106 protein-coding genes, 8 tRNA genes and 1 pseudogene (2 of these 115 running past the window's edge) are annotated in these 115,343 nt (G+C 41.2%); 28 read left to right on the top strand and 87 right to left on the bottom strand.

What is annotated here, in order from left to right; all coding sequences use genetic code 11:
* A protein-coding gene (gene lamB / locus HRT96_RS02935; protein ID WP_293151950.1) for a maltoporin LamB crosses the window boundary here: on the bottom strand, window positions 1–219 show its start. 1,059 nt of this gene lie to the left of the window's left edge; the window shows 219 of its 1,278 coding nt (coding positions 1–219); its start codon is at window positions 217–219; its stop codon lies off the left edge, out of view.
* Between the two features lie 664 nt (window positions 220–883).
* On the opposite strand from lamB, the gene HRT96_RS02930 reads away from it, so the two are divergent.
* The 5 genes from HRT96_RS02930 (at window position 884) to HRT96_RS02910 (ending at window position 6,299) form a co-directional block, all read left to right on the top strand.
* Entirely contained in the window at window positions 884–3,010 is a 2,127-nt protein-coding gene (locus tag HRT96_RS02930) for an LruC domain-containing protein (protein ID WP_293151947.1), read from the top strand.
* A gap of 9 nt (window positions 3,011–3,019) precedes the next feature.
* On the top strand, window positions 3,020–3,535 hold the full coding sequence (locus tag HRT96_RS02925; protein ID WP_293151944.1) for a hypothetical protein: 516 nt from the start codon (window positions 3,020–3,022) through the stop codon (window positions 3,533–3,535).
* 119 nt (window positions 3,536–3,654) lie between these two features.
* Entirely contained in the window at window positions 3,655–5,076 is a 1,422-nt protein-coding gene (locus HRT96_RS02920) for an ATP-binding protein (RefSeq protein WP_293151941.1), read from the top strand.
* A 3-nt stretch (window positions 5,077–5,079) separates the two neighbouring features.
* Window positions 5,080–5,760, top strand: a complete 681-nt coding sequence (locus tag HRT96_RS02915) for a response regulator (protein ID WP_293151938.1) — start codon at window positions 5,080–5,082, stop codon at window positions 5,758–5,760.
* A 143-nt stretch (window positions 5,761–5,903) separates the two neighbouring features.
* Window positions 5,904–6,299 carry an EF-hand domain-containing protein gene (locus HRT96_RS02910; RefSeq protein WP_293151935.1) on the top strand — a complete coding sequence of 132 codons (396 nt, stop codon included), beginning with the start codon at window positions 5,904–5,906 and terminating at the stop codon, window positions 6,297–6,299.
* A gap of 111 nt (window positions 6,300–6,410) precedes the next feature.
* On the opposite strand, the gene bluB is transcribed toward HRT96_RS02910, so the two are convergent.
* On the bottom strand, window positions 6,411–7,058 hold the full coding sequence (bluB, locus tag HRT96_RS02905) for a 5,6-dimethylbenzimidazole synthase (RefSeq protein WP_293151932.1): 648 nt from the start codon (window positions 7,056–7,058) through the stop codon (window positions 6,411–6,413).
* Between the two features lie 267 nt (window positions 7,059–7,325).
* On the opposite strand from bluB, the gene glgX reads away from it, so the two are divergent.
* On the top strand, window positions 7,326–9,323 hold the full coding sequence (gene glgX, locus HRT96_RS02900) for a glycogen debranching protein GlgX (RefSeq protein ID WP_293151929.1): 1,998 nt from the start codon (window positions 7,326–7,328) through the stop codon (window positions 9,321–9,323).
* On the opposite strand, the gene HRT96_RS02895 is transcribed toward glgX, so the two are convergent.
* From HRT96_RS02895 to HRT96_RS02870, 6 genes are all read right to left on the bottom strand, one after another.
* Entirely contained in the window at window positions 9,264–10,436 is a 1,173-nt protein-coding gene (locus HRT96_RS02895) for a lipase secretion chaperone (protein WP_293151925.1), read from the bottom strand. The genes glgX and HRT96_RS02895 overlap by 60 nt on opposite strands.
* 69 nt (window positions 10,437–10,505) lie before the next feature.
* Window positions 10,506–11,495 carry a triacylglycerol lipase gene (locus tag HRT96_RS02890; protein WP_293151922.1) on the bottom strand — a complete coding sequence of 330 codons (990 nt, stop codon included), beginning with the start codon at window positions 11,493–11,495 and terminating at the stop codon, window positions 10,506–10,508.
* Window positions 11,496–12,089: 594 nt separating this feature from the next.
* A complete protein-coding gene (locus HRT96_RS02885; protein ID WP_293151919.1) occupies window positions 12,090–12,359 on the bottom strand; it encodes a YfcL family protein in 270 nt (89 codons plus the stop codon).
* Between the two features lie 3 nt (window positions 12,360–12,362).
* Entirely contained in the window at window positions 12,363–13,496 is a 1,134-nt protein-coding gene (locus HRT96_RS02880; RefSeq protein WP_293151916.1) for an ATP-NAD kinase family protein, read from the bottom strand.
* On the bottom strand, window positions 13,477–14,079 hold the full coding sequence (locus HRT96_RS02875) for an elongation factor P hydroxylase (RefSeq protein WP_293151913.1): 603 nt from the start codon (window positions 14,077–14,079) through the stop codon (window positions 13,477–13,479). The genes HRT96_RS02880 and HRT96_RS02875 overlap by 20 nt, the downstream gene beginning before the upstream one ends.
* Window positions 14,080–14,216: 137 nt before the next feature.
* Window positions 14,217–15,176 carry a hypothetical protein gene (locus HRT96_RS02870; RefSeq protein WP_293151911.1) on the bottom strand — a complete coding sequence of 320 codons (960 nt, stop codon included), beginning with the start codon at window positions 15,174–15,176 and terminating at the stop codon, window positions 14,217–14,219.
* Window positions 15,177–15,392: 216 nt separating this feature from the next.
* On the opposite strand from HRT96_RS02870, the gene HRT96_RS02865 reads away from it, so the two are divergent.
* Entirely contained in the window at window positions 15,393–16,079 is a 687-nt protein-coding gene (locus tag HRT96_RS02865; RefSeq protein WP_293151908.1) for a hemolysin III family protein, read from the top strand.
* A gap of 59 nt (window positions 16,080–16,138) precedes the next feature.
* Here the strand turns inward: HRT96_RS02865 and HRT96_RS02860 are convergent, their stop codons facing one another.
* The 9 genes from HRT96_RS02860 to HRT96_RS02820 form a co-directional block, all read right to left on the bottom strand.
* The gene (locus tag HRT96_RS02860) at window positions 16,139–18,823 is read right to left on the bottom strand and encodes a nitrate reductase (protein ID WP_293151905.1); all 2,685 of its coding nucleotides are present in this window, start codon (window positions 18,821–18,823) and stop codon (window positions 16,139–16,141) included.
* 243 nt (window positions 18,824–19,066) lie between these two features.
* On the bottom strand, window positions 19,067–20,788 hold the full coding sequence (locus HRT96_RS02855; protein WP_293151902.1) for a phospho-sugar mutase: 1,722 nt from the start codon (window positions 20,786–20,788) through the stop codon (window positions 19,067–19,069).
* A gap of 259 nt (window positions 20,789–21,047) precedes the next feature.
* The gene (locus HRT96_RS02850; protein WP_293151899.1) at window positions 21,048–21,677 is read right to left on the bottom strand and encodes a LysE family translocator; all 630 of its coding nucleotides are present in this window, start codon (window positions 21,675–21,677) and stop codon (window positions 21,048–21,050) included.
* Between the two features lie 80 nt (window positions 21,678–21,757).
* Window positions 21,758–22,618 (bottom strand): PhzF family phenazine biosynthesis protein, encoded by an 861-nt coding sequence (locus HRT96_RS02845; RefSeq protein WP_293151896.1) that lies wholly within the window; start codon window positions 22,616–22,618, stop codon window positions 21,758–21,760.
* A 50-nt stretch (window positions 22,619–22,668) separates the two neighbouring features.
* Complete coding sequence (locus HRT96_RS02840) at window positions 22,669–22,944, bottom strand: antibiotic biosynthesis monooxygenase (RefSeq protein ID WP_293136817.1); 276 nt, start codon at window positions 22,942–22,944, stop codon at window positions 22,669–22,671.
* A 179-nt stretch (window positions 22,945–23,123) separates the two neighbouring features.
* Window positions 23,124–24,740 (bottom strand): BCCT family transporter, encoded by a 1,617-nt coding sequence (locus HRT96_RS02835; protein WP_293151893.1) that lies wholly within the window; start codon window positions 24,738–24,740, stop codon window positions 23,124–23,126.
* Between the two features lie 140 nt (window positions 24,741–24,880).
* Window positions 24,881–25,060: a nitrilase-related carbon-nitrogen hydrolase gene (locus HRT96_RS02830; protein WP_293152119.1), complete on the bottom strand. Its 180-nt coding sequence runs from the start codon at window positions 25,058–25,060 to the stop codon at window positions 24,881–24,883.
* Window positions 25,061–25,147: 87 nt separating this feature from the next.
* Window positions 25,148–26,590 (bottom strand): DUF1501 domain-containing protein, encoded by a 1,443-nt coding sequence (locus tag HRT96_RS02825; RefSeq protein ID WP_293151890.1) that lies wholly within the window; start codon window positions 26,588–26,590, stop codon window positions 25,148–25,150.
* An 11-nt stretch (window positions 26,591–26,601) separates the two neighbouring features.
* Window positions 26,602–28,338: a DUF1800 domain-containing protein gene (locus tag HRT96_RS02820; protein ID WP_293151887.1), complete on the bottom strand. Its 1,737-nt coding sequence runs from the start codon at window positions 28,336–28,338 to the stop codon at window positions 26,602–26,604.
* A 177-nt stretch (window positions 28,339–28,515) separates the two neighbouring features.
* Between HRT96_RS02820 and HRT96_RS02815 the strand changes: the two genes are divergently transcribed.
* Window positions 28,516–29,367, top strand: a complete 852-nt coding sequence (locus HRT96_RS02815) for a tetratricopeptide repeat protein (RefSeq protein WP_293151884.1) — start codon at window positions 28,516–28,518, stop codon at window positions 29,365–29,367.
* An 85-nt stretch (window positions 29,368–29,452) separates the two neighbouring features.
* On the opposite strand, the gene HRT96_RS02810 is transcribed toward HRT96_RS02815, so the two are convergent.
* Window positions 29,453–29,803: an antibiotic biosynthesis monooxygenase gene (locus HRT96_RS02810; RefSeq protein ID WP_293151880.1), complete on the bottom strand. Its 351-nt coding sequence runs from the start codon at window positions 29,801–29,803 to the stop codon at window positions 29,453–29,455.
* A 546-nt stretch (window positions 29,804–30,349) separates the two neighbouring features.
* Between HRT96_RS02810 and HRT96_RS02805 the strand changes: the two genes are divergently transcribed.
* From HRT96_RS02805 to HRT96_RS02765, 9 genes and pseudogenes are all read left to right on the top strand, one after another.
* Window positions 30,350–32,587, top strand: a complete 2,238-nt coding sequence (locus HRT96_RS02805; protein ID WP_293151877.1) for an NADP-dependent isocitrate dehydrogenase — start codon at window positions 30,350–30,352, stop codon at window positions 32,585–32,587.
* 321 nt (window positions 32,588–32,908) lie between these two features.
* Entirely contained in the window at window positions 32,909–34,804 is a 1,896-nt protein-coding gene (locus tag HRT96_RS02800) for an acyltransferase family protein (protein ID WP_293151874.1), read from the top strand.
* Between the two features lie 106 nt (window positions 34,805–34,910).
* The gene (locus HRT96_RS02795) at window positions 34,911–35,630 is read left to right on the top strand and encodes a pseudouridine synthase (RefSeq protein WP_293151871.1); all 720 of its coding nucleotides are present in this window, start codon (window positions 34,911–34,913) and stop codon (window positions 35,628–35,630) included.
* Window positions 35,631–35,806: 176 nt separating this feature from the next.
* On the top strand, window positions 35,807–36,946 hold the full coding sequence (gene mnmA, locus HRT96_RS02790; RefSeq protein WP_293151868.1) for a tRNA 2-thiouridine(34) synthase MnmA: 1,140 nt from the start codon (window positions 35,807–35,809) through the stop codon (window positions 36,944–36,946).
* Window positions 36,947–36,948: 2 nt separating this feature from the next.
* Entirely contained in the window at window positions 36,949–37,572 is a 624-nt protein-coding gene (gene hflD, locus HRT96_RS02785; protein ID WP_293151865.1) for a high frequency lysogenization protein HflD, read from the top strand.
* Window positions 37,573–37,596: 24 nt separating this feature from the next.
* Window positions 37,597–38,964 carry an adenylosuccinate lyase gene (gene purB, locus HRT96_RS02780; RefSeq protein ID WP_006030751.1) on the top strand — a complete coding sequence of 456 codons (1,368 nt, stop codon included), beginning with the start codon at window positions 37,597–37,599 and terminating at the stop codon, window positions 38,962–38,964.
* Window positions 38,965–39,386: 422 nt separating this feature from the next.
* Complete coding sequence (locus HRT96_RS02775) at window positions 39,387–40,019, top strand: 2OG-Fe dioxygenase family protein (protein WP_293151862.1); 633 nt, start codon at window positions 39,387–39,389, stop codon at window positions 40,017–40,019.
* 55 nt (window positions 40,020–40,074) lie between these two features.
* Window positions 40,075–41,313, top strand: coding sequence for a cysteine desulfurase-like protein (locus tag HRT96_RS02770; RefSeq protein WP_293151859.1), 1,239 nt, complete (start codon window positions 40,075–40,077; stop codon window positions 41,311–41,313).
* A 98-nt stretch (window positions 41,314–41,411) separates the two neighbouring features.
* Window positions 41,412–41,621 (top strand): annotated as a pseudogene (locus HRT96_RS02765) (Mpo1-like protein); the annotation flags it as partial.
* On the opposite strand, the gene HRT96_RS02760 reads toward HRT96_RS02765, so the two are convergent.
* Window positions 41,618–42,067, bottom strand: coding sequence for a GNAT family N-acetyltransferase (locus HRT96_RS02760; RefSeq protein ID WP_293151856.1), 450 nt, complete (start codon window positions 42,065–42,067; stop codon window positions 41,618–41,620). The pseudogene HRT96_RS02765 and the gene HRT96_RS02760 overlap by 4 nt on opposite strands.
* A gap of 240 nt (window positions 42,068–42,307) precedes the next feature.
* On the opposite strand from HRT96_RS02760, the gene HRT96_RS02755 reads away from it, so the two are divergent.
* Window positions 42,308–42,937, top strand: coding sequence for a hypothetical protein (locus HRT96_RS02755; RefSeq protein WP_293151853.1), 630 nt, complete (start codon window positions 42,308–42,310; stop codon window positions 42,935–42,937).
* Between the two features lie 26 nt (window positions 42,938–42,963).
* Here the strand turns inward: HRT96_RS02755 and HRT96_RS02750 are convergent, their stop codons facing one another.
* Window positions 42,964–43,473, bottom strand: coding sequence for a GNAT family N-acetyltransferase (locus tag HRT96_RS02750; protein ID WP_293151850.1), 510 nt, complete (start codon window positions 43,471–43,473; stop codon window positions 42,964–42,966).
* 255 nt (window positions 43,474–43,728) lie between these two features.
* Between HRT96_RS02750 and ahpC the strand changes: the two genes are divergently transcribed.
* Both ahpC and ahpF read left to right on the top strand, forming a co-directional pair.
* Complete coding sequence (gene ahpC, locus HRT96_RS02745) at window positions 43,729–44,286, top strand: alkyl hydroperoxide reductase subunit C (protein ID WP_293151847.1); 558 nt, start codon at window positions 43,729–43,731, stop codon at window positions 44,284–44,286.
* A 211-nt stretch (window positions 44,287–44,497) separates the two neighbouring features.
* Window positions 44,498–46,087 (top strand): alkyl hydroperoxide reductase subunit F, encoded by a 1,590-nt coding sequence (gene ahpF / locus HRT96_RS02740; RefSeq protein WP_293151844.1) that lies wholly within the window; start codon window positions 44,498–44,500, stop codon window positions 46,085–46,087.
* A 235-nt stretch (window positions 46,088–46,322) separates the two neighbouring features.
* On the opposite strand, the gene HRT96_RS02735 is transcribed toward ahpF, so the two are convergent.
* The 9 genes from HRT96_RS02735 to HRT96_RS02695 all read right to left on the bottom strand — a co-directional run bounded on the left by HRT96_RS02735 (window position 46,323) and on the right by HRT96_RS02695 (window position 54,219).
* On the bottom strand, window positions 46,323–46,727 hold the full coding sequence (locus HRT96_RS02735; RefSeq protein WP_293151841.1) for a GFA family protein: 405 nt from the start codon (window positions 46,725–46,727) through the stop codon (window positions 46,323–46,325).
* Between the two features lie 22 nt (window positions 46,728–46,749).
* On the bottom strand, window positions 46,750–47,232 hold the full coding sequence (locus HRT96_RS02730) for a GNAT family N-acetyltransferase (protein ID WP_293151838.1): 483 nt from the start codon (window positions 47,230–47,232) through the stop codon (window positions 46,750–46,752).
* Window positions 47,233–47,305: 73 nt separating this feature from the next.
* Window positions 47,306–47,686 carry an STAS/SEC14 domain-containing protein gene (locus tag HRT96_RS02725; RefSeq protein ID WP_293151835.1) on the bottom strand — a complete coding sequence of 127 codons (381 nt, stop codon included), beginning with the start codon at window positions 47,684–47,686 and terminating at the stop codon, window positions 47,306–47,308.
* 119 nt (window positions 47,687–47,805) lie between these two features.
* Complete coding sequence (locus tag HRT96_RS02720; RefSeq protein ID WP_366050981.1) at window positions 47,806–48,552, bottom strand: amino acid ABC transporter ATP-binding protein; 747 nt, start codon at window positions 48,550–48,552, stop codon at window positions 47,806–47,808.
* Window positions 48,553–48,619: 67 nt separating this feature from the next.
* The gene (locus HRT96_RS02715; protein ID WP_293151832.1) at window positions 48,620–49,702 is read right to left on the bottom strand and encodes an amino acid ABC transporter permease; all 1,083 of its coding nucleotides are present in this window, start codon (window positions 49,700–49,702) and stop codon (window positions 48,620–48,622) included.
* A 1-nt stretch (window position 49,703) separates the two neighbouring features.
* Window positions 49,704–50,888: an amino acid ABC transporter permease gene (locus HRT96_RS02710; protein WP_293151829.1), complete on the bottom strand. Its 1,185-nt coding sequence runs from the start codon at window positions 50,886–50,888 to the stop codon at window positions 49,704–49,706.
* 100 nt (window positions 50,889–50,988) lie between these two features.
* The gene (locus HRT96_RS02705) at window positions 50,989–52,002 is read right to left on the bottom strand and encodes an amino acid ABC transporter substrate-binding protein (protein WP_293134962.1); all 1,014 of its coding nucleotides are present in this window, start codon (window positions 52,000–52,002) and stop codon (window positions 50,989–50,991) included.
* 405 nt (window positions 52,003–52,407) lie between these two features.
* Complete coding sequence (locus tag HRT96_RS02700) at window positions 52,408–52,716, bottom strand: hypothetical protein (RefSeq protein WP_293151826.1); 309 nt, start codon at window positions 52,714–52,716, stop codon at window positions 52,408–52,410.
* Window positions 52,717–53,499: 783 nt separating this feature from the next.
* Entirely contained in the window at window positions 53,500–54,219 is a 720-nt protein-coding gene (locus tag HRT96_RS02695; RefSeq protein WP_293152113.1) for an SDR family oxidoreductase, read from the bottom strand.
* 198 nt (window positions 54,220–54,417) lie between these two features.
* On the opposite strand from HRT96_RS02695, the gene HRT96_RS02690 reads away from it, so the two are divergent.
* From HRT96_RS02690 to glpC, 4 genes are all read left to right on the top strand, one after another.
* A complete protein-coding gene (locus HRT96_RS02690; RefSeq protein ID WP_293151823.1) occupies window positions 54,418–55,347 on the top strand; it encodes a LysR family transcriptional regulator in 930 nt (309 codons plus the stop codon).
* 169 nt (window positions 55,348–55,516) lie between these two features.
* Window positions 55,517–57,160, top strand: coding sequence for an anaerobic glycerol-3-phosphate dehydrogenase subunit A (gene glpA / locus HRT96_RS02685; protein WP_293151820.1), 1,644 nt, complete (start codon window positions 55,517–55,519; stop codon window positions 57,158–57,160).
* Window positions 57,150–58,493 carry a glycerol-3-phosphate dehydrogenase subunit GlpB gene (glpB, locus tag HRT96_RS02680; RefSeq protein WP_293151818.1) on the top strand — a complete coding sequence of 448 codons (1,344 nt, stop codon included), beginning with the start codon at window positions 57,150–57,152 and terminating at the stop codon, window positions 58,491–58,493. The genes glpA and glpB overlap by 11 nt, the downstream gene beginning before the upstream one ends.
* Window positions 58,494–58,506: 13 nt before the next feature.
* On the top strand, window positions 58,507–59,715 hold the full coding sequence (gene glpC / locus HRT96_RS02675; protein WP_293151815.1) for an anaerobic glycerol-3-phosphate dehydrogenase subunit GlpC: 1,209 nt from the start codon (window positions 58,507–58,509) through the stop codon (window positions 59,713–59,715).
* A 93-nt stretch (window positions 59,716–59,808) separates the two neighbouring features.
* Here the strand turns inward: glpC and dbpA are convergent, their stop codons facing one another.
* Both dbpA and HRT96_RS02665 read right to left on the bottom strand, forming a co-directional pair.
* A complete protein-coding gene (gene dbpA, locus HRT96_RS02670) occupies window positions 59,809–61,203 on the bottom strand; it encodes an ATP-dependent RNA helicase DbpA (protein WP_293151812.1) in 1,395 nt (464 codons plus the stop codon).
* Window positions 61,204–61,338: 135 nt separating this feature from the next.
* Entirely contained in the window at window positions 61,339–61,545 is a 207-nt protein-coding gene (locus HRT96_RS02665; RefSeq protein ID WP_366050976.1) for a cold-shock protein, read from the bottom strand.
* Between the two features lie 318 nt (window positions 61,546–61,863).
* On the opposite strand from HRT96_RS02665, the gene HRT96_RS02660 reads away from it, so the two are divergent.
* The 3 genes from HRT96_RS02660 (at window position 61,864) to fusA (ending at window position 66,329) form a co-directional block, all read left to right on the top strand.
* The gene (locus tag HRT96_RS02660; RefSeq protein ID WP_293151809.1) at window positions 61,864–63,210 is read left to right on the top strand and encodes a DEAD/DEAH box helicase; all 1,347 of its coding nucleotides are present in this window, start codon (window positions 61,864–61,866) and stop codon (window positions 63,208–63,210) included.
* A gap of 275 nt (window positions 63,211–63,485) precedes the next feature.
* Complete coding sequence (locus HRT96_RS02655; RefSeq protein ID WP_293151806.1) at window positions 63,486–64,001, top strand: DUF3087 family protein; 516 nt, start codon at window positions 63,486–63,488, stop codon at window positions 63,999–64,001.
* Window positions 64,002–64,241: 240 nt separating this feature from the next.
* Window positions 64,242–66,329 (top strand): elongation factor G, encoded by a 2,088-nt coding sequence (fusA, locus tag HRT96_RS02650; RefSeq protein WP_293151803.1) that lies wholly within the window; start codon window positions 64,242–64,244, stop codon window positions 66,327–66,329.
* A 271-nt stretch (window positions 66,330–66,600) separates the two neighbouring features.
* On the opposite strand, the gene HRT96_RS02645 is transcribed toward fusA, so the two are convergent.
* From HRT96_RS02645 to uvrY, 54 genes are all read right to left on the bottom strand, one after another.
* Window positions 66,601–67,740 (bottom strand): cupin domain-containing protein, encoded by a 1,140-nt coding sequence (locus tag HRT96_RS02645; protein ID WP_293151800.1) that lies wholly within the window; start codon window positions 67,738–67,740, stop codon window positions 66,601–66,603.
* Window positions 67,741–67,873: 133 nt separating this feature from the next.
* On the bottom strand, window positions 67,874–68,635 hold the full coding sequence (locus tag HRT96_RS02640; protein WP_293151797.1) for a hypothetical protein: 762 nt from the start codon (window positions 68,633–68,635) through the stop codon (window positions 67,874–67,876).
* Between the two features lie 212 nt (window positions 68,636–68,847).
* On the bottom strand, window positions 68,848–70,125 hold the full coding sequence (ccmI, locus tag HRT96_RS02635) for a c-type cytochrome biogenesis protein CcmI (protein ID WP_293151794.1): 1,278 nt from the start codon (window positions 70,123–70,125) through the stop codon (window positions 68,848–68,850).
* 1 nt (window position 70,126) lies between these two features.
* Complete coding sequence (locus tag HRT96_RS02630; protein ID WP_293151790.1) at window positions 70,127–70,594, bottom strand: cytochrome c-type biogenesis protein; 468 nt, start codon at window positions 70,592–70,594, stop codon at window positions 70,127–70,129.
* A 9-nt stretch (window positions 70,595–70,603) separates the two neighbouring features.
* Window positions 70,604–71,152 (bottom strand): DsbE family thiol:disulfide interchange protein, encoded by a 549-nt coding sequence (locus HRT96_RS02625; protein WP_293151788.1) that lies wholly within the window; start codon window positions 71,150–71,152, stop codon window positions 70,604–70,606.
* Window positions 71,153–71,166: 14 nt separating this feature from the next.
* The gene (locus HRT96_RS02620) at window positions 71,167–73,131 is read right to left on the bottom strand and encodes a heme lyase CcmF/NrfE family subunit (RefSeq protein WP_293151785.1); all 1,965 of its coding nucleotides are present in this window, start codon (window positions 73,129–73,131) and stop codon (window positions 71,167–71,169) included.
* 11 nt (window positions 73,132–73,142) lie between these two features.
* The gene (gene ccmE, locus HRT96_RS02615) at window positions 73,143–73,622 is read right to left on the bottom strand and encodes a cytochrome c maturation protein CcmE (protein WP_293151782.1); all 480 of its coding nucleotides are present in this window, start codon (window positions 73,620–73,622) and stop codon (window positions 73,143–73,145) included.
* Window positions 73,619–73,825: a heme exporter protein CcmD gene (ccmD, locus tag HRT96_RS02610; protein ID WP_293151779.1), complete on the bottom strand. Its 207-nt coding sequence runs from the start codon at window positions 73,823–73,825 to the stop codon at window positions 73,619–73,621. The genes ccmE and ccmD overlap by 4 nt, the downstream gene beginning before the upstream one ends.
* A 1-nt stretch (window position 73,826) precedes the next feature.
* The gene (locus HRT96_RS02605) at window positions 73,827–74,567 is read right to left on the bottom strand and encodes a heme ABC transporter permease (protein WP_293151776.1); all 741 of its coding nucleotides are present in this window, start codon (window positions 74,565–74,567) and stop codon (window positions 73,827–73,829) included.
* 98 nt (window positions 74,568–74,665) lie between these two features.
* Window positions 74,666–75,334 (bottom strand): heme exporter protein CcmB, encoded by a 669-nt coding sequence (gene ccmB, locus HRT96_RS02600; protein WP_293132297.1) that lies wholly within the window; start codon window positions 75,332–75,334, stop codon window positions 74,666–74,668.
* A 1-nt stretch (window position 75,335) separates the two neighbouring features.
* On the bottom strand, window positions 75,336–76,010 hold the full coding sequence (ccmA, locus tag HRT96_RS02595) for a cytochrome c biogenesis heme-transporting ATPase CcmA (RefSeq protein WP_293151772.1): 675 nt from the start codon (window positions 76,008–76,010) through the stop codon (window positions 75,336–75,338).
* A gap of 61 nt (window positions 76,011–76,071) precedes the next feature.
* Window positions 76,072–76,485 carry a DUF2802 domain-containing protein gene (locus HRT96_RS02590; RefSeq protein WP_043993954.1) on the bottom strand — a complete coding sequence of 138 codons (414 nt, stop codon included), beginning with the start codon at window positions 76,483–76,485 and terminating at the stop codon, window positions 76,072–76,074.
* Between the two features lie 83 nt (window positions 76,486–76,568).
* Entirely contained in the window at window positions 76,569–77,057 is a 489-nt protein-coding gene (locus tag HRT96_RS02585; RefSeq protein WP_006030788.1) for a chemotaxis protein CheW, read from the bottom strand.
* A 17-nt stretch (window positions 77,058–77,074) separates the two neighbouring features.
* The gene (locus HRT96_RS02580; protein WP_293151765.1) at window positions 77,075–78,025 is read right to left on the bottom strand and encodes a chemotaxis protein CheW; all 951 of its coding nucleotides are present in this window, start codon (window positions 78,023–78,025) and stop codon (window positions 77,075–77,077) included.
* Window positions 78,018–78,809: a ParA family protein gene (locus tag HRT96_RS02575; RefSeq protein ID WP_293151762.1), complete on the bottom strand. Its 792-nt coding sequence runs from the start codon at window positions 78,807–78,809 to the stop codon at window positions 78,018–78,020. The genes HRT96_RS02580 and HRT96_RS02575 overlap by 8 nt, the downstream gene beginning before the upstream one ends.
* Before the next feature lie 26 nt (window positions 78,810–78,835).
* On the bottom strand, window positions 78,836–80,038 hold the full coding sequence (locus HRT96_RS02570) for a chemotaxis response regulator protein-glutamate methylesterase (protein WP_293151758.1): 1,203 nt from the start codon (window positions 80,036–80,038) through the stop codon (window positions 78,836–78,838).
* A 71-nt stretch (window positions 80,039–80,109) separates the two neighbouring features.
* Window positions 80,110–82,212, bottom strand: a complete 2,103-nt coding sequence (locus HRT96_RS02565; protein WP_293151755.1) for a chemotaxis protein CheA — start codon at window positions 82,210–82,212, stop codon at window positions 80,110–80,112.
* Window positions 82,213–82,223: 11 nt separating this feature from the next.
* Window positions 82,224–82,973, bottom strand: a complete 750-nt coding sequence (locus HRT96_RS02560; protein ID WP_293151751.1) for a protein phosphatase CheZ — start codon at window positions 82,971–82,973, stop codon at window positions 82,224–82,226.
* Between the two features lie 12 nt (window positions 82,974–82,985).
* Window positions 82,986–83,369 carry a chemotaxis response regulator CheY gene (gene cheY / locus HRT96_RS02555; RefSeq protein ID WP_006030794.1) on the bottom strand — a complete coding sequence of 128 codons (384 nt, stop codon included), beginning with the start codon at window positions 83,367–83,369 and terminating at the stop codon, window positions 82,986–82,988.
* A gap of 101 nt (window positions 83,370–83,470) precedes the next feature.
* Complete coding sequence (locus tag HRT96_RS02550) at window positions 83,471–84,196, bottom strand: RNA polymerase sigma factor FliA (RefSeq protein WP_293151749.1); 726 nt, start codon at window positions 84,194–84,196, stop codon at window positions 83,471–83,473.
* A 1-nt stretch (window position 84,197) separates the two neighbouring features.
* Window positions 84,198–85,073, bottom strand: a complete 876-nt coding sequence (locus HRT96_RS02545; protein WP_293151746.1) for a MinD/ParA family protein — start codon at window positions 85,071–85,073, stop codon at window positions 84,198–84,200.
* Between the two features lie 2 nt (window positions 85,074–85,075).
* Window positions 85,076–86,572, bottom strand: coding sequence for a flagellar biosynthesis protein FlhF (gene flhF, locus HRT96_RS02540; RefSeq protein ID WP_293151743.1), 1,497 nt, complete (start codon window positions 86,570–86,572; stop codon window positions 85,076–85,078).
* Window positions 86,573–86,616: 44 nt separating this feature from the next.
* Window positions 86,617–88,716 carry a flagellar biosynthesis protein FlhA gene (gene flhA / locus HRT96_RS02535; protein ID WP_293151740.1) on the bottom strand — a complete coding sequence of 700 codons (2,100 nt, stop codon included), beginning with the start codon at window positions 88,714–88,716 and terminating at the stop codon, window positions 86,617–86,619.
* An 89-nt stretch (window positions 88,717–88,805) separates the two neighbouring features.
* Window positions 88,806–89,936, bottom strand: coding sequence for a flagellar biosynthesis protein FlhB (gene flhB / locus HRT96_RS02530; RefSeq protein WP_293151737.1), 1,131 nt, complete (start codon window positions 89,934–89,936; stop codon window positions 88,806–88,808).
* Window positions 89,937–89,971: 35 nt separating this feature from the next.
* Window positions 89,972–90,757, bottom strand: coding sequence for a flagellar biosynthetic protein FliR (gene fliR / locus HRT96_RS02525; protein WP_293151734.1), 786 nt, complete (start codon window positions 90,755–90,757; stop codon window positions 89,972–89,974).
* 3 nt (window positions 90,758–90,760) lie between these two features.
* Complete coding sequence (gene fliQ, locus HRT96_RS02520) at window positions 90,761–91,030, bottom strand: flagellar biosynthesis protein FliQ (protein WP_293151731.1); 270 nt, start codon at window positions 91,028–91,030, stop codon at window positions 90,761–90,763.
* Window positions 91,031–91,120: 90 nt separating this feature from the next.
* Complete coding sequence (fliP, locus tag HRT96_RS02515; protein WP_293151728.1) at window positions 91,121–91,867, bottom strand: flagellar type III secretion system pore protein FliP; 747 nt, start codon at window positions 91,865–91,867, stop codon at window positions 91,121–91,123.
* Window positions 91,857–92,180, bottom strand: a complete 324-nt coding sequence (fliO, locus tag HRT96_RS02510; protein WP_293151725.1) for a flagellar biosynthetic protein FliO — start codon at window positions 92,178–92,180, stop codon at window positions 91,857–91,859. Before fliO ends, fliP begins: the two co-directional genes overlap by 11 nt.
* Before the next feature lies 1 nt (window position 92,181).
* A complete protein-coding gene (fliN, locus tag HRT96_RS02505; RefSeq protein WP_293151722.1) occupies window positions 92,182–92,565 on the bottom strand; it encodes a flagellar motor switch protein FliN in 384 nt (127 codons plus the stop codon).
* Window positions 92,566–92,567: 2 nt separating this feature from the next.
* A complete protein-coding gene (gene fliM / locus HRT96_RS02500; RefSeq protein ID WP_293151719.1) occupies window positions 92,568–93,620 on the bottom strand; it encodes a flagellar motor switch protein FliM in 1,053 nt (350 codons plus the stop codon).
* Window positions 93,621–93,627: 7 nt separating this feature from the next.
* Window positions 93,628–94,134, bottom strand: a complete 507-nt coding sequence (gene fliL / locus HRT96_RS02495) for a flagellar basal body-associated protein FliL (protein WP_293151716.1) — start codon at window positions 94,132–94,134, stop codon at window positions 93,628–93,630.
* 56 nt (window positions 94,135–94,190) lie between these two features.
* The gene (locus HRT96_RS02490) at window positions 94,191–95,696 is read right to left on the bottom strand and encodes a flagellar hook-length control protein FliK (RefSeq protein WP_293151713.1); all 1,506 of its coding nucleotides are present in this window, start codon (window positions 95,694–95,696) and stop codon (window positions 94,191–94,193) included.
* 81 nt (window positions 95,697–95,777) lie between these two features.
* Entirely contained in the window at window positions 95,778–96,224 is a 447-nt protein-coding gene (gene fliJ, locus HRT96_RS02485; protein ID WP_293151710.1) for a flagellar export protein FliJ, read from the bottom strand.
* Window positions 96,225–96,242: 18 nt separating this feature from the next.
* Window positions 96,243–97,580, bottom strand: a complete 1,338-nt coding sequence (gene fliI, locus HRT96_RS02480; RefSeq protein WP_293151707.1) for a flagellar protein export ATPase FliI — start codon at window positions 97,578–97,580, stop codon at window positions 96,243–96,245.
* Window positions 97,580–98,380, bottom strand: coding sequence for a flagellar assembly protein FliH (locus HRT96_RS02475; protein WP_293151704.1), 801 nt, complete (start codon window positions 98,378–98,380; stop codon window positions 97,580–97,582). Before HRT96_RS02475 ends, fliI begins: the two co-directional genes overlap by 1 nt.
* Before the next feature lie 27 nt (window positions 98,381–98,407).
* Entirely contained in the window at window positions 98,408–99,451 is a 1,044-nt protein-coding gene (gene fliG, locus HRT96_RS02470; protein WP_293151701.1) for a flagellar motor switch protein FliG, read from the bottom strand.
* Entirely contained in the window at window positions 99,444–101,153 is a 1,710-nt protein-coding gene (gene fliF / locus HRT96_RS02465) for a flagellar basal-body MS-ring/collar protein FliF (protein WP_293151698.1), read from the bottom strand. The genes fliG and fliF overlap by 8 nt, the downstream gene beginning before the upstream one ends.
* 22 nt (window positions 101,154–101,175) lie before the next feature.
* Window positions 101,176–101,505, bottom strand: a complete 330-nt coding sequence (gene fliE, locus HRT96_RS02460; RefSeq protein ID WP_293151695.1) for a flagellar hook-basal body complex protein FliE — start codon at window positions 101,503–101,505, stop codon at window positions 101,176–101,178.
* A gap of 110 nt (window positions 101,506–101,615) precedes the next feature.
* Window positions 101,616–103,007, bottom strand: coding sequence for a sigma-54 dependent transcriptional regulator (locus HRT96_RS02455; RefSeq protein ID WP_293151692.1), 1,392 nt, complete (start codon window positions 103,005–103,007; stop codon window positions 101,616–101,618).
* A gap of 4 nt (window positions 103,008–103,011) precedes the next feature.
* Window positions 103,012–104,067, bottom strand: coding sequence for an ATP-binding protein (locus HRT96_RS02450; RefSeq protein ID WP_293151689.1), 1,056 nt, complete (start codon window positions 104,065–104,067; stop codon window positions 103,012–103,014).
* A 165-nt stretch (window positions 104,068–104,232) separates the two neighbouring features.
* Window positions 104,233–105,702, bottom strand: coding sequence for a sigma-54 dependent transcriptional regulator (locus tag HRT96_RS02445; RefSeq protein ID WP_293151687.1), 1,470 nt, complete (start codon window positions 105,700–105,702; stop codon window positions 104,233–104,235).
* A gap of 250 nt (window positions 105,703–105,952) precedes the next feature.
* Window positions 105,953–106,891 (bottom strand): protein translocase subunit SecF, encoded by a 939-nt coding sequence (gene secF, locus HRT96_RS02440; RefSeq protein ID WP_293151684.1) that lies wholly within the window; start codon window positions 106,889–106,891, stop codon window positions 105,953–105,955.
* A 2-nt stretch (window positions 106,892–106,893) separates the two neighbouring features.
* Window positions 106,894–108,717: a protein translocase subunit SecD gene (gene secD, locus HRT96_RS02435; RefSeq protein WP_293151681.1), complete on the bottom strand. Its 1,824-nt coding sequence runs from the start codon at window positions 108,715–108,717 to the stop codon at window positions 106,894–106,896.
* Between the two features lie 235 nt (window positions 108,718–108,952).
* Entirely contained in the window at window positions 108,953–109,420 is a 468-nt protein-coding gene (locus tag HRT96_RS02430; protein WP_293151678.1) for a hypothetical protein, read from the bottom strand.
* A 123-nt stretch (window positions 109,421–109,543) separates the two neighbouring features.
* Window positions 109,544–109,629 (bottom strand) — tRNA-Leu (locus HRT96_RS02425).
* A gap of 242 nt (window positions 109,630–109,871) precedes the next feature.
* Complete coding sequence (locus tag HRT96_RS02420; protein ID WP_293151676.1) at window positions 109,872–110,114, bottom strand: hypothetical protein; 243 nt, start codon at window positions 110,112–110,114, stop codon at window positions 109,872–109,874.
* A gap of 114 nt (window positions 110,115–110,228) precedes the next feature.
* Window positions 110,229–110,314: transfer RNA gene (locus HRT96_RS02415), tRNA-Leu, on the bottom strand.
* A 67-nt stretch (window positions 110,315–110,381) separates the two neighbouring features.
* Window positions 110,382–110,455 (bottom strand) — tRNA-Cys (locus HRT96_RS02410).
* A 75-nt stretch (window positions 110,456–110,530) separates the two neighbouring features.
* A tRNA-Leu gene (locus tag HRT96_RS02405) sits at window positions 110,531–110,616 on the bottom strand.
* A gap of 67 nt (window positions 110,617–110,683) precedes the next feature.
* Window positions 110,684–110,757: transfer RNA gene (locus HRT96_RS02400), tRNA-Cys, on the bottom strand.
* Window positions 110,758–110,809: 52 nt separating this feature from the next.
* A tRNA-Leu gene (locus HRT96_RS02395) sits at window positions 110,810–110,895 on the bottom strand.
* A gap of 231 nt (window positions 110,896–111,126) precedes the next feature.
* Window positions 111,127–111,705 (bottom strand): CDP-diacylglycerol--glycerol-3-phosphate 3-phosphatidyltransferase, encoded by a 579-nt coding sequence (gene pgsA / locus HRT96_RS02390; protein ID WP_293151673.1) that lies wholly within the window; start codon window positions 111,703–111,705, stop codon window positions 111,127–111,129.
* A gap of 49 nt (window positions 111,706–111,754) precedes the next feature.
* Window positions 111,755–113,632 (bottom strand): excinuclease ABC subunit UvrC, encoded by a 1,878-nt coding sequence (uvrC, locus tag HRT96_RS02385; RefSeq protein WP_293151670.1) that lies wholly within the window; start codon window positions 113,630–113,632, stop codon window positions 111,755–111,757.
* A gap of 35 nt (window positions 113,633–113,667) precedes the next feature.
* A complete protein-coding gene (uvrY, locus tag HRT96_RS02380) occupies window positions 113,668–114,312 on the bottom strand; it encodes a UvrY/SirA/GacA family response regulator transcription factor (protein ID WP_293137898.1) in 645 nt (214 codons plus the stop codon).
* Window positions 114,313–114,684: 372 nt separating this feature from the next.
* Here uvrY and HRT96_RS02375 point away from each other — a divergent pair, with 372 nt between their 5' ends.
* Window positions 114,685–114,846: an oxidoreductase-like domain-containing protein gene (locus HRT96_RS02375; RefSeq protein ID WP_293151667.1), complete on the top strand. Its 162-nt coding sequence runs from the start codon at window positions 114,685–114,687 to the stop codon at window positions 114,844–114,846.
* A gap of 107 nt (window positions 114,847–114,953) precedes the next feature.
* Here the strand turns inward: HRT96_RS02375 and HRT96_RS02370 are convergent.
* Both HRT96_RS02370 and HRT96_RS02365 read right to left on the bottom strand, forming a co-directional pair.
* Window positions 114,954–115,044 (bottom strand) — tRNA-Ser (locus HRT96_RS02370).
* Window positions 115,045–115,337: 293 nt separating this feature from the next.
* Window positions 115,338–115,343, bottom strand: a tRNA-Ser gene (locus HRT96_RS02365); it runs 85 nt beyond the window's last position.

Genomic DNA, 115,343 nt, shown 5'->3' with positions numbered 1-115,343 from the left:
CGCTATTTTTGGTAGTTCTTGGCGGAAACCAAACTCTACGTACAGGTCATTTTCATTACCTAGACGACCAATCTTATTTTTTTCAAACGAGTAATTCTCACCATTATTACCACTAAGACCAGTGCCCGCCCGCATATAGCCATTAAAATCAACAGCGCCAACAGCAGAAGTAAGTAAGGCAGCAGATACAGCAATTGCAACACGATTTAAATTTTTCATATAATCAAATCCTTGAATGAGTTTGGTTTTATTTTTCGAGCCAGTGACCCGATGAGAATTGGCTCAGAAGACAAATTCATACTAAAGAATTTTCAAATAACTGACCTCCTCCACCCCTTGTTAATTTAAGGAGGATGAAAAAGGCTGAGAAAGAAGTGTGAACCTTATTTTTATGAGGGCGATCACCAAAGTAAGGCGTATTTATATGATTTTTAAATCATCACATAAAATGCACTGTTAACTGGATCATGTTTAATCATCTAAATCTCTATATTAGCGGTCTAAATTGTATAAAATGCAGCTCATTTATAAATGTGATCTAGGTTGCAAACCCAATAATTAATGCATTAATACTCAGTTTATAAAGGAACTTTACCCTTCTATTTTTACCACTGCGAAATCCGGTTCCCAACCATATTGAGAGACTGTAACAACCTATTTTTGTCCTGAGTACTCTAATGCTGCTTAATTCGCTGGTTCGCAAAATGAGAATTGATAATTGCATTTTGCAACAAAAAAAAATCAAAATGCTATAAATTTAACAATTAAAAAACAATAAAAAAACAAGTCCCTGTTTTTAAAGTATAAAAATAATGGCACGAGATATGCCATAACTATCGTACAACTGATATTTTTTTGATACTTCGCAACCAAGGGACTGCTTATGAAAACATGCCAGTATAAGACACTACTAGTGATGTCTACCTGCCTTTATAGCTTGGCGGCTGTATCAGCGCCTTTTGACGATTGCCCTACAGAAGCATTTTTATCTCAATATAAAAATGGTAGTACGCACTATAAATCTGTTGACCTGAGTACAGGTTTAGTGACTACGTTACAAACTGATGATGGCCTAGGCGCTGACTCTATTAATGCTATTGCTTTCAATAATACGGATAAGTATATCTATGGCTTTAATCGGAATCAGCTGGCATTAGTCAAACTGGATAGCGATTTTAAAGCCACGGTGTTGAACTTTACTAACCCACCAAATAACAATTTTTATGTGGGCGATATAAAAGATAATAAATTTTATTTTTACCGTCGCTACCTTGGTCTTTATTACACAAACCTAGACAGTAGTGCAACTGACTACCTCACCATTACAAAAATAGTGGGGGCGAATAAAAGCATTAGAATTGCAGACTTTGCATTCCACCCTAGCGACGGAAACATCTATGCTGTAGAAGGTAAAACAGGTGACTTATACCGTATCGACCCTTCCACAGGTGTGGCAACCAATGTCGCCAACACAGGATTTACTTCACCAGGTAGTGCATTTGGTGCTGCTTACTTTGACTCTGCCGGTTATCTTTACTTCCTCCGTAATAATGACGGTAATATTTACCGTACAGACATAACCGACCCAAATAATATCACCGGTGCATCCGTGTACTTTGCCAAAGCCTCAGCAAGTAACAGTAATGACGGTGCTCGTTGTTCAGAGGCCGCTGTCGTATCAACGAATACGGACTATGGTGATGCACCAGACTCGTATGGCACAAGCTTAGCGGCAAATGGTGCCAGACATCTGATTGACTACAGCAATTACATACTGGGTAGTCTTGTTGATGCTGAAGATGATGCCAACCTATCACCCAATACAGATGATGCAGATAACCTTGCAGATGAAGATGGTATTCTATTTCAAACAGCACTCATCACGGGTCTAGATGCCCAAGTCAATGTAACAATCGCAGGCGGTCAAGATAGTGCGTATTTCAATGGCTGGTTTGATTGGAATCAAGATGGCGACTTTGAAGATGCGGGCGAGCATGTATTTAATAATCTGCAGTTAGATTCTAGTTCTCACGACATCGCTTTGACCGTACCAGCTACCGCGAGCATAGGTAATACATGGGCTCGTTTCCGTGTAGGAGACCAAGCTAATATAACGAGTGGCGGTGGTTATACTAATGGGGAAGTCGAAGATTATCCAATTACCGTTGTTGATGGTAATACCACCAGTATTTATTATCCAAGTGAAGATGATTTTGTAACTCTCGCTTACGAAGATCGCTGGCCTGAACAAGGTGACTATGACTTTAACGATGTCGTTATTTATTATCGAGTAGTACAAACGATTAGCAATAGTCAAGTTTCCCGTATCGATATAGAAGGTGAACTCATTAATTATGGTGCCTCATATTTCAACGGTTTTGCTGTCCACTTGCCGGGAATACTACGTAGTAATGTTGATCAAAGCTTATTACAGGTCCGTTATAACGCTATATCTGCGCCCACCAGTGGTGTTTTAGAAGCAGGTCAGACTGATGCTGTTGTTATCGTTTCTGATAACTTAAAAACAGCGTTCACTTCGACTTGTGGAGAATTCTACTTTAATACCGAGCCTGCTTGTATGGGCAACTCGAGTACTTATTCATTCGAAATCAACATTCCAATGATTAATCCAATTGATATTGCTAGCATGCCAGCAATGCCACTGAACCCCTTTATATTTGGTACCGAAAATCATACCAGAAATGATTTCTTTGGTGAGCCAGTTGGACGTGAGTTAGAGATTCATTTACCGGATAAACCTCTCACGGATTTAGGTAGTAGTGATTATTTCGGGCTGCTTGATGATAGTTCAAATCCACCGACTACCACATTCAGAACCTCAACCAATTTACCTTGGGCTGTTGAGATAGGTAATACAGAATGGAAAGCACCACTCGAAGCAACAGATATTTCTTCCGCTTACCCTGAATTCAATCGGTTCATCACCAGTGGTGGTGTCAATAACGAATTTTGGTTTGATAACCCAGTTTTTCATAGAATCGTCGATTAGGAGCAGATCATGAAGTTTATTCAAACACTGATTATTTGTAATATTAGCTTAATTTCGGCTTGTAGTGATGATGGTAACAGCCCAACGGGAAATGTGCAGGTTCCCATAGAGAATGTAGCAAGCTCTGCCATCGATGGGTCAAAACAAGAGTTATTTACTGACGATGATGGATTTATTTCAACAGAGAGTGATGATTTCCGTTTACAAAACATAGAAGCACCTGTAACACAAAGTTTTACTGCGGCTAAACAGCAAACATTAACAATTACATCACAAGAAGGCGAGTCATGCCATATAAACATCTACACCCAATATAATAAAACGTCACGAAATAATTTCACACCATCAGGAGGAAGTCGCGTTGTACAAGCGTATTCAGAAAACTGTGAATACTCGGGTACTGTCTATCTATTAAATCAGCAACGTAAATTATTAATCGAGGTGATCAATTTAAATCGAGATGACACAACAAGCTATTATGAAGCAACGATACAAAACCAACCAATTGAAGTAGCGATAAAATAATATTCCTTTAACCCTAAGCCAGCAACAATGTAAATTATTGCTGGCTCTTATTTAATTTCCCACAACAGCCCACAACCACATATAATGCCTATGATTTATTAAACTCACAGGTAACTTCAATGCGTTTAACCATTTTCCATAAATTATTTATCTCTTTAATGCTGATTAGCTCCATTATGATGCTCGGCATGGCATTGCTGATTAATAATAGTTTTCAAAATGGTTTTCAAAGCTACCTGAATCAAAGTGAAGTCGAAAAAATTGAAACCATGGCTGAAAATATCAGTGACTATTATTCATCAGACCAGGGTTGGCGCCAGCTACAACAGCAACCAGCATTATGGGACCGACTCTTACGAAATATTGGTGAATATCCCAGAAGACCCAAGGATCACTCAGGTCCGAAATCCAGAAAAAACCGACCGGATTACAACCGACTCGAAGCACGGCTTAATTTATTAGATAAAGATGAAAAATCCATTATTGGCAAACGTAGGAATTTACGTCGTTTACATGCCAACATACAAATTACCAAGGTTGCGATCACCCAAAATGAACAAACAATTGGCTGGTTAACTATTATCCAAAGAGAAAACATTAAAGGTCATTTAGCCGAACGCTTCCTGCGCCAACAACTGGACAATTTTTATTGGATTGCCGCTTGGGCCGCTTTATTTTCCTTTATCGTTGCAGGGTTATTAGTTCGTCATTTTTTAAAACCGTTAAAAAATTTACACAACGCAGCCAAGTCATTATCGAGTGGTAATTTTGATTATCAAATTGACGTGCGCGGTAAAGATGAACTCGCCGAACTATCACTCGCATTTAATTTATTAACCACCACCTTAAAAACTCAAAAATTATCACGAGAACAGTGGTTATCGGATATATCACATGAATTGCGTACCCCGATTGCGGTCTTACTCAGTGAAATTGAAGCCATTGAAGACGGTATTCGACAACCGGAGCCCAAATATATTAAGTCATTACATAACCAAGTCATGACCCTAACCCGCTTAGTGGATGATTTATATTCGTTATCGCAATCAGATAGTGGTGTCCTTATCGATACATCACATACTGTCGATATCACCAATATAATTAACAATATCGCCAACCAAAACGAAGTACGTTTGACGGATAAACATATTACCATTCAACGTTTATACGAGCACAGTCAACCGACACTATTAAAAGCAGATGCTAAATCATTAGCCCAGCTTATCGGCAACCTATTCGAAAACAGCTATCGTTACACAGATCAAGATGGACAAATACACATTAACTTACAACAAATCAACGACCATATATTATTAACCATTGAAGATAGTGCGCCCGCGGTGCCTGACGCAGCATTACCAAAGCTGTTTGATCGCTTATACCGCGTAGACAAATCCCGCAGTCGTGCTAATGGTGGTTCCGGTTTGGGTTTATCTATTTGTGAAAACATCGTCAAGATGCATAATGGCAAAATCAGTGCGCAGCATTCCGAACTTGGCGGTTTAAAAATTGCTATATCACTTCCAATTAAGGACGATTAATCCATGACTCAGTCAGCAAGAACAATACTCGTGGTTGAAGATGAGCCGTCACTGGCCATCGTTTTATGTGAATACCTTGCTCAGGCAGGATTCCAAACCCACATCATTGATAATGGCCTTGAGGTAATTGACTGGGTGAAGCAACAACAGCCTGACCTGCTTATTCTCGATTTGATGCTGCCTAATCGTGATGGCCTCGATATCTATCGTGAATTACGTACTTTTAGCCAAGTACCCGTTGTTATGGCTACCGCCCGTGTCGATGAAATTGACCGCTTATTAGGGCTTGAGCTGGGTGCTGATGATTATATCTGCAAGCCATACAGCCCACGAGAAGTCGTCGCTCGTATCAAAAATGTATTACGCCGAACAGTCGAGGTGGCGGCATCATCACCACAACATGGGCTGATGATTAATGATAAACAAATGAAAGCCACATTTGACAGTAACGAACTCACCTTAACACCCGCCGAATTTCGTCTGTTAAGCTTTTTTAATCAACATCCCGGTCAAGTATTTAACCGAGACCAGCTGATGCAAGAGATTTATGCTGATCATCGTTTGGTTACCGACCGCACCATTGATAGTCACATCAAAAACTTACGTAAAAAATTACAGGATGTAGCGCCTGATAATGAATACATAAAATCCATTTACGGGGTTGGTTATAGATTCACCCTATAATTATGTCTCTTTTTTAAATTATGCTTAATCTCCACATTTTCTCCATAATTCCTGCGCATTTGTTGCTTATAGTTACTCCATCAACAGGTTAACTCACGGTGAGTTAATCTTGTTAGGCTAACAACAAGCAACAAAGTGAGATCATGATGAAAAAGACATTCTTTATTACCGCCGCCTTATTTACAGCGATGACAACCACTACATTTGCTTATGCAGATAGTGACCACAAACAACGTAATCATGTGTCTTTTGAACAAATGGACACCAACCAAGATGGCAAAATTGCTAAAGATGAAGCAACCGGTCGTTTAGCTAAACACTTTGATAAATACGATACCGACAACGACGGTTTCATTACCACAGCGGAGTTGCCAAACAAAGGTCGACACCATAAAGGCAAGATTTTTGCAAAGATGGACACTAACAATGATGGTAAAATATCTAAACAAGAAATGAATCAACACTTTGATAAGCTAGATACGAATGGTGATGGTTTCATTTCTAAAAATGAACTAATGAAAAAACATAAACAAGGCTAATACAATATCGACATAGCGCCTTGACCGAGAAAAAGGGTGGACACCGCCACCCTAGTCTTTATCAGATCACGTGATCAATGAACCAAACTATGCGGCTTTATCCTCAGTAATTTATTTTGGTGACCATTTTTCTTCATGAATAGCAGCATCAATATCACGGCGTGGTAACCAACCTAGCTTTTCTAATTCCGGTTTATCATTAAAGTGAGAGACATAACCAACACACAGATAAGCAATAATATTAATGTCGTCAGGAATACCGAGTGCATCTTTCAACACCGAATCATGAATAATACTGACCCAACCAACGCCCAGATTTTCCGCTCGAGCCGCTAACCACAAATTCTGCACAGCACATACCGTACTATACAAATCCATTTCACTATTAATTGTTCGGCCAATAACGGTGGGGCCATTACGGCTACGATCGCAAGTAACACAGATCCCTAATGGCGCGTCTAAAATACCTTCTAACTTCAACTTCCGGTATTGCTCCGCTTTTTCATCAGTAAACATCGCGGCAGATTCAGCATGAGCCGACTCAAAGCCAATTTTTATTTTTTCTTTCGTGGCTTTATTCTTAACCACAATAAAATCCCAGGGTTGCATAAAACCAACACTCGGCGCATGGTGAGCAGCTGTTAATATCCGTTTCAGTACATCATCAGCGATGAGATCAGGTTTAAACTGTCCACGTACATCTCGTCGAGAAAATATGGTTTTATAAACCGCATCTCTTTCATCTTCAGTTATGTTCATTTCGTCTCGATCACGCTAGCAATATAATAATGTATTAATTATCTAATTAAATCACTGAGGAAGTAAAGCCGCAGTTGCCACCGCTTCAGCATGGCTTAGACTGCTCAAACCTGCTAACAAACCATGTTTACATCATTTTTGGACCCTCATATGAAATAAAATGTTAACTAGATCATGTTTATTCGTGTAAAAGCTCCTTTTACCACCTGAATTACATAAGATGAAGCTAACCAATAAATGTGACCTAGCTAACAAACTGAGTGATTTATGTCGAAACCTTATCCCCTTGGTGCCAACTTACAATCTGCCAACAGCTTAAAACCACAAGGCTGTAACTTTGCGATCTACGCACCAGACTGCAGCAGCTTGCAGCTAGTATTGTTTAATGGCAAAAACCAACGCAGCTTCACCATCGAAAACAAATATGCTGGTATTCATCATATTTTTATTAGCGATATTAATGCCGGGCAAGAATATGGCTTCTCAAGCAATATCGATGGTCAAGATTGGTTGTTACTCGACCCGTATGCCAAAGCCGTCAGCAAAGCCCCTTATTATGAACCACCTTACAGTGCCGAAAAAAGCTGGCATCTTACTAAAGCACTGGTCACCGATAATGCATTCGATTGGCAAGGCGTGCCACAACCTGACGTACCACTGGCAGAAACGATCTTATTAGAAACGCATACCAAAGGTTTTAGCCAATTAAATCCCGCAATCACCACTGCTCAGCCGGGTAGCTATCAAGCATTATCAGACCCAGTAAATATTGCCTTATTAAAACAACAAGGTATCACCAGTGTACAACTGCTACCGATTGCTGTGTGTATGCACGAACCGCACTTATTAAATCAGCAAGGGGTAAATTATTGGGGTTATAGTACGCTTGCCTTTATGGCTCCCGATCCACGTTACGCCACCGTAGATGCTGTAACAGAATTAAAAACAGCGATCAGAGAACTACATAGAAATGGCATCGAAGTGATCTTAGATGTGGTATTTAACCATACCGCAGAAGGTGGCCAAGATGGGCCCATATTCAATTTAAAAGCGCTCGACCATCGTTATTACTTGCGTGATGAAAACGGTCTACGTAACTACACAGGTTGCGGCAATAGCCTAGACTTGACCCATCAAGCCAGCCTTAATCTAGTCATGGATAGTCTGCGTTATTGGGTAACAGAATATCATATTGACGGTTTCCGTTTTGATTTGGCCGCAACACTGGGACGTAATGGTGATCGCTTTAACCAACAAGCCCCCTTTTTCCACGCGGTTGCGCAAGATCCTATTTTAAAACCGACCAAACTTATTGCCGAACCTTGGGATATTGGCCCTGATGGTTACCAGTTGGGCTACTTCCCAGATGGCTGGAACGAATGTAATGATAAATTCCGCGATACGGTGCGCAGCTTTTGGCGTGGCGATCACGGTTACTTAAAAGATTTTGCCACCCGAATCATGGGCTCTCGTCACTTCTTTAGTGGCGGACGCTGGCCACACAAACTGCCAGTCAATTATATCGCCTATCATGATGGTTTTACCCTGCAAGATTTAGTGTCTTACAACGATAAACACAACAATGCCAACGGCGAAAATAACCGTGATGGTCATGGTGATAACCGCTCGTACAACTGCGGCGTTGAAGGTGACACTGATGATGTTGCCGTGATTGCCTTTCGTGAAAAACAAAAACGTAATTTGATCACCACATTACTGTTTAGTTTTGGTATTCCCCATATATTGGCTGCAGATACTGTGTCTCATACCCAAGGCGGTAACAACAATGCCTACTGTCAGGATAACGAGATAAGCTGGCTAAATTGGCAAATGGATGACGTAAAACAAGAGTTTAAAGACTGGTTAAGTAAGATGATCGCTGCACGTAAACAATATATGTTGCCATTCATTAATGCCTTTACGGGTGATGGTCGTAATGATCATCGTATTAGTTGGTATTGCAGTAATGGTGAAATGATGCAGCAGCATGACTGGGATCATCAAATTAGTTTAGGCCTGCATCTCGGCCTTGGTACTGATGGCGATGAATTATTGTTGATATTTAACCAAGTCGATACCCCTATTGATTTTAAACTGCCTGATGTACCGCCAACTTGGCATCGTGTTTGTGATACCAGTTCGATGCAGCTTGCACCATTAAATGTAAACGATCACTATCAATTATCTGGCCGTTCTATGGTGATTCTACAACGCAGCGGCCGCACTAGAGCGACTGACACTTGCGGTGCTATTGATACCATCTAATGCACTAACGCGTTTAATTTCCTGAGGGGTAAAGTAAACCTTCCGCAATTGCGTAATTTCCAGCTGTTGCTGCTCACTATCATTGTTGTCAATAGCGCGCGCAGTAATAACAGCAAGTTGCTCTCTGTATTCGCCTAGCTTGACTTGCCACTGCAGACGTTTTTCGTCAAGTATTGCTAACCGGTCAGCTACTTCGGGTGAAAATGATTGCTGAGTGAAGTCTTGTAATTCAGTCTGACTCGCCCCTTGTTCTTGTAGCATCTTATACTGATCTCGGTATTTATTTAACTGATTGGCATTACGCTGTTGCGCCAATAACCACTCTGGTGCCGCAGCATCGAGTTCTGCTTTTACCGATTGCTTTTCGGCAGTATCTAATTCATTATTTTTATTAATCATAGCCAGGCTTAACATGTAATCTTCGTACTCATCAGCTTGACCAAAAAAAGCATCAATCACATCGCCATCAAGATAACTAGCCCTAGCATCAAGTACCATTTCACGGACTTGAATAACGTTCTCTAATGCATACTCACCCGTATTATTTGGATCAATATTCTGTTCAAACTCCTGCTTAATTGCCGAAACTTCATTAAGGTACTGTAAATAACCCGTTAATATCTCCACACCTTGTGTCAGTGCAGGATCAACGAGTTGTGATGTGAGGCTGTGTTTAATGCGTGTAACTATAATGTCTAAACTTTCCTCACCCATAGCAGATAGGTAAAAGTCGAATAAATGCTGAATTTTTTTATTAATGATCAGTTCCCCACTTTCACTAACATCAAGTGTTAATGGTAGCGTTGAACCTAATAATGAGCTTGGTAATAACAAAGGTACTGCTTGAGCCTGCTTTAAATTAGGTATCTGTCCCCGAGTGTTATGTTCGTCAGTTGCATGCACCAATGCATTAATTTGTTCAGGTGCTAATGGATAGATATCCTGATGTGGAACAACGATGTCCTGCTCTGCAATTTGTAATTCTATTGCCGACGTATTTTTTAAAACTATGGATTGAGCATCATCTTGTGATAAATAGAATGCACTACCAGCAATGGCAATACCACACGATAAGATTGTGACCGCAATAAGTGAATTTGGTTTTAGTGACATAACAAAGTCCTACTTGGCTAAACACTGTAATCTATTCACAGTGCTTAACCTCATATTAAAAATAACTAATTACAGTCCAGCGCTGGTTAAACGCTTAGCATGTGCCGCATATAACGGTAATGGACTGGTACTACCTAAGCCACGTAGACCAAACATACCATTGATCTCATCTGCATGGTTCATGGTATAATCATCACGGATTACTTTACCTAAATGTGTCGAACAACGACCCACAACACCATCATTGGCTTCATCAATCGTGAGGTAAGTAACAGCCAGTAGACCATCTGCAAGGTCAAGTATATTTGAATTGAATAACGGGTTGTATGTGCCACCCCATGAATAATACGACACACCATTCACATTATGGTCACCATCATTAACTGAATAGTCATACACCCAATTTGGCCACCACCACGAACCAGCGTTATAACTTGGCGTTGCTTTACACTCACCTTGTCTTAAACCTTCAGGATATTTGGCATTGAAAATAGCCGCATCTTTAGAGTTCAATGCTTCGAGTGATCCCATCGCATTCGCTTGATTTTCATTATTACCAGTGGCAATCGATAACAAACTTGCGACCGCATTACCAATGGCCATCGCAGGGCCTTCTAGTGGTGAATCCTTAATTAAATCGGCAGTGCCAGAGCCTCGATGTGGAGAACCAACAGAGGTTACCGAAGCCACAAGGCCAGGTCGAACAGAGGCAACATAACGTGAATCAATCCCACCTTGAGAATGTCCAATTAAGTTAAATTTGTCCGCACCAGTAATGGCACTGAGTTGTTCTAAATAACTGAGTAACTGTTCGCCACGTACTTCGCTAGTATCATAGCCACTCACTTGCGGTGTATATACTTCAGTTGCGCCAACATCTGCTAACGCCCCCTTCACACCATAGAAATAATCTGCTAACACACTATCAAATCCCGCCAGTCCATGGACTAATACCACTGGATATTTGGTTTTACCCGAGGTGTCAGCTTGAACAGGTGCGACGATGAAACACAAGGCTCCAACTAAGATAGGGAGTAAAGTCCGAGTTTTTTTTAACATATCTAATCCTTTATTTTTGAGTTATCGCAAAATAGCGCACCCGTTAGTGACAACCTGTCTCGATTTGAGTGCAGGAAAGTTATAACGTAAAAAAACAACAGGTACAACCAGATATGATTCAGTAGTGTTATTCATCAAATTAACGGGTATATAAGAATTAAATAGGAAGTTTAAAATAAAAAGTTAGCACCAATAATCACATAATGAAAAAATAACGAAATAAGTAACCAAATGTGAAATATTCTCTGCCATTAATAATTTCGTATCATTAATTTCAGGTTTTACATAAGCATTTGTTAATGTTTAAGATTATAGTTAAATACTAAGATTTAAATTAAGTTTCATTTTTATAAATATCTTTATGTTTATCAGACCTAGATCATACTAAGGTATGACTTCAATGCTAAGCAGAGCAAATAAATTGAATTTATGTGGATATCAAGTTGGCACTTTATTAAAAGTGGGTCATCTTATATCGGCAAATAATAGACGAAAAAAAACCAGCAATATAATCGCTGGTTTTAACTAACAAATAACATTAATTTATAGCAAAAAATTAACGAGCCTGATTATTTATAATCATTTTATCGAATATCAATGTTTATTGATCGCATCCCACATACTAAGTACCAGTTCTTGTTTATAAGGGGTTAACTCATTAGCAACAAGTGCATCTCGCAAACTGTGCACGACCTGAAATTTAATGTCGTGGGGATAGATTTTACCTATATTTTCGCACTTCGCTGTCGCGAAAGTAACATGACTGTGTAAATACTCAGCCGCAAATAATTGATCCGACGTTCCTTGTTCTACAAATCCATCAAGCTTTTCCATTAGCTTGCTTTGATAAGTAGCTTTAGACAATGATTAATCCTCATACTCTGGGTTGGCGACACGATACATGATGTAATCACGATAACCTGTGGTTACACGAATAAAACCTGATAATGCTTGGTCTAATTCAACATCCCCGGTGTCTACGATTAAGGGACGTCCTGCTAATGCCGACAGCTTAGTTTTGGTTGCCAGCACTATAATATTTTCTTTGCCGATTTGTTTAATTAACTGCGGCGACAGTTGTTGATTACCACGACCAAAAATATGACCCTGACCACCAATTAAAGTGATCACTAATTTACAGGGTTTATTTTGCGTTAACGCGATTAACTGCGCTGCTGTTTGGTCCGAAGCAATCAAGGCATGCTGATGCACAACATCAACACCTAATAAGGTATTATCCAGTCCCAGTTCAGCCATGGTGAATGCCACCGTTGACCCAGAACCCATAATGTAATATTCATCTTCCATATCTGCTATCACATCGGCAGCTATGTCTGTTAATACTAATTCGTCTGATTCAATACCGCCCATTTTTACACTTTGTACATAACGTAAATCAGACGGCACCATCATTTCGCCATAGCGTTTAGCTTTTACTCTACCTTGGCGAAATGCAACTTCATCAATATCCATCACATCGGCATCAGCCAAAGTAACCAGTTCGCCTAAAATCAATCGACGAACCACACAGCCGGCGGCTTTTGGTGTCACACCATACACGCCCGAATGGATCTTACAGCCTGCTGGCACACCTAATACCGGTACCGTATCATTAATCGTAGCGCAAATATTACGCGCGGTACCATCCCCACCAGCAAACAATAACAAATCAATATCTTGTGCTAATAATGCAGCAACCGCAGCATACGTATCTTGCTCGGTTGTTATCTCATTGGCAGGTCGATAAGCCACGGCCACATTAAAGCCCAGTTCTAAACTGCAACGTTCTCCCATTTCGCCACCTGCGGTGACCACGGTAAAACGTGAACCCAGATCTGAAAATTGACCCAATGCTTGTAACATCCGATTGTTGGCTTGCGGAATAGCACCTAAACTAAGCGCCTGCTGGGCAACATTATCACTGCCTTTTAATGCCACGGTGCCACCAACACCAGCAACTGGATTAACAATAATACCCAGTTTAAACGGCTTCACATTCATACATACCTCGATAATCAAAATCTGCTAATGTCAGCGGTTTGGTGTTGTAATACGCTTGCAATGCATTGACTAAGGCTTGTGTGCGTATTGATAAGCCATTTTCTAAATAATCTTGTACTTGCTTGTGGATCTTGTGTTGAAAAGCCAATCGGTCAATAACAATATCAGCCAAGTTATCCGCACTGACGCGGAACGAAAATCCAGCAGCAACACAAATAATCCATTCAATCGCTTGCGGTACTATTTCTACTTTTTCAAATTCAGCTTGCTGCTGCGCATTACGGCCATCAGCTATATACCAGTAATCAAAGTCGACCAATTGATGACGGGCTAATCCCGCGACTAACCAATGTGATATCTCATGCATACCACTGGCAAAGAAACCGTGAGCAAAAATAATACGGTGATGAGCACAACTTACATATTGTTCAAAATCAGTATTCGCCGGCATATAAATCGGTTCATCATCGCCTTTAACTAACTGCGTATTAAATTCGCTTGAAAACGTGTGGTTAAAAATAGCAATCAAATCTTGGTATTGATGTGTTTGCTCTGGTGAAAAGTCTTTTAAATCGTCCTGCATAACTGCGCCTAGCTAATCTTTTAATCACTGAGCACTATTTAATGAGCTGGATTATACCCCTACGGTAGTGGTATGTCCGCTAATATATCGTACTCAAATCGGTAATTTTCGCTAGTAGAATACTCCTTTACGCGATATTAATCTAATACTGTTAACGAGCTTAAAGCCACAATACCAACACGCCCAGCACTACCCCAACTAGCTTCTGCGGTGAGGAATAACTGGTTATCACCTTGCCAGAGAATACTTTCCCATTGTCCGTGAGGCGCAAGGTTAAAGCGTGTTGCCACATCCCAATTCAAGTTTTTGTTATTAATAGGAATAATCCAAATAAAAGGATGTTTGTAAACTAAGCTACTATCATAGCCAAGTAAAACCAATTGCTTCGTTTCAGCATTATAATCTGCCGCCGTGATCAAGCCATCCACATTCAATGTTTGCGAGGGAATGACTTGAATGACGCTGTCATTCGCTGTGCTATTACTAATATCGACTAAGTCCATCCGATATAGGCGACTTTGTAAATCAGTCCAGTTTTTACTTAATACCCATAATTGCTGCTCAACCACTGTTGCCGCCTCACAATCATAATCATGCATATAGCGGGTTAATTCTGCTTCAGGCTTATCTGCCATTGCAAAACGCACGGTACTCACTGCTGAAATAGTCTCGCCATCATTAGCTTGCATCAACGTATCAATATCAACATTAATAATAGTGCGGCTATCACGCGTGCCATGATTATTGCCGCAATCCATGATGAAAAGGTTACCTGTAGATTGTGCCAACGATTCCCAATCCTGACTGATGACATCATTAATGTGCACCTGCTTAATAACCTGGCCCGTTTGTTCATTTATTTGATATAAGTTAGCACCGTCGCCGCTATCATTGGTCGTCCACGTTTGACCACTAAACCGCGCCAGCGCAGAACTTTCCTTTACCCTATCTTGCAGTGATGTTTGGATCTGAATATCAAGTACAGGGTAGTTTTGCAGTGGTCTTGACCAATAAAAGTGACTGATAACAGCAACAACGCCTGTCATCAATAATCCCCACATCACTTTTTTAAGTATTCCTTTAAATTTTGTCATCATTCCCTATACACTCTCTGCAACTATCTACAATAGTATCAATAAAAAAACTCAAATATAAAATAACTATATATTATTGATAATAGTACTCAGTTTTATTAAAAAAACCATTTTCTAATACTAAAAAACAATACAATTCATTTATTACCTTTAAATCAAATTATTTTAAGCGTACACTTGTACGCCTAACTGATAGGATAACTTAACAGAGGATCATGTATGCCACACAGTGCGACACCGATAATAGCTGCAACTAACACAATCGCAGCGCCTTACAGTGTAAAAGAGGAAGCCGCGAATACTTGGTCTCATGTCATCGGGGCCTTATTGAGTATTGCTGCACTTATCGCGCTATTAGTGCCGTCGATACAGCAAGCTGACCCTTGGCGTATTACCAGTTTTAGCATTTATGGCATTTCGATGTTTTTATTATTCTTTGCATCAAGTGCTTATCACTATGCATCGAACCCAGCGACTAAAGCGACACTAAAGACTCTCGATCATTGTGCTATTTTTTTATTAATAGCAGGGACTTACACACCATTATTACTCATTGAACTGCGTGGTGTACTCGGCTGGAGTATCTTTGCTGTAGTCTGGTCTATGGCGCTATTTGGTATTATCGCTAAAGTGTATTGGGCTGAACGTTTTAAAAAAGTATCGCTGTTTTTCTACCTTATTATGGGTTGGTTAATTGTCTTTGCTGGCGATGAGTTATTAGGTAAATTGGCCACAGGCGCGCTGTATTGGTTAATTGCTGGCGGACTTGCTTATTCAATTGGCGCGATCTTCTATGCCAACAAACGTATTCCGTATAACCACGCTATTTGGCACATCTTCGTATTACTCGGCAGCGCTTGCCACTTTGTGACAATTTATTTTTATGTACTGCCGGCCAATCATTAAACAATAGTTTGACCATTGTTTAATGATCCTCAATCTAACTGATTAGCAATTAATCAAGATTAACTCACGAGGGTAATAGCAATATCACAACTTGCCATTACCCGTTTAATCTCTGGTATACACGAACCACAGCCCGTCCCCGCTTTACTGCAACCACCAACCGCGGCAACAGTATCGGCGCCCGCTTCGACGGCTTGAATAATGTCGTACTCTGTGACTTGATGACACGCACAGATCATGCGGCTTGGCGGTGTTTCCGCTTCCCCTTTTAGCGTGGCACGTAAACCGACATCCGGCGTTAGCATGGTTAAGCTAGCTAACCAAGAATCATCATCCACATCATTAGCAGGCGTAACCATTAAGCTAATATCCAAACTATCTTTGCTATCACCTTGGAAGCTCATGGCAAAGCGGTACTTCTGCTCCGCCGCATTTTCATAATCAACTTGCTTGGTCATATAACTATTATGCAAGGCTAATTTTAATTGCTGAAAGAACGTCGCGGGCTCAATAACACTAGCAAGGTAATAGAAAAAACCTTGTTCTAAGCGACGCTCAACCCAATAATCCACCATAGGTAATATCTTATCAACTTGCAGTCGACGCTGACTCCATAACGCGGCGCGGGACGAATGAGACCAAACACTGACCTTCACCGGGGTATATTTATTTTCCGGTTGCCCAGATAACGGATCGGTATGCCCTGCCACTAAGCTCGAAATGGCCCCGGCACTGGCATTTTGGCGACTCCAATGAATAGGTAAAAATAATTCACCCGGATTTTGACTCACAGTGGCATGCGCGCGTACCAGTAATTTACCTTGTAAGCTTTCCACCACTACCAAGCCGCCATCAACGATGCCACGTTCACTTAGATCTAATGGGTTAATCGACAGCAAAGGCTCCGGCATATGGCCGTTAAGTTTGGTTGCTAAGCCGGTACGACTCATGCTGTGCCATTGGTCACGGTTACGCCCGGTATTTAAGATCATCGGATAATCTTGGCAGACTTCACTGGCCGCGGATTTGTGGTAAAGCGGAATGAAGTTAGCTTTACCTGACGGTGTTGAAAACTGACCGTCAGTGAATAATCGCGCTTGTGACTTGTCACCGAGTATCGGCCACTGCATCGGTTGATGTTGTTGGTAATCTTGCTCAGCCAATACCGCGATATCGAGACCACGAGGTAAACTATCTTGTTTAAAACCGGTCATCCGCGCATATTCAGCAAATACATCGGCTTCGCTGTCAAAACTAAATGCTTTACCAAAGCCCATGCGTTTTGCCACTTCGGCTAACAACCACCAATCAGCTTTCGCCTCCCCCACACTCGGTAAGAAACCACGTTGACGTGATATGCAGCGCTCAGAGTTAGTCACTGTTCCGGTCTTTTCACCCCAACCTTGTGCGGGTAACAATACATCGGCACAGGCGATAGTATCTGATTTGGCAATACAATCAGAGACAACCACCAGCGGGCAATTTAATAACGCCTGCTGAATTTTGTCCGAATCTGGCAAGCTCACCACAGGGTTAGTGCCCATGATCCAAATGGCTTTGATCTTGCCTTGATGCACTTGATCAAACATATCGATAGCTTTAGCACCGTTATGCGTGGCTAATTTATCGGTCTGCCAAAACTCACTTACCAGCGCATGACTCTCTGGGGTAAAGTCCATGTGCGCGGCGAGCATAGTCGCAAGGCCACCCACTTCACGGCCACCCATGGCATTAGGCTGACCGGTCACAGAAAATGGACTGGCACCAGGCTTACCGACACGGCCTGTTGCTAAGTGGCAGTTAATAATGGCATTTACTTTGTTGGTACCACTAGTTGACTGATTCACACCTTGGCTAAATAGCGTTAAGGTTTTGTCTATATCGGTAAAGCGACGGAAAAAGGCCAGCATGGTATCAAGTTCAAGATTACAAAAATCAGCCAGTTCAACCCAACTTGGCGTCGATTGATAAGCAGATTTTAGTGCGGCTTCAAACCCTTCGGTATGCGCAGCGATATAATCCAGATCACAGGCATTTTCCTGATCAAGAAACTCCAACAAACCATTATACAGCGCCACATCCGTACCTGGTCGAATGGCTAAATGTAAGTCAGTAATATCACAAGTGTCTGTGCGACGGGGATCAATCACGGTTATTTTTAAATTGGGATTAGCCATTTTCGCCTGTTTAATACGGCGGAATAAAATAGGATGACACCAAGCCAAATTCGAACCGACTAAACAAATATGTTCCGCGGCTTCGATATCGGCATAACAAGCAGGGACGGCATCTTCACCAAAGGCTCGTTTATGCGCAACAACAGCAGAAGACATACACAGGCGTGAATTAGAATCGATATTGCTGCTGCCAATAAAGCCTTTCATCAATTTGTTGGCAATATAGTAGTCTTCGGTGAGTAACTGGCCAGATACATAGAATGCCACCGCGTCTGGGCCATGTTCGGCGATCACCTTGTTAAATGAAGAGGCGACATAGCTTAATGTGGTTTCCATGCTCTGCACTTGACCGCGAATATAACATTCGGTAAGACGTCCTTCAGGGACTAGGGTATCGGCTAGCGTTAATCCTTTAGAGCAAAGGTTACCTAGATTGGTTGGGTGTGATTCATCCCCACGAATCGTAACTGAGTTGTCTTGATTTACTTGCGCTTCGACACCACAACCGGTACCGCAATAAGGACATGTCGTTTTAACCCACTTGGGTATTTGTGTTAGCTTGTGCATATGTTCATCCTTGTTTACGCATATTCATATTCATTTATATATAGATAAAGCAAAAACTCAGCCAAGTCTATCGTTTGGGGGGAAGTAGACGTAGATTACGAGGAAAATGTATTGAAAATGCGTGAAAATAAGGGTTACAGTAAATTTTAGTCCTTTTAAATAAGGTTTAAAAGGACGATAGTAGTGCTTGAAAATGTTACGCGCACCAAGTTGGTGCGAAAATGATAACAATAAAAGTCAATGTTACTGAGGCAATGATGCCTGATGGACCAAAATAAAGGCGTCCATCTCTGCCTGAGCTCGAGCCTGAACACTATCTAAACTATCTTCGGCGGTCATAGTTTCGACCACTTCATAATAACATTTAATTTTAGGCTCAGTGCCTGACGGCCTAACAATCACGCGCGAGCCACCTTCTAACTTGAAGATAAGCACATCACTAGCAGGTAAATCAATTGACTCTGTAGACCCATCTTTAAAGATTCGCAGACCACGGCTAATGTCATCTGTACTCAAAACCTGTTTATTAGCAATCTCTGTCGGTAAATCTTTACGCAGACAATCCCCAATGTTCGGAGTCGTAGGCTTAAGGGCGATACTCACCTGAGTGTTTAAGTGAAAACCATGCTCACGATAAATCTCTTCTAACCGATCCCAAATAGTCTGTCCTTGGCTAGCCAATTCAGCCGTTAACTGGACAAATGCCACGAGTGCAGATAAACCATCTTTATCCCACACCATAGAACCGACCATATAGCCTAAAGCTTCTTCATAGGCAAACAGACACTGGTTAGCATCACTTTGCTCAGCCATAGCCACATTCGTTAGCCACTTAAAACCAGTCAAAGTTGTTAAACAAGTCGCACCTAAGCTCGCTGCTACTTTCGATAATAAACTAGAGGAAACAATCGTTGTGCAGGTTAAACGATTATGTTCACTTGCATGATTCATGAGGTAATGACCCAATAATACGCCGACCTGATCGCCAGTGAGCATCTGGTACTTACCTGTCTCGGTACGCACAGCCACAGCAAACCGATCTGCATCAGGATCGTTAGCACAAGCCAGCGTTGCATCATACTTCTGCGCCTCGGCAATAACGAGATCCATCGCCCCTTTCTCTTCAGGATTAGGAAAATTTACTGTCGGAAAATCGCCATCAGGTTCTCGCTGCAACGCCACCGAATAAACCTGAGATACGCCAGCATCACTAAGCACTGTTTCAGCCATTTCGGCGCCAACACCATGCATAGCGGTATAGGATAGGCTCACTAACTCTGGCTGGGTATGGTTCTGCAGCACAGCTGCATCCTTTATCCCTTGGCGGTAGCTTTGATAGTAATCATCTTCCAGCATAATAAGTCGACCTTCGGCAATCGCGGCTTCCAGTGTCAGTACACGAATACTTCCTGTTGCGGCCTTATCGATATATGCTGCGATCCCTGAATCATGAGGCGGGATGATCTGTGCACCGTTCCCCCAATATACCTTATACCCATTATACTGAGGCGGATTATGACTAGCAGTCACCACAATACCCGCAGCGGCATTAAGATGAGTGACCCCAAATGCTACTAACGGTGTCGCCGCAACCTTACTGGTCAGATAGACTTTAATTCCCATTGCAGCGAGTACACCTGCTGCATCGTGGGCAAACTGCTTTGAATCATGGCGGCCATCATATCCAATGACTACACCTCGAGCCTCAATATCTTTTATCTGTTGTTTAAGGTATGCACCTAAGCCCGCAGAGGTTTGCTGCACTACTAAGCGATTCATTCTCATAGGGCCAGCGGCAACAATACCTCGCAGCCCAGCAGTACCAAATGCCAGTCGCCCCGAAAATCGTTGCTGCAACTCAGTTTCATTACTGGCATCCAGAAGCGCCTGCAATTCCTGTCGAGTACGAGGATCGGGGTCATTTTTAATCCAATGATTAACTTTAAACTTTAATTTTGTGTCCATAATTCACTTCACCTGATATCAATTGTACTGCCTAGCCAAAACCGCAACAGCAAATGAAAATGAAAATAATTATCATTACACTAATCCTAGTATCCATAGAGAACAAGAAAATTTTCACTTTAGAAGAAAAGGTAGATAAAAAAATATGATATTAATCATCATAGGTGACTTACTGCCCAAAGAAAATGGGACAAGCGATGCAACTTCGAGTAATAAATCATAATGGTGAAGGTCAAGAACTAGCTATACGGTATCAGTATTACTTACTTATAGCCAAGTACGCACCTGCCGCAATCATAATGCTACCAGCACCTCGGTTTAATCGCTGATGTGCCACTGGTGTCTTTAGCATTCCAGCCATTCGACTCGCACCTAAAGCGATCAACATCAATCCAGACATCAAGGCTATCGATGACAAGACGGATACTAACGCAATATCTTGCGCCGTTAGTACGGTCAGGTCGATAAACGTTGGTAAAAATGAAATATAAAACAAGATCACTTTCGGGTTGGAGGCCGAAATTAAAAAGCCCTGCGTAAAACTCGCTAGCATTGCTTTTTCTTTCTGCGCGGTTGTTTCAGCTTGAATATCACTTTTAATCTGAGGTAAGGCTTTTAGCATTTTATAACCAAGATAAATCAGATAACTGGCACCTAAATAACGAATAGCAGTGAATACTTCAGACCAGTTTTCAGCAATCGTAGCAAGACCCAAACAGGCTAATATCAGGTAAATAACATCACTGCCAATCATCCCCATTGCGAGCATGATACATTTCTTGGGTCCATCAACCATGGCACGCGCCAAGATCGCAAAAACACCCGGTCCAGGGGTGATTCCAAAAATAAATATCGCGATAAAAAATGTAATTGCGGATTCAAGTGACATGTACAACTCCTTATAAATAGGTCTTTTATATAAATAACGCCGTTCAATAAAATTGACTATAACATAGCTATTTTTATTGGTTATACAGCAACGTTCATCGTCCCTATTTTATTCGCTACGCCACCCACTTTAACGCTGGCTATTTTAGCGTCCTGAAAACCAACAGATGCAGTGATCACGGATGCACAGTTCATCGCCCTGCCTTGCTCAAAAATATACTCATTGTCTAAAGGTAAATGTTCAGCCAAATAACAGGCTAGCGCGCCACTTGCACTGCCGGTAGCCGATTCTTCAGGAATCCCGAACAATGGGGCGAAATTACGGCAACTGGCTGTAAATGGGCTTTCTGATGTACACAATTCGAAAACATGAAAACCGACTATATTGTGTTTCTGACAAAAATCAGCAATGGCTAAATCATTGGGTTTGATTAAGTCTAACTGCCCAGCAGGAACGGGAATAATGAGATCGACTAAGCCTGTAGATATCACTTCAATGGGTAAGTTAGTCCTTGCCAAGATCGCGCTATCTACGTCAATGACTGTTGAAATATCTTGATAAGAAAAACCACCTAACTTCTCAGGCAGCTGTAGATCCATGGTTACCTGACCATCACTATCAATGACGACGGGTAAGATCCCAGCTTTGGTGCGTTGTACATAATCACCCGCAGCAAGCAGGTTCATTTGATACATAATAGAAAATGTCGCTAATGTTGCGTGACCACAAAAATCGACTTCATTGGTGGTGGTAAAAAAAGACACTTCAAAATCGACTTCGTCATCATTCGATACAAACGCCGTTTCAGAATAACCAACCGCCTGCGCAATCTTGAGTTTTTGCGTATCTGACAATTTATCGGCATTCAGCACTACACCTGCCGGGTTGCCGCCTTTACCCTTGGCGGTAAAAGCATTAACCAGTAAAACCTCTATATCCATCAGAACTTCCTTTTCCCGTATTAACTCACATTTTTTATTCGGTTATGTACTTAGTCAAATATTTCATAATGCCTCTGCACATTAGCCGAAGCCCTACCCCACGCTGAATTTTCAACTCTAGTTTGGTGCTGTTCAAACGCAGTCCGGTCGATGAACTCTTCATACACATCGAAACGGTTAAGATTGAATTCAGATTGCGTGACGTTAAACATCAAGCATCCAGGTTCATTACGCGTTAGCTCTTTATGACTAATAAGAGCTTTCTTCACCGCAGGTAAATCCGCTGTTGGAACGATGATAAATCCTTTTAGAATGACTTTCTTCATCCATATCTCCATGTGTATTTAAAATAACCCATATCCTAAAATATAACGTAACACACATGGTTTAAATTATAATACCTGAGATTTGCGATCTGACCAGAACAAAAAACGGCCTCAAACATACATTTGAGGCCGTTGGTGTTTATCACTTAAGCTTTAACACTTAATTTTAAACTCAGTTTTTACTTGTATAAATGGCGTTCTGAGTTCAGACCTTTAATTAGGCTGACACACATAATTAGCAATACAAACGTAAAGGGTAGTGCCGTTGTTACAACACCTGCTTGCAGAGCTTGCAGTACTTCCGTACCACCAACCCATAACATCACACCCGCAATCGTACCTTCTACAGTCGCCCAGAAAATACGTTGTGGCACTGGTGCATCAATTTTACCGCCCGATGTAATGCTGTCGATCACAAGTGAGCCAGAGTCAGATGAGGTAATGAAGAAGATTAATACTAAAATAATCGACAATACTGACAGCACTTTCCCATACGGCATTGCATCGTATACATGGAATAAAGACAATGAGATATCAGTTAACCCATTCGCACCGAGTTCACCGACGTTATTAACCACTTGATCGATAGCAATACCACCGAACGTCGCCATCCATACTAGCGTTACTAACGTCGGAATAAAGATCACCGCACACAAGAATTCACGAACTGTACGACCTTTAGAAATACGTGCAATGAACATACCGACGAATGGTGACCATGAGATCCACCAAGCCCAGTAGAACACAGTCCAACCGTGCATCCACGCCGTATCATCACGACCATGTGGGTTACTTAGACCAACAAAGTTTTGTGCATAAGCAATGAAGGTTTCAGGAATTGATACCATCACCACATCAAAACCAAGAATAATAACAATAATCAGTAGCGCGAATGCAAACAGCATATTGATATTACTCAATACTTTAACGCCGCCATCAATACCACGGATAACCGAGAAGATCGCAATTAATGTTACAAAGGCAATTACACTCAATTGCAGGCCAATACCACCGTCATAACCAAACACGTAGTTAATACCACTTGCCGCTTGTTGTGCGCCCAGACCCAAGGATGTCGCTAGACCGAATAACGTCGCAAGTACCGCCAAGATATCAACAATGTGACCAGCCCAGCCCCAAGCTCGATCACCAATGATCGGATAGAAAACCGAACGGATAGATAGCGGAAGGCCTTTGTTATACGCAAAGAAAGCCAGAGAAAGCGCGACGATGCCGTAGATTGCCCAACCGTGAATACCCCAGTTATAAATCGTTGCAGCCAGTGCTAATGATTTTGCTTCTGCTGTTAACGGCTCAACATTAAATGGCGTTCCCCACCAGTTAGTGAAGTAAGCCGTTGGTTCTGCAACACCCCAGAAAAGCAGACCAATCCCCATACCGGCGGCAAATAACATCGCCATCCAAGATATGGTTGAATGCTCAGCTTTTGCTTCGACACCACCAATACGGATCTTACCAAGCGGTGATACGATCAATACCATAGTGAAAAAGACAAAGAAATTAGTAGACCACATGAAGAACACATCAAAGTCAGCCATGATGCTATTTCTAACACTGTTTAATGTTTCTTTTGCGGTAGCTGGGTCAACGAGGAGGAGTGCAGAAAGGAAGAGGATTATAAGACCGGCGCTAATGCCGAATACGGGGTTATGTATATCGAAGCCCCATTTTTGAACGTTGTCCTGACCAACTTGGTAGTCAGTGGTTTCAATACTATATTTATTTAACGACCTATTTTTGTTTAACGAACTATTATTTTTTAACGAGCTATCCATAAATTATGCTTGAGCATATATCCTGCAATACTTTTTAATCGAAAAGTAAAAACGAAAGGTTCACCAGTTACAACCATGGTGATACCAGTAATAAAACGCCTAGCAGGGTAGCAAAAATGCCATTAAAACTCAAATAAGCTCTATTCACTTCCCCCCCAATCACCACCCGGTCTAAGTCGCCATATCCATGCCGGATAACCGGGAGTAAAAGCCTCAGGAAAGACAATAAGTTCAGCGCCTTGTGCAGCAACAGTATTAATAATATTTGCCGTTTGCACTACCGTTCTCGCTTTATCAAGCACATAAGGCGCTTCTTGAATGATTGCATTACGTATTGAGAAATACTAAACAGGGAGTATGTATATTGAAAAATAGAAGCGGAATACTCGTCACATATAAAAAATTAATTAGACTCGTTTAAATAATGGTAATGCCCCAGCAGGGAAATAACTAAGATTCGGAAAAAGTGCATTAACCTCATCATCAGACGCACCAAACCAAGCCGCTAAACTGGCATTTATTTGTGTGAGAGAGGTGGTTGGCAGCAATCGTCCACTACGATAATCATCAACGCCACCACGTAACATATTTGGCCATTGACCGTATAGGCCACCTTGTACGGCACCACCAATCACCAGCTGATGTGAACCCCAGCCATGGTCGGTGCCATTGCCATTGCTGGTTAACGTACGCCCAAAATCAGAGGCGGTAAATGTAGTCACTTGCTTGGTTAAAGACAAAGAGGCTAACGCCTGTTGAAAACTACTTATTGCCTTACTCAACTCAACCAATAATAAAGGCTGCTTATCGATCTGCCCGGCGTGGGTATCAAAGCCCCCTAACTCGACCATGAATACTTGACGGTGCATACCTAAACTTTCACGTAAGAAGATCGTTTGCGCCACGGCGGCTAATTGCCGAGATAGTTTACCGTTATCAAACAAAGCGTCAAGTTTGGCTAACGCTTTACGGTGAGTCGTCCACAATTGCGTTAATACTGCCGATAGATCTTGCGCCGACGCTAATTTACCGCGCATCAAACGCAATAACACATCATCACTGGGCAGCGTTTGTAAGGCTTGCGCCGCTGCAGTTCGCGCTCGTTGTCTTTTGTTACCTTTCTCTCCGAGTCCGACAATTCCCCCCGGTTTTCCGGGTGCCAATACCGCGCCCATCGTTTGTTGGCCACGTAACCATTGATTACTGCCATGGAATGAAATACCCACAGGTAACACAGTACTGGTGTTATGACTCATGATACTGGCGAGTTCATTCATATGCCCCGCCCATCCCGTTGTCTTATTATTATCAGCAATACCAGAATACACCGCCTTGCGTTGCTGATTGTGGGCGAACAAAAAGGCCGGTTTACGTTTTCTATTTTTCTTAAATTCATCCCGGGTACCCGGCTCAATTAATACCCCTGTATTCGCCACAACAGCAAGCTGTCCTTCCTGAGTTAATGTTTGTAGCCCTTGCATACCAGGATGCAAATTAAGCGCATGCTGTTCACCATTAAGGTCACGTAACATGATCGGCAATAATTGTTTGCTATAACGCTCATCACCTTTGTTCGCCAAGTACTGCGGCTGATTAACATAATTAGGCACAGCTAATGCCTGCCGTGTATGCATGTAGTTTTTATATTCACGGTGCGGGCTATCAGGAAACACCATGTTAAAGGCATCATTGCCCCCGTTCAACATGATACAAACCAAGCCTTTATAATCTGCTGCCGACTGTTGTTGATCTGCGACCTGTTGCAACGCATGTAAAGAATGAGATTGCAGTAATGCCGTTGATGCGCCTAATAACCCTAATGCCTTAAGTACTTCTCTGCGTAATATCATTGCCATTATTCCTAAGGCTGCACGGCATAATCAGCAGAGCTGACGATCAAATAAATAGCTTCTTTCAACTGCCTTTTTTGCCCTTTGATCTTGGCTAAGTGTGACTGTAACTGCACTTTAAATGCGGGGCTCATTTTTCCCGCGAGTAACAATTGATCAAGATAGTCGAGCATATCAACACTATTATCCGCGAGTGCTAATGGCGCAGAGAGATCCAAATTGAAGTTAGCCTTATTTGACATGGTTTGCTTAAACATTAAAGACAGCTGTTTGATAATAAGCGGATCAACCATGATCTGTGCTTCCGGAGCGACAGTCGTCAGTTGTTGATTAGCTGATTCATCAACGCCGCTATTCTCTACAAGATAATTAGAGTTATCGTCAGGTGCAAAGTTCGGTTTAAAATCGGGCTGATAAAAATTAAACACCGAGTTAGCACGCATTGGCCCTTGACCGAATGTGCCGTTTAGCTGACGTAAATGATAATGTTCAGTTTTGGGCGTGGCTGAAAAAGCACGTAAAAAGCCTATGTAATTTAACAATGGCTCTTTTAATTTAAATGCCGGCGAAGTCGTCGAGCCTTGTGCATCATCATCGAGTAAAATAGCTTGTACTACCGCCCCTAAATCACCACGATCACCGTCGCCATTATCATTAAATACCGTCGCGACGCGTTTAATGTACTCTGGTGATGGATTCGATGACACCAGACGTTGGATCAACTGACGACTAATAAAAGGTCCGACATTGGGGTGATTAAATAATAAATCTAAACTCAACGACAGTTCTTTATCGGCCTTCATCCCCGCTGCAATTGGCTGTTCAAAGAGGGTTTTGGCTGTATAATCATGTTGCTTTGGTGTCAGCGCCATAAATTTATCATAACGACCACTGCGACTATGCCCATAACGTTTATTCTCAACCAGATCCCAACCGGTAAATACCCTTGCTAAGTTTTCTACATCAGCTTGTTGGTAGCTTGGGATCTTATGTCCTTGCGTATCTAAAATAGCTTGTCCACTCATATCCAGCTGATACAAACCAATGCTAAATAACTGCATGACTTCACGGGCATAGTTTTCATCGGGAAAGGTATTTTTTTTCAGGTTGGTTTTACGGTTACCTTGCATGGAAAGATAAACGCCCATTGCAGGCGACAAGGTGACATCTTGCAACAAATCACGGTAGTTACCAAAACTATGCTTGAGTAAAATATCATAATACCAAGCTAAGCCATCGCCATAACGCGGCAACGGCGGTTCCTCACTCGAGACCACTAATATTTGTGATAATGCAAATGCCATACGCTGACGTAACTGATCTTTGGCTGTCAGCGCATGTTCAAGCCACACCGACTCTTGCGCTTTTAAACACGCTCGCGGATTGTCTTTTTTAGTATTGTCGACTGCCTTGTTTGGCGTATTAACAATATCCGTATTGGAAACACCACAATATTGCGCGGTTAATGGGTAATGCCAACTCGGTGGTAATTTCATTTGTGTATTAACCCACTCCTGTCGTGTCACTTGTTGAGCACTGAATAATGTTTCAGATGTTGGCCCAAAACTACCTTGGTACAATAATTGTGCCGCGGCATTAGTGACTGACGGTAGCACATTCATCGCTAATTGTGCGGTATTACTGTTTGCTTGGGTTAATGCCGTACTGGTACTGGCAAATGCAGGTGTTAAATTTAAGTAAGCCAGCAAAGCACAACTGATACCGTTTACAAATAAAGATTTACTCATCCTAGATCTCATCCTTAAAAACGGTGACTCTTGAATATATGCTGATTTTGTTTTTCCTACAGTGATCTATGTCTCACTGATAAGCAGTACTTGCAGACTTGATTATGCTAACTTTACCCCCCATATGTCTTTCATATACCGAATTTATATCGATACGCAATTTGACGGAGTTAATCAGTGCAGAATTATATCCTTGACCTTACCAGTGAAAACTTTCAAGAGATCTTACTACAAGGTAAATACGAGCAACCAATCGTCATTGATTTCTGGTCTGAACGTGCACCAGAAAACCAAGTAAGTGCCCGCCTATTAAATATCGCCCAAAGCTTAAATGGCCAAATAATTCTCGCTCGATTAAATTGCGACCGTCATCCCGAATTAGTTCAGCAATTTGGCATTAAAAGCCTACCGACCATTGCTATCTTCAAAGACGGTAAGCCTGTTGATAGTTTTGTGGGTGAGCAAGAAGAAGCGGCTATCCGTGAAATCATCAGCCGTCACTTACCAAAACAAGAAGAAGTCTTGTTGCAACAAGCACAAATGCTGTTAATGGACAGTAAATTTACAGAAGCGGTGCCACTAATGGGCCAAGCTTATGAACTGGCACCGGATAATACCGATATCAAAATTGCTTATGCACAAGCACTGCTGGGTTCACACCAAGTTGAAGCCACCGAAGCACTCCTTGATACATTTGCTGAAGATGAGCAACAAAGTAACCAATATCAAACGCTACGTTCACATTTAGAGACAGCTAAAAAATCAGCAGAAACACCGGAGATCATCGCATTAACAGCCGCCCATGATGCAAACCCTGATGATTTACAAGTTGCTTATGATCTGGCACTGCAACTGCAAATTGCCAACAAGCATAACGATGCGATGGTACTGCTATTTAAAATATTAACTGCGGAATATGATTTCTTAGAGGGTGGCGCAAGAAAGGTTTATTTAGAACTATTATCAGTAATGACTGACGCTGCACTTGTAGCTGACTATCGTCGTAAACTGTATAGCTTGATGTATTAATTGTCGATTTAATCATTCAAGCTAATATCAGGCTCATGAACCTGAGTATCATGCTCAGGTTTTTTATCTTAATTGACGACCTTAATCATGCATAAACAGGGGGATCGTAATTATGCCCTTCATCTGTATAAGCCGTTACAACGACATCTGCAACTAAACCCGTTTCTGCTTGCACTTGAGTTTCAAAAAAATGTTGAATTTGCGTTCTACGTCCATGAGCAGACCAAGCCTCGGCATTCTCCCAAATTTCATTAAATACAATCGGATATTCATTGTTTGTGGCACTTGGATGACTAATTTGACGAGTTAGCATATATTGAATACAACCTTCTTCTCGATAAGAATCCGGTTCCAGTGCTTTTAAAATTTCAAATAACTCATCTTCCTTGCCTTCCTTTGGTTTGAATTGCGCTAAAACGTATACTCGACTGGTCATAACAGTTCCCTTTTTATTCCATTAATTAAGTGATATTAGATAAATTTACACATAAAACACACAACGTCAAAGATCTTTTGACACTGTGATTATAGAATCAGTAAGTCTACCTATATTTTAATCATCAGCTCACCTTGAGCAATATATTGACTCAATAAAGCAACAGAACCAGCTAATTGAAAAATCGGTGCAAGCGACTGAAAGTGTAGTTATTAAGTTAATGAATAGTTACTGCGTACCGAGGAAATAGTCGCATCGAGTGCTAATGCATCGACTTTAAAGGATAGCTATGCTCATCACAAATAATGATAAAGTGGTATGATTTCAGCTATTTTGACGTGAAACAAGGTTGTTTATTCGGTTTGTATGGTATTATAAAAAAAGTAGATACGGAACATCTGCTAGGATAACAGCTGTTGCGATTTCTGCAACCTAGCTATAACAATTTTCAATTCCCCCTAGAATCTGCTCTTATTTGCAAGACACTAGATTCAGATGTTCCGAATTATAGCAGGGGGACCATATGCTAGTAATCCAGGGAATAATATGTCTGAAGAAAACTCAAAGATTATTTATACGTTAACCGACGAAGCACCTTTGTTGGCGACTTATTCACTTCTACCAATCGTCGAGACATTCACGTCTGCGGCAGGAATTGACATAGTTAAAAGTGATATATCAGTTGCAGCCAGACTTCTGGCAGAATTTCCAGATTATTTAACCGAAGAACAGCAACTACCTGACAACCTCAGCGAACTTGGTCGTTTAACACAAGATCCAAATACTAATATTATCAAACTGCCTAATATCAGTGCATCTGTACCACAACTACAGGCAGCAATTAGTGAATTGCAATCCCAAGGATTCCCAATTCCAAACCTTCCAGAAAATCCGCAGTCTGATGAAGAAAAATCGATTTTACAACGCTATTCCACAGCACTTGGTAGTGCGGTAAATCCGGTACTACGTGAAGGTAACTCAGATCGTCGAGCGCCTAAAGCCGTAAAAAATTACGCACGTAAACACCCGCATTCAATGGCTAAATGGAGCCAAGCATCGCAAACTCACGTCGCCCATATGCGTGATGGTGATTTCTACCACGGCGAAAAATCAATCACGCTAGATCGCGCACGCAATGTAAGAATGGAACTAGTAACGGAAAGCGGCGAAACAATCGTGCTTAAAGATAACATCGCACTGCTAGATGGCGAAATTATCGACAGCATGTACATGAGTAAAACCGCGCTATGTGATTTTTACGAACAAGAAATGCAAGATGCTTACGAAACGGGCATGATGTTTTCACTACACGTAAAAGCAACCATGATGAAAGTATCTCACCCGATTGTGTTTGGTCACGCGGTAAGAATTTTCTACAAAGACGCGTTTGCAAAACACGATGTACTATTTAAAAAGCTTGGCGTAAATGTAAATAACGGTTTATCTAATCTTTACGATAAAATAGCCGATCTACCAAGTTCACAACGCGAAGAAATTCGTCGTGACTTACACGCTTGTCACGCACATCGTCCAGAATTGGCAATGGTTGATTCTGATAAAGGTATCTCGAATCTACACGCGCCAAACGATGTTATCGTTGATGCGTCTATGCCTGCTATGATCCGTAGTGGTGGTAAAATGTGGGGTGCTGATGGTCGTCCAAAAGACACTAAAGCCGTGATCCCAGAATCAACGTTCGCCCGTATCTACCAAGAAATAATCGCATTCTGTAAAACCAACGGGGCATTTGATCCAGTCACTATGGGCAGCGTACCAAACGTTGGCTTAATGGCACAAAAAGCCGAAGAATACGGTTCACACGACAAAACATTTGAAGCACCAGCAACAGGTGAAGCACGTATTGTTGATATCGACACTGGCGAAGTACTGATGATCCAGAACGTTGAGAAAGACGATATCTGGCGTATGTGCCAAGTGAAAGATGCACCAATCCGCGACTGGGTTAAATTATCGGTAGAGCGCGCAAGAGATTCAGATACACCCGTTGTATTCTGGCTTGATCGTTACCGTCCGCATGAAAATGAACTGATCTTTAAGGTAAATGAATACCTTAAAGATCATAACACTGAAGGTCTAGACATTCAGATCATGTCACAAGTACGTGCGATGCGTTACACACTTGAACGTGTGGTACGCGGCCTAGATACTATTTCAGCAACAGGTAACATTCTACGTGATTACCTGACTGACCTATTCCCAATTATGGAATTAGGCACCAGTGCTAAAATGCTATCTATCGTGCCATTAATGGCTGGCGGTGGTTTGTTTGAAACGGGTGCCGGTGGTTCAGCGCCAAAACACGTACAGCAACTTGTTGAAGAAAACCATTTACGTTGGGATTCGCTGGGTGAATACCTCGCGTTAACGGTTTCGCTAGAAGCTGTTGCGAAGAAAACAGGCAGCGTTAAAGCAAAAGTATTAGCCGCGACACTCGATCAAGCAACTGAAATGCTACTTGATAACGGTAAATCACCATCACGTCGTACTGGTGAACTGGATAACCGTGGCAGCCACTTCTATCTGTCTCTATTCTGGGCTAAGTGCCTATCTGAACAGACTGAAGACACAGAACTCGCTACACAGTTTACGCCGCTGGCTGCAAGTCTCGCTGAAAATGAACAGAAAATTGTCGAAGAGCTAAATTCAGTTCAAGGCAAAGCGGTCGATATTGGTGGTTACTTCAACGCAGATCCAGTTAAATTAGAAGCAATTATGCGCCCAAGTAAAACATTCAATGATTTACTGAGTACTGCGCTTAGCTAAGTAATAACAGCTACTTATATTCAGCCCGCAATAGATTAATCTGTTGCGGGCTTTTTACTTTTTATATTCTAATAACTGTACTTATTTGCTAATGGCTGTCCCTATTTTCTAAAGACACGAGTCACAGTCAATTAATATATCGCGTATCTATTCCTCCTATTCCCCCCTATTCCCCATCATAATTTTGATGTCTCTTGTGGCTAAAGCTTTCTTTTTGGACACCGTGATTTAAAATAGTATATGAAAGGTGACAATGACGTAGAATCGAATGTTGCGATACATTGAAAGCAAAAATCACGACAATTACGTCTGAAGGTATACATGGTAAAATTTAGAAACGATATAAATGGGTTAAGAGCAATTGCACTTATTGCTGTCGTATTGTTCCATTTTAATCCGAGCATCGCGCCCGGAGGTTTCGCTGGTGTCGATATTTTCTTTGTCATTTCTGGTTTTTTAATGACAGGTATTATCTTTAAAGGCTTAAACACTAATTCGTTAAATTTAGTTGATTTTTATTTATGCAGAGCAAATCGAATCATTCCCCCGCTTGCAGCCCTGTGCTGTATATTATTATTCGTTACTTGGTTTATATTGCCGCCATTCGATTATCTAACCTTAGGTAAGCATGTCGCTAGCAGCATCACTTTTCTATCAAACATTACTTATTATTATGAGTCTGGTTACTTTGATGCCAGCGCCTACGAAAAGTGGTTGCTACATACCTGGTCATTATCCGTCGAATGGCAGTTCTATATTATATACCCAGTTATACTGCTGTTTCTAAAACAATTTTTCTCTCTTGAAAATTTAAAACGCCTGTTGATCGTCGCCACTGTCCTCGGGTTTATATTTTGCGTTGTGGCAACAGATAAATGGCCGACCTTCGCTTATTTTTCTCTCTCAACTCGTGCTTGGGAAATGCTGTTAGGCGGCGTCGCTTATTTCTATCCGATAACATTACACAAAAATCAAAAAAGGTTACTCGAGATTATTGGCATTACGTTAATGTTATTATCATTTGCGTTCACGTCTAAAATGACACCTTGGCCGGGTTACGTGGCTTGTGTGCCTGTATTCGGTACCTACCTCATTCTGCTAAGTAACCGAGAAACAAGTATTTTCACCAATAATTTTCTGTTTCAAGCGCTCGGTAAATGGTCATACTCAATCTATCTCTGGCACTGGCCTATTGCGGTCTATGGGGCATATTACCAATTGGATAACTGGGCGCCAATTGGCATATTATTGTCTGTTGTTTTTGGTGCGATTAGTTATTATCTCATTGAACAAAACCAGTTTAAAACCCAAAGAAAAACCATTATTTTCACACTAGTTACGACCTTAATTTTTGTCATATTTTATAAATCGACACCCTTCCTGTTATATCAAATATCCGGTATGCCGAAACACATTATTGCCGCCAATTTAGAACAATCAGATAAAGGTGAGCTTTTTACTTGGCAAATGATAGACAAACTCAAAAGACATAAAATTGATGAGCATAAATTAAATGTGATGTTTATCGGTGATTCACAATCGGCTGACTTTGCTAATGCCATCAATGAGAAAATCAATGTCATGAATAATGACAAAATTAATTTTATGGCGCTAAAAGTATCCGCTAAATGTGGTGTGTTTTACCACCTACCTAAACCATTAAATGCGCTCTACGACAGAGTCAACCTATCTGAACATATCGGCGAAAAAAGATTACTTAAATGCGGTAAAAGGATCAGAAAAATAACCGCTGATACGCGCTTATTAAGTGCTGACTATATTTTCATTGCGATGAATTGGCGTAACTGGTCTCTAGACTATAACCTCAAAGCAATTAAAGCGATAAAACAAAAAAACCCACAAGCAAAAATAGTTATTATCGGTAATAAAGGTATGCATAAACCACTGCCAATTATAATGCTTAATGCTTTTAAAGATGGGACGGAGGTAGGTGAAGTGGTGCTCAAATCACTGCCTTCTACTAATATTAAAAATAATCAATTTTTCCGTGAAAATCAGGATGCAGGTTATCAGTTTATTAATATGACTAACGCATTCTGTCCGGTTAAAAGATGCAATGTCGTCGATAAAAATGGTCTGCCGTTTTTCTATGATGAAGTGCACACGACAAAACAAGGGGCTATGTATCTCTCTGAAAGGCTGAAGCCTGTATTACCAGCTGAGTTTTATAACCCTGAACCTATGCACAAACAATAGCCGTTATCATACTTGGGTATTTTAGCGGCCAATTAAATTAGCCTATAAATAGACCGTGAAAATTTGCTACAATCCTTGTATAAGCACCTTAATTATTAGCGATACCATGTCAAAGCCAGCACCAGTAGCATCACCCGTAAAATCTAAACTAACTTTAGGTAGAAAAAAAGGCTCATCTACACAGGCTAAAAAGAGCCAAATCAGCTACACCAATACGGTCAAACCACGTGGCAAGAGCAATAGCTCACCGCACACTAAGCCCAAAGAAAGCGGCCCAACCCAAGTCTATGTATTCAATAAACCTTACATGGTACTTACCCAGTTTACCGATGCTGATAACCGCGAGACTTTAAAAGACTATATCAAGGTGCCGGATATTTATGCCGCAGGTCGCCTAGATCGTGACAGCGAAGGTCTATTACTGCTAACCAATAACGGCCGTTTGCAGGCAAAGTTGACTCAACCTGGGGAGAAAACAGAAAAAACCTACTGGGTACAAGTTGAAGGTGAACCGAGTCCTGAAAAATTGAATGATTTACGCTACGGCATCGTATTAAAAGACGGTCCAACGCTACCAGCTAAAGTTGAAATAATGACTGAACCGAGCGTATGGCCGCGGGTACCTCCAATCCGAGAGCGCCAAAATATTCCCACGACCTGGTTAGCCATTACCATTATTGAAGGCCGCAACCGTCAAGTACGTCGTATGACAGCACACATTGGGCACCCTACCCTGCGTTTGATCCGCTATAGCATTGGTCCTTGGTCGTTGGATAACATCCAACCAGGTGAACTAGTTGAAAGCAGTATTAACGTGATGAATTAGTACCAAAGTCTGTTTTTGCGCTAGCCTTCATGGTAAAATTCGCGCGATTGGATCTTAGGATCCTAAGAACAGTAACTAACTGTGGCCAGAACACCTATTTCAGTTATATATTTAATACATCAGCAAAAAAGCCTTTAACTTTATTTGCATTACTACAAGAGTAATTAAAAGGTCCTATGACAAATACTACAATCGACGCCAGTACTAAAGCGTTAAACAGCACTAAAAAAGTAATCGTTGGCATGTCCGGCGGTGTTGACTCATCTGTTTCTGCTTACCTACTACAACAGCAAGGTTACCAAGTAGAAGGCCTGTTCATGAAGAACTGGGAAGATGACGATAATGATGAATATTGTGCCGCAGCTGAAGACCTAGCAGACGCACAAGCAGTATGCGATAAATTAGGTATCGAGTTACACGCTATTAATTTCTCTGCTGAATACTGGGATAACGTATTTGAATACTTCTTAGCTGAATACAAAGCAGGTCGTACCCCAAATCCAGATATTCTTTGTAACAAAGAAATCAAATTTAAAGCCTTCCTGCAGTTTGCATCCGAAGTACTTGCTGCTGACTATATTGCTATGGGTCACTACGTTAGCCGTCGTCAAACAGCCAATGGTAAATTTGAAATGTTACGTGGCTTAGACAGCAATAAAGACCAAAGCTATTTCTTATACACGCTGGATCATGTACAGGTTTCACGTTCATTGTTCCCAGTGGGTGAATTAGAAAAGCCAGAAGTACGTCGTATTGCTGAAGAGCAAGGCTTGATCACTGCAAACAAGAAAGACAGTACCGGTATTTGCTTTATCGGTGAGCGTAAATTCACTGAATTTTTAAGCAAATACTTACCAGCACAACCAGGTAAGATAGAAAGTGTTGATGGCGAAGAAATTGGTGAACACCAAGGTCTGATGTACCACACACTGGGTCAACGTAAAGGCCTACATATCGGCGGTATGAAAAACAACAACAACCAAGAACCTTGGTATGTCGTTGATAAAGATATGGAGCGTAACGTATTACTTGTGGCACAAGGTCACAACCACCCGCGTTTATTCTCGACCGGTTTAATGGCCTCGCAACTCCATTGGGTTAGCCGCGAACCATTAACACAGCCATTACGCTGTACGGTCAAAACACGTTACCGTCAGACTGATGTACCTTGTTTAGTGACACCAATCGGCGAAGACCAAATTGAAGTAACGTTTGATAAACCCGAACTTGCCGTTACACCAGGTCAATCAGCGGTATTTTACCTTGATGACGTTTGCCTAGGTGGCGCAATTATTGATGTTCAAATTAGAGGCTAACAGTGTCAACTAACTTCCAAGAATCAAATATCGCCTTTGCCGGCGTTTGTCAGGCTGCTGCACTTGTACACCAACTTGCAACAACAGGCAATTGTGATGAAACACAATTAAGCAATACCTTACGTTGTGTGATCGTAACAGACCCTAGTCAAACGATTGAGGTTTATGGCGAGTACGCAAACCTAGAATTAGGCTATAAAACTCTCGTGGCTCAGTTAAGTAATACCTCTAAAGGTCCTGATAGCGCATTAACACGCTACATGATTGGCTTGGTCGCACTAGAGCGTAAACTGGCTAAACGCAATGATATTCTTGGTATGTTAGGTGAACGCATCTCGCAAGTTAAACGTCAAACTCATCATTATGAGTTAACGGATGCACAAATTTTAAGTAACATGGCGTCAATCTATGTGGACCTAATCAGCCCACTTGGCACCAAGATCCAAATTGCAGGAACAGCAAATTTCCTACAACAGACATTGGTGAGAGATAAGATCCGTGCATTACTATTTGCCGGTATTCGCTCAGCAGTGTTATGGCGACAAACAGGCGGTCAACGTCGCCAAGTAGTTTTCAATCGTAAACACATGGTAGAGCAAGCAAAGCAACAATTAGCTCGAATTTAACCTAAACACACCCAGGAGTATGTAATGGAATTATCAGCGTTAACAGCTGTTTCCCCGGTCGATGGTCGCTACGGTAGTAAAACAGTAGCCCTGCGTTCAATTTTTAGTGAATTTGGTCTAATCAAATACCGTGTACAAGTAGAAGTTCGTTGGTTACAAAAACTAGCTGAATGTGACTTAATTGCAGAAGTACCAGCACTAAGTGCTGATGCTAACGCGGCATTAAACAGCATCACAGATAACTTCTCTGAAGCTGACGCTGCGCGTATTAAAGCAATTGAAAGCACAACAAACCACGATGTAAAAGCAGTTGAATACTTCTTAAAAGAAAAAGTTGCTGATAACGCAGAACTACACGCAGTGTCTGAGTTCATTCACTTCGCTTGTACTTCAGAAGATATCAACAATCTGTCTCACGCGTTAATGTTAACTGAAGCACGTGAAACAATTCTTTTACCTTACTGTGAAAAGCTTATCGACAGCCTAACAGTATTAGCCAAAGAATATGCTGCTGTACCATTATTATCACGTACTCACGGCCAGCCTGCAACGCCAAGTACGATGGGTAAAGAATTTGCTAACGTTGTTGTGCGTTTACGCCGTCAAATGCTACAAATCGCTAACGTTGAAATTTTAGGTAAAATCAACGGTGCTGTAGGTAACTACAACGCACACATCTCAGCTTATCCTGATGTTGATTGGAACGAATTCGCTGAAGAATTCGTCTCTAACCTTGGTGTTGTATGGAACCCGTACACAACCCAGATCGAACCGCATGATTACATTGCTGAACTGTTTGACGCAATTGCACGTTTCAACACCATTATTCTTGATTTTGACCGTGATATTTGGGGTTATATTTGTCTAGGTCACTTTAAGCAAAAAACCATTGCTGGTGAAATTGGCTCTTCAACAATGCCGCACAAAGTGAACCCGATTGATTTTGAAAATTCAGAGGGCAACATTGGTATTGCTAACGCACTATTCAATCACCTTTCTGCGAAACTACCGGTTTCTCGCTGGCAGCGTGACTTAACAGATTCAACGGTATTACGTAACCTTGGTGTTGCTATCGGTTATTCTGTTATTGCCTACGAGTCAACGTTAAAAGGGATCAGTAAATTACAACTTAACGAAGAAGCGCTACTTGCTGATCTTGATCGTAACTGGGAAGTTCTGGCTGAGCCAATCCAAACAGTTATGCGTCGCTACGGCATCGAAAAACCATACGAAAAGCTAAAAGAACTTACTCGTGGTCGTCGTGTTGATGGTCCTGCTATGCAAGAATTCATCGATACTCTCGAACTCACAGATGCAGTTAAAGCGGAATTAAAATTAATGACGCCAGCTAACTACATCGGTCGTGCCGTTGAGTTCGTTAACGAGCTTTAATTGCTCGGTAATAATGACCAAGTAATAATCGCTAAACTATAAATAATTTATCGCACGACTACATTGATAAATTGATTCAATCGTTTTATAAATGCGTGTCATAAATGAGTGAAAGCCCAAGTTTAACTACTTTTAACTACTTTTAATTACTTTTAATTAAATATAGGTAAAGGTTACTTGGGCTTTTTTGTGCGCCAGTTATCATTAACATTTTTCATATCAAAAAATCAGATATCGTAAATATGGATATCTTCGACATATAAATTCAAATCAAAATAAAAAAACCTCACTTTAGTTTCAATACGAAATAGTCAATCAGTCGTTAATAAAACAAACGGTTGAAATTGCCCTACCATCTTGTAACTTATCTCGATACACGGATAATCATCTCATCTACATTTGATTAACCAAGGATTTACATCATGCACGGATCATTTCTTATTGAAGCATTTCAAGCTCCCTCAAGTTACGCTGAAAACTTAGGTAATTTCTTTAATGATTTAGGTGCTGATCCTTACCTTGAAAGCAACTGTCGATTCCGCGCATTTTCGCAGTATCAAAAAACCAATGATAAATTTGAAAAGTTGGGGACAAGTTCCTTCATGCAGTCATCTGATGTAAACCGCCTTATCGGTAATGTTGAGCGTAAATTCGAAGACATCTCACCAGCACTTGACCAGCATCCTGACTTTCAAAATTTATTAAATGCGTTTCTTGAACGTACTAACGTCGATACCACCAAACAGCCGATTGGCGTTCACCAGATCCGAGTGGTGTGTTCACAAGATAAGTCAGGCTCGCCAGCACCCGAAGGCATTCATCAAGACGGTTTTGATTTTGTCGGTATCTTTTGTGTAAAAAGAGACAACATCGCCGGCGCATTTACCCAGATCTTCTCGTCACCGGTTGAGCAACATCCACACATGAGCACCACGTTAGAAGAAAACCAATTTATCATTTTTAACGATCGTCGTTATTTCCACTACGTGACAGAAACACTACCAGCGCTACAAGATAAAAGCGGCCTACGAGACGTATTCGTATTCACTGCGTAACCCACGCAAACGTAAACATTGCACTAGCAAAAAGAATTTATTAAAGGAATAACCTATGAACTTATGTATTGAGTCAATCCGCCAAGCTTTCCCAGCTTTACAACAGCAAGTGAATGGCGAGTCAGTGTATTTTTTTGACGGTCCTGGTGGCTCACAAGTTCCACAGTCTGTGCTTGATGCAATGACAGCTTATTTAGGTAAATATAACTCGAATCTTGGCGGTCGTTTTTTCTCAAGTGAAAAGACCGTTGATGTGATGCGTAATGCACGCCTAAGTGGTCAAGCATTATTGAATACCGAATCACCAGATAATATCGTGTTTGGTGCTAATATGACGTCACTGACGTTCCAATTAAGCCGAGCGATAAGCCGAGATTGGCAAGCGGGTGATGAAGTTATTGTTACTTCGCTTGACCATTATTCAAACGTATCAACGTGGCAACAGGCAGCAGATGATAAAGGCGCGATAGTACATCAAGCCCGCGTTAATGAAGTTGATTGCACATTAGATAGCGACCATTTAATCTCGTTGATTTCCAACAAAACTAAGTTAGTAGCGTTAACGTTTGCATCGAACACCACAGGCTCGTTGGTCGATGTGAAGCCAATCATTGCAGCGGCGCATGCAGTGGGTGCTAAAGTGTATATCGATGCGGTACATTACGCGCCACATAAGCTTGTTGATGTGCAAGCATTGGGTTGTGACTTCTTAGCTTGTTCAGCTTATAAGTTCTTTGGGCCTCACGTAGGTATCGCTTACGTGGCACCACAGTGGTTACATGCCTTATCACCATACAAAGTAGAACCCGCTACAAACCAAGGGCCAGGTCGATTTGAAACTGGTACGCAAAGTTTTGAAGCGCTAGCTGGATTTAGCGCTGCAGTTGAATACCTTGCGCATGCAGGTGATCAAACGCTACCGCTACGTGAAAGACTGGTGCAAAGCTTTGAGCTATACCAAACCCATGAACAACAGCTTAGCCAACACTTCCTTGCTAAGCTAGCGCAATACAGCAACGTAAAACTGTATGGCATTAGTGATATGAACCGATTAGCAGAACGTACCCCGACCTTCTCTATCCGTATTGATCATGCATCACCGGAAGATGTATCAGGCTTGCTTGGCCAGCATAATATGTGTGTATGGAATGGCCATTTCTATGCTATCGGTTTGTGTAAGCAATTAGATATCTTAGATAAAGGCGGCGTTATTCGTATTGGCTTTATGCACTATAATACCACCAGCGAAATAGATGCATTATTTGGCGTGCTATCGGCAGTGCTCGTTAAATAACGCAAGTTCACATCAGTCACTAAAAGCCCAAGTGTATCGTCTGCACTTGGGCAGATTGGATGGGCGCATCCCCCCTTCGTAAACTGGGCCACATTAGCCTAGTTGCGTGCTACATGCTGACTTTATACTTGGCCATACCTCTATGGATTTTTAGTGCGGTACTGTTTTCAATTGCCTGGGTGTTCCAGTTTATTGGCCATAAAATTGAAGGGGAAAAACCCTCGTTCGTCAAGGATCTGCAGTTCTTATTAGTTGGCCCGGCTTGGTTACTTGGGTTTATCTATCAACGTATTGGTATTCGTTATTAAGCACTCACTGCTAAACGATAACTGAAATATTCAGTGTCTTTGACAAACCCGAGTTTTTCATACAATGCTTGCGCGGAAAAATTATCTTGCGCGGTATTCAAATCAACGCGGATAGCACCTGTGTTTTTCGCTTCTCGAACTACACGATGAATTAGCTCATTAGCTAGGCCTTGCCTGCGGTATGCTGGTGCAATAAACAAGTCGTTCAACACCATAATTTTACCCAAGGATACCGATGAAAACGAATGATAGTTCAGCACAAAACCCATCGCCTCACCCCCTTTGTTATAAGCGATAAACACGGTCGCATCGTTATTCATTAAACGCTCACCTAAATACGGACGGTACTTTTGTGGCGCTGATGGTTGCTTATAAAACACCATATATTGATCAAATAAACTAACGAGATCGTTTAATTCTTCCAATGAAGCTTTTTTGATATGCATAAAATCCCTTTTCAATATGAATCTACAGAGTACAACGACTAATATACCCAAGCTACATCATACGTCTTTATTTTAATTAATTATTCATCCAGAGTATCAACATTTAACTAAATTGCAACAATCAAAAACTCCTTATTTATTCATACTTTAACTCGACTAATTATAGCTATACTGCTTATCTGTATCGCCATAAATAAGATGTACTCACCACTATTTAGCTCATTTAACAAGGAACGTAAAATGAAACTAATACCAGCATGTTTAGTGCTAGCCACCCTTTTTACAGGTACTGCGTTTGCGAATAATTTTTATACCCCAGTCAGTTATCGTTATTACCAACTCAATTATACGGAAATAACAACAGAGGAAGTTGATGATCCATTACAAACCTACAACTTCAATATGACTAACTTGCTCAGCCCTTATCTCTTTAGCCGAACAAATATCAGTTATTTAAGCAGAGAAACCATTATTGATAAGCAAAATGTCATCACTACAACCTCGATGCTGGCTATATTAAATATGGGCACACGCTTAGTGCTTCACCCTAAATTGGATCTGACGGTTGAAAGTGGTGCCATCTATGAATTCGGTAAAGAAGTCGAAATTAAATCAGGCTCAACAAGCATTACCAACGATGATTTTGATAACGAAATAGGCTTTAATGCCGCGATTGGACTAGCAATGCATGTTAGCCATCAACTTGAATTTATTATCGATGCGGCTTACATTGATATCGGTGATGAGTCTGAAATCGAATACAGTGCGGAGTTGGTTGCTCATGTTTTACCTAATTTAGCGTTAGTCGCCAATGGGGTAAAATATGACGACAGCATCGGGGTCGGTTTTGGTTTACAGTTTGATTTTTAATAACTCGCGGTGATCTATTGCAGCGATTAAGATGACTTAACCGCTGCAGAATATAATTGATATCGGCGTACTTGTAGATTTTCTGCTTCATAATAGTATTCGTTAAGAAACTCAGCCCCACAACTTTCAATGACTTTGCGCGAAGCAATATTTGCCGGCTCACAGCTTATGATCACGTCATTGGTCAGTGCAGTCTTTTGAATATTGGATAACATGAACTGAGCGACCCCTTTGCCTCTCGCAGACGATCTCGTTTCATATCCGATATGACCGATTACGTTTTCGATATAATCATTATCCCCCAATCTCACACGTATGGAACCAAGAATAACGCCATTATCAATACAGAAATAGGTCGTTATAGGCGACCAGCCTTTCGGTAGTTGTTCGCCACGTGCATAAGCAATGCGCTTTTTAAGGTAACCTTCATAATGACTAAAGATAAACTCATAAAGCACGATACCGTCAGCGACACATTCATCAACATAGGACTTAAAAGCGTTTAAGTGTTCCATGTTGGCAAGTTCAATTTTCATCTTACTATTCATTCTCCATTATCTTTATTTCCAATACGCTCACTATTGATGCGCATCACACCAAGCACTGAACTATATACCATGCACTGAACTATACCATGGCGCGTCATCACGTTCAAAACAAGTGATAGATTTAAACTATCAAATTCATAGATTCAATTGAATTTACCTATGTAACGATTTACCCCATAATCCTTCTCATGGATTCGCAGCCAGAATCCAATCGAGTAATCAACTAATTAATAGGATGACAACATGATCAACACTAAAATTAAACCGTTTAACGCAACCGCTTTCAAACAAGGCGAATTCGTCGAAATCTCAGAAAAAGACGTGGCAGGTAAATGGGCTGTATTCTTCTTCTACCCAGCTGACTTCACGTTTGTTTGCCCTACTGAACTAGGTGATGTTGCAGACCATTACGAAGAACTACAAAAGCGTGGCGTAGAAGTATTCTCAGTATCAACTGACACTCATTTCACGCACAAAGCATGGCACGACAGTTCAGACACTATCGGCAAAATCAACTACTACATGGTAGGCGACCAAGCTGGCAACATCACCAACAACTTCGGTGTAATGCGTGAAGGTCAAGGTCTTGCAGACCGTGCAACATTCCTAATTGACCCACAAGGTGTTATCCAAGCAATGGAGATCACTGCAGAAGGTATTGGCCGTGACGCTGAAGACTTAATGCGTAAAGTTAAAGCTGCACAATACGTAGCCGCGAACCCAGGCGAAGTTTGTCCCGCTAAATGGAAAGAAGGCGAAGCAACACTTGCACCGTCACTAGACCTAGTCGGTAAAATCTAATTTAAAGAATCGACCTCAGTATCGCTTAGCAGTGGCTGAGGTCATTTAAAAATACATTTTCGATGAACATCTCGGTAGCAATACCACGGCCGAGTGTTAATAAATAAAGTAAAAAAGTAAGAAAGTAGATTTTTAAATTAACCACATTGCTAATCACGTTTTTAATAAACGTATCTCATCTAGCCATAAGCAGAATCTAAAAGGTGTCACTATGTTAGACCAAAATATGAAAACCCAGTTAAAGGCGTATTTAGAAAATTTAAAGACAGAAGTACAACTGGTACTGAGTCTTGATGACAGTGATACCGCGCAAAAATTACATACGTTAGCACATGACATTGCTTCATTAAGCGACAAAGTCATCGTCATTGAAGATCAAAGTGCAAGCCCGCGTAAACCAATTATGCAGGTAGTCAATCCCATCAAACAAACCGCGATTGGTTTTGCAGGTTTACCAATGGGGCACGAGTTTACCTCACTGATATTGGCACTACTGCACAGTGGTGGTCACCCGATGAAGCTAGATGCAGAAGTGATTGAGCAAATGGCTAATCTTGAAGGTGAGATGCACTTTGAAATATTCATTTCATTAAGCTGTCAAAACTGTCCAGATGTTGTGCAAGCATTAAATATGATGGCGGCAACGAACCCAAATATTAAAACAACCATGATTGACGGTGCCGCATTCCAAGATGAAGTCGCTGAACGTAATATCATGGCAGTACCAAGTGTTTACTTAAACGGTGAAGTATTCACTCAAGGTCGTATTTCATTAACGGAAATATTATCAAAAGTGGATACTGGCGCAGCAAAAAAACAAGCTATCGCATTAAATGAAAAAGAACCGTACGAAGTACTTGTGGTGGGCGGTGGTCCAGCGGGCGCATCAGCTGCAATCTATGCGGCACGTAAAGGCATTCGCACTGGTGTCGTAGCCGAACGCTTTGGTGGTCAAGTCATGGATACCATGGCTATCGAGAACTTCATTTCGGTCAAAGAAACCCAGGGGCCGAAACTCGCGGCAGCACTTGAAGAACACGTAAAAGAATATGACGTGGATATCATGAACGAACAAAGAGCGAGTCGTTTAGTCAGTGCAGAAAAAACAGCCGATGGTTATATTCATGTTGAACTCGACAGTGGCGCGATATTAAAAAGCCGCAGTGTGATCTTATCAACAGGCGCACGTTGGAGAGAAATGAACGTACCCGGCGAACAAGAATACCGAAACAAAGGTGTAGCCTACTGCCCACACTGTGATGGGCCGTTATTCAAAGGTAAAAAAGTGGCCGTGATCGGTGGCGGTAACTCTGGTATCGAAGCTGCTATCGACTTAGCGGGTATTGTTGAACATGTGACTGTACTTGAGTTTGCAGATACCTTACGTGCCGATCAAGTACTCCTCAACAAAGCCAACAGCATGGCTAATATTAAGATAATTAAACAAGCACAAACCACAGAAGTTATCGGTGACGGTACGCGTGTGACGACACTTAATTATGTAGACCGCGCGACAGGTGATGCCAAACAGATCGAACTGGCTGGTATCTTTGTTCAAATTGGTTTGATGCCAAACAGTGATTTCTTAAAAGGCAGTGGTGTTGCTTTATCACCGCGTGGTGAAATTGAAGTGAATGCTAAAAATGAAACCTCAGTTGCAGGTGTATTTGCAGCCGGAGACGTAACCACGGTGCCTTATAAGCAAATTATCATTGCTATGGGTGAAGGTTCAAAAGCCAGCTTAAGTGCATTTGACCATTTAATTCGTACGCCAGCACCAACTGCAGCAGGCAACACGTAAATATAAAACATAGAAAAAGATAAACGTCACACTAGTCCCCACGTGTAAGGCTTATCATCCCTGCCAAAATCTGTGTTTTATCCCAGCAATTACTCATGATTGCTGGGTTTTTACTCTATGATAACCAGTAAATCTCGCATCTCAGTTATACCTGTTGATCTGACAAGACGTGCTCTCGGTTGTCAGGATTAGAATCGGATAATCTGTCGTCATATATACAATCGCTATATTGATACTATTTAACAGGCCCTTGCTCAAACTGCTTTAACTGGTCATTAATATCAAGCCATGGCGCTTTTGAAGCGACAAAGATATGAAAGTTGGGTTTATGTGTTGGTGTACTATCTAAAATACCTAAACGAATATTATGCTTGCCGCCAGTGATTTTTCTGGAAAATAGACTCGAACCACAACACTGGCAAAAGGCTAATTCTGTCTCTTCACTTTTTGGATATATCGAGACAAACTCCTCACCTTTTGAAAACGAAAATTTTGAAGATGAAATGCCCCCCACTGACGAGTAATCTGAACCAGTAAATTTACGACACTCAGAACAATGACAGTTACCCATATAATCAAAGTCATCAGGTACTTCAATACCAACTTTTCCACATAAACATGATCCGTTTAATATTCTCATTTTATTCCCCTAAAAGTATGCCTCACATTGAGCCACTGTTATTTAAGTTACGTTTTTCCATTGTGAAATTAACTAAAGTCACACCATTTCGTTGGAAGGTATTTCTCTTTATTACAAAGAACCCTCGATGCTTGAAGAACGGCTTAGCAATAAATGATGCTTCAACATATAAACGTTCGATATTGTTGAGTCTTGCTTCCGTAAGTAAGTGCTCATAAAGTGCAGACGCGACACCCATCCCCTGAAAGTTTGGGTGTGTGTAAGTACAATCAATATGACCATCGGCATCCAGTTCGATAAAACCAGCGACAAGACCATCGATGATAGCCACGAACGGTCTTTTTTCATCTAATCGCTTAGACCACGCTGCATAATCAGGGGGGGTTGGTGCCCAAGCTTCTTTCTGTTCTGGTGTATACACGGAAGGATCTATGGCGTGAACAGATTGATAAAACAAGTCCGTTATCTCAGCAGCCCATTGGTTAGAGTATGATTTAATTTCCATAAAGTGCATTATAACTAATATGTAGTAGCTCTTAAATCATTTATCATCAAACTTTGTAAAGCGGAGCTATTTATTACGAGTAAGAAAGATCCGCGCTTTTAAGAAACTCAATGGCTTGAGGCTGTTGATCTAGCGTAAAGCACTGCATATCAATATTTCTAAATATCTTGTCTTCAATATTAACAATATTTTCTATCCACTTTTTATCCGTTAATATAGCCACCTTGTCTATATTGGTAATTCCTACATCAAAAAGATATTTAAACTCTTCAATCAATGCTGCGAGTTCAACGCCTTTAAAAGAATCAATTTTTTCAAGAAGCACAATACTGCCGTGACGTTCAATCTTTTCTTTTGCCGCATTAAGGACCAAAGACATATCGCTTTCCGTTATTTTTCCAGACATTTGAAATGCAATTGCATTATCAATCTCGATATCCATCATTTCAATCATATCTATCTCCTTGTAAATAAAAAAGCCTTACCCCTACCCCATTATAACAACGGATTCAGAGTAAGGCTTCTTAGTAGCACATACTGTTAGTAGTAAGTACTGTTGTAGTAGCGACTAGCTTAGTGCGATAAGATCTGATCTAAGAACATTTTTAGACGATCTGATTGCGGATTATCAAAGAACTCATGCGGTTCATTTTCTTCAATAATTTGCCCTGCATCCATAAAGATAACGCGGTCTGCCACTTTCTTAGCAAAGCCCATTTCGTGGGTTACACAAATCATGGTAATACCTTCATCTGCAAGCTCGACCATTACGTCTAACACTTCCGATACCATTTCAGGATCCAGTGCCGATGTTGGTTCATCAAACAACATGATCTCTGGGTTGATACATAAACAACGGGCAATCGCTACACGTTGTTGCTGACCACCAGAAAGTTGATTAGGGAACTTATGCGCTTGGTCGGCAATCTTTACACGCTCTAGATATTCCATCGCGGTTTTAATTGCCTCATGACGTGGTTTCTTATGCACCCATATTGGCGCTAATAACAAGTTCTCCAATACAGTAAGATGCGGGAACAAATTAAAATGTTGGAATACCATACCTACTTGCGAGCGGATATGACGCACAACTTTTACATCATCAATCAGGTCAGTGCCGTTAATACTAATCTTACCTTCTTGAAATTTTTCAAGATGGTTTAGACAACGAATAGTGGTTGATTTACCCGAACCTGATGGGCCACAGATAACCACTTTTTCACCTTTTTTAATATTGAGGTTAATATCTTTAAGTACGTGAAAATCGCCATACCATTTGTTAACGTCTTTCATGCTGATCATATAATCTTGTTCTGCCATGATATTTCCTTATACCAATTACCTTACGTAAATGGTCAGTTTTAAGCTGTAAAATTTACGGTAATTATTAATGATCGGTATTATATCGTCGTTCGATCACACGAGAGTATTGCGACATACTGAAACAGAATACCCAATAGATCATAGTAACAAATACATAACCTTCGATTTCAAAACCAAGCCAATTAGTATCACTGTTTGTCAGCGTAACCATAGCCAAGATGTCGAATAAACCGATGATTAATACCAGCGTCGTATCTTTAAATAACGAGATAAATGAACCAACCAGATTCGGTATCGAGATCTTTAACGCCTGTGGCAAGATAATCAAGATCATACCCTGCCAATACGTTAAGCCTAATGACTCACTCGCTTCATACTGACCTTTCGGAATGGCTTGCAAACCACCACGAATAACCTCGGCAATATAAGCCGATTGGAACAGCGTAATACCAATTAACGCTCGTAATAATTTATCAAAATCGATACCATCACTAAAAAACAGCGGCAATACTACCGACGCCATAAATAAGATAGTGATGAGTGGTACGCCACGAATAAACTCGATAAAACCAATACATAGGGTTTTAACAATCGGCATATTGTCAGACTGACGACCAAGTGCCAGTAAAATACCAATTGGGAACGAAGCAATAATACCGACGGCAGCGACTAAAATGGTCAGCATTAAACCACCCCATTTTTCAGTACTAACTACTTCAAGACCAAACCAACCACCGCTAATTAAGACAAAGCAGACGAATGGAAACAGTAACATGATCACTAATTTCACTTTGATATTGTTGATACGAGGTACCAAAAATACAAATGCTAAGCTGATTAAAGCGACTAAATTAGGACGCCAATGTAAGGATTCAGGATAAAACCCATACATAAACTGATCAAATTTTTCGATGATAAAGATCCAACGAGCACCTTCTTTTACCACTTCCTCTTTGGTACCACTCCAGGTCGCATCAAAGATCATCCAATCCAACAGCGGTGGCACCGTAGCATAAATAAAGTAGAACCCAAGCAAGGTTAACAGTGTGTTAGATATAGTAGAAAATAAATTCTCTCGTAACCAGAATACAAGCCCCTTACTGGTTGAAGGTGCAGGTTTGGCCTCTTTCATTGTATAAACAGCCATATTATCTTCCTTTAATTTCCATTCTTGCATTAACCCAGTTCAGCAGCAGTGAAATAACAATGCTGAAAACAAGATATACCGCCATCGTCATTAAAATGATCTCAATAGCCTGCCCAACTTGGTTAAGCGTTGTTCCAGAGAACAAGGTTACAATTTCCGGATAACCGATGGCAGTTGCCAGTGATGAGTTTTTCACGAGGTTAAGGTATTGGTTGATCACGGGTGGAATAATCACCCGTAATGCTTGCGGTAAAACAACTTTACGCAAGATCACATGCTCTTTTAAACCCAACGATTTGGCCGCTTCTTTTTGCCCTTGGGGTACAGCTTCAATCCCCGCACGCACTGCTTCTGCAATATAAGTAGCGGTATAGATACTTAACGCAAAAATCAGCGCTAGCAGCTCAGGAATAATGGTGATACCACCTTTAAAGTTAAAGCCTTTCAATGCCGGATATTCAGCACTGATTGGTTGTCCCGCAAGGAAAAATATTAATAATGGCGCACCGATCAACATGCTAATACTAACCCGAATAACAGGGAATTCTTCACCCGTTAAATCATGTCTCTTATTCGCCCATTTAGACAAAAACACGACACTGATACAAGCAAGCACAAACGCCACTAATATAGAGATACTACCTGATTCAAAAATAGGATCTGGAATGATCAAACCACGGTTGTTGATAAAAATAGAGTCGAAATAAGAAAGACTTTGACGGGGGCTAGGTAACGCCGCAAGCACCACGTTATACCAAAACAAAATCTGTAATAAAATGGGGATGTTACGGAATGTTTCAATATACACCAGAGACAGTTTCGAGATTAAATAATTAGGCGATAAACGACCAATACCAATCAATAACCCAAGTCCCGAAGCTAGAATAATACCGATCACACCCACTAACATTGTATTTAATAAACCAACAATAAATACATCTAAAAAAGTCGAGCTGGTATCATCATAATGAATAAGCGATTGACTGATACCAAAACCAGCAGTTTCACTTAAAAACGAAAAACCGGTTGTTATGCCCCTTTTTGCTACATTATCAAACATGTTGTTAACGAAGTAAAAAAGGCATAAAACCACAACCACTAAGGAAAGCACTTGGAAAATAATCGCGCGATTTTTAGGGCTGTTAAATAAACCAAGGGAGGTCGGGGGGAGCGTTGAATTCTTCATAACAAAATAAACCTTTTAAAAAGGGGGCCAAGCCCCCGATATACCAAGGTCACTTCAACAAAACATAATGATGAAAAGGTGAAGTGACTGAGGTATTAATTTATCGAATTGGCATTGCGTACATTAAGCCGCCTTTATTCCATAAATTATTGAGACCGCGGTCAATGTTAAGAGGTGAATTTTTACCTACGTTGTTCTCAAACATTTCTTCATAGTTACCAACTTGCTTAACAATTTGGTAAGCCCAATCGGATTTAAGGCCTAAGTTTTCACCGGCTTTACCAGTCACGCCTAATAAACGTTTCACAGATGGATTATTAGATTTTAACTGCTTATCAACATTGCTTGAATTTACACCTAACTCTTCCGCTTCGAGTGTGGCGAATAAGGTCCAACGAACCACGTTAAACCATTTATCATCGCCTTGACGAACAACTGGACCTAGTGGTTCTTTAGAAATGATATCAGGTAAAACCATAACTGATTTTGGATTATCAAATTTGATTTTTAAGCCATATAGCTGTGAAGCATCAGAAGTAACGGCGTCACAACGACCTTTTTTGAATGCATCAAGTGTTTGACCTGATGTATCAAACGTAACCGCTTTATATTCCATGTTATTTGATTTGAAATAATCAGTTAAGTTAAGCTCTGTTGTTGTACCCGCTTGAATACAGAAAGAAGCACCATCGAGTTGTTTCGCTGACGTTACGCCAAGATCTTTTTTAACTAGAAAACCTTGACCATCATAGTAGTTAACTCCCGCAAAGTTTAAACCAAGTGAAGTATCACGTGTTGCTGTCCAAGTAGATGAACGCGCTAAAAGATCAATTTCACCACTTTGTAACGCCGTGAAACGTTCTTTCGCTGTCAGTGGAATATATTTCACTTTAGATGCATCACCTAATACCGCGGTTGCAACTGAACGACAAAAATCAACGTCGATACCTTTCCAAACGCCTTTTGAATCAGTCGCCGAGAAACCAGGGATCCCTGTAGAAACACCACAGTTTAATACGCCTTTTTTCATCACTTGCTCTAATGTAGCAGCATTAACTAAATTGGGCAGTGTTGATGCTAGACCTAGTATTAAAGCTATTTTTGTAACCTTCATATTAATTTCCTTGTCTATTTTTATTATTGTAAATATCAATTAAAAAAAACTGTATAGCCCTTAATAATAGTTACCTTTTCTTGATTTAGGAGCACAAAATAATCATAAGGGAATTTTTAAACAACATCTACAAAGCAACAACTGTTTAACAAAAGCATTAACAACTATTTGAGCTAGACCACAAATTTAACATTAAATTAACGTTTACGGTGAGATTTTAGGTGAATCATACTTTATGGATATTCACTTTCAGGATTTCATCCATATTTAGATCTAAAGTGACAAGTAATGTACTATAAATATTACCCGTGTTTTGACATGCTAATATCAGTGGTGGCCGTATATGATCTGCCATTTAAGCACTTAATTTAGTCTTGATGTGAAGGTTGGTACTATTTCGAAAAATCAAATAACCAGTTTCAGATAATGCTTACGCCCAAAAGTCGCATATAACGTCGAACAAAATAGAACTAATAACAGATTATGGGAAAAAGCATTTTTAACGGTGACCGCACCATGGGAGAGATCTTTGGTATAAATAGGCTGGCTAGAACACCAACTGAGCTTGGCTTGCAAGACTTGGGTATTATCGGGGACCTCAATAGCAAAACGTTGACCGCGTTTCACATATGTTACAAATTTACCATCCGCATATAATTTATAATCCCGCACCGCATCCAGCAGTTGTGTAGGTCTGTATATCCATAATTTCATCCGTTCATCCTTGATAATAGATAGATATTATCTATATATTATTGAAAAAATATCGTTCTGTAGCATTATTTAAGTACTAATTGACCCAAAGTGAGAAACTTCATTATAGATACAAAATAATAATCAATATCATACTTTACAATAACAAAAACCAGTTACAGTAATGCAAGCAAAGAACAATAGAGGCTCTCTTTAGAGCGGCCTAAGTAATTAAAATAGAGGGTATATAACATGGAAGTTAGAATAACAGTTAGTGGTATTGGAGCTGGTATCCCAGCATTATCAATGGGTGTCAATATAAGATCAGAGGCGAAATCAAAGGTAATGCAATAAAGAAACAACTTGAAAAGGCGAAATAAAATGAACTTAACCGTCGTAGGAAAAGAATCAACTATTAAGTCTAAACCATTAACTTATCTAAATCGGTTTTTTATTTTTTGTCAGTTATTCATTTTAGGAGGGCTTGCTACGATTGTGACTTCTAGGCTGCGATTCGAAGAAATCTCTAATAGCAGATTTGAAAATTCAAATTACCTAATGAATTCACTATTTATTGACCTATTTGTACGAATTGAAATGCTAATTCCGTTAGTTTTTTTATTCATATCGATTCTTTATAAAGAAAGAAGAGTTACATTAATTAAAAATAAAATAATGGTCAATCTAATATTAATACTTGCTTTACGTCCATCTTAATATCAAAACTTTATGCGGTTTAGTCAATCATCAAAAATGATAAAAACACAGCGACAGTAATCGCTGTGTTTTTTATCAAAGCAAGAATTAAGGTTCTTGACGTGTGCTTGCTAATACGATCTCACGAATACATACATCTTGTGGTTGTGCATAAGCAAATTCAATTGAACGTGCAACATCATCAGGTGCAAGAATATTACCCATTGTTGATTTCCACTCTTCGTAGCCCGCTTTAATATCTTCTGAAGTTGTATGTGATAACAATTCAGTTTCAACAGCACCTGGAGCGATAGTAATTACACGCACATCAGATGTTGCCACTTCTTCACGAACATTTTCAGTAATAGCGTGTACCGCAAATTTAGTACCACAATAAGCAGCGTGCGCACCGAATGTTTTGCGACCAGCAACTGAACTAATGTTAATAATAGTTCCCGTGTTACGGGCTTTCATTGGCGCAAGTACTGCTTGCATGCCGTTTAATAATGCAATCACATTAATATCGAACATGGTTTTGAATTCTTCAGCTGGTTGGGTATCGATTTGACCTAATAACATCATGCCAGCATTGTTAATCAATAGATCTGTTGGACCATATAACGATTCTGCTTTAGCAAGTGCAGCGTGGAATTCGGCGTGAACCGTTAAATCTACTTTTTCACATAAACAGTTAGGTAAATCTAGCGCTTCTAGTTTTTCAACACGACGAGCAACTAATAATAACGGGTGACCAGCTGCGCTTAAACGCTTCGCTGTAGCTTCACCAATACCAGAACTTGCACCTGTGATCACGACTAATTTTTTCATCATATACTCTCTATTTTTGATTATATTCATACCCAAAAACGAATCTCTCAATGTTAGATCTAGGCGCTTCTGAGTGGATGAAAGAGAGTATATAGAAATGATTATTGTTGATATATACACAATAAAGAACATAACTGTTACGCATTAAGCTACAATAACAAAAGTTTATTTTATCCACTTAATCAATACAGGCATAGTATGCAAACTAACTCTTCTCTTGCCGACATCCGCACTTTTGTAACTATTGCTGAACAAGGAAGCTTTACCAAAGCAGCTGAAGTTCTACAGTCATCTCGCGCCCATGTATCCCGTCAACTCGCGCAGCTAGAGCAACAGTTAGGTGTGCAATTGATTATTCGCACAACTCGAGCACAGCGTCTTACTCCTGTTGGTGAGCAATTCTTTCAGCAATGCCTTAACTCGCTGCAAACGATTAACCAAGCCGTGATCGCAGCTAAAGATGATACAGAACAATTAAAAGGCAGCATTTGTATTAACTGTGTTGGTGGGGTGATTGGCGAGGATATCTTAACGAACATTATCAGTGAATTTAATTTACAATATCCTGATATCGAAGTTGAGCTCGACTTTAGTAGTCCTCGTGTAGATTTGATTGCAGAAGCGTTTGATTTGGTCGTGCGCATGGGGGAGTTAGAAGATTCAGGTTTGGTCGCCAGAAAGCTCACAGACATTAAAGTGCAGGTGTTAGCCAGTCCTGATTACCTTGCCAAGCACGCTGTTATAACTCATCCAAAAGATTTAGAACAACATAACTGTTTAACCGGTAGTATCAAGCGCTGGCGCTTCCATCAAAAATCACGTCAACACAATAATGCGCCAATACACGAAGTAGAGATACACGCGAAGGGTAACTTTAGTTGTAAGAGTGGTCGCGCATTAATTAACGCAGCTAAGAATGGTAATGGTATTGTGCGATTACCCGAGCTGTATTGCGACACTGAAATTAAGGCCAATACCTTAGCTCCAGCACTTATATCAGGATCTGAGCAAGAACAATGGCATTCGCCAGATGTACCACTGTTCCTGCTTTATCATCGTAATCGTTATCAACCCGCACGATTAAAAGTGTTAATTGATTTTATTTGCCGACACTTTAATCAATTTTAAAATATACCAATAACAGGGTATTAGTCGTAATAAAACGGCCTCACGTATAAATGTTCGCATAAGAACTTCAGAAACGCTCATTCGAACAATGATGATTAAGATCAATTCATCAACAAATATATTAGTCATACTTATAAGTAGTTAATTGACCTGAATATATGGATGAATTATGGGAAAAATAACCCGTTTCAATAGCGAAGTATTGATCATTGGTGGTGGCGCGACAGGCACCAGTATTATGCGCGATTGCGCATTACGAGGCATAACATGCATATTGCTTGATAAAGGTGATATCGCCTCAGGTACAACAGGCCGTAATCATGGCTTATTACATTCCGGCGCGCGTTACGCTGTCACTGACAGCGAGTCAGCACGAGAATGTATTCAAGAAAACAAGATCCTAAAAACTATCGCCAGTCACTGTATCGAAGACACTAGCGGATTATTTATTACCTTACCAGAAGATGATCTGGATTTTCAACGTACTTTCATTGATGCTTGCAGCAGCGCGGGTATCAATACCCAAAGACTCACACCACAACAAGCTATCGACCTTGAACCAAATGTAAATCGCAGTTTACTCAGCGCAGTCAAAGTCCCCGATGGCACCCTTGATCCTTTCCGCTTATGCGCGTCGAATGTATTAGATGCAAAAAATCATGGTGCACAACTGCTTACCTATTCGATGGTAAAATCCTTGATCCGCATTGGTGATCGTATCATCGGCGCTAAATGTATTAATACCCGCACCAATGAAAATTTTGACGTCTATGCCCAAGAGGTCATTAATGCAGCGGGAATTTGGGGTAAAAACATTTGTCACTACGCAGAATTAAACGTGAAAATGTTACCTGCCAAAGGATCATTATTAGTATTCGAACACCGTATTAATGATCTGGTTATCAATCGTTGCCGTAAACCTGCCGATGCCGATATTTTAGTACCCGGCGATTCTATTTCGTTAATTGGTACCACTTCAGAAGAAATTGATTACAAAGATATCGATGCCCTAAAGATCAGTGACAAAGAAGTCAACATTCTTATTGAAGAGGGCGCTAAACTGGCACCAATACTCGCACAAACCCGTATTTTACGGGCTTATGCAGGCGTGCGACCACTCGTGGATGTTGGCGGTGGTGATGGCCGAAACATCAGTCGCGGTATTGTATTACTCGATCATGAACAGCGAGATGGCTTAGCTGGATTTAGTAGTATTCTTGGTGGGAAATTAATGACCTGTCGCTTGATGGCTGAAATGACCACAGATCTTATTGCTGGCAAACTCGGTAATAGCAGCACCTGTACCACCCATTTACAACCACTGCCCGGTTCTATTGTTAATAAACATAATAAACCTAAAAAAACCGTATTTACTACCAAAGCGGCTACTCATCGTCACGGTGAAACGGCTGTTGTCACCTTCGATCAAAGTACCAAAGGCAAATCCATAGTCTGTGAATGTGAAATGGTGTCTGTTGGTGAAATTGAATACGCGATCAAACAACTCGATGTCACCAATTTGGTAGATTTAAGACGGCGTACTCGCTTAGGCATGGGCTCGTGCCAGGGTGAGCTGTGTACCTATCGTGCTGCCAGTCTATTTTGTGACTTTGCCAACTGTAGCGGTCATGAATCAAGTAAATTATTAATGCAGTTTTTTGAAGAACGCTGGAAAGGCATTAAACCCGTGTTATTTGGTGATGCATTGCGAGAAGCCGAGTTTACCTATTGGCTGTATGAGGGTCTGTTTGGGGCAACTGATATTAATCAGTTAGGCGAAAAACAAGAAGATAAGGAATATTATGAAGTTTGATAGCATTATTATTGGCGGTGGTATTGCCGGTTATACCGCAGGATTACGTAGCCTCGAAGCTGGATTAAAAACAGCTATCATTTCAAATGGTCAAAGCGCACTGCACTTTTCATCAGGCTCTATCGATCTACTTTCGCATACCCCGACAGGCAAGGTTATTCGTAATCCGGCTGCGATATTTGATAAATTTATCCATGAGTTTCCTGAGCATCCCTATAGTAAGGTAGGTAAAGAGACCGTATTTGAATCCCTTGAGTGGTATAAAAATTTACTGACCACCGCAGGTATACCACTAATACAGCAAGACAACGGCGATAATCATCTTCGTATCACCCCGCTTGGTACGTTAAAATCAACGTGGTTATCTCAGCCTTATATACAGCAGCTGCCAATGCGTCTAACTGAACATACCATCAAACGCATTGTGGTCGTGCAAATTAATGACTTCCGTGATTTCAATGCGAAGATGGTCACCGATAACTTAATGCAGGTCCCCGAATTTAAAGACGTTGAAATAACACATGTTCGCATTTCGATTGATGGATTCTCAGGACTGAAACGTAATGCTTGCGAACTGCGTTCGATTGATATTGCGCGTATCTTAAGTAACGAAGATGAAGTCGAAGCATTAGCGGCTAAACTCATCGCTATCGCAACACCTGATGACCTGGTGATCATCCCTGCAATCACAGGCAATGGCATGGGGCTTTCGGTACTTAATCAGTTATATGCATTAACAAATTTAACCTTCCATGAAGTACCGACCATGCCACCATCAATGTTGGGGATCCGTCTTGAAGAAACCATGATTGATTTATTTATCAAACGCGGCGGTATGCTGTTAAGAGGCGATCAAGTAACCCATGGTGATATGGCTGAAGACCATGGTGAATTAAGCCTTAAGCGTATTTACACCCGTAATTTAGAAACCATGCCATTAACCGCAGATAACTATATTTTTGCATCTGGTAGTTTCTTTAATAAGGGCTTAATTGGTCATCATAACAAATTGCAGGAGCCTGTTTTTGATTTGGACATGAACAGCCTTGAAGCACGTAATACATGGTACAACCCACAATTTTTTGCTGCTAACTCACAACCCTTTTTATCCTTGGGGATCAGAACCAACCACGTATTCAACCCGATGTTAAAAGGGAAAGTGGTCAACAACCTATTTTGCGCAGGATCTAACTTGGGTGGATATGATCCAATCGCCGAAGGCTGTGGCAGTGGAGTGGCAATTAGTACTGGTTATCATGCCGTAAACCAGTTATTACAACAACGTATGGTAAATGCCAATTCACAACCAGCAACCAATCACAGCTTTGCATAAGGGGACCAATATCATGAACTTAGCATCAACACGTTTTGAAAAATGCATCAAGTGTACTATTTGTACCGTATATTGCCCTGTTGCCAAAGCCAATCCGAATTACCCTGGGCCAAAAGAATCTGGGCCAGATGGGGAGCGGCTAAGACTAAAAAGCCCTGAGTATTACGACGAAGCATTGAAGCTTTGTACCAACTGCAAACGTTGTGAAACGGCTTGTCCGTCCAACGTCAATGTCGGTGACATTATTGCGGTTGCACGCGGTAAGTTTGAGAAGAAAAAGATTAATCCTAAATTAATGCGTGATTATATTTTAAGTCACACAGATTTATTCGGTAAATTATCGACTCCTGTCGCACCCTTGGTGAATAAAATCACGGGTTCGAAAATCATCAAAACTATCATGGATAAAACCGTGGCGATTGATAAACACAAGTCGTTACCAAAATACTCTTTTGGCTCGTTTAGAGGTTGGTATAAAAAACAAGCCAAAACGCAAGCGCAGTTCGAACGTCAGATCAGCTATTTCCATGGCTGTTATGTTAACTACAACAACCCACAACTCGGCAAAGATTTAGTTAAGCTGTTAAATGCCATGAATATCGGCGTTAAATTATTGAAGAAAGAAAAATGCTGTGGTGTGCCACTGATCGCCAATGGTTTTCATGACAAAGCCCGTAAAAATGCAGAGTTTAATGTTAAACACATGACCGAGGCTGTCGAGCAATTTAATACCCCGATCTTATCGACATCATCAACTTGCTCGTTAACCTTAAAACAAGAATATCCGCACGTATTAAAGGTCGATAACAGCAAGATTACCAATAAACTTGAATTTATCACGCCATTTTTATTACGCGAGTTTATGAACGGTAATATGCCAACATTAAAGCCCGTGAATAAAACCATTGTCTACCACACACCGTGCCATTTAGAACGTAGCGGTCTGGCGGTATTCACTATCGAGCTGTTACGTACAATCCCCGGTTTAAAGGTCATTGTACTGAACAGTGAATGCTGTGGTTCGGCAGGTACTTATGGTTTTAAAAAAGAAAACTACGAGGTGTCGATGAAAATAGGTAAAGGTTTGTTTGAACAGATTAAACAGGCGAATGCTGACTTTGCTATTACCGATTGTGAAACCTGCAAATGGCAAATTGACGAAAACACGGACTTAGAAACTATCCATCCGGTGAGTTTATTAGCGCAGTGTTTACCTGACTAATAATAAAAAAGGACGTCTGATCCTTATTTACGGTAAATAGTTTACTGTAAATAATGATTTAGACGTCCTCTCAGTATTACTGAAGATTAACGATTAATCGTTAAATGAACGTACAATCCAAGCGCGGAACATACGGCCTTTCAATTTACCTTTACCAATTTTCTGTACCGCAGCTTTAGCCACTTTAGTATCAACAGCAACATACGCACAGTTATCAAACAGTTGAATTTTACCAACTAGCTTACCATCAATGCCATCTTTACCCGTTAGAGCTCCTAAAATATCACCCGCACGTACTTTTTGCTTTTTACCACCATCAATACGGATACACTCCATCGGTGGTGTCATTGGGGATTCATTGAGGACACTCATCGGTGGTAATGCTTCTGGCGTTATCATACCAAAACGATCTTCTAATAACGCAACTTGGTATGCTTCTTTATCATCAAATATAGTGTAAGCCATACCTTTACTGCCAGCACGGCCAGTACGACCAATACGGTGAACGTGTATTTCACTATCATGAGAAACTTGGAAGTTAATAACAGCGTCTAAAGACTCGATATCCAGACCACGTGATGCAACATCAGTCGCGACCATGACCGAAATACTCTTATTAGAAAAACGCACTAACGCTTGGTCACGATCACGCTGTTCTAAGTCACCGTGCAGTGCAATAACACTAAATCCAAAATGGCCTAATTCATCCGCAACATCTTGTACATCTTTCTTGGTATTACAGAAGATAACCGTTGATTCTGGTTTATGTAGTAGTAATAAACCACGTACTGTATCTAAACGCTCACCAAAGTTTTTTACTTTATAGAAATGTTGTTTAATGGTGCTGTCATCGTGCGTTGACGCAACTTCAACCATTTCTGGATTGTTCATTATTTTAGCTGCAATCGCTTGGATTTTTTTCGGGAACGTGGCACTGAATAGTAACGTTTGACGATCACTTGGTGCTTTCTCAACAATGGCGTCAAGTGCGTCTTGGAAACCCATTTCTAACATACGATCCGCTTCATCCAGCACAAATGTTGTTAGATTATCTAATCGTAACGTGCCTTTAGTTAAGTGATCTAATACGCGACCAGGGGTACCAACAATGATATGTGCGCCGTGTTCTAATGAACCGATTTGTGGGCCAAATGGCATACCACCACACAGTGTTAATACTTTAATGTTATGAATACCACGTGCAAGTTTACGAATTTCTTTCGCTACTTGATCAGCAAGTTCACGTGTAGGACAAAGTACTAACGTTTGAATACGGAAACGTTCAACGTTTAAACGCTGAAGTAAACCTAAACCAAAAGCAGCTGTTTTACCTGAACCCGTTTTACCTTGGCCAATGACATCTTTACCTTCAAGAATACTCGGTAAGCTTTGTGCTTGGATAGGTGTCATTTCGGTATAACCGAGAGTATCCAGATTAGAAACAAGTTCTGGACGTAAATTTAGAGAAGAAAAATTAGTTTGGCTCACAAGACATACCTTAAATGAATAGGAGATAAAACAAAAAGGGCAAGCTCCGAAGAACATGCCCTTTATACTTAAACGTTTCGATTTATCATCAATTCATTTAAGTTAAACAATCTTAGTGACTATTAATTCAAAGAATTAAAGTACTACGATGTTTTCCGCTTGAGGACCTTTTTGGCCATCAGTAACGTTGAATTCAACTTTTTGGTTTTCTAAAAGTGTACGGAAACCTTCACTTTCGATAGCGCTGAAGTGAGCGAACACGTCAGGGCCGTTTTCTTGTTGAATGAAACCGAAACCTTTAGTTTCGTTGAACCATTTTACTGTACCTACGATCTTAGACATAATTGTAATCCTATTATGATAGTAATTTAAGTGGCATACGCCGATGTTGCTGGAAGTGTTACTACTTACTTATGATCAAACAGGACGAGGTACTATAAAAACTTCGAAATGGAATTCATTCATAAAACTAACCTTAAAGCTGCGGCCAATTATATAGACTTCAGGTTTAGTGTCAACTGTCTTATTTCTAATTAATACATATAAACGAACTATAATTAACTAGTTTGCACTTGAGCAGCCTATCATGTACCCTGCAGCACCGCTGTTATACTAAGCACTAGCACATAAATAGCAACCACATAAATAAAGAGACACTATATGAGTTTTACCGACCTCGGTTTATCCGCTCCAATCCTAAAAGCTGTAGCAGAAAAAGGCTACGACACACCATCGGCAATTCAAGCGCAAGCAATACCAGCTGTATTGTCAGGTAGGGATGTAATGGCTGCGGCACAAACAGGAACAGGTAAAACAGCTGGTTTTACTCTACCTATTTTAGAAAAATTAAGCCAAGGCCCGCGCCCGCGCCCTAATCAAGCACGTACGTTAATCCTAACGCCGACACGTGAACTCGCAGCACAGATTGCAGAAAACGTTGAAGTCTATAGCAAACACTTACGTTTAACATCAACAGTGGTATTTGGTGGCGTTAAAATTAACCCACAAATGACGCGTTTACGTCGTGGTGTTGATATCTTAGTTGCAACGCCTGGCCGTTTATTAGATCTATATAATCAAGGCGCTATTCGCTTTCACCAATTAGAGATTTTGGTATTAGATGAAGCCGATCGCATGCTGGATATGGGTTTCTTACGTGATATCCGTAAAATCCTTGCGGTACTACCACAAAAACGTCAAAACTTATTATTCTCGGCAACCTTTTCTGATGACATCCGTCAGCTTGCTAGAGGCTTAATCAATGATCCAGTCGAAATTTCAGTGACGCCGCGTAATGCTGCCGCTAAATCGGTTGAACAATGGATGCATCCGGTTGATAAAAAGAAAAAAGCGCTGCTGTTAACACACCTAATTAAAGAAAATGACTGGAAGCAAGTGTTGGTATTTACCAAAACTAAACACGGCGCAAACAAATTAACCAAGCATTTAGAAGAGCAAGGCATCAATGCTGCAGCGATCCACGGTAACAAGAGCCAGAGTGCACGTACAAAAGCACTAGCGAACTTCAAATCAGGTGAAGTCAGAGCACTTATTGCGACTGATATTGCCGCACGTGGTATCGATATCGTACAACTACCACAAGTAGTTAACTTCGACTTACCCAACGTACCAGAAGATTATGTTCACCGTATTGGTCGTACCGGTCGTGCTGGTGCTGAAGGTACTGCAATCTCATTAGTTTGTCATGACGAAATGAAAGAGCTTGTAGCGATTGAACAATTAACGCAAAAGCACCTTGAGCGTGTTGTTATAGACGGTTTTGCACCTATGGATTCATTTCCGACTACACCGGGTATTCGTCCACCAAAAGAGAAAAAGCCAAAAAGAGATCATCAAGATGGTCAACGTTCAGGTGAAAATTCACGTGGTCACAAACCGGCAAGTAAGAACCGTCGTCACACAGGTCCACGCAGTGAAGTAAATCCATCAGCAAATACAGGCAACCGTCGTCGCCCTGCTGGTTCTGCAACCAATAGCGCGAAATAATCGCCGCTAACATGATTTATTTATAGTGATTCACCTCTGATTTTACAGTGGTTTATTAATAAATAGTCGGATAGCACATTGTCTTTGATAATAAGGCAATGTGCTTCTTCAAGCATCCCTTACACACCAAGTTTGACGATCCCCAATTCAATCTTCTCGCAATTTATTTAATCAATTTTCCCGGCTAAATAATTGATCACTTATTTAATGCAATTGGTATTATTTACGTCCGTATTTGCTAGAATATTCACTCTTCATTCAAGAGCGGAAAGTAAATGAAATTACAACAAATAGACAAAATTCGTTACCGTAAACACTTAAACATGGCGAGTATTGCCGCGACCGCGGTGTTAATCGCGTTTGCATTATTTTATGGCCAAGTATTAATCCATTTTTTTGACAGCGCTGACGAGAATAATTTTAAATTAAATTTAGCTGGCGTAATTCTGGGTGTGATTAGCTTGTTGGTAGCATTCAGGTTTATCCGCCGTCATCCCTATTTAATTGAAGTCATGTATGTCTGGGACCTAAAGCAAACAAACAACAAAATTTACCGCAAACTTCATCATGTAAAAATGGCATTAAGCGACAGTGACAACACCGATATCGATGCCATCACCATCCTCAATTACTACTACGCGGCATCGAAGCAACAATACAATTTAGACAACAATACATTAACAATGGAAGGTTTAATGACTGACATCGCTAAATTAGATAACCTCATCGCCGAAAAGAATTTAACCATTTCCCTTGATGACTACCAGCCAAGCTTATTAAAACAGTTTTAAAGCACATTTTGACAAGCGTATAAAAAACAGGCTCGACTATCATTGCTCCTGTTTTTTAGAAAAAAAACCCAAGATATTAGCCAAACATTCAATTTTTATAGCCTTAATACGAATTAATGATATAGATATTGAAAAAAACCCAGCAAATGCCGTCTTATAAGCCGCTATCTCTTTTTTGTTGCTAAAAAAACGTGATATACTCCGCGCGAATCTTTACATAAATAAATTATAGAGAACATAATGGCAGATTTATCCAAATACAGAAATATCGGTATCTTCGCTCACGTTGATGCTGGTAAAACAACAACGACTGAACGAATTTTGAAACTTACTGGTCAGATCCACAGAACTGGTGAAGTACATGACGGCGAATCAACTACGGATTTCATGGAACAGGAAGCTGAGCGCGGTATTACTATCCAATCAGCAGCTGTAACTTGTTTCTGGCAAGATCACCGTTTAAACGTTATTGATACTCCTGGACACGTTGACTTCACAGTAGAAGTTTACCGTTCACTTAAAGTACTTGACGGCGGTATCGGTGTATTCTGTGGTTCTGGTGGTGTTGAACCACAATCAGAAACTAACTGGCGTTATGCGAATGAATCACGAGTTGCACGTATCATCTTCGTAAACAAATTAGACCGTATGGGTGCTGATTTTTTACGCGTTGTTAAGCAAACTGAAGACGTACTTGGTGCTAACCCACTAGTGATGGTTTTACCAATCGGTATCGAAGACGATTTTGTTGGTATTGTTGACCTTCTTACTCGTAAAGCATACGTTTGGGATGATACAGGCGAAGCAGAAAACTTCGAAATCACTGATGTTCCTGCAGACATGGTTGAACTAGTAGAAGAATACCGTGAAAAGTTACTTGATACTGCTCTTGAGCAAGATGATGAGCTATTAGAAGCTTACATGGAAGGCAACGAGCCAGCTATGGAAGACATCAAACGTTGTATCCGTGCAGGTACTCGTACAATGGACTTCTTCCCAACTTACTGTGGTTCAGCATTTAAGAACAAAGGTGTTCAAAACATTCTTGACGCTGTTGTTGATTACCTACCAAGCCCAACTGACGTTGATCCTCAGCCGCTTACAGATGAAGAAGGCGAGCCAAACGGTAAATTTGCACATGTATCAACTGAAGAAACATTCAAAGCGTTAGCATTTAAAATTTCAGATGACCGTTTTGGTGCCCTTACTTTCGTTCGTATCTACTCAGGTACGTTGAAAAAAGGTGATACGATCCTTAATGCTGCAACAGGTAAAACTGAGCGTGTAGGCCGTATGTGTGAAATGCAAGCGGATGAACGTAAAGAATTAGCATACGCACAAGCGGGTGATATTATCGCGATTGTTGGTATGAAAACTAACGTTCAAACAGGTCACACATTATGTGATCCTAAAAATCCTATCATTCTAGAAGCAATGGTATTCCCTGAACCAGTAATCTCTATCTCTGTAACACCTAAAGATAAAGGTTCAACTGAGAAAATGGGTATTGCGATCGGTAAAATGGTTGCTGAAGATCCAACATTTAAAGTTGAAACTGACCAAGATTCAGGTGAAACAATCCTTTCTGGTATGGGTGAACTTCACTTAGATATCAAAGTAGATATCCTTAAGCGTACATACGGCGTTGATCTAGTTGTTGGTGCTCCACAAGTTGCTTACCGTGAAACTATTACGCACGAAATTGAAGATAGCTACACGCATAAGAAACAATCTGGTGGTAGTGGTCAATTTGGTAAAATTGATTACATCATTAAGCCCGGCGAACTGGGTACAGGTTTCACGTTCAAATCTTCAGTTGTTGGTGGTAACGTACCTAAAGAATTCTGGCCTGCAGTTGAAAAAGGCTTTAAAGGCATGATGGATACTGGTGTTCTAGCTGGTTTCCCTATGATCGATGTTGAAATTGAACTACTTGACGGTGGCTTCCACGCAGTGGATTCATCAGCAGTAGCATTCGAACTTGCAGCACGTGGCGCGTTCCGTCAGTCTATCCCTAAAGCGGGTGCACAACTGATTGAACCTATCATGGCAGTTGACGTATTCACTCCAGACGATCACGTTGGTGATGTTATTGGTGACCTTAACCGTCGTCGTGGCATGATCAAAGATCAACTGGCTGGTGTTACTGGTGTTCGTATTAAAGCTGACGTACCTCTTTCAGAAATGTTTGGTTACATCGGTTCACTACGTACTATGACATCTGGTCGTGGTCAGTTCTCTATGGAGTTCTCACACTACAACCCTTGTCCAATGAACGTAGCTGAAGGCGTAATTGCTAAAGTTAAAGAAGAGAACGCTAAAAAATAAGTAATTATTTTTAGTTAATCTTCCTAACCCCAGTTATGTAAATAACTGGGGTTATTTTTTGCCTAAAAAATATGAATACCCCTCTATTCTCTATTCTCCATTCTCTATTCTCTATTCTCTATTCTCTATTCTCTATTCTCTATTCTCTATTCTCTATTCTCTATTCTCAGTAAATCGTAGACAAAAAAAAGCACCAAGACCATCAGCCTTAGTGCTATTACTTTTTTTACTAACTAATGCTTGCTAGTTCACACTAACAGCGTATTAACCGTTACTCGAAGTGCCAGTAACCTAAGTTAACCCAGTCAATCAACAATTGACCAAATACTTTATCTTCCATTAATACTTCAAGTTCTTTGGCTGTTTGCTCAGTGGTATTACATAACGTCTGTACACTTGCCGCAATGCTTGCATCAAAGTCATAACGCTCGCCATCAATGAAGCAGCTCGTCGGCATTTCTGGGAAATATAATGTCTTCAGTCCATTTACTTTACGCAAATAAGACTCCATACCAATTTCATCGACTACAATCGCGAAATCGGCAATGTAACCACCTTCAGGTACCAATAAATCTAATTCGTGTGCTGATTCACTGTAATGACGACCAAGGAAGTCATGCATAACACTTTTATCAGCCATTAATGATGTCATGATGTCTGTTAAACCTTGCACTTCGCCTGATTCGATAGAACCATGCTGTGCACGTGGTTGTAACTTAGGATCGCTATAACGAACAAACTCTTTGTCTTGTTGTAATAAGTAATCACCAAAGTGGTTTAACAGTTCTTTTTGATCTTGCGCGCGGAAACCTACAGAGTAGTTAATCGCTTCGCCAACAGCATAACCTTCATGCGGTGCATAAGGTGGGATATATAAAATATCGCCGGGTTCTAATACCGTATCAATAACGGCATCAAACGCTTCACAATGCTTCAACGCGCCGTTAGCAGCAAACTCTTGAGGATTCATATCCTGAGAACCAACACGCCAGTGACGCTTGCCTTGGCCTTGTATTATAAATACGCAATAACGATCGACATGCGGACCCACACCACCGGTATCAGAGCTGTAAGAAACCATTAAGTCATCAAAACGCCAGCTTGGAATAAAGTTAAACACATTCGCCAGTTCCGCGGAAGGATCATGCCAATGGTTAATTGCTTGCACTAAAATAGCCGCGCCCGGTTTTTCCAGACGATCAAACTCAGTGAAAGGACCACATTTAGCTTCCCATTTACCATCTTCAAGTGACACCATACGCGACGTCACGTCTTCTTCCATCGCTAAACCAGCAATTTCATCCGGGCTGATTGGATCGATAAAGTCCTTGAATCCAGCTTTAATTAACAGTGGTTTTTTCTGCCAATAATTTTGCATGAAGTCAGCAATATCAAGATTTAATGTATACATAGTCAACCCGCATTAAGTAATCGAAGTAATAGAGCGCGTATCATAGGTATTTTCGCAATAATAGCAACAAAAAAAGCCCTATAGATATTATTGCTACAGGGCTATTTAAATTACTTTTGATTAGAAACAAAAGCTAAGGAGCTTCGGATACATAAACGTCAGGAAAGTAGACAGATCTAATTAACTGAGATTTCATTTCATCGCTAAGTAATACATGCAGTGCATACATAATACTAATAATACCACCGCGCAAGTCATTCACTTTTGCAGCAAGCTGCTTAGCAGATAAACCCTCTGTTGCTACTGTCGAGTTGCTCGTATGTGCATTACATTCAGCCAATTGTGCTGTAAACAGCGCCCAAGATTTGTTGTTCATATCTAACGCTTTACCTGCGGTGAATATCGGTACCCATTGGCTGATTTTGTCTTCTAGAGATATGCTCTTGTTTGCATTATCAATCACGTCTGCATTATCAATGTTATAAGACTCAGCTTTAACTGATAAATATGACGTTAAAGAGGCGAACAACTTGGTAATGCACGCGTAGTAGGCTGCATAGCCCGCTGCGATGTCGGCATTGTTAATCGTTACGTCACGATGTGCCAACGCAGAGTCAAACTCACCTTGGTAATCATTCACATTGAGAATACCTTCCCCACTGATGTAGACCTTGCTATCCATGGTATTTTCGACAAATGGCACCGTGTAATTCCAGTTTCGGGTTTCTGAAACTAAACGCTTAAAGGGATACTTGTTCTCTTCAAACCACTGCTCGATAATTTTATTTTTTAGGCCATCAGTCAACGCTCGATTTGCGTGATCACTGTACTTCACCAGATCAAAGATTAGCTTCTTCGCTTGTTTCTCTGCAATGTTCACTCTTACTTTTAACACTAACAACTCCTTCAATGCTGTCCAACGCCTTATCAACGGGCGTGCAGCTTGGTATTTTTTGGCATTTCATCATAAACTTTTTGTCAGTGTTTAATTTAAAAACCAGATAACAGATACTAAAAAGCCCCGTGGAAATTACATAACGTAATTTCCACAGGGCTGATTAACAAGCGCTACCATCGTGTTACAAAATAGCTAACACGTTAATTAAATTAACGACTAAAATTAAGCGTCACTGAACGTGCGTCGCCTTCATTGACCGTCACAACATTAGAATTGATGTCATCATCTTTCGTCATCACATTCTCATCTTGAGAAAGCTTAGCGCTCACTTTAATCGATGGAAATTGTGACATTTTCATTTGTGCCATCATCGCATCGCTATCTGATAATGAGATAGTTAATGGGAATGTTGGATCCGTGATACGTTTAACAGCCAGTGGTGCTTTAGATCCCGCAGCCGCTTGCACGTAAACATACAAGTAACCTTTAAGCTGCGCTTGGTCAGCAGTAATGGTGATCGTCACTTTCTCATTACCCGCTGGCGCTTGATTGGCAGTTGCCGCAGGACCCGTTGTTGTAATAGCAGTTGGAGAACCCGTGGCTACAGGTGCAGTACCACCTTTCGCTTCAATCTGTTTTCTGGCATATTTAATACTACCTTGGATCATTTGGATACGATCTGGCTGACCAACAAGTAGCGGTAACATACGTTGCCATTGCTCGATTGCGCCAAGGTAATCTTGGTTTTCTAACGCCATGAACGCAGAAGTCGATAATACTTCGATATCGTTAGGTTTCTCTTGTTTAAGCTCCATCAATATTTTACGGGCTAAGTTATTCTGTTCTGGATCATCACTGAGCATTAATGCTTGTGCATAACCCGTCACGATTGATGTGTTCAGCGGGGCGAGTTTGTAAGCGCGGTCCATGGCAATGAATGCGGCGTTTGGATCACCTAATGCAACGTTTAAGCGACCCAGCAATAACCAACCAAATTCATTATCCGGTTCTTCCCTCATCTTGGTACTCAATGCCAGTTTAAAGTCTTTGATCTCTTGATCTGTGACTTTATCACCTTCATTCATCACACGGTCGGTTAGCTCAGGTAAACGTGCGTACACATCTTGCCAGTTCACTATTTTTTCACGCGCGCCTAATGCCATGTAAACAGACACAGAGAAGACTACTAAGAATATAACACCAGCAAGCCAGATAAATGGAGAGTCAGCTTTACTTACTTCAGTCGCTTTCTCATCAACAACGTCATCTAATAGACCACGTTGCATTTCATCAATAAACTCTTCGCTTTTGTCTAACAAACCCTGATCTTCATCGTCAACCAATTCGCTAATACGACTTTTATACAGATCTTTATTTAATTGGTCTCGTGTCGCGCCTGTTAACTTGTTCGCACCCGTAACAGGGATAACAAATGCCAGCGCGGCAACGATCACCAATACAATACTTACTATCCAAAATAACAACATGCTATTTCTCGCTATCCTTTAAAATTTTGGCCAAACGGTCTTTCTCCGCACCCGTTAACTCATCATCGCTATCATCAGTTTCAACACTGCCTTTACGACGACTGTTACGAACAATAATCAGACCACCAAATAATACAAATAAACCAGGACCAACCCATAAAATAGCAGTGCCTAAGGTTACAGGCGGTTTGTATAAAACAAAGTTGCCAAATCGATCAATCCAGTAAGTAACAATCAGATCTTCATTCTGACCTTCGATCACCATATTATAGGTTTTTTGACGCATATCTTTGGCAATCGATGCATTTGAATCAGCAAGGTTATTGTTTTGACATTTAGGGCAACGTAATTCTGCCGTTAATGTTCTAAACAGGGCTTCTTGTTCTTCGGTCTCAAAGTCATAAACATCAATGACCGCTGCAGCACTAAAACTGAGCATTAAAGTCATTAATACGAATAATTTTTTCATCTTAAATCCTTATTTCAACTGCTCATAAACAGCTTTCAGCTCACCATTCCAATTACGCGGGTTAATATCCCCTACGTGTTTGAATTGAATTATGCCTTTGCTGTCGATAAAAAAGGTTTCAGGCGCGCCGTAAACACCCAGATCAAGCCCTAACATGCCATCAGGATCAAACAGGCTGATCTTGTATGGGTTATCTAGTTCTTCTAACCATCTTAGCGCTTTCTTGCGATCGTCTTTGTAATTCATACCGACAATGTAAACACCGTCTTCAGCAAGTTCATTTAAGTACTTATGCTCGGCGTAACACGTTGGGCACCACGTAGCCCATACGTTTAACAGCATAGGTTTACCTGACAATACACTTTTATCGTGCTGTAGCTCAGGTTCAACTAAATCGTTTAATGCAAACTCAGGAACAGGTCGACCAATGAAGGTCGACTCTAAAACGGTAGCGTCACGAAATAAGCCAATGTAAAGGAAAATAGACACACACAAAAATATGATCAAGGGTATGAGTCGTGTCATTAACTGTTTCTTTTTTTTCACATTATTAGTCATTATTCGGGTCCTAATTATTGTGCTTTCGCTACACGTTTGTTCACAAAACGATAACGACGATCAGATACAGCTAACAAACCACCGATAGACATAACCAAACCGCCCCACCAGATGAAACGAATAAATGGTTCGTAATAAATACGAATTGCCCATGAATCATCTTCTAACTGCTCACCAAGTGCGATGTAAAGGTCACGTGTTACACCCCAATCGATCGCGGCTTCAGTCATTGGCATACTGCGCTGTGCGAAATAGCTACGTTTTTCTGCGTGCATGGTAGTTTCAAACTTACCGTTTTTACTGATATTAAATACCGCTTTATAACCTTCGTAGTTCGAGCCATTGGCTTCACCAATACGTTCGAATTCGAATAAGTAATCAGCAAAGACGACTTCATCACCCGGTACCATACGTATGTCTTTTTCAATTTTGTAATTCTGTGTTGCAGAAATACCAATCAACATCATCGCTAGACCAACGTGACCCAGTACCATAGCCCAATGACTACGTCCAAGTTTCGTTACACCAGAAGCAAAGCTATGACGATGAGTCGCACGTATATAGACTTCGATCGAACTGGTGATAATCACCCAGAATGCTAATGCAAAACCAACAACCGCAACAATTTTAATCTTATCCGCAAAGATTGCAGGTAATGCAACCGCTAACACAATACTTGCTACAGCACTTACCGCTAACTGGATAAACAATGGGCGTAAGTCTGCGTCTTGTTTCTTCCAGCGTAATAACGGTGCGACACCCAGTGCGATTGCAAACGGGATCATGATATAGAAGAAAATATTATTAAAGAATGGTACACCGATTGAAATCGAGCCCATACCCAATTCTTTATGTACCAGTGGTAACAAGGTACCAATCAGCACAACTAATAGCGCAGCAATTAATAATACGTTGTTCATTAACAAGAAGGTTTCTCGAGAGAACAAGCTGTATTTACCACGGCTCTTAATTTCTGAACCTTTCACTGCATAAAGCAGTAATGAACCACCAACCACCGCAATTAAGAAGGCTAAAATAAACAAACCACGAGCAGGATCAGAGGCGAACGCATGCACAGAGACCAGTACACCCGAACGTACTAAGAAAGTACCCAATAGACTTAAACTAAATGCCGAAATCGATAATAGAACGGTCCATGATTTAAATACACCACGTTTTTCACTTACCGCCAGCGAATGAATCAATGCAGTACCAGCAAGCCAAGGCATAAATGATGAATTTTCTACTGGATCCCAGAACCACCAACCGCCCCAGCCGAGTTCATAATAAGCCCACCAACTACCCAGTGCGATACCTGAGGTTAGGAATACCCAAGCAACCAGCGTCCAAGGACGTGACCAACGCGCCCATGCAGAATCAAGGCGACCAGCCATTAATGCTGCAATAGCAAAAGAGAAAGCAACCGAGAAACCAACATAACCCATATATAACATCGGTGGATGGAAAATCAAGCCGACATCTTGGAGCAATGGATTTAGGTCGTTACCGTCAAGCGGTAAGTAAGGCAAAGTTCGATCAAATGGATTTGACGTTAACAAGATAAACAAGTTAAAACCAATCGCAATCATACCCATCACAGCAAGTACGCGAGCCAGTGCAATCTTAGGAATACCACGGCTAAATATTGCAACTGCGGCAGTCCAAATAGCCAAGGTTAAAGACCAAAGTAATAATGATCCTTCATGACCACCCCAGACCGCAGAGATTTTATACTGTATCGGTAATAGTGAATTTGAGTTAGTTGCTACATAACCAACTGAAAAATCGTCAGTCGCAAATGCGTAAGCTAAAATTACAAATGAAAGACTCATTAGCAATAATTGCATAATGGCTAATGGTTTAGCACTATTAATCATCCCAGGATGATTAATCTTTGCGCCTATAAGTGGATAAATTGCCAGCAAGAACGACAACGCCGTTGCGACAATTAAACTAAAATGTCCAATCTCAGGGATCATTACAAACTACCTTATTTAGTTTCGTTACCGTATTCTGGCTTCATATGCTTAATACCTTTGATTGCTTCTGCAACTTCGGGTGGCATATATTCTTCGTCATGTTTAGCGAGTACTTCAGACGCCGCGATAACGTTTGCTGATTTCAATACACCTTGAGCAACAATACCCTGCCCCTCACGGAATAAATCCGGTAAAATACCTTCATATTCCAGTGTTACCAGACCACCGCCATCATCACTGAGTACAAAGCGAACTTTAAGATCTTCCATATTACGTTTGACGGTACCCGGCATCACTAAGCCACCAATACGTAAACGCTGACCAATTTCAGGTTTGACTTTATCTTCACCTAAACCTTCAATGAGCTGTGTCGGGGTATAGAATAAATCAATGTTCTGCTTTAACGCGTAAAGAACAAGGCCAGTCATACTCCCTAAACCAATGATAATCACCAGAGCGATAGATAAGCGTTTTTTACGTCTTGGATTCATAGCGTATTCTCCATTTTTTCAGCAGCACGCATACGCTCGATACGCTGATGCTTATTTTTAATTTCTTGAATAATTTGGCTACGTTTGACAATCGTAGCAACGGTTAATGAGCCTAATGCCAGTGTGCTAAAAGCCACCGCAAGCCAGACATAAAAACCGTAACCACCCATCGCTATAAAAGCTGAAAAGCTATCAAATTGCATGTTACTTGTCCTCGATAAATAATTTTTTCACCCAAGGTCTGTGCGACTCACGGGTAATTAATTCATTTCTAAAGCGCATCAAGGTCAAGGTACCAAACAGTAAACCAAAGCCTAATAAGTTAATCAGTAAAGGCCATAGCATATCGGTATCCATTGACGGTTTATCGAATTTACTAATAGTGGCTTTTTGATGTAGTGTATTCCACCATTCAACTGAGTAATGGATAATTGGTAGGTTAATAACACCGACTAAGGCAAGGATACCAGCAGCACGACCCGCTAACAGCTTATCGCTAAACGCACCATAAATGGCAATAACGCCAAGGTATAAAAATAATAGAATAAGTTCAGATGTTAAACGCGCATCCCATACCCACCAAGCACCCCACATAGGTTTACCCCATACAGCACCAGTGAACAATGCAATTGCGGTAAAGACAGCACCAATTGGCGCGATCGCAGCAACAGCCATATCTGCCATTTTCAATTGCCATACCAGACCAATAAACGCAGCCATAGCCATGCTTAAATAAGCACCCATAGACAAGGAGGCAGCAGGTACATGCAGATAAATAATACGGAAACTATCGCCTTGTTGATAATCAGCGGGCGCAAATGCAAAACCCCAAATCATTCCGATGCTCAGTGATACCGCACTAAATAGTGCAAACCAAGGCAGCATTTTACCGGCTAAGTTATAACTTCTTTCTGGTTTTGCATAAGGATGGAGCCATTTCCACATATTAAACTCTCTACATAAATAACGGCTCAATTATATGAACCTAAACAGTGATTGAAACTAACTTTACTTTTCTTTAATTAAAAGCTTTAACTAACGATTTAACTCAGGCTAACCCGTAATGATGCAGCGATGGCAAACGGTGATAAAGTAACCGATGCAGCGAGCATCGCACCTAAAATAGCCACAGGGCCAGCATACGATACACCAAAGCTTGCCGCATCAATGGCACTGGTTGCAAAAATCAATACTGGAATAAATAACGGTAAGATCAGCAGACTCAATAATACGCCACCTTTACGTAAGCCAACCGTCAAGGCCACACCAATCGCACCCACAAAACTCAGTACTGGCGTACCGAGTAACAAGGTAATGAAAGTCGCCATGAAGGTATTCGCATCTAATGATAAAAATACCGCTAACAAAGGTGATACAAATAAAATGGGTAAACCAGTCAGCAGCCAATGCGCAACGACCTTAGCGGTAACAATCACCCCTAATGGTGTATTTGTTAACATTAATTGTTCTAACGAACCATCAAGAAAGTCATCACGGAATAACCGTTCCATCGACAACAGAGCCGATAATAAAGCTGCAACCCAGATAACGCCTGGCGCAATACGTAATAATAGGTTTGGCTCTGGACCAATGCCTAATGGAAACAGCGTTATCACGATAATAAAAAACCACAGTGGATTTAAAATATCTGATTTACGACGAAAAGCCGTGATTAATTCACGCTTTATCACCTGTATAAAAACAGCAAACATATTAATACTCAGTTAAGTGTTGACGGGTTAAGGTGATCTTACGTAAACGTCCTGCTGAGAACTGTAGATCTTGATGCGTAGTCAAAATAACGCTACCACCATTATCGGCATGCGCTAAAAATAAACGCTCTAATACTTTCACGCCATTTTTATCAATAGCAGTAAAAGGCTCATCAAGAATCCACAATTTTTTATCCGACAGCCATAACCGTGCTAAAGCAATACGACGTTGCTGTCCGGCTGAAAGGTGACAAGCTAATTGATCTTCATAACCAGCAAGTCCGACTTGTGCAAGCGCGTCCCAAACTTTTTCTTTGGCGACAGCTTTATGCATTGCATGGTAAAAAAATAGATTTTCAAAGGCGGTCAGTTCTGCTTTTACACCTGGTAAATGACCGAGATAGAGGAGGTCTTGATGATAGCTTTCACGATCATCTAAGGTATCCGTTTGTTGCCAAAGAATATGACCATCGGCTGGTGATGAGAGTCCGGCGAGTAAACGCAGTAAGCTTGTTTTCCCTACCCCATTTGGGCCTTCAATTTGGATCATTTCACCTGCAGATACAGTGAAACTGAGTTCAGAAAATAACACGCTATCTTCACGTATACAGCTTAATTTAACAACTTCTAACATATTTTGTATTCTTCCAGCATCAACCTGCAAGAATGTTAACATATTCCAGCTTTAAGCATAATTAAGCAACATCAAATAACTGGTCAATTATAGGTAATAAATGTTATTTTTTATGGAAGTTTAGTAATAATTCTGCTTCTGCCCGTGGTAGTTCGCACTCACGCATGATTTCATCAAGGCTTGCACCTAATTCAACTAGCTTCACAGCCCGCGTATAAAAACGGCTATCTGGATCTTGTTGCTCGTGCGTGGTCATCTCTTCCTTCATTTCATCTTGTTGAAACTTAGTTTGTTGTAATTCCGATGCCACACCCTGAATTGCACCACCAAGATTAATATTCGATGTGCTTAACTCAATGATGCGTTTTTGCAGTGACTCTCTTGATTTAGATAAGTCTTTAAGTAGCAAACTATGTGTTGCCTGCAATTTAGTTAACTTACGGAATAATACAACGCAACCAATAACTGCGGCAATCGCGACAGTCAGCGCAGCACCAGACAAAATCAAAGCAAGCATATTGAGTCCTTCAATAAAAAAGCAATTAAAAAAGCACTGTAACAATCATTACAGTGCTTTTCTAGATAGAAATTAGATTAAACTTATAAACCGCTTAATTCATCCCATTCGTCATCACTTAAAAACTTATTCAAATCAACAAGAATAAGTAATTCGCCGTCACGGTTTGATACACCTTGGATAAATTGAGCGCTTTCATCGGTTCCTACACTCGGAGCCATGTCAATTTCTGAAGAACGTAGGTAGACGACTTCAGCAACACCATCAACAAGAATACCAATCACTTGTTTTTCGGCTTCGATGATAACGATACGTGAATTTTCGCTCACTTCTGATGGCATCAAACCAAAACGAACACGGGTATCGATCACAGTCACGACATTACCACGTAAGTTGATGATACCAATTACGTAGTTTGGTGCACCCGGCACTGGAGCAATTTCTGTATAACGTAATACTTCTTGTACTTGCATTACATTAATACCGTAGATTTCATTCTCTAACTTGAATGTAACCCATTGTAGCACTTCATCTTCAGCTACGTTTTCAACTAGATTTCGAGACTGACTCATGTTTTTATTTCCTTCTACTATTGCCCATGAATATTGATGCCATTATCCAGCAATTTAATCATTTCGGTTACGTGTAATAATACGCACATGCGTGATTTAACCATGCCAGCTAACCAAGGTCGACTGCCAGGTGTACTTCGCCATTTAATATCATTACTGTTTAAAGTTTCAGTACCATGCAGACTTTCACAGCCTAGTACCCAATTCGACTCACTTAGTTGGATCTGATATTTATAATCTATCTCACCCATATTCTGCTCAGGCATAACCCATTGTGCAGTATCAACAACACTTAATTTTTGTTCACGGTGTTGCATGATACCTAAATACCAATCCGGTTTACCAAATAAACTGTTGACTACTTCAGCTTGATGAATACCACCAAGCTCTGTCAGAGGCACCGCAAAGGTAACACCTGCGACCTCAAAAAACAGCGCTTGAAAGCGTTCTTCTAATTCAACATTCTTCCACGTAGGGGCCGCTTCAACGTTGCTTTCTAATTCGGTTTCTGTGTCTGCTTCTGGTATCGATGATGGCGATAGCTCAGCCTCTGGCAACACAGTACTTTCTGACATTTCAGCAACAGTCACATCCGCTACAACGCGTTGTATCTCTTGCTCTGCTGCAGAGATAGTACCAACCATAGTATCAATAACGGGTTCTGCTGGTAAATATGCTGACTGAGCATTATCTAAAACAGACAAGTCCATGTCTGCAAGGTCAATGTCAATCACAGAACCCAATAACAGGTCAAGCTCGGTTAACGAACCCGAGCTATCTGGCTCAGGCATCTTAAAATCACTCGGTCCTTGCGGCGAAACAACTGACAATAACGGTTTTAATTCAGCCTGAGGAAAATCTGTAAGCGCCATTGTTAACTCAGACGGTTTCACGTCTTCAACAACTGGAACAGATAACATAGATGCAAAATAATCATCTAAAGCTGTGTGTTTGCTATGCTTATCCATACATACGGTCCTGCTGCTTAATGCCTGCCAACAAGTCTTGTAATAATGCCCCATAGGCAGCAACACCACGGCTACTACGAGAATACATAGAAGGTGGCATATGCTTTAAACTGGCATTGCGAAATTGTGTATCTACAGGGATAACTGCACGCCATACATTCTGGCTATAGTTTTGTTGCAATGTCTGTAATGACACAATCGAAGCTTTAGTTCGGCGGTCAAACATAGTTGGGATCACTGTATAATTAAATTTATTTGTACAACTGCGTTGCATAATTTCAAAGGTTTTAACCATACGGTCTAAACCTTTCAATGCTAAAAACTCGGTTTGCACAGGCACTAAAATTCGGTCACTGCTTGCCAGCGCATTCACCATCATCACCCCAAGTACAGGAGGACAATCGATAATAACAAAGTCATAATCATCCGACACTAAAGTGATAATATTTTTGAGAATAAGTCCCATACCATCACGGTGACCGAGTGTTCTATCTAAAGTAGCCAGTGCCATCGTCGCAGGTAATAAGTTAATACCGTTATAAGGTGTTTCAATCGTCGCATTATGAACCAATTCAGCATCAAGCATAGGCGCGACAAAAAGATCAAACAATCCAACCGTTAAATCATCACAATCATAATTGAGATAACTCGTTAATGATGCGTGAGGGTCAGTATCGATTAATAATACGCGCTGTCCTTGCTCTGAAAGTAAACCTGCCAGAGTAATTGCAGTGGTTGTTTTTCCAACCCCGCCTTTTTGATTAGCAACAGTCCAAACGTTCAACTTTACCCTACCTTATCAGCATGTCGTTACCGACAACCAACTTCAATATTAATGCGCTCTGCGATTTGTGGCAGATTAATTTGTTCATCGGCTAATCCAGCATTCACAATTGCTTGTGGCATACCATATACAACGCAAGATTGTGCATCTTGAGCCCACACAGTACTGCCTTTTTGTTTGAGTAATTTAGCGCCTTCTCGGCCATCAGCACCCATACCCGTTAATACAATCGCTAATACTTTATCGCGATATGCCTGCGCAGCAGAGCCAAATGTAATATCGACACTCGGTTTATAATTAATCCCTTCTGGGCTTTCAATGACTTTTAAACTTAAACCACCGGCTTTACTCTCAATCAGAACTTGCTTACCACCAGGCGCTAAATAAGCAACTCCAGGCCGTAAACGATCACCATGCTGCGCTTCCTTTACCGTGATTTGGCATAAGGTATTCAATCGCGCTGCAAATGCCGAAGTAAACGTAGCGGGCATATGTTGAATGAGTAAAATAGGTAAAGGGAAGTCATTACGTAAAGGTGTTAATACGTTTTGTAATGCGACTGGACCACCGGTAGACGCACCAATTACCATTAAATTATATTTTTTACCTGATGCACGTTTTCTTACATGGCTGACAGTTGCCGGCGTTCGCGTTTCAAGTGTCGCGCTATCAACATCAGCAACATGTCTCACGTTTACAGCATTCGCCGTCTGCAATCGGCTTGTCGCTGTATTTTTACGCAGTAACGTGGCGCTATTAAGACCTCTATCAGGCGCTATCGGCGCACTACGAACTGGGATGGAAGTGATACGCGGAGCTCTCAATCCACTTCTGCGTTTACTGATTTCTTTAATATTTTGCTGCAGTAATTTAACCGCTTCCGCTTTGTCTTTGGCAATATCTTCAAACTTTTTCGGTAAAAAGTTAGCCGCACCGGCCTCTAAAGCCTCGAGTGTCGACTTCGCACCTTGGTGCGTCAGTGACGAGAACATTAAAATGGGGGTCGGCGTGTCTTTCATGATCGCTTTAACTGCAGAAATACCGTCGAGTACTGGCATTTCAATATCCATGGTGATCACATCTGGACGTAGCGATTTCGCTTTAATGATCGCTTCTTCGCCATTCTTAGCAGTATCAATAACTTCCATTTCTGGATCTGCATTAATGATTTCACTTACTCTACGTCTGAAAAAACTAGAGTCATCAACGACTAAAACCTTTATTTTCATCTAATCTATCTACTTAAATGTGTTTACTTCAATGTAAAAGCACACAGGGGGAAACCCCCTGTATCAACAAATTAGCGTTTGGCGTAATGATTTAAGAGACTTGGAATATCTAAAATCAAAGCAATACCACCATCGCTGGTAATAGTTGCGCCGGCCATGCCAGGCGTACCTTGTAGTAAGTTGTCTAACGCTTTAATAACAACTTCTTCTTGACCAATCAGACTATCAACCACAAAACCAACTTGTTTAATCCCTAACTGGACGATCACAACATGGCCAAGACCACGATCATTTCGTGTCGCTGCTTGTGGATCCATTTTAGTTAACCAATCATGCAGATAAAATAGTGGAATAGCTTTGTCTCTGACTACAATGCTGAGCTGGTTATCGACGACATGGGTTTTATTTAAGTCCAAGTGGAAGATCTCATTAACACTCGTTAATGGTAAAGCAAATATTTGCTTACCGACTTCGACCATCAAGGTGGGTAAAATCGCCAGTGTCAACGGTACTTTAATTTCAATCGTTGTACCCGTCCCCAGTTTGGAGTCGATCGAAATTGTACCATTAAGTTTGCTGATACCCGTCTTAACCACATCCATCCCAACACCACGCCCAGAAATGTCTGATATCTGATCTTTGGTTGAAAAACCGGGGGCAAAAATAAGGTTGTATGCTTCATTATCCGAGATTCTTGCTGCTGCATCAGCATCAAGCACCCCACGTTTAATCGCAATATCCTTTAAGCGTTCTGGGTCCATACCCGCACCATCATCTACAATTTTCAGACGAATATGGTCGCCTTCTTGAGATGCTGATAAGGTAATCGTCCCCTGTCGTGGTTTACCATTTTTCACGCGTTCGTCTGGCATTTCAATGCCGTGGTCCACCGAGTTTCTCACTAAATGCACCAGAGGATCAGCAAGTGCTTCGACTAAATTCTTATCTAAATCGGTTTCTTCACCAATCATTTCAAGATTAATGTCTTTTGATAAACTACGTGCTAAATCACGTACAACACGTGGGAAACGACCAAACACTTTTTTGATTGGTTGCATCCGCGTTTTCATGACAGCGCCTTGTAAATCGGCAGTAACCACATCAAGATTGGACACAGCTTTAGTCATGTCTTCATCATTATTTGCGGCGCTTAAGCTCACTAAACGGTTACGAACAAGTACTAATTCGCCCACCATATTCATAATTTCATCAAGGGTACGAGTATCAACACGTACTGTTGAATCAACTTGCGGTTTCGCTTTTTTCTCTGCTTTTACCGCCACGGTTTCAGTCGATTTTTTGGCTACTGGTGCCACTTTTGCAACTGGTGAAGCAACCGCAGTTGCAGCTTGTGCAACAGGCGCGGGCTGGATAGCAGCAGAACCTCCAGCATTAACCACATTTTTGATCGTCGCAGCAGCACTTGGCGCATTACCCTTACCGTATAATTCATCCAGTAAGTTTTCAAAGTCATCGTCATTGAGTTCAGTACTGCTAGCGGCTGACGTTGTATTCGTCGCGCTAGCATGCTGACCAACACCATGCAGATCATCAAGTAATTTTTCGAACTCATCATCCGTAAAATCAGCATTTGAACTTGCCGCAGGTGTCGGCGCCGGGACGGCTACGTTAGCAGCTGTCGGCGTTCCACCTTTACCATGAAGTTCATCAAGTAATTTTTCAAAATCAAGCTCTGACATTCCGTCAATACCTGAGTCATTACCAGCAACAGTTACCGATTGAGGCGTCACCGCTACAACCTTTTCTATCACTACTGGTGCAGATGCAGGTTGAGTCAGCAAATGAAGTTGATGGATTAATGCCGCATCTGCAGCAATTAATGGTTCACGCTCTTGAATCGCGACAAACATCACATTGACACAATCCAATGCTTGAAGAATCACATCCATCAATTCAGGTGTTACCGCGCGATGCCCATTACGTAGGCTATCAAATACGTTTTCTGCACCGTGACATATATCAACTAGTTCTGATAATGCTAAAAAGCCAGCGCCACCTTTAACTGTATGAAACCCCCTAAAGATTGCATTCAGTAATTCTGAGTCTTCTGGGCTTTTTTCTAAATCAACGAGTTGCTCAGAGAGTAGCTCTAGAATCTCAGACGCTTCAATCAGGAAGTCCTGTAGAATTTCTTCATCAACATCAAAGCTCATCAATATCTCCCTTAAAATCCTAAACTTGATAATAAATCATCGACATCATCTTGGCCGTCTACTACATCAACACGTTCTTTCGCATTCATGATTGGACCTTCCGCTTCAATGCCACTGATTTTTTTAATTTCGTCTGCTGTGCTATTTAGTGGCTTTGACGCCTCACCAAACATAGTCAGCATTTCAACTAATTTAACTTCAACTTCTTGCACTAGATTAATCACTCGACGGATCATTTGACCAGTCAAATCTTGGAAATCTTGTGCCATAAGAATTTCAGTTAAGTACTGTCTTAAACTATCGGCATCTGAAACTGAAACTTGAAGAAAATCATCTAATAATTTACAAAGTTCTTTAAATTGACCGAGTTGCAAATCACGATTCATCAAGTTCTTCCAATTTGGCATCACTTGTTGGATACGATCAGTAAAACTATCCGCGATGGGTAAGCACGCTTCTACTGCATCCATGGTTCGGTTTGCGGCTTTATCCGTCATTTCGATAACGTAGTTTAAACGTTCTCTAGCATCCGGGAATTCATCATTAGCCAGACTTTCAATACGCGTATCCAATTGAAAATCTTCTAATGAATCATGTAATTGACGAGTTAACACCCCTACTTTTTCAAACATTGCAGCTGAACTTTCATTTTGAATATCAATAATGATTTCATTTGCCATTTCTACCTGGCCGCACTCTAGCAGTGTCACCAGTTCTTTAGCTTTTTCTAATGAAATCAATGCTTCTTGTTGTTCACTCATGCCCATCCCTGCTTATTGAATTCGTTCGAAAATTTTCTCTAACTTTTCTTTTAACGTCGCTGCCGTAAATGGTTTTATAATATAACCATTTACACCTGATTGCGCAGCTTCAATGATTTGTTCGCGTTTCGCTTCTGCCGTAACCATCAATACAGGGATATGACAAAGCGCTTGATCTTTTCTTATTTCTTTAAGTAGATCAATACCTTGCATTCCAGGCATGTTCCAGTCAGTGACCACAAAATCATAATCGCCATTTTTAAGCATAGGTAGCGCGGTATTACCATCGTCGGCTTCAAATGTATTACTAAAACCAAGGTCACGCAGTAAGTTTTTAATGATGCGTCTCATCGTAGAAAAATCATCGACAATAAGAATTTTAATTTGCTTTTTCAAGTTGTTCTCCAAAATAAGTAATCACAATATTTACAGGTCCTGATTCCCATAAATATATTACTTCAATACTCAGGCACTAAATAATATAGTACCCATTAAACTTAATCATCCAACCATGCATGCATTCGCGCTTTAACACGATGCATTGCTTGACTATGTATTTGACTTACTCGAGATTCACTGACACTAAGCACTTCTCCAATCTCTCTTAGATTTAACTCTTCATCATAATAAAGCGATAAAACTAAGCTTTCTCTTTCCGGTAATGTTTTAATGCAATCTGCTAATGCTTGCTGAAAACGTTGCTCAGAAAATTCCGCACAAGGGGTACTTGATTTACCTTCATAAGCTGAATAAGCGTCTTCATTACTTGCGGTCAAATCCTCGATCGCTAATATATGCCCGCTGTTTACATTCATCAACATACTACGGTAGTCAGCCAAGCTTACGCCTAATTCCCCAGCAATATCCGTATCTTTTGCATCTGTCCCAGTTTGTTTTTCAATTCGATCAATTGCCGCGGCAATATCGCGACCATTTTTATGCACCGATCTTGGTACCCAATCCCCGCGTCTCATTTCATCTATCATTGAACCGCGAATACGAATACCAGCATAGGTCTCAAAGCTAGCGCCTTTAGAGCCATCAAAGTTACGCGCAGCATCCAGTAATCCAATCATTCCCGACTGGATTAAATCATCTAACTGAACACTCGGTGGCAAACGTAGGAGCAAGTGATGAGCAATTCGTTTTACTAAATAACCGAATTTCTCAACAGCGTGATTCTGTTGCGACTGGATGTTACTGTAAGCGGATGCCTTATTCACTTCAATCTTCTACCCTAGCTTTGTTTTCAAACAAGTTCTCAATGAAGAACTCCAGATGACCGCCGCCTGTATTCGGCACCGGCCAAGTTGCAGCTCGACTTGCTAACGCTCTAAACGCCAATGAAGCGGGCGCTTTTGGGAATGCTTCTACAACCACTTTCTGTTTACGAACGGCTTGGCGAACGCAGTTATCAAACGGAATACAAGCAACAAGTTCTAATGTTGCATCTAAAAATCGGTCGGTGACACGTGTCAACTTAGTAAATAATTCTTGGCCTTCCCGTAAACTGCGCACCATGTTGGCAACAATCTTAAACCGATGAACGCCGTGTTCTTTGGATAATAATTTAATTAACGCGTAAGCATCGGTAATCGATGTTGGTTCATCACACACCACCATCAAGATATCTTGTGAAGCACGGCAGAAGCTTAATACCATCTCCGAAATACCCGCAGCAGTATCAACTAATAACACATCAATCGGTGTTTTTAGCTCTCCAAAAGCCCGGATTAAACCAGCATGCTCTTGCGTCGATAATTCCACCATCGAACGTGTACCAGATGTCGCTGGTGCGATTAAAATTCCATTTGGGCCTTCAATCAAAATATCGTCTAATGTACATTCTCCCGAAATCACGTGAGAAATGTTTTTGTGTACGCGTAAGCCGAGTAAAACATCGACGTTTGCCAATCCAAGATCGGCATCTAAAACCATCACTCGCTTGCCCTGAGCCGCGAGTGCTACTGCCATGTTCAGTGTTACGTTAGTTTTACCTACGCCACCTTTGCCACCTGAAACGGCAATAACTTTAACTTTTTTGTTATTACTCATTTGTCTTAGACCACTTGCTTGATCGAAAAAATTATGTTTATTCATTACTATTTATCATCGCCTAACCAAAAATGCGTATCGTTTTGTTCTTCTAGTGTATCTCTATTCAGTACCGTACTCACTAATTGTTGAGCATTAGCTGAATCTATATCTTCAGGTACTCGCTGCCCATTTGTTATATAAGCAATTGGCAGTTGATGTTGTATTAATACACTTAATACTTCACCGAGACTTAAGCTTTCATCCACTTTACTTAAAATACAGCCCGCTAACGGAATATGATGAAAATGCTCGAGTGTTTCTTGTACTACCCTACGCTGTGCGGTTGCAGGGACAACTAAATAGTTACGAATCACGACTTTGTCATTATTGACTAATGACTCTAACTGTTCAGACAAACGCGTATCGCGCTGGCCCATACCGGCAGTGTCAATTAAAACTAAACGCTTACTCCGTAATTGATACAAGTATTGTGCCAACTCTGCATCGTCACGTGCAATTTTGACTGTACAACCCATTATACGACCATAAGTCGCTAATTGTTCGTGAGCACCGATACGATATGTATCAGTTGTGATCAGTGCAACATTATCGGAACCATGCAACATGGCAAATTTTGCCGCTAATTTGGCGATTGTTGTCGTTTTTCCTACGCCCGTTGGACCCACTAATGCAACAGCACCACCTTTACTTAAAATATCATCTGGTGCAATCAGGACATTATCCGTCAATAGCGTTTGAATTTGGTCCCAAGCTGATTCAATCGAACAGTTTTCTGTCACATTATTCGCTAACTGGTCTGCAACCTCTTCGGTAAAACCAATCTTAACGAGATGTTTAATCAACATAGCACGAATAGGTTCATTACGTTCAACTTCCTGCCACTGTAAGCCTGACACTTGGTGTTCGAGCAGTTTTCGGATTGAAGACAGTTCCGCTTTCATCGCGCTAATATCTTGTTGATTATCACTTTTTGATACCGCTGACTCAAATGGCTTATGACCACTGTGTGATGATTTACGAGCCATACCATCACGCATTTCATTTTGCTCCGCAAGTGTCGCAGGCGCCAATTTTGGTGGTTCCGCAAAACGTCGAGCAACAGGTTTCTTTAAAAAGCTAGTATCCCAGTTATTTCCTTCACCGGCATTATCTTCGTTGCTTATTGCTTGAGACATCTGTTGTTTATGTTCTTGCTGACGTGCCAATAAACTCGCTAATGAATCATTTTTTACCGCTGCTTGTTCAGGTTTAGCTTGTTGCGATATTTCGCTAGTCATTAACTTTTTGAAATTAAATTTAGATGCCGATAAATTGACGGAGTCTTCAGAAAGTTGACGGTTTGTCTTATTCATTATAGGTGTTCGTTTTGCCGCTGGTTCCGGTGCCGCAGACTTACTTTCAGAGAAATCCACAGCAGCAACGATCTCGATGCCACCGGTGACCTTTTTGTTAGACATAATAACAGCGTCGGGGCCAAGAACCTCTTTGACTTCAGCCAATGCCGAACGCATATCTTTGGCAAAAAAGCGCTTTATTTTCAACTTATCATCCTTAGTACTGCTCGCTACTTTAATTTATTAACGTGTTATTGACCTACAACACTGACAATTCGGATCTGTTTATCATCGGGGACTTCTTGGTAAGACAATACTCTTAATGATGGTATTGAATATTTCACAAATTTCGCCAATGTAGATCTTAATACCCCAGACGTTAATAAGATTGCTGGTTGTCCAGCTAACTCTTGATTCTGCGCAACTTCTGTTAATGACGTTTGCATGCGCTCTGCTAATCCAGGTTCAATGCCAGCACCTTCACTACCAGCAGCCTGTAAAGACTGATGTAATATTTGCTCTAATTCGGGAGCCAGTGTAACCACAGGTAACTCACTATCGAGACCATTAATATCCTGAACAATCATGCGGCGTAAACTGACACGACAAGCAGAAATTAATACTTCTGGATCTTGCGTTTTCGAACCATATTCAGCCATTGTTTCCACAATAGTACGAATATCTCGAATTGGCACGTTATCATGTAATAGCCCTTTTAGCACTTTTACAACAATCCCTAACGGTAAGAGCTCAGGGACTAAACTTTCGACTAACTTCGGATGTGTTTTCGCTAACACATCTAATAAATTTTGTACTTCTTCATAACCGAGCAATTGTGCCGCATTATTCAGTAATAACTGGCTCAAGTGTGTCGCAACAACCGTGGCTGAGTCAACTGCTGTATAACCCAAGGTTTGCGCTTGATCACGCTGTTGAGGATTGATCCACAATGCAGGTAAACCAAAAGCCGGGTCTATGGTTGCAATCCCATCGATCTTGCCATAAACCTGACCAGGGTTAATGGCTAACTCTTTATCGTGGAAGATTTCAATTTCGCCATTGGAAACACCCATAATGTTAATACTATAACAATTTGGTGGAAGATCTAGGTTGTCGCGAATATGCACCGCGGGGATCAAAAAACCTAATTCTTGAGAAAGCTTCTTACGTACACCTTTAATACGATTTAATAACTCACCACCTTGGCTTTTATCAACCATCGGAATTAAGCGGTAACCCACTTCCAAACCAATCGTATCAACTGGTTTAACATCATCCCAGTCGAGATCTTTTTGATCATTCATCGTCGCGTCAATGGCAGCATCTTCTGGAATGTTGTTTTTCTCTTCTTCACGTAGGGTTGCCGCTTTCATTAACCACCACGCCCAAGTGCCAGTAAGCACACCAAAACCGATGAAAGCAAGGTGTGGCATGCCCGGTACTAATCCCATCACCGTCATAATGACACCGACAACCGCTAATGCTTTTGGATTGGCCACCATTTGGCTCGTGACTTGAGTGCCGAGTTTTTCGTCTTTATTCTGACGGGTAACAATGATCGCAGCAGCGATAGATAAGAGTAATGACGGTATCTGCGCAACCAGACCATCACCAATGGTCAATAATGTGTAAATCTCACCGGCTTCCGCAAAACTGAGATCATGCTGCGAAATACCAATGATAAGGCCGCCGATAATATTAATAAATAAAATCAATAAACCGGCAACCGCATCACCTTTTACAAATTTGCTGGCACCGTCCATCGAACCATAAAAATCTGCTTCTTGAGTAACTTCTTCACGGCGCTGTTTGGCTTGTTCTTGATCAATAATACCAGCGTTCAAATCGGCATCAATCGCCATTTGCTTACCAGGCATTGCATCAAGGGTAAAACGCGCACTTACTTCCGCAATACGTCCTGCACCTTTCGTCACCACGGCAAAGTTAATTATCATTAAAATCATAAAAACGATAAGACCTACCGCCAAATTCCCGCCGATCACAACCGAACCAAAAGCATCAATAACTTGTCCGGCGGCATCGCCACCATTATGCCCTTCTAATAACACCACTCGGGTCGATGCCACATTCAGCGCTAAACGTAATAAAGTCGCAATTAACAAAACAGTAGGAAATGCAGCAAAATCAAGAGGTTTATTTACGTATACAGAGACAAGTAAGATTAATAACGACAATGCGATATTAAAAGAAAAGAATACATCTAATAGGAATGCAGGTATCGGTAATACGACCATGCCCAGTGTAGCCAACACCACTATAGGGGTGCCGATATTTTCTAGCGCGACGGCCCTTTTACCCCAGATTTTAGATAGATTTGCTGCTACTTGCATTACGAGACCTCAAAAAATTATGCTCGCTAGTATAAAGCAATAATCATACCTAAAGCAAAAGCATTAGGTATTGAATGCCACAAATGATACTAATATTTTAGATCGTTAGGGATATCCATGGTTTTTGGTAACGGTTTGGGACGATTACCCTTACGTTGTTTAAATTGCTCGAGTTGATAAACATAAGCAAGGATCTGTGCGACCGCAATAAATAGCCCTTCAGGAATCGGGTCGTCAATCTCAGTGCTATGATAAATAGCACGGGTTAACGCCGCGGATTCTAGGATGGGAACTTTGTGTTCTTTCGCCATTTCACGAATACGGAAAGCGACTTGATCAACACCTTTAGCCACAACTTTGGGTGCGGCGTTACCGGTTTTTTCATATTTTAACGCCACAGAATAATGTGTTGGGTTGGTAATAATCACATCTGCGTCAGGAACATCACCCATCATACGCCGTTGCGATATCTCCATCTGCATCTGCCTGATCTTGCCTTTTAACTGTGGGTTACCATTCACATCTTTCATTTCATCTTTAACTTCTTGCTTGGTCATCCGCAATTCTTTGGCGTGTTTCCAATATTGATAAGGTACATCAATAGCCACAATGATAATCAAAGATGCACACAACCAAATAAACACATCAGTCAAAAAATTTAATGATTGGATAATCGAAATATGCAATGGCTGGAGGCTAAACTCCATGATCTGTAAGAATTGAGTTTTTAATACCAGCAAGGCAATCGTCACAACGACGGCGACCTTGGCAATTGATTTAATCAATTCAACCATGGCTTGTGGGCCCATCATTCTTTTTAGACCTGCTTTAGGCGACATTTTGGATGCTTTCGGACGAATGGATTCACCACTAAACACCATGCCCCCCATGAGAATATTACCGATAATAGCGGCAAAAAAACCCACAATCATGATGCCGAATAATGGCCAAAATAACGGTTTAATGCTCACGCTAACAATTTCAAGCAAGGCATCAGGACTGAAAATGTCTTTACGTTCAAGCTTAAATAAACTAGTCATATTAGTAACAAGCGCACGTGCCAACGCATCACCAAAAGCAAGGAAAGCTGCACCTGTTGCCGTCAGTACAAAGGTCGTCGCAAGTTCTTTCGAACGAACTACCTGACCTTTCTCCCTGGCTTGGGTGAGCTTTTTCTCGGTGGCGTCTTCGGTTTGTTCTTGACCGTCTTTTTCAGCCATGAGGAAATACCTTTATCCTAATGTGGTGAGCGGCGTTAATACGCGCAAGCATTATTGAGCAATGAACAAATCAGTTCTCCGGCGCGTTGCCACTGGGCATCAAAATGAAATATAAAGCTTTTTAATGATAAGTAAATAATAAATAAACCCGCGACCATACCCACCGCGAACCCTAAACTAAATACGTTTAGTTGCGGTGCAGCCTTCGTCATCACACCAAACGAAAAGTTAATCACTAGCATAGCAACAACCGCAGACAATGACATACTCAGTGCAGCAGCGAACATGACTGACATCCACCCTGCAATTTCATAATACTGTATGGCAACTAAACCAGACGCTGAAACCGGCAATGTCTCAAACGATTTAACAACTGTCTCGATCATAAATAAGTGACCGTTCACGGATAAATAAACCAGTGTGCCTAATAAAATATAGATTTGACCGATCACAGGAGACATTTGCCCCGATGCTGGATCTGCCATAGAGGCAAAACCTAAACTGGTTTGCATCGCGATAATCTGCCCCGCGAGCACAAACGTTTGAATCAACATGACAGTCACAAAACCGATTGCAATACCAATCAAACTTTGTTGTAAAATGATCATGAAGCTACTTAACGAAAACAAATCAACATTAGGCATAGGTGGCAATACAGGCGCAACCATCGCGGTAAGCGCAAGACAATAAAATAACCGGATCATGGCTGGTGTGGTTTTCGCACCACTGACTATCATGACCATGACCATGCCAGATAGACGGGCAAATGGCCAAATATAACTGGCCATAAACGTCATAATATCAGCTGATAGAATTTCCACTAATTAACCTACAACTTGTGGGATCTGAAGTATCATGCTGGTAAAGAATTCCATCAAACGACCAAAACCCCAATGCGCACCATAAATGAGCGCCAATAAAGTGGCAATTAAACGTGGTAAGAAACTTAATGTTTGTTCATTAATTGAGGTTGCGGCCTGAAACACTGACACGACAAGACCCACTAATAGCCCGGGTACAACGACCGCACAGACCAATAGTAATACCGTCCATAATGCTTGTCGAAATATATCTACAAAGACTTCAGGTGCCATGATACTGCCTTTTACTTATGAATCGGCTTATAAACCGATTTATGAACTGAACGATTACCTTATGTGAAAACGTGTATATCAAGAGCGTCGTCATAATCCAAAACTGTTCGCCAGCGTGCCGAGAATAAGGCTCCAACCATCCACGAGTACAAACAGCATGAGCTTAAAGGGCAAGGATACAATCATCGGTGATAACATCATCATACCCATAGCCATCAAGATACTCGCCACCACCAAGTCAATGATCAAAAAGGGAATGAACACCATAAAACCAATTTGAAAGGCAGTTTTAAGTTCGCTGGTTACAAAGGCAGGGATCAAAACTCTAAAAGGCACCTCTTCGGGTGAATCGGCTTCCACTTTTGCAATTCGCATGAAGGTATCAAGATCAGTCACACGCGTTTGCGCTAACATAAATTGCTGCATTGGCAGTTTAGCCTGCTCAAAGGCTTGCATCGATGTAAGCTCTTCACTCAAATAAGGCTGCAAGGCATTATCATTAATACGCTCAAATACTGGCGACATAATGAAAAAAGACAAGAATAAGGTGATACCAACTAATACTTGGTTAGACGGGCTCTGTTGTAAACCTAATGCTTGGCGTAAAATAGACAGTACTATAATGATGCGAGTAAACGAGGTCATCATGATCAGCGCAGCTGGAATAAAACTTAACGCCGTCATCATGGCTAAAATTTGCAATGACACCGAATATTCCTGCGAGCCATCACTGTTAGTGATCACTTTCACCGCCGACATCACTGAATTATCAGCCCATGCAGCGGAGGTGAAAAAAAGCAGTACCAGCGACAGTAATACCGTAAACTTATTTTTCATTATGCTGTTTCATCATCTGGGCTAATTTAGTAGCAAATGGATTGAGTTCTGGCTGACTATTTTCCAAGGGCCGTTCTAACTCTTTAAGCAAATTAATTTGCTGTCCAGTTATGCCGAGCAATACTTGTTCTGAACCAACTTGTACCACCATGATCCGCTCTTTCGGCCCTAACGGTAACGTCGCGACAACGTGTAGCTGTTGATTATTACTGCCAAATACACGCGTTTTTTTAGCTAAAAAAGCTAACATCACGATAACCGAAATAACCACCAGCAACGATAATAACCATTGCAACATATCAAGATCGTTCATACTATTTAAGCTTCTTAATACGTTCGGTTTGGCTGATGACGTCGGTTAACCGAATACCAAATTTGTCATTTACTACCACAACTTCACCGTGTGCGATAAGTGTACCATTAACCATTACGTCGAGTGGCTCACCGGCTATACGATCAAGCTCAACAACAGAGCCTTGATTTAATTGTAATAAATTACGAATACTAATTTTACTACGACCAACTTCCATTGAGATCACAACAGGAATATCAAGAATACTATCTAATTTATGCTGCTGTTCAGGAGAGAATGCATTGTCATCATTGCTAAAATCTTCTAACTCCGTCGCTTCAACAGTACTTTGCTCGGCCATTGCAGCAGCCCAGTCATTGGCCATCTGATCTTGATCTTCACTCATTTCTATACCTTATTTTCATCATTTTTATCGTCTAAATTCATTAATCCACCACGTAATACCACATGGTCAATATCAGATTTAGTTAAATTACTTACTTTCAGTTTTCTGCTAATCTTAACCGCTACATTATCTTTATTTCGACCCAGTTTGGCTTTATAACTTGGTAAATCTTCAATAAATACGGTGAGCTCTTCAGGCATATCAATCGGGATAATATCCCCTACTTTTAATTCCATAATTTGCCCGATTGTCAGCTCAGTTTCAAGTAACTTAGTACTCAGTTCTACTGGTACATCTAAGATCTCTTCTTGTAACGCCGAACTCCAGCGCTCATCGGTATCTTCTTTGTCACTTTGCACACCCGCATCGAGTAATTCACGGATCGGCTCAAGCATCGAGTATGGCATGGTAATATGAAAATCACCTCCGCCACCATCAAGCTCGATATGGAATGAACTCACAACAACGACCTCAGTCGGGCTAACAATATTAGCCATCGCCGGGTTTACTTCCGAATCAAGATATTCAAACTCTGCATCCATAACAGGCGCCCATGCTTCGTGATAATCTTCAAAGACTATCTTTAACAACATTTGAATAATACGGCGCTCTGTAGGCGTAAATTCTCGCCCTTCAATCTTGGCATGATAACGGCCATCACCACCAAAAAAGTTTTCGACTAAAATAAAGACGAGACGTGCTTCCATAGTCACCAACGCGGTGCCTTTTAAGGGGCGGAAACGCACCATATTCAAACTAGTCGGTACAAATAACGTATGCACGTATTCACCAAACTTAAGCATTTGTACGCCATTAATTGATACTTCCGCAGTACGGCGCATCATATTAAATAAACTGATCCGCATGTGACGAGCGAAACGTTCATTAACCAACTCCAGCGTTGGCATACGACCACGCACAATACGGTCTTGCGATGAAAAGTCAAAATCAACAATACTGCCACTGTCTTCGACGGTGTCAAATTCATCTTCTTCAACATCATCAACACCATGTAATAGCGCATCAATCTCGTCTTGGCTTAATAAATCACTCACACTTAACCTACTGCATTACAAAACCAGAAAATAGGATCTTTTCAACAACCCCTTTCCCAGTATATTTAGTCAAAATTTCATTCACATTCGTTAACGAATCCGCGCGCAATAATTCTTTACCTTGATAGGTCGCTAATTGCTGCTCTGTGGTGGCGCTAAATACTTGCAGTAATGTACTTTCAATCAGCGGTAAATTGGCTTTCGCTAAATCTTTATTATCACTGCCACGTACCATTAACTGCACTTTAATCTGAACTAAACGCTCGCGCTTTAATCCTATAATATTAAAAACAAAAGGACGCGGCAACGCCACATAATAAGCGGTCTCGTTAATTGTTTTATCGACGGTTTCTGTTACCACTTCTGAACTATCAGCCGCAGCACTATCATCACTTAAAAAGAAAAAGGCAGCACCACCACCAACAAGCGCTAATACTAAAATCACCGCAATGATAATAATTTTCTTATTACCCTTACCTTTATCGTCTATTTTCAAATCTTTATCGTCGGCCATTATCGTCCTTAAATCAAATTATCTATTGTGCTAATTACTGCCAGTGACTAAACAGCTTAGGCGTAAAAGTCTACCCCTTTCGCCGAGTCTTGCCAATACGGCATCGAAGCAGGGACTTCAGTCTGTGAATCTATCGCATAATTCGCATAATTTGCATCGTTATTGCTATTTTTTTGTCCGTTTTCTTGTCTTGATTGCTGAAATCCAGATTGCTGCTGGCCACTATCGGCTTGTACCTTAGTATCCCCCAGCGTCATACCTTGTTGCTGTAGCATTTCTCGTAATCGCGGCATTTGTTGTTCAAGTAAATCTCGGCTTTGATTATTCTGCGCTTGGATTGTCACATTTATCTGATCGTTTTGCACAACCAATTTAATATTCATACTGCCTAATTCTGCAGGGTCTAAGCGGATTGTCGCGGTTTGTAATTCTTTGCCTACCATTATGGCGATTTTTTCATTTAATTCCGAGCTAGCGAGATTGTTATTAAGGCTAACCCGCTTCTCTAATACTTGCTGTTCTACGTCTGTTAATACCGGCGCTTTGGTTAACGTACGTGAGGTTTGGTCTAACGGTTCTTGTTTACGTACAGACTCCATAATTTGCGCAAAATCTAATTGCTCAATGGGTTCAGCCGAGGTCATATCCAGCTGTTCTAGTGCTGAATCATCACTCTTTGTTACTGCACTGCTGGCCTCAGTAATCATACCATTGGATTGACCAAAAGGTGTGTTTTTCGCCCTGCCTGCTTCGCCAAAACCTGTGGCTAAATTTGCTTTTCCAGCGCCATCGAATAGTTCATTGTCGAGTGTGCCATCACCCTTAATTGAATCACCGGAAACTAATAAATCGTCTTGCCTAAATCGAGGGTTATTGTCAATAAGGCCAGCGACTGTTGACATACCAGCTAACGTTGACGCAGTGATAGTATCTGTTGGCTCTGTTAAACCTGTTAGATCAGTTGATAGCTCGCTCGCTTGCAATACTTGAGTCTGCTCATTATTACTAACATCACTCACATTCGTCGTTTCTGCAACGCTACTATCGAGCATGGATAAGCCTGTCATGCTAATAGATGCCGATGAGGCAATATTCGCCCCTTTGGCAGGTAAAGGCAATTCATTACCGTTAATTTGACCTTGCAACAGCATAGAAGATTGATCAAGACGAGCCAAAAAGTCATCACTACTTTCATTTTTCAGTACGCTATCACCTTGACTCATTACACTTAAGTCATCGCCAGCTATCGCGTCGACTTCATCAGCGAGCTCTATCCGCCCAGCTACAATGCCATCATCGATACTCGCAGCAGCACCTAGTTTAGCACTCTCCCCCGTTGTAACGTCAGTACTATCAACGGTCTTTTCACCAGCGATAGCAGCTGCTTTATTATCACTATTAAACAGAGAAAATAATTTAGAAAAGCTGTTTTCAGACATACTCAACTCGCCATCACTCGCCATATCTGCTGCGATATCGCCTTTGACATTAAGCGTTTTCGATTTATTATTCGCCGCCTGTGTATCAGTCATCGCTGTTGATTTATGTAGAGAAAAAGTCATAGTTCAAGCCTAAATGTCATCAATAAGAAGTTATAGCGAAATACGTGCAAAATTCACGCCATATTATGAGTTGGCGATCGTTTATCGGTTATTTTTACGCTTGAAATATTGGAAGTTAGAAAACTCATCAAGATCTTTTTGCTCGCGTCGTTGTTCGACAAGCTGTGCAGCTATTTTTCGCTTATCCAATAACAGACCCAATGCATCACGCTTCTTACGAATTTCCATCCAGTCTATATGCTTGTTCTTCACTGTTTGTTGAATATTATCCAGCGCTTGTTTCAGTTCAAACTCGGCGAGTTCTAGTTTTTTCATAAAGTTATGATAATGCGCATAACTACTACCTGAGATACCTTCTTCCCCACGTTCCGTGAATTGCTGTAAATACTGTTTACGGTAATCACTTAATTGCTGCATTTGGCTATGATAACGTTCAGCATCTTGTTGGATCAGTGCATAGGCTCTCGCGGCGTTTTTTTCTTGCTCTGTAAGCTGTTGGTGAACTCGCTCTAATGCGGTATTAGACATATTATTGACACTGTTTCATTATGAGGTTTCCACGCCGAGATGCGGTGCGATGGCAGCCAGCATTTCTTCACATTGCGAGAACGGAATAACTTCTTTCATGCCTTGTTGTAAGAATTGCTCCATCGCAGGTTTTAAGCGAATTGCGCGATCAATTTTTGCATCCGCTCCTTTGCTATAAGCGCCAATGGCAACCAAGTCTTTGTTCTGCTGATAGAGTGAGTAAGCTTGTTTGAATCCGCGCGCCGCGGCTTGATGGAAATCAGTCGTCACCATTGGCATGACACGACTAATCGACTTTTCAATATCAATCGCAGGGTAGTGCCCCGCATCGGTTAACTCGCGAGACAATACGATATGGCCATCGAGGATCGCCCGCGCCGCATCAGCAATCGGATCTTGTAAGTCATCACCTTCGGTTAATACCGTGAAGAACGCCGTAATCGAGCCTTGTTCGTCACTCCCATTACCCGCTCGCTCCACCAGCTGCGGTAATTTTGCAAATACCGATGGCGGATAACCTTTCGTTGCCGGTGGCTCACCCACCGCAAGGGCAATTTCACGCTGCGCTTGTGCAAAACGGGTCAATGAATCCATCAGTAATAATACATTCAAGCCTTGGTCACGGAAGTATTCTGCTATCGCTAATGATGTTTCGCAACCTTTTAGACGCATCAGTGGTGATGAATCCGCAGGCGCAGCAACAACAACAGCGCGCGCAAGCCCTTCTTCACCCAAGATCTCTTCAATAAATTCTTTTACTTCACGGCCACGCTCACCAATTAAACCAACGACGACAACGTCAGCGGTCGAACCACGCGTCATCATACCTAACAACACACTCTTACCCACACCAGAACCAGCGAAAAGCCCCATACGCTGACCTTGACCTACGGTGAGCATGGCATTAATGGCTTTAACACCGACATCAAGTGGTTTTGAGATTTTTTTACGCGCCAGCGGATTAATACGCTTGGCAGTAAAAGACGTGGTTTGTCCGGTAATAATTTCGCCTTTACCGTCAATCGGCTTACCAACACCATCTAATACCCGGCCAAGTAGTTCCATACCAACCGGAATACCTTGGGTTTCATTGAGTGGTGTTACTTTTGCTCCCGGAATAATACCAGTGACCTGTTCACTGGGCATTAAGAATAATTTATCACCATCAAAACCAACAACCTCTGCATCCATCAAGCCGTTATCTGTTTCGACAGAACACAAACTGCCAATTGCAGCGCGGCAACCCACAGCTTCGAGGGTTAAACCAACGACCCGAGTCAGCTTACCAGCAACAGTTGGCTTGCTGGCCAGTGAGTCAGTTTTTAATTGTTGTAATCGACTGAGTAGCTCGGTCATTATGCGCCCGGTTTATTAGCAATAAGAAATTGACGCATCATTTGTTTAATACGTTGTTCCATTAACAGTTCTACCGAAGAGACTTCGTTGTTAATAACTAAATCACCTTGTTTCATCATCGGCTCTGAGATTAATACCCAACCCCGTTTTACACATTCTTCAGTGGCGTAGTATTCATTGATTACGGCTAAATCATCAGGATGTAATGTAATGGTAATTTTTTGCTCAAGAACAGGTAACACATCCAAGGCTAATTTTAATGTTTGCAACAATATATCGTGATTAAATGTCACTTCGGTCTTAATTAATTCTTCTGCTAAGCCGGTCGCAACACGAATTAATTCGTTTTCAACTTCGCTATTTACGGCGGCTAAAGGCGTATGCATTTGCGTTTGTAGCTGTTCCCATACTGCGGCTTTATCCGCTATCTGCTGTTGGCCATCAGCTAACCCTTGTGCAAGTCCCTGCTCTTGGCCTTGCGCTTCACCTTGGCTAAGACCTTCAGTCGTGCCGCTCGCTAAACCATCCTGATAGCCTTGTTCTTTACCTTCATTGTAACCGTCTTCATAAGCCGCCTGGCGTATTGCGTCAAGCTCTTCTGCAGTCATTGGCTGAGGATCAATCTCTTCGGCCGGCTCATCAGTACGCTTACCTTCATACCAGTCATGCTTCATCCCGAGTGCATTGGTATTAAGCACTGCAGCTTGGGTATTCTCAAACTCTGGTAAATACCAATCTTCTATTTGATGCTCATCACTCGCTTTAATCTGCGGGATAGTAGACTTTAAACTGTCGTTCATAGCCATATGCCATCAAGGGTCATGTACTTATAAGAAGTCATCGCCACCGCCTCCGCCGAGCATTATGTCACCGCTATCAGCTAAACGACGCGCAATAGATAAGATCTCTTTCTGCGCAGATTCCACTTCACTCACCCGAATAGGTCCCATTGCTTCCAGATCGTCTTCCAGCATTTCGACTTGACGTTTCGACATGTTTTTAAAGATCTTATCTTTAAGCTGATCATCCGCACCTTTAAGCGCTTTTTGTAATTGATCTTGTGCCACTTCACGCAATAATGCCTGAATACCACGATCATCAACATCAATAAGGTTTTCAAATACAAACATAAGGTCTTGGATCTGCTGACTGATATCTTCGTCAGATTCACGAATAGCATCCATTAACTGCCCTTCGATATTGGTATCGAGATAGTTCATAATATTGGCAGCCGCTTTCAAGCCACCCATCTTCGCGGCTTGGGCGCCAGATTGGCCCGCAAACTGTTTCTCCATGATCTCATTTAATTCATGTAACGCGGCGGGTTGAACTTCTTCTAGATTAGCAATACGCAACATTAAATCGATACGTACTTTATCTTGGAACTGCGATAAAATTTCAGCTGACTGCTCAGGTTCTAAATAAGACAATACAATGGTTTGGATCTGAGGATGCTCATTATGAATAATATTGGCAACCTGACGAGCGTCCATCCATTTCAATGAATCAAGACCTTTGGCGCCACTGCCCATGATGATTTGATCAACCAGATTACCGGCTTTATCTGCACCGAGCGCTGCTGTTAAGGCGTTACGAACAAAATCTTCACTACCGACACCAATATTAGTGAACTTTTGGATATCATCAATAAACGCACGATGCACACCCGCTACTTTCACCTGAGAAAAATCTTTCATTGATGCCATTGCCATACCCAAACGCTGTACTTGCTTCGGCTCTAACTGACGAAATATAGTCGCCGCATCATCTTCATTTAAACTCAACATTAAGATCGCAGAACGTTCAATACCATTTAAGGTAGTTGCATCAAATTTTTCTGTCGTTGCTACTTGTTTATTTGAATCAGGCATCTTCTATCATCCATTCTTTAATCACTAATGCAGTTAAGTCTGGTTCGTTAGCAACCAGTGCACGAACCGCTTCGAGCAAGTCTTCATCTTTGTGTAAGTTAGGTAACTGTAAATGACCACTGCGCATTGCAAAATCAGTATCACCTTCGGCATCGGCCGTCAGCAACTGCATGTCTTCATCATTTTCAATCGCACTGATACCTAAATCTAAATCGTCTAAGTTTTCTTCCGGCTCGTTGTTAATTAAGCGTTTAATCATAGGTCGAATAATTGCCATGATTAATACCACAATGACCAGTAAGCTCGCGGCGATACGGATCGCACGCCAGAACCATTCTTCTTCCCAAATAGGCAGGTCTGTCATCGCGGTTAATTCTGGGCGATTAAATGGGATCGCAACCACTTCTAAGCTATCACCACGATTAACATTAAAACCAATACCACCTTGTAATACACGGCGTATATTAGCAATTTCAGCTTGGCTGCGCGGCTCTCTCACCAACGCACCATCGGCGCCAATACTGTTAATGTAATCGATCGCAACCGAGACACTTAAACGCTGAATAACACCCGTTTGTGATTTAGTGTGACTAATCGTGGTATCAAGTTCATAGTTTCTGGTGGATTCTTTTTGAGATTGGCCAATAGGACGCGCCGCGGCATTACCAGCACCAGCTTCTTCTGGTATATCAGCATCGAGCGGCGGTTGATTGGTTAATGCACCAGGAATGCCTTGATTACCATTACCAAACGATTGACGTTCAAGTAACATCTCACTGCGTACTGCCGGTAAATCGGGGTTAAAGCGTTTTTGCGTCTGCTCTGTCACACTAAAGTCCATTGATACATCAACTTCAGCGGTATAATTACTCACACCTAAGATAGGAATAAGAATAGAATCAATTTTTGTACGGTACTCTCGTTCATGATTTTTTACCATTTCAAATTCACGTCGACCTTTTGCAGCCAACATGTCTTGGCTGCCAGAGTTAAGTAAACGGCCATTTTGATCGGTTAATGTCACACGAGTTGGTTCTAAACCTTGTACGGCAGAAGCAACTAATTGCACCATAGAGTCGATATTTTCTTGTGAAAGAGCTGCACTATTACGCACCGTCAACACCACTGTTGCACTGGGTTTTTTATTGCGTTTAGCAAATACATTTTCTTTCGGGATCGCGAGTAATACCTGTGCTTTCGATACCTGCTTAAATTCTTCTAATGCGCGTGCGATTTGACGTTCACGACCCAGCTTCAAACGTTCTCGTTCGACCCGTTGACTAACACCAAAGCCCATATCTTGCATTAAGATATCGTCACCTTGTAGTACTGTCGTTGTTAATCCAGAGCGGCGTAAACGGAGTTTAATGTTTTGGTATTGTTCTGCGGGGACAGAAACCGTGTCACCATTAATGGTATAATCTATTTTCTCTTGGTCTAAAAAATCGAGGGTTTCAATAAGTTCAGCTGTTTGATACGTGCCTAAAGGACGCATTTCAGGTTCTTTACCCCACAGTAAAATAAATACTACTAAGGTTAGCGAGATCGCTAATGCTAAAATTAGAATGATTTGACGTAAGATATCGGCATTGGTGAAAAAACCAAATGCTGAGCTTTTTTGCTCATTCTCATCTAATTGCGCTAAATCATTATCCATATCGTTATTACTGACGATACCTGTATTTGAAGCTGTATCAGCCACAGAGTTACTCCTTTACCCGAAATTAAACAGGCATACTCATTATTTCTTTATAAGATTCGATCAATTTATTACGAACCTGTACCGTAGCATCGAATGCTACCCCAGATTTTTGCGATGCTATCATAACATCACTTAGGGATACACTGCGATCACCTTGATCAAAACGGGTGCGTAAATCGCCAGTATTTTGCTGTAATCCGTTCACATTATCAATTGCTTGCTGCAACATATCACCAAAACTAGCGGATGTCGTGGCTGGCGCTTTTAGCGCGGTAGGATCTGCTTCAAATTTAGTCGCTTGTAACGACATGCTTTGCATTTCAGAGTAAAGATTATTGGCTGCGATGTTCATTGATTATCCTCGTTGTCATATTTTTGACCTACTTCAATTAAGCAATTGTTATGCCAACAAAAAAGGCCGCAATTTCAATCAATTGCGGCCTTTAAGATACTTACTCGTCATTACGCGGGGATTTCAATTCCTTGTTCACGCATTTTTGCTAATTTATAACGTAACGTGCGTGGACTAATACCCAATTTCTCTGATACGTTCTTACGAACACCATGACAGCCAATCAAGGTTTCCAAAATAATTTGATATTCTTGCTGACGTAGTTCATTACCTAAAGGTTCAGTAAGCTGGTCTACACTTCGCGCTGGTATTTCAGCGTTAACCTGTAATTGCGGTGCTTGCATATTTAACGCTGGCGCTTGAAAATTAGCAGCAGAAAAATCTTCTAAAATCAGATCTTCATTCTTAATCTGTCCATCGACAGCTAAAATCATTGCGCGTTGGATCACGTTGTCTAATTCACGCACATTACCCGGCCAATGATAAATCTGTAACTTCGCCTTCGCGCAGTTAAGTAACTCTAGTATTGGAATATTATTTTGCTTACAGTGTAATTTTAATAAATGCTCTGCTATCGGTAAAATATCACCTTTGCGTTCGGTTAATGGTAACCAAACTAATGGGAATACATTGAGGCGATAATATAAATCTTCTCTGAAGTCACCATTGGCTACAGCTTGTTTCATATTACGGTTACTGGTCGCAATAACGCGTATATTAAGCTTAATGGTTTTACGGCTGCCTAAGCGCTCGACTTCACGCTCTTGCAATACCCGTAATAGTTTAACTTGTAGCGACAACGCCATTTCCGAGATTTCATCCAGCAAGATGGTGCCATTTTGTGCCTGTTCAAATTTACCTGGACAGGCTTGTATCGCGCCCGTAAATGCCCCTTTCTCATAACCAAATAGGGTTGCTTCTAGCATGTTTTCCGGGATCGCAGCGCAGTTAATTGCCACAAATGGACCATCATAACGCAGCGAATTATCATGAATATAACGTGATAGCACTTCTTTACCCGTACCACTTGGGCCTGTCACCATCACAGTTGCATCGGATTTAGCCACTTTACGCGCCAAACTTAATAGCTGCTCAGTCTTTATGTCTCCATAACACGGTGTGCGTTTAACCACTTTTTGTGGCGGTACATAACGACCCACCTGATTAATCAGTACTTCTGGCGAGAAAGGCTTACCTATGTAATCCACAGCACCATTACGCATTGCCGTTACCGCATCATTCACTCTGGCATACGCCGTCATTAACAATACCGGTAAATCTGGATATTTTTGTTTAATATTATGCAGTAAGGTTAATCCAGTCATGCCACCCATTTGGACATCACTGACGACCATATCATAGGTTTTTTTGCCTAATGCAATGAGTGCGCTTTCGCCGCTATCAACTTCATCGCATTCATAACCAGCCATTAATAGGGTATCAACCAAGGCTTCACGAAGACCAAGATCATCTTCAACAACAAGAATTTGAGAATGGGACATACTGTTATCCGCCTATTACCATTGATTGAGGTGCTGCTACACGATGTAGCGGTACGATTATACTAAAATGACTGCCTTCACCTTCAGTTGAGTCTAACTCCAAACTGCCATGGTGCGCTTTGACCACACTTTGTACCACAGCCAGACCAAGACCCGTGCCTTGTGACTTAGTGGTAAAGAAAGGTTCTAAAATTTTTGCTTGCATATGTTTCGCAATCCCGGGACCATCATCAGAAACCACAATGGCGACTTTATCATCGCCAGAGCGAATGGCAGAGATGGCGAGGTTGGCGCCCTGCCCACAAGCGTGTAAGGCATTTTGTATCAAATTACCAATCGCGCTAGAGAGTGCATTGCGATTCGCTAAGATTAATAAGTCGGGCTCTGGCAAGGTGACTTGCATGTTACTGTTTGTCTGTAACATCATAGCTTCACTGCCCGCTTGTACTTGGACTAATAAATTCTGTAATGAGATCTCTTCAACCACTAAATCTTTACCGGTACGAGCAAAAAGCAGCATGTCGTTAACTTGATTTTCCAGATCATTAAGACGCTGAATTAACTTGCTTTGAAAGCGCTGCCGAGTAGCAGGAGGGAGATTCGGGTTGGCCAGATTAGAGCCGTATAATAAGGCCGCTGATAATGGTGTACGGATTTGATGTGCTAATGACGCGACCATTCGCCCTAATGACGACAACTGTTTCATATGGCTAACACGCTCTTGTAAATGCCGTGTATAGGTTAAATCAGTCAACATAATTAATTGACCCGGCTGTGAGCCAAGCGTAGTGATAGACAACTGTACTTTACAACCATTTTTTAATGAGACCTCATGGCCGTCATCTTCTTTGGGGGTAAACGCACGCTGAATAACATCCATCCAACGCGACCCCATCAACGATTCACCCAGTAATTGCACAGCCACTTTATTGACTTCAATGACAATACCGTTACCATCCAGAATCACCAATCCTGACGGCAATGCTTCGACTAACTTTTCACTACGATCTTTGTGCGCTCGTAGTTCTGCTAATTCGCCGGGATAAGATTCTTGTACCATGGTAGCACTCCGCTAAAAAATTGACTCACACCAAATAATGCATTTAGTGTGCCAATTAAAAAGTATCTGTAACCACATGATTTTAAATAAAAAAGCCCAACATCATGTTGAGCTTTTGGATTTGAATAAAAAATTATTATTTTATTTGCATTGAACTACACTTATTTAGGCTTCTTTTTGCAATCCGTATTTACGCATTTTTTCAACCAAGGTTGTTCGGCGCATGCCTAATTGATCTGCCGCTCGAGCCACAACATATACTTGTTGATCTAAGGCTTGCTTGATCATATCAATTTCAAATTCAGCCAACATTTCTTTAAGATTAACCCCCGTTTCTGGCAGGCTACTTGGCATTGAGAAGAAACCATCTTCTTGTGGCTCTTTTTCTGCGTCAACAAAAATTTCATCACTAAACATAGCAGAGATAGCATCATGCTCGGCTAACTCAGTGGGAACCTCAGAGCATATCACTTGGCTTTCGCCATCATCGTTATAACGGTACTTCGCCGGTAACTCCCCGAGATCAACAATATTACCTGCCGTCATGATAAGTAGACGTTCAATCAGATTTGATAACTCACGGACATTACCTGGCCATGAGTGTTGCATTAACGACTCCATAGCCCGTTGCGTAAATAAGATCGTGGCATCATGTTCAGCTTCGTGACGACGTAATAACTCTTGGATCAATAACGGAATATCATCTGGACGCTCACGCAGGGCCGGGCTTTCAATTGGAAACACATTTAAACGGTAATAGAGATCTTCACGGAATTCACCATCAAGGATCATTTTTTCTAAATTACGGTGTGTGGCCGCGATAACACGCACATCGGCTTTAATTGTTTTACTGCCACCCACGCGTTCAAAAACGCGCTCTTGTAACACCCGTAATAATTTCACTTGCATTGGCTGCGGCATATCACCAATTTCATCAAGAAATAATGTCCCACCACTGGCAAGCTCAAAACGGCCTTTGCGCGCCGAGAATGCACCAGTGAATGCGCCTTTTTCATGACCAAACAATTCACTTTCTAATAATTCGGCGGGGATCGCACCACAGTTAATCGGTACAAACGGACCGTCACTGCGTGATGACGCATCATGAATTGAACGGGCAATGACTTCTTTACCCGTGCCCGACTCACCCAGCACTAATACATTAGCGCCTTTTGACGCCACTTGCATGATCAAGTGACGGACACTTTGGATGGCATCACCACGACCAACCAGTTGCTTGATTAATGCTTTTGACGCTGACGCTGATTGACCTAACTTACTCGTCACACATTGACGATAAGATTGGCAACGTCCAAGCAACAAGGTCAATTGCTGATAAGATAAAGGCAGTTCGATATGGCCGATTAAATTACCTTTCTCTGGTACTTTTACTTGCGTACCAAAGGTTAAAAATGGATTCATTGGGTTCGCATCAAATAACGCCGATAAATCCGTTTCAGAGTAACAGTCTGAAGAGACAATCACACTGTTTGCGGCAAGATCGATCTTAGCGCTAATATCGATATGAGAATCGTAACTCTGCCAACCTTCACCAAGAAAGGACAAGATCGTTTCTAAATTTTGTCTGCGTTCAATATTCTCATCAATTACAAAAACTGACTTAGTAGTATCCATATTACAGCCTGGGCTAAACCTTACTTAAACTTAAAATAATTAAATCACCTTAACGACTGCTAAAGTGTGTCAAAAACTAACCTCCGCCAATTAATTGACATCGCTATAGTACACATTCCTAAATCAAGATGAAACAATCATAGGAGTTAATTTAGCATTCAGATAAAAATAGCCCGTCCTATAGCACAGTGTATACAAATAGATCAGTTTATTATAAAACCCACACGCTTACCTTAATGACAATTAAAGGTCATTTACCGACAGTAAGATCCTCTTTTAATTCAACGACCTGATAGTGACTAGCGTTTAATCCCCAAAGTTCTGGTAATGTCGTTGCCACTGCAATCGATGACCAAGTACCGACAATGAGGCCAACAAACATCGCAATAGAAAAACCATCTAACGGCCCTCCTCCCAATAACCATAACGCTGAAACCGTCATTAATGTCGTGCCCGATGTCACCAGAGTGCGAGATATGGTTGCCGAAATAGCTTGGTTATTCACATCTGCAATCGCTAATGTCGGTTTTAGAATAAGCAACTCGCGGATACGATCACCGATAATTATCGAATCATTTAATGAATAGCCAATAATCGCCAATATCGCCGCAAAAACCGTCAAGTTAAACTCAAGTTGCAATGCCGCAAACACCCCGAGTACAAATAGCACATCATGCACCAAGGCAAATAACGCACCTGATGCCAAACGCCACTCAAAGCGATAGCTTAAATAAGCCATAATACATAACATCGATACTAACAGTGCCAGACCACCTTGTTCCGCCAGCTCTTGGCCAATTTGAGAACCGACAATACTGGTATTTAATACTTGGATATTAGTCGCTAACGGCGCTAATACCTGGGTAATATCTGGAATATTCATGCCTGCTGCAGGTTCCGCATAACGTAAGATCCAGCGACCAACGTCTCCGCCTTCAATGACGCTGACATGTTGATTTAATGCCGATTGTAATAAAGGGGATATCTCACTAATGGTAATACTTGGGTCAAGCTGTACTTCGGTGATCACCCCGCCAGTAAAATCCAGCCCCCAGTTCAGTCCATTAACACTGATAAATGCAATGGCAACAAGCATAAAAACGACTGAGATTGCACTGCTGATATAACGTAATTTACTGTGCTTATTACTGTTGTGTTTGTTACTATTGTTTATGTTGATCGTTATCATCACTATACCTTCAAGTCATGACGAGTATCACGACCCCATAATTTATTAATTAATGCGCGCGATACCAAGATGCCAGTGAACATACTGGTTAAGATACCTAAGCCTAATGTCAGCGCAAAACCTTGCACTGGCCCCTGCCCGATTGAATACAAAACCACAGCGATAATTAAGGTGGTGATATTGGCATCAATAATGGTATTGAATGCGCTATCAAAGCCACTATGAATGGCATGGGCAAAGCTGCGGCCTTCACGTAATTTGTCACGAATTCGCTCGAACACCAGTACATTAGTATCGACAGCCATACCGACAGTCAGCACTAACCCTGCAATGCCGGGTAAGGTTAATACCGCCCCCGGAATTAGCGCTAATAAACCAAATAACATAATGATATTGGCAATTAATGCAACATTAGCCACCCAGCCTAAGCGGCGATACCACAGCGCCATAAATACTAAGGTTAAACCTAGTCCTAGCGCTAATGCCGAAAAACCATTGTGAATATTTTCCGCACCCAAAGAAGGTCCTATGGTTCTTTCTTCGACAATAGTCACCGGCGCTGTTAACGACCCCGCTCGTAGCAATAATGCAAGCTCTTGTGCGTCGGCTATGCTCCCTGCACCCGTGATCCTAAATTGACTGCCTAATTGTGCTTGAATGGTCGCTACACTAATAATGTTGTTGGTCTTTTTGGTGGAACCATCCGGGTTACGACTGTACTCGCTGTAAAGCGTTGCCATGGGTTTACCAATATTATGTTTGGTAAAGTTAGACATTTTTTTACCGCCAGCATTATCTAAGGTTATATTGACCTGCGCAGCGCCCATTTCGCCAACACTGGCACGCGCATCAATGATATGTTCGCCACCGAGTATGGCATCACGTGCAATACGTATTGGCGCTCCGTCATTATTACTGACTACCATGCTGCCGCTGCTTGTGGTTTTAAGCTCATGAAACGCGAGACTCGCTGTGGCACCTATCACATTTTTTGCCGTCGCCGGATCTTGCACACCGGGCAATTCAATACGAATCCGATGTTCACCTTGGCGCTGTACCATTGCCTCTGTAATACCTAACTCTGCGATACGACTGCGCATTGTTTGTAAGTTCTGCTGCACTGTGAGATTAATAATGTCAGTCTTTTCAGCTTGGGGGATACTCAGCGCAACCAATACCCCTGAACTCTGAGTGACTTTCCATTGTGGATAGCTGGTTGGCATTAATTTCAATAATGCGACTTTTTCTTCATCGGTTGGCAAGTTCAGTTGCACACTATTATTGTGATTAATGCTAATTCGAACACCACGAACCCCTTTGTCACGAAAATCAGCCCGTAAATTATCGACCAATTGCTGCGCTTTGATATTGAATACCGTTTCCATATCAACATCTAACAAGAACTGCACACCACCACGTAGATCTAAGCCTAACTTGATTGGCTTCAATCCCATACTCTGCAACCAAGACGGCGCAGCAGAAACCAGTGCTAAAGTAATGTCATCATCTGCTGGCAGCACCGTTTCGAGTATCGCCTTCGCACGTGTTTGAGTGCTAGGATCTGCTAATACGATGGTGGTTTTATCCATTTCTTGATCGATACGTGTTACCGCAATATTACTTGCTGCTAGCGTCTGCTTAAGCTCATAAATAGCGGGCTGTTGGTTTTGTTGGTAATTAATTTGCAGTGCAGGATCTTCACCATACAAGGTTGGGATCGCGCTTAGCAGCATGATTAAGATTGTGCAGGTTAAGACGATATATTTCCAACCAGCATAATGGTTTAAACGTTTACGTTGGGCTGTTGAATTTAATTTTTTTGTCATTGATAACTGTCCATCAATGCCCGTTTCTATATATAAAAAGTATGTATAAAGTAATTACATAAAACGCAGGCATATTGGTAATTAACATGCTTATAGATCCAGACAATAACGTGATTAACGCGCTATGTGTATCGCACTTTTTCGTACATTTACAGTACTCGTTCTAGTGCTAACTAGGATAGATAAGCAGATAAAGGCAACAAAAAGGCAGTATGGTTAATACTTACATTTTTGTCTAAACAGAGGTCATAACAGCGGGGTATTGGCGGTGTGAATATAATAAATTACTGTCTTTCCAGCCCGATATTCGCGACTTAGAAAAAGATGTGCCGGTTAACCAGTATTGCTCGAAATTAATATTTACCGTATAGCCGATCACCAACGACGCTGATGGTGGTATCGATAATTCAATCTCAATCTGATAATCCGGTTTAGGGTTATCTAACAATAAACGACCGGTACTGGTATAACGCGAGGTTTCGGTTAATGCAAATTCATAGGTATGGCGTGATGATGAAATTGGCGGTTGCTCTGATTCACCAGCATCTTGGCAGAAGCTATTCACTTCACTAGCATCGATAAGTAAGGATGCAGGTGCTAATAACGATGTAGATGCTAATTCTGAATATGTATTAGCCTGAGCATTAAAGCCCACAACCATTACAAATAGCAGAATAAAGTAGCGCATCAATCGAACTAGCATAGAAGATAACTAACCATAAAGAGTAATTAGTTATCATAAACACTAGTGATTCGAGAAACAAGAATTATTTTAAGCTTCAGAAAACAAAAAAGGCTTACCGTTAGGTAAGCCTTTCTCTAAATTTGGTGCCCGAGGCCGGAATTGAACCGGCACGCCTATTAAGCGAGGGATTTTAAATCCCTTGTGTCTACCGATTTCACCACTCGGGCTGAGTGATAAACTGTTAAGCTAGCTGCCTAACCGGATATGCGCTTACTTTACCTGATTATAAAAATCAGTCAATTAAAAATAACACCTTGGTTGTTAACTGATTAAAAATCACTCCACTCTATCTATATTGAGGAGTACGATATAAAGATTGCGATGATCTTCTTTGATTAGCGGTAAGACTGATTAGTATTAACGTTCTCCATGACCAAAACGGTAAATGAGTTGTCCGCTAGCTAGAGCATCATTTGCAGATAACTTGGTCGCATAATAATGTTGCCAGGCGAGTTGCAGCGCCCAATTTGTAGTACAGACCAAAACCGGCGTTAACCTGCGCTGTTTTGATGTCTCCATCCTGATCTTTCAGTGCTTCTCCCCATCCTGCACTGATGTAAGGACTGAAATCATTATTCGCATTGAAATAATACTGCAGAACAACACTATAGTTCTCATAGACCACTCGTTCGGCGTTGGTTTTTTCTTTCATCTCACCACGACTATAACGAAGCTGTGACGAAAACTGGGGAGTGAAGATCTTGTATTGAGGGCGGGGATTTTAGACATAAAAAAACCAGCTATAAGCTGGTTTTTTTATAAAAGTTGGTGCCCGAGGCCGGAATTGAACCGGCACGCCTATTAAGCGAGGGATTTTAAATCCCTTGTGTCTACCGATTTCACCACTCGGGCACTGAATTTTTATAGTTTATCCGTTCCAGTGCAGAACTAACAAACTTGCTCTTTCAAGCTTAAATCATGGAGGCGGGTCCCGAAGTCGAATCGAGGTCCACGGATTTGCAATCCGCTGCATAGCCACTCTGCCAACCCGCCATATACTGCGATGACAAATTAATTGTTAACACAGAGTGCTAATTTTATATCTTAGCTAGATATACTAGTATTAATTGGTGCCCGAGGCCGGAATTGAACCGGCACGCCTATTAAGCGAGGGATTTTAAATCCCTTGTGTCTACCGATTTCACCACTCGGGCACTGAATTTTTATAGTTTATCCGTTCCAGTGCAGAACTAACAAACTTGCTCTTTCAAGCTTAAATCATGGAGGCGGGTCCCGAAGTCGAATCGAGGTCCACGGATTTGCAATCCGCTGCATAGCCACTCTGCCAACCCGCCAAATATTTTATTTAAAGTTATATGTTTAACGTTATATCTAACAAAAAGAAATTGGTGCCCGAGGCCGGAATTGAACCGGCACGCCTATTAAGCGAGGGATTTTAAATCCCTTGTGTCTACCGATTTCACCACTCGGGCACAGCATTCTTTTTACATATCATCTAAGCTGTTTTAATTAAACTGCTTTAGCCCCTATGTGCTGACGCATTCTACAGACCTAAAAGAGAGAGTCAACACCCTTTTAATCGCATTGATTAAAACGTTTACGTTTCAACCTAAGCAGTTTGTTTTTTAGCTAAAAAGGGTTAAATAATACCGTATTAGCGATATCGCCTAACAATAACCTAAGTAGCCGTTAAAAATGACGTCTTAATCTTCGCTAGTGAGTTCGCCCCACGCCGCAGCAAAATACTGCACCATAGAAACAACGGTTAATACCATCGCCGCATAGAACACGAGGTAAGCAAGGTAAACCATCCAAGGGCCTTGTTGCCAAATGAAACCGCCTAGCGCCAACATTTGCAAACTGGTTTTCCACTTCCCGGCATTACCAACCGCAACGTTGGCACGTTTACCGAGATCGGCCATCCATTCACGTAAACCTGAAATAGCCAGCTCGCGGCCAATCATAATAAGCGTAGGGATCATGATCCATAATGCACTGTGCTCGCCAACCGTTGCAGCGATACGGTCGTGATCACCGGCAACCATCACTAACGCCGTGATAACCATGATTTTATCGGCGACAGGATCAAGAAATGCGCCAAGCTTGCTTGATACATTCCAACGTCTTGCTATATAACCATCAAGGTAATCAGTTACGCCAGCAATAAAGAAGATCCAGGCTGCAATATAAAACGAATTTTCAATTGGTAAATAAAACGCGAGAACAAAAAAAGGAATTAAAATCACGCGAAACAAAGTTAAAATATTGGGTATGTTTTTCATTATTCTCATGCTTTTGAAATATAAACGCCTCTATAGTCCTATATCTTGCTTATTGATGCAACGAATCATAAATTTTTTCTGCTAAATCAATACTTATACCTGGTACTTTTGCAATTTCTTCCCTACTTGCACTACGTAATTGCTGTAAACCACCCATATATTTAAGTAATACTTGACGACGCTTCGGCCCAATCCCTGGAATAGCTTCTAACGCGCTAGTGCGTTTAACTTTATTGCGGCGCGCACGATGTCCGGTAATGGCAAAGCGATGAGATTCATCACGAATATGTTGTACAAGATGCAATGCGGGCGAATCACTGGGTAAATAAAATTCGATATCAGGTACGTTATCCAACGCCCCCGATAAGATTAATGTCTCTAAACCCGCTTTACGCGTCACGCCTTTAGCAATACCAATGATTAGTGGCCGTTTAACCACAAAATTATCCGCGTATTGAGTGAGCACTCGCTCCGCCTGGGTCATTTGCCCTTTGCCACCATCAATAAATAAAATATCAGGTATTTTGTCAACTTCAGCGACTTTCTTAAAGCGGCGGTCTAATACCTGAGCCATGGCGGCATAATCATCGCCACCGGTAATGCCACTGATATTATAGTGTCGGTAATCGGTTTTATTGGGTCCGTCACGATTGAAGACCACGCAAGATGCCACGGTTTGCTCGCCACCCGTATGACTAATATCAAAACATTCCATACGCTGGATCTTGCCATCAAACTTCAATACTTTTTCTAATGCTTTGAAACGATTGAGCACGGTACTTTTAGTTGCCAGCTTTGTCGTTAATGCAGTTTCAGCGTTAGTAAGCGCCAACCTTAAAAATTTATGCCGGTCCCCACGCTTAGGACTCGTCAGCTTTATTTTGCGCCCTGCCAGTTGACTTAAACTAGATTCAATCAGCTCATTATCTTCTGGCAACTCAGTTAACAACACTTCTTTAGGAATGGCCTGCTGTGTTTCTTTATTCAGATAATACTGTAATAAAAAGGCTTGGATCACTTCGCTAATATCAGTATCAGCAGGTACTTTAGGAAAATAACTACGGCTGCCAAAAACTTTACCTGACCGTACAAATAATAAATGCACACAGGCAATACCATTTTTATAGGCAAAACCAATGACGTCCATCTCACCTAAATCAGACGTGACGTATTGCTGCTCTTGGATGGTTCTTAATGCTTGGATCTGGTCTCGATAACGTGCGGCAGCTTCAAAATCCAACTGCTGACTGGCATTTTCCATCTTCATCACTAATTCATTAATGACGTCGATATTTTTACCTTTCAAAAATAATGCAGCAAGTTCAACCTGCTGGTTGTATTCGTCAGGATTATCCATTTTCACACAAGGGCCTAAACAACGCTTGAGCTGGAACTGTAAACACGGTCGCGAACGATTTTGGTAATAGCTATCCTCACACTGACGTACAGGAAATAGCTTTTGCATTAAATGCAGACTTTCTCGCACCGCACTACCGCTTGGATAGGGACCAAAATATTGCCCTTTGCGCTTATTCTTGCTGCGAATAGAGGTTAACTGTGGATGCTTGTGAGCGGTTATCAGGATGTAAGGGTAAGACTTATCATCCCGCAGTGAAACGTTGTAACGCGGCTGATATCGCTTAATATAGGTATGTTCAAGTACCAGCGCTTCGGTCTCGGAGTGCGTTACCGTAACATCAATATTGGTAATATGCGTAACCAGTACCCGGGTTTTTTCACGATCGACGGTTTTTCGAAAATAACTGGTTAGGCGTTTATGCAGATCTTTGGCTTTGCCGACATAAATAACCACGTCTTTATGGTCATACATTCGATAAACACCAGGTTGGTGTGAGACCGTTTTTAAGAAATCTTGATGATTGAATTGTTCTTTTTCAGGCATAAAATAAAAGATGCCCGAAGACATCTTTCTCAATTAATGTTAATTAACGTAATACTTAATTATAGTGTATCTGCATCTAAGATACCGTGTCTGATCGCTAGGTGAGTCAGCTCTACGTCACCATTAATATTCAGCTTACTGAATAAGCGATAGCGATAAGCGTTAACCGTCTTAGAGTTAAGGTGTAGCTGCTCGGCAATATCGACCACTCTTTGCCCTTTCGTAATCATCATCATGATTTGTAACTCACGCTCTGACAGATTTTGGAAAGGGTTTTCGCTAGCTGATGAAAATTGACTTAATGCCATCTGCTGTGCGATTTCAGGAGAAATATAACGCTGGCCACTATGCACTTTACGAATTGCGCCTAATACTTCGTCAGGTGCTGCACTTTTAGTTAAATAACCAGAACCACCTGCTTGCATTACTTTACTTGGGAAAGGCTCTTCCGTGTGTATAGTTAATACGATAATTTTAATATCAGGATTATTTCGTAAAATTTTACGTGTCGCTTCTAATCCGCCAATACCTGGCATATTCATGTCCATCAAGATAACATCGGGCTGGTTTTCTCGACAAAACTGAACGGCATCCTCTCCGCATGAAACTTCACCCACGACTTTAATACCACGTACATCTTCAAGAATTCGGCGAATGCCGGTACGGACTAATTCGTGATCATCGACAAGGAATACATTAATCAAAAGAATATCTCCGCATACACATACATATAATTTCTAAAGAACATAATACATTAGATGGCTAAAAATAGGTTGTTATTTTTACTTTTAAGTTAACCATAGAAGCTAATATATTTATACCAAATAATAATATGACATTATATATCAATAATTTAATAACTATATTAGTTTAAAGCTAAAATGCGGTTCAGTTAGCAAAATAAACATCGTTACTAAAAAAATGTGGCATATCAAGCTATGTATATAGATATATAAACGACATATATATCTATATCATTGATAATACAGCAGCTGATTAATTAACCACCACTGATTTGATCTGTGTCATTAAAAATATGTTACATTTTGTCTATCGCTAGCGAAAAGGATAAATCAATGGAAAAACCGCAACCACAGTTAATAGAAAAACCCTACCCACCCGCCGATGATGATTGTTGTGGTGGTGGCGCTTGCAGCCCTTGTGTTTGGGATTATTACTACGCACAACGAAAACGATGGAACGCACAACGAGCCGCAATGCTTGAAGAAACTGAATAGAACTAACTGGATGAGCGAAGAGACTGAATAAATTAGAGAGATTAAATAATACCAGATAGCAAAAAACCGGTACTTAACTGAATTAAGTACCGGCTTCTCTATATAGATGGCGGAGGAGGAGAGATTTGAACTCTCGAGGAGCTATTAACCCCTGCTGGTTTTCAAGACCAGTGCATTCGGCCACTCTGCCACCCCTCCGCAGCAATGGAGCGTATAATAGAGATGCAGCGCCCTGTTGTAAAGCAAAAAGACCAAACCTTCAAACTTCGCACAAAATAAAGCCAACTTGCTCGACTTCCTAGCGACAGGGTGAAAAAATTGTTTAAAAAACATCAGATTCGATATGTTTACATACCAAATAACGATGAGAATAAACGACACTGGAGAAGAACCGCTAAATAGCAAAGACACAGTGATGTGATAAAAAAAGAATAAAGCTTAAGATGCAAAAAAGGCGCTACCTTTTCAGATAGCGCCTTTCTCTATATAGATGGCGG

This window comes from Moritella sp., from assembly GCF_013215705.1.
Classification (GTDB): domain Bacteria; phylum Pseudomonadota; class Gammaproteobacteria; order Enterobacterales; family Moritellaceae; genus Moritella.
Note: the sequence above shows the minus strand (reverse complement) of the source record. Positions and strands in the feature narration are given on the sequence as shown.

Excerpts from the sequence above, each read along its gene's own strand:
- secF (WP_293151684.1), bottom strand. The coding sequence starts at position 106,891 with ATGATAACGATCAACATAAACAATAGTAACAAACACAACAGTAATAAG.
- HRT96_RS02920 (WP_293151941.1), top strand. The coding sequence starts at position 3,655 with ATGCGTTTAACCATTTTCCATAAATTATTTATCTCTTTAATGCTGATT.
- HRT96_RS02430 (WP_293151678.1), bottom strand. The coding sequence starts at position 109,420 with ATGCTAGTTCGATTGATGCGCTACTTTATTCTGCTATTTGTAATGGTT.
- HRT96_RS02570 (WP_293151758.1), bottom strand. The coding sequence starts at position 80,038 with ATGAAAATAAAGGTTTTAGTCGTTGATGACTCTAGTTTTTTCAGACGT.
- ccmB (WP_293132297.1), bottom strand. The coding sequence starts at position 75,334 with ATGTTTGCTGTTTTTATACAGGTGATAAAGCGTGAATTAATCACGGCT.
- fliO (WP_293151725.1), bottom strand. The coding sequence starts at position 92,180 with ATGAACGATCTTGATATGTTGCAATGGTTATTATCGTTGCTGGTGGTT.
- glpA (WP_293151820.1), top strand. The coding sequence starts at position 55,517 with ATGGGAAAAATAACCCGTTTCAATAGCGAAGTATTGATCATTGGTGGT.
- HRT96_RS02855 (WP_293151902.1), bottom strand. The coding sequence starts at position 20,788 with ATGGACACAAAATTAAAGTTTAAAGTTAATCATTGGATTAAAAATGAC.
- HRT96_RS02655 (WP_293151806.1), top strand. The coding sequence starts at position 63,486 with ATGAAATTACAACAAATAGACAAAATTCGTTACCGTAAACACTTAAAC.
- HRT96_RS02795 (WP_293151871.1), top strand. The coding sequence starts at position 34,911 with ATGTCAAAGCCAGCACCAGTAGCATCACCCGTAAAATCTAAACTAACT.
- flhB (WP_293151737.1), bottom strand. The coding sequence starts at position 89,936 with ATGGCTGAAAAAGACGGTCAAGAACAAACCGAAGACGCCACCGAGAAA.
- purB (WP_006030751.1), top strand. The coding sequence starts at position 37,597 with ATGGAATTATCAGCGTTAACAGCTGTTTCCCCGGTCGATGGTCGCTAC.
- bluB (WP_293151932.1), bottom strand. The coding sequence starts at position 7,058 with ATGAACATAACTGAAGATGAAAGAGATGCGGTTTATAAAACCATATTT.
- fliI (WP_293151707.1), bottom strand. The coding sequence starts at position 97,580 with ATGACCGAGCTACTCAGTCGATTACAACAATTAAAAACTGACTCACTG.
- HRT96_RS02880 (WP_293151916.1), bottom strand. The coding sequence starts at position 13,496 with ATGAATGTGAAGCCGTTTAAACTGGGTATTATTGTTAATCCAGTTGCT.
- HRT96_RS02605 (WP_293151776.1), bottom strand. The coding sequence starts at position 74,567 with ATGTGGAAATGGCTCCATCCTTATGCAAAACCAGAAAGAAGTTATAAC.
- HRT96_RS02875 (WP_293151913.1), bottom strand. The coding sequence starts at position 14,079 with ATGCAGGACGATTTAAAAGACTTTTCACCAGAGCAAACACATCAATAC.
- fliJ (WP_293151710.1), bottom strand. The coding sequence starts at position 96,224 with ATGTCTAATACCGCATTAGAGCGAGTTCACCAACAGCTTACAGAGCAA.
- ccmE (WP_293151782.1), bottom strand. The coding sequence starts at position 73,622 with ATGAATCCAAGACGTAAAAAACGCTTATCTATCGCTCTGGTGATTATC.
- HRT96_RS02565 (WP_293151755.1), bottom strand. The coding sequence starts at position 82,212 with ATGAGCTTTGATGTTGATGAAGAAATTCTACAGGACTTCCTGATTGAA.
- ccmD (WP_293151779.1), bottom strand. The coding sequence starts at position 73,825 with ATGCAATTTGATAGCTTTTCAGCTTTTATAGCGATGGGTGGTTACGGT.
- HRT96_RS02710 (WP_293151829.1), bottom strand. The coding sequence starts at position 50,888 with ATGAAGAATTCAACGCTCCCCCCGACCTCCCTTGGTTTATTTAACAGC.
- HRT96_RS02890 (WP_293151922.1), bottom strand. The coding sequence starts at position 11,495 with ATGTTAAAAAAAACTCGGACTTTACTCCCTATCTTAGTTGGAGCCTTG.
- HRT96_RS02860 (WP_293151905.1), bottom strand. The coding sequence starts at position 18,823 with ATGCACAAGCTAACACAAATACCCAAGTGGGTTAAAACGACATGTCCT.
- HRT96_RS02820 (WP_293151887.1), bottom strand. The coding sequence starts at position 28,338 with ATGAGTAAATCTTTATTTGTAAACGGTATCAGTTGTGCTTTGCTGGCT.
- HRT96_RS02840 (WP_293136817.1), bottom strand. The coding sequence starts at position 22,944 with ATGAAGAAAGTCATTCTAAAAGGATTTATCATCGTTCCAACAGCGGAT.
- HRT96_RS02835 (WP_293151893.1), bottom strand. The coding sequence starts at position 24,740 with ATGGATAGCTCGTTAAAAAATAATAGTTCGTTAAACAAAAATAGGTCG.
- HRT96_RS02755 (WP_293151853.1), top strand. The coding sequence starts at position 42,308 with ATGAAACTAATACCAGCATGTTTAGTGCTAGCCACCCTTTTTACAGGT.
- uvrC (WP_293151670.1), bottom strand. The coding sequence starts at position 113,632 with ATGTCTTCGGGCATCTTTTATTTTATGCCTGAAAAAGAACAATTCAAT.
- HRT96_RS02870 (WP_293151911.1), bottom strand. The coding sequence starts at position 15,176 with ATGATGACAAAATTTAAAGGAATACTTAAAAAAGTGATGTGGGGATTA.
- HRT96_RS02455 (WP_293151692.1), bottom strand. The coding sequence starts at position 103,007 with ATGTCCCATTCTCAAATTCTTGTTGTTGAAGATGATCTTGGTCTTCGT.
- fliP (WP_293151728.1), bottom strand. The coding sequence starts at position 91,867 with ATGAAAAATAAGTTTACGGTATTACTGTCGCTGGTACTGCTTTTTTTC.
- HRT96_RS02895 (WP_293151925.1), bottom strand. The coding sequence starts at position 10,436 with ATGTCACTAAAACCAAATTCACTTATTGCGGTCACAATCTTATCGTGT.
- HRT96_RS02665 (WP_366050976.1), bottom strand. The coding sequence starts at position 61,545 with ATGTCTAAGATCGTAGGTACAGTAAAATGGTTCAACGAAACTAAAGGT.
- HRT96_RS02715 (WP_293151832.1), bottom strand. The coding sequence starts at position 49,702 with ATGGCTGTTTATACAATGAAAGAGGCCAAACCTGCACCTTCAACCAGT.
- fusA (WP_293151803.1), top strand. The coding sequence starts at position 64,242 with ATGGCAGATTTATCCAAATACAGAAATATCGGTATCTTCGCTCACGTT.
- HRT96_RS02630 (WP_293151790.1), bottom strand. The coding sequence starts at position 70,594 with ATGAAAAAATTATTCGTATTAATGACTTTAATGCTCAGTTTTAGTGCT.
- HRT96_RS02690 (WP_293151823.1), top strand. The coding sequence starts at position 54,418 with ATGCAAACTAACTCTTCTCTTGCCGACATCCGCACTTTTGTAACTATT.
- HRT96_RS02925 (WP_293151944.1), top strand. The coding sequence starts at position 3,020 with ATGAAGTTTATTCAAACACTGATTATTTGTAATATTAGCTTAATTTCG.
- HRT96_RS02705 (WP_293134962.1), bottom strand. The coding sequence starts at position 52,002 with ATGAAGGTTACAAAAATAGCTTTAATACTAGGTCTAGCATCAACACTG.
- fliN (WP_293151722.1), bottom strand. The coding sequence starts at position 92,565 with ATGAGTGAAGATCAAGATCAGATGGCCAATGACTGGGCTGCTGCAATG.
- HRT96_RS02660 (WP_293151809.1), top strand. The coding sequence starts at position 61,864 with ATGAGTTTTACCGACCTCGGTTTATCCGCTCCAATCCTAAAAGCTGTA.
- ahpC (WP_293151847.1), top strand. The coding sequence starts at position 43,729 with ATGATCAACACTAAAATTAAACCGTTTAACGCAACCGCTTTCAAACAA.
- HRT96_RS02850 (WP_293151899.1), bottom strand. The coding sequence starts at position 21,677 with ATGTCACTTGAATCCGCAATTACATTTTTTATCGCGATATTTATTTTT.
- HRT96_RS02810 (WP_293151880.1), bottom strand. The coding sequence starts at position 29,803 with ATGACCAGTCGAGTATACGTTTTAGCGCAATTCAAACCAAAGGAAGGC.
- HRT96_RS02475 (WP_293151704.1), bottom strand. The coding sequence starts at position 98,380 with ATGAACGACAGTTTAAAGTCTACTATCCCGCAGATTAAAGCGAGTGAT.
- pgsA (WP_293151673.1), bottom strand. The coding sequence starts at position 111,705 with ATGAAAAACATACCCAATATTTTAACTTTGTTTCGCGTGATTTTAATT.
- HRT96_RS02760 (WP_293151856.1), bottom strand. The coding sequence starts at position 42,067 with ATGCATATCAAAAAAGCTTCATTGGAAGAATTAAACGATCTCGTTAGT.
- HRT96_RS02720 (WP_366050981.1), bottom strand. The coding sequence starts at position 48,552 with ATGGCAGAACAAGATTATATGATCAGCATGAAAGACGTTAACAAATGG.
- flhA (WP_293151740.1), bottom strand. The coding sequence starts at position 88,716 with ATGCAAGTAGCAGCAAATCTATCTAAAATCTGGGGTAAAAGGGCCGTC.
- HRT96_RS02700 (WP_293151826.1), bottom strand. The coding sequence starts at position 52,716 with ATGAAATTATGGATATACAGACCTACACAACTGCTGGATGCGGTGCGG.
- HRT96_RS02445 (WP_293151687.1), bottom strand. The coding sequence starts at position 105,702 with ATGGATACTACTAAGTCAGTTTTTGTAATTGATGAGAATATTGAACGC.
- HRT96_RS02915 (WP_293151938.1), top strand. The coding sequence starts at position 5,080 with ATGACTCAGTCAGCAAGAACAATACTCGTGGTTGAAGATGAGCCGTCA.
- HRT96_RS02490 (WP_293151713.1), bottom strand. The coding sequence starts at position 95,696 with ATGACTTTTTCTCTACATAAATCAACAGCGATGACTGATACACAGGCG.
- HRT96_RS02450 (WP_293151689.1), bottom strand. The coding sequence starts at position 104,067 with ATGGTACAAGAATCTTATCCCGGCGAATTAGCAGAACTACGAGCGCAC.
- fliG (WP_293151701.1), bottom strand. The coding sequence starts at position 99,451 with ATGCCTGATTCAAATAAACAAGTAGCAACGACAGAAAAATTTGATGCA.
- ccmI (WP_293151794.1), bottom strand. The coding sequence starts at position 70,125 with ATGTTGTTATTTTGGATAGTAAGTATTGTATTGGTGATCGTTGCCGCG.
- HRT96_RS02845 (WP_293151896.1), bottom strand. The coding sequence starts at position 22,618 with ATGGATATAGAGGTTTTACTGGTTAATGCTTTTACCGCCAAGGGTAAA.
- fliL (WP_293151716.1), bottom strand. The coding sequence starts at position 94,134 with ATGGCCGACGATAAAGATTTGAAAATAGACGATAAAGGTAAGGGTAAT.
- glpB (WP_293151818.1), top strand. The coding sequence starts at position 57,150 with ATGAAGTTTGATAGCATTATTATTGGCGGTGGTATTGCCGGTTATACC.
- HRT96_RS02420 (WP_293151676.1), bottom strand. The coding sequence starts at position 110,114 with ATGAAAGAAAAAACCAACGCCGAACGAGTGGTCTATGAGAACTATAGT.
- secD (WP_293151681.1), bottom strand. The coding sequence starts at position 108,717 with ATGACAAAAAAATTAAATTCAACAGCCCAACGTAAACGTTTAAACCAT.
- HRT96_RS02910 (WP_293151935.1), top strand. The coding sequence starts at position 5,904 with ATGATGAAAAAGACATTCTTTATTACCGCCGCCTTATTTACAGCGATG.
- HRT96_RS02580 (WP_293151765.1), bottom strand. The coding sequence starts at position 78,025 with ATGGATAAGCATAGCAAACACACAGCTTTAGATGATTATTTTGCATCT.
- HRT96_RS02625 (WP_293151788.1), bottom strand. The coding sequence starts at position 71,152 with ATGACTAATAATGTGAAAAAAAAGAAACAGTTAATGACACGACTCATA.
- HRT96_RS02750 (WP_293151850.1), bottom strand. The coding sequence starts at position 43,473 with ATGAAAATTGAACTTGCCAACATGGAACACTTAAACGCTTTTAAGTCC.
- HRT96_RS02930 (WP_293151947.1), top strand. The coding sequence starts at position 884 with ATGAAAACATGCCAGTATAAGACACTACTAGTGATGTCTACCTGCCTT.
- fliE (WP_293151695.1), bottom strand. The coding sequence starts at position 101,505 with ATGAACATCGCAGCCAATAATCTTTACTCTGAAATGCAAAGCATGTCG.
- HRT96_RS02730 (WP_293151838.1), bottom strand. The coding sequence starts at position 47,232 with ATGGAAATTAAATCATACTCTAACCAATGGGCTGCTGAGATAACGGAC.
- HRT96_RS02545 (WP_293151746.1), bottom strand. The coding sequence starts at position 85,073 with ATGAATAAACATAATTTTTTCGATCAAGCAAGTGGTCTAAGACAAATG.
- glgX (WP_293151929.1), top strand. The coding sequence starts at position 7,326 with ATGTCGAAACCTTATCCCCTTGGTGCCAACTTACAATCTGCCAACAGC.
- ccmA (WP_293151772.1), bottom strand. The coding sequence starts at position 76,010 with ATGTTAACATTCTTGCAGGTTGATGCTGGAAGAATACAAAATATGTTA.
- mnmA (WP_293151868.1), top strand. The coding sequence starts at position 35,807 with ATGACAAATACTACAATCGACGCCAGTACTAAAGCGTTAAACAGCACT.
- HRT96_RS02770 (WP_293151859.1), top strand. The coding sequence starts at position 40,075 with ATGAACTTATGTATTGAGTCAATCCGCCAAGCTTTCCCAGCTTTACAA.
- HRT96_RS02735 (WP_293151841.1), bottom strand. The coding sequence starts at position 46,727 with ATGAGAATATTAAACGGATCATGTTTATGTGGAAAAGTTGGTATTGAA.
- HRT96_RS02560 (WP_293151751.1), bottom strand. The coding sequence starts at position 82,973 with ATGAGTGAACAACAAGAAGCATTGATTTCATTAGAAAAAGCTAAAGAA.
- HRT96_RS02725 (WP_293151835.1), bottom strand. The coding sequence starts at position 47,686 with ATGATTGAAATGATGGATATCGAGATTGATAATGCAATTGCATTTCAA.
- fliQ (WP_293151731.1), bottom strand. The coding sequence starts at position 91,030 with ATGGCACCTGAAGTCTTTGTAGATATATTTCGACAAGCATTATGGACG.
- HRT96_RS02805 (WP_293151877.1), top strand. The coding sequence starts at position 30,350 with ATGTCTGAAGAAAACTCAAAGATTATTTATACGTTAACCGACGAAGCA.
- ahpF (WP_293151844.1), top strand. The coding sequence starts at position 44,498 with ATGTTAGACCAAAATATGAAAACCCAGTTAAAGGCGTATTTAGAAAAT.
- HRT96_RS02590 (WP_043993954.1), bottom strand. The coding sequence starts at position 76,485 with ATGCTTGCTTTGATTTTGTCTGGTGCTGCGCTGACTGTCGCGATTGCC.
- HRT96_RS02375 (WP_293151667.1), top strand. The coding sequence starts at position 114,685 with ATGGAAAAACCGCAACCACAGTTAATAGAAAAACCCTACCCACCCGCC.
- HRT96_RS02645 (WP_293151800.1), bottom strand. The coding sequence starts at position 67,740 with ATGTATACATTAAATCTTGATATTGCTGACTTCATGCAAAATTATTGG.
- glpC (WP_293151815.1), top strand. The coding sequence starts at position 58,507 with ATGAACTTAGCATCAACACGTTTTGAAAAATGCATCAAGTGTACTATT.
- HRT96_RS02800 (WP_293151874.1), top strand. The coding sequence starts at position 32,909 with ATGGTAAAATTTAGAAACGATATAAATGGGTTAAGAGCAATTGCACTT.
- HRT96_RS02825 (WP_293151890.1), bottom strand. The coding sequence starts at position 26,590 with ATGATATTACGCAGAGAAGTACTTAAGGCATTAGGGTTATTAGGCGCA.
- HRT96_RS02695 (WP_293152113.1), bottom strand. The coding sequence starts at position 54,219 with ATGAAAAAATTAGTCGTGATCACAGGTGCAAGTTCTGGTATTGGTGAA.
- HRT96_RS02775 (WP_293151862.1), top strand. The coding sequence starts at position 39,387 with ATGCACGGATCATTTCTTATTGAAGCATTTCAAGCTCCCTCAAGTTAC.
- HRT96_RS02865 (WP_293151908.1), top strand. The coding sequence starts at position 15,393 with ATGCCACACAGTGCGACACCGATAATAGCTGCAACTAACACAATCGCA.
- HRT96_RS02620 (WP_293151785.1), bottom strand. The coding sequence starts at position 73,131 with ATGATCCCTGAGATTGGACATTTTAGTTTAATTGTCGCAACGGCGTTG.
- HRT96_RS02585 (WP_006030788.1), bottom strand. The coding sequence starts at position 77,057 with ATGAGTCAGTCTCGAAATCTAGTTGAAAACGTAGCTGAAGATGAAGTG.